Raw genomic sequence first — 113,171 nt, 5'->3', positions numbered from 1 at the left:
CCGCGGGAGATGACGTCGACCTGGACACCGGCCCGGTGCGGCCGGGCGTTCTGCGCCCACGTCTCGAGCGTGAGCTCCTCAGTCAGCAGGACGGGCCGGTGCTGGGTCAGCCGATTGCTCAGGTGCACACTGCCCATCAGCGGATACGGATATCTCTTGTCAGCGAACAGCGTTGCCTGTAAAGGGAATACAAGATTGTGCAGGTAGGTGCTGGGGAGCTCGTTGAGCAACGGGAAACGGCACACGTGGTCGTAGTTCGCGAGCGCGTCGACGTCGACGGTGATCCCGGCCTGGCGGACCTTGAGGTCCGGCAGAGGTGCCTGACCGGTGCGGCCGCGCGAGGAGGCGACCGCACCGGCGAAGACCTTGGCGAGGACCGGCGTCGAGGCCAGCTCGATGGTGTCGGTCGGCATGGAGACAGACACGCCGGCTCAGGCGCCCAGTTGAGAGTGACCGCACACCCGCAGCACCTGGCCGGTCACCCCGGCCGAACCCGGCTCAGCGAGGAAGGCGATGGCCTCCGCGACGTCCACCGGCAGGCCACCCTGCATGAGGGCGTTGATCCGGCGGCCCACCTCACGGGTCGCGAACGGGATCTTGGCGGTCATCTCGGTCTCGATGAAGCCCGGAGCGACGGCGTTGATGGTGATCTGCCGGGGTGCCAGCTCAGGAGCCTCAGCCCGCACCAGACCCATGACGCCGGCCTTGGAGGCCGCGTAGTTGGCCTGGCCGCGGTTGCCGCCGATACCCGAGGTGGAGGCGACGCCGATGATGCGCCCGCCCTCCTTGAGGCCGCCGGGAAGCGACGGGTCGAGCAGCGTCGCGTTGATCGCCATCTCCGCTTTGATGTTGACCGCGATGACGCTGCCCCAGCGATCCTTGTCATCGTTGACGAAGAGCTTGTCGCGGGTGATGCCGGCGTTGTGCACGATCGCGGCCAGCTTGTCGCCCTTGCGCGCGACGGCCTCGGCGATCTTCGCCCCGGCGTCGGGAGCGGTGATGTCCAACTGCAGCGCGACGCCGCCGATCTTGTTGGCGACCTTGGCCAGCGACTCACCGGCGGCCGGGATGTCGACCACGATGACCGTGGCACCCTGCCGCGCGAAGACCTCGGCGATCTTGGCACCGATGCCGCGTGCGGCACCGGTCACGACGGCGACCTCGCCCTTCAGCGGCACCCGCCAGTCCTCGACCTCGGGCACCGGAGCGGCACCGACGCGCAGGGGCTGGCCCCCGACGTACGCCGATCGGCTGGACAGGAAGAACCGCACCGGCGAGGCGAGCACCTCGGGCTCGTCGAAGGCGTCCCGGGACAGCCAGATCAGGTTGGCCGTGGCGCCGCGCAGCAGTTCCTTGCCGATCGACCGCATGATGCCCTCGAGCGCCTGCTGGGCGGCCGCGGCCTCGGGATCGTCCTGCTCGGCCGGCGGCGTGGCGATGATCAGCGCGCGGGCGCTCTTGCCCAGCGCCTTGACCGCGGGAGCGAAGGTCGCCCGGAACGACTCCAGGTCGTCGATGGTGCGAATGCCCGTGGCGTCGTAGACCGCCGCGCCGAGGGAGCCCTTGTCGTACGTTGACTCGGGGGTCGCGGTGAGGACCGCGGCGCCCGAGGACTCGACGATCGAGGTCAGGGCCTTCGCGATGTTGCCGCCGTCGAAGGAGCCGATCGCGACGGGTCCGGTGGTGAGGTCCTGGCCGGGCTCGTAACGGCGCAGCACCGGCGGCTTGGGCAGTCCGACCGTGCCGGCGATCTTCCGGCCGAGCGGGTTCTTGTTGACGAAGTTGCTGTAGTTGTCAGCCATCACACTGCCTCCAGAATCGCGACGACGCCCTGGCCACCTGCGGCGCAGATGGAGATCAGCCCGCGGCCGGAGCCCTTCTCATGCAGCATCTTGGCCAGCGTGGCCACGATGCGGCCGCCGGTGGCGGCGAACGGGTGGCCTGCGGCCAGCGACGAGCCGTTGACGTTCAGCTTGCTGCGATCGATGGAGCCCAGCGGCGCGTCGAGACCCAGGCGCTCCTTGCAGAACTCCGGGCTCTCCATGGCAGCCAGGTGACACAACACCGTGGCGGCGAAGGCCTCGTGGATCTCGTAGAAGTCGAAGTCCTGCAGCGACAGGTTGTTGCGTTTCAGCAGCCGAGCGATCGCGTAGGGCGGGGCCATCAGCAGACCCTCGGCGCCGTTGACGTAGTCGACCGCGGCAGCCTCTCCGTCGACGAACCGGGCCAACGGCTCGATGTGGTGCTCGTCGGCCCACTCCTTCGAACCGAGCAGCACCGCCGAGGCCCCGTCGGTCAGCGGGGTGGAGTTGCCGGCCGTCATGGTCGCGCCCTCGCCCTTGCCGAAGACCGGCTTGAGCTTGGCCAGCTTCTCGACCGAGGTGTCGGGACGCAGGTTGTTGTCCTTGCTGACCCCCAGGTAGGGGGTGATCAGGTCGTCGAAGAAACCGCGGTCGTAGGCAGCGGCGAGATTCTGGTGGCTCCTGACCGTCAGCTCGTCCTGCGCCTCGCGGGTGATGCCCCACTCCTTGGTGGTGATCGCCTGGTGGTCACCCATCGCCAGTCCGGTGCGCGGCTCGGCGTTCTTGGGTTGCTCCGGAGCCAGCTGGCCGGGGCGGATCTTGGTCAGCGCCTTGATCCGGTCGCCGGTGGACTTGGCGTAGTTGGCCTTCATCAGGGTGCGACGCAGGTCGTCGTTCAGGGCCAGCGGAGCATCGGAGGTGGTGTCGGAGCCGCCGGCGATCGCCGAGTCGATCTGCCCGAGGGCGATCTTGTTGGCGGTCAGGATCGCGGTCTCCAGGCCGGTGCCGCAGGCCTGCTGCACGTCGTACGCCGGGGTGGTCGGCGAAAGGTGGGAGCCGAGCACCGACTCACGAGTCAGGTTGAAGTCGCGGGCGTGCTTGATGACCGCGCCCGCCGCGACCTCGCCGAGTTGCTCGCCGCCGAGGCCGTAGCGGGCGACCAGGCCGTCGATGGCGGCGGTCAGCATGTCCTGGTTGGACGCCTTGAGGTATTTACCGCCCGAACGGACGAACGGAAGGCGGTTGCCGCCGAGGACATAGACGTCACGTGGACTGCTCATCGCAGGTCTCCTGATGATGGACGGGCCCCGGAGGGGCGTAGTGGCCGGGGGCATTTTTACCGATACCGAGAGTAGCAGGTACGCCGGGTTTCGGATACTGTGGGCACCATGTCCACTACCGATTCGGCGACCCGCCCCGACGGACGGGACACCCGTTGGACGGCGCATCGCGCCGAGCGCCGACGAGAACTCATCGAGGCCGCGCTGCGTGCGATCCGGGCTCACGGTGCCACGGTGGGGATGGACGAGATCGCCGCCGAGGCCGGTACCTCCAAGACCGTGATCTACCGCCATCTCGGCGACCGGCTGGGGCTGTACCTGGCGGTCTGCGAGGCCGTCGACGACATCATCCTGGGCGACTTCGGCAAAGCCATGTCGGCCAGCGGGATCCAGATCGGCACCGACGATCTCTTCGAGGGTGACCCCTACGACGTCCTGGTCGCCGTCATCGGGTCCTACCTGTCGCTGGTCGAACGGGATCCGGAGGTCTACCGCTTCGTCACCCGGCGCCCGCTGGTCGACCTGCCGCCGGAGACCGACCCGGTGATCGGCCTGACCGACGCCATCGCGGATTCCCTGACCGACATCTTCCGGACCGCGTTGTCGGCCCGCGGCGAGGACACCGGCGCCGCTGACAGTTGGGCGCACGGCCTGGTCGGGTTCGTGCGGGAGGCCGCGGACCGCTGGCTGGCCGACCCCGAGCGTCAGCCGCGCGAGGAGGTCGTACGGCACCTGGCCCGGTTCGCCAGCGTCGGACTGAGCGGCGTCCTGGACCTGCACTGAACCGCTGACCCATGGATCACCCGTGGGCGATACGAGAGGGTAGATCAATGTCGAGCACCCTGACCGAGACCGCTGCGCCCGCCGACGCCCGCGCCGACGAACTGCGTGCCCTGCTGGACGGGCCGTGGCGCGAATTGCGCGACCGCTTCCGTGCTGAGATCGAGCCGCAGATGGTCCTGGCCGAGCCGGGACGGTCGATCGAGGAGAATCGTGCCCGAGTGACCCGACAGTTACTGTCACTTGCCGAAAAAGGTTACGGCCGAGTGGGATTCCTGACCGAGTACGGCGGCGAGTACGACTACGGCGCATCGTGCGTTCTGTTCGAGATGCAGGCGTACGGCGACCTGTCCTTGACGGTGAAGACCGGGGTTCAGTTCGGGCTCTTCGGCGGCGCGGTCCAGCGGCTGGGCACCCAGCGCCACCACGCGGCGTACCTGGAAGACATCATGACCGGCAAGCTGCTGGGGTCGTTCGCGATGACCGAGGAGGGCCACGGCTCCAACGTGCAGCGACTGGAAACGACGCTGACCTACGACGTCGACGCCGGCGATTTCGTCCTGCACTCCCCCACGCCCAGTTCGATCAAGACCTACATCGGCAACGCGGCGCGGGATGCGCAGATGGCAGTCGTCTTCGCCCAGTTGGTCGTGCCGGCGGGCGCTCAGGGCGTGCACGCCGTCCTGGTGTCCGTGCGCGACGGTGACGGTAGACCGTTGCCCGGCGTGACGATCGGCGACAACGGCCCGAAGGCCGGCCTGCCCGGCGTGGACAACGGGACGTTCCTCTTCGATCAGGTCCGGGTGCCCCGCGAGAACCTGCTGAACGCCTACGGCGACGTCGCCGCGGACGGCAGCTACACCTCGCCGATCAAGGGCGAGAACAAGCGGTTCTTCACCATGCTGGGCACGCTGGTGCGCGGCCGGGTATGCGTTGGCGGCGGCGCCGCGGCCTCGGCGAAGAAGGCCCTGGTGATCGCGTTGCGTTACGGCACGCGGCGTCGGCAGTTCGAGGCGCCGAGTGGTGAGCAGGAGAACGTGATCCTGGATTACCTTGCCCACCAACGCAAACTGTTCCCCCGCCTCGCCCGCTCGTATGCGCTGTCCTTCGCGCAGAACGAGCTGACTTCTCGCTTGCAGGCCCTGCAGGGTGAAGGCGCGCAACCCGACGAGCAGGGCCAGCGCGAGCTGGAGGGCCTGGTGGCCGGGATGAAGGCGCTGAGCACCTGGCATGCCATCGACACCATCCAGACCTGCCGTGAGGCGTGCGGCGGTGCGGGCTACATCAGCGAGAACGAACTGGGCCAGATGCGCGCCGACACCGATGTCTTCGCCACCTTCGAGGGCGACAACACCGTGCTGTTGCAACTGGTCGCCAAGGGTTTGCTCACCGAGTACAAAGAGACGTTCTCGGACTTGGACGCGGCCGATCTGGTCGGGCTGATCACCCGGCAGGTCGGAAACACCCTCGTGGAGAAAACAGCCGGGCGGGCGGGACTGCAGAAGCTGGTCGATGCCGTCACCCCTCGCAACGACGAGACGGCGCTGGACAACCGCGGGTGGCAGTTGTGGATGTTCCGCGAGCGCGCCGACCACCTCCTGGAGACGGTCGGGATGCGGCTGCGCCGGGCAACCCGCGAGAACGCCTTCGAGCTGTTCAACAACGCTCAGGACCACGTGCTGGCCGCGGCCCGCGCCTATATCGAGGAGTTCATCCTCACCGAAGCGACCGCCGCATGGCAGGACATGCCGCAAGGACCGGCCCGCGACATGCTCAGCAAGGTGATCGACCTGTACGCGCTGTCCTCCATCGAGACCGACAAGGGATGGTTCCTCGAGCACGGCCGCCTGACCGACAAGCGATCCCGGTTGGTGACCGCGACCGTCAACGACCTGTGCCAGGCCCTGCGGCCGGAGGTCGACACGTTGACCCGGGCACTCGGCGTACCCGAACAGTTGATCGTGGCGCCGATCGTGCGGAACTAGCGCGGAGCACGACGAAGGCCCGGCCACCTCTTGGTGGCCGGGCCTTGCTGCGTCTGGTGCCAGGTGAAGGATTCGAACCTTCGTAGCTTTCGCGACGGATTTACAGTCCGCTCCCATTGGCCGCTCGGGCAACCTGGCGCGATGGACGCGGGACCGAGGATAACAAGTGACGCCGGGTCGGAGCGAATCCTCCCGTCGCGGGATACTGAGGGCAGACCCGACCGGTAGCAAAGGAGCGCACACCATGGCCGATTCCTCGTTCGACATCGTCAGCAAGCTGGACAGCCAGGAGATCAACAACGCCGTCAACCAAGCGGCGAAGGAGATCAGCACTCGGTACGACTTCAAAGGTGTCGACGCCGAGGTCAGCCTGTCCGGGGAGAAGATCTTGATGAAGGCCAACAGCGAGGAACGCACTCTTGCGGTCCTGGACGTGTTGCAGAGCAAGCTGATCAAGCGCGGTGTGTCCCTGAAGGTCCTGGACCTGTCCAACGACGGGGAGCCGAAGCTGTCCGGCAAGGAGTACCGGCTCGAAGCGGCCCTCAAGGAGGGCATCAGCCAGGAGGACGCCAAGAAGATCTCCAAGATCATCCGCGACGAAGGCCCCAAGTCGGTCAAGGCCCGCATCGAGGGTGACGAACTGCGGGTCACCTCCAAGTCGCGGGACGACCTGCAGGAAGTGCAGCGCCTCCTGAAGGCCGCGGATCTGGACGTGGCGTTGCAGTTCACCAACTACCGGTAACCGCTGTCAGCCGACCGGGCGCTCCGGCAGTACGGCGTCCAGCAGCGTCCGGGTGTAGTCCGACTCGGGCGCGTCGAAAAGCTCCGCCGCGGAACGGTATTCCTGTGTCTTGCCGTTCTGCAGCACCAGCACGTCGTGGCTCATCTGTTGCACGATGGCCAGATCGTGCGCGATGAACAGGTACGTCAAGCCGAGGTCGACCTGCAACCGGGTGAGCAACGCCAGGACCTTGGCCTGGATCGACACGTCCAGTGACGCGGTCGCTTCGTCCAGGATCATCACCGAGGGCTCCAGCGCCAGCGCCCGAGCGATCGAAACCCGCTGGCGCTGCCCGCCGGACAGCTCGTGCGGGTAGCGCTGCGCCATCTGCGCTGGCAGCTCCACCAGACCCAGTAATTCGCGGATCCGCTCGTCGCGAGAACCCTTGTGCAGGCCGTGCACGATCAGCGGCTCGGCGATCGAATCCTGCACGCGCGCTTTGGGATCCAGTGACGAGAACGGATCCTGGAAGACCATGGCCAGCTTGCGGCGTACCTGACGGGAACGCCGCTTGCCCAACAGCTCGTCGCCCTCCAGGACGGCCGATCCCGCGTCCGCCGCAACGATGCCGGTCAGCGCGTTGGCGATGGTGGATTTACCCGAGCCGGACTCCCCTACGATGCCGAGGGTGTGCCCGCGTCGCAGGGTGAACGACACGTCGTCGACCGCGTGCACTTCTTCCTTGCCGCTCGGCGTACTCACGGAGAACCGCACGTCGAGTCCGGACACCTCCAGCACCACCGGTTGCTCCGGATCCGCCGGCGCCGGATGGTGTTTGCCGATGACGGGCCGTGCTTGCAGCAACTCCTGGGTGTAGGCGTCGCTGGGATCGTCGAGCAGTTCCAGGATCGGGCGGTGCTCGATCGCGTCGCCGTGGCGCAACACCAACACGTCCTCCGCGACGCGGCTGATCACGCCCAGGTCGTGACTGATCCAGACGACGGCGGTCCCGGTGCGTTGCTGCAGGTCCTTGACCAGGTCGATGATCTGGGCCTGGGTGGTCACATCCAGTGCCGTCGTGGGCTCGTCGGCGATCAACAGCTCGGGGTCGTTGGCCAGCGCGATGGCGATCATCACCCGCTGGCGCTGGCCGCCGGACAATTGGTGCGGGTACGCCGAGAGCCGGGCCTCCGGCTTCGGGATCCCTACCGCTTCGAGCAGCTCCAGTGCTCGCGCACGAGCCTCTCGGCGACTGGCGTGCCGGTGCACCTCGATCGGCTCGGTGATCTGCCGCTCCAGGGTGAGCAGCGGGTTGAGCGAGGTGGCCGGATCCTGGAAGACGAAACCGACCGTGTTGCCGTGCACCGCCCGCAGCGCCGCCGGCGAGGCACCCACCAACTCCTGCCCGGACAGTTTGCTCGAGCCGGTCACCCGGGAGGCCGGAGCATCGAGCAGACCGGTGGCGGCCAGCACGGTCAGCGACTTACCGGATCCGGACTCTCCCACGATGCCGAGCGTCTGGCCCTTCTGGACCGCGAACGACACGCCGTGCACGATCTCCCGTCGGCCGATCGCGACCTTGAGGTCACGGACGTCGAGGACCACCTCGCTCATCGGCGCTTCCTCGCTTCCATGATCGAGCGTTGCTTGGGATCCATGACGTCCCGCAGACCGTCACCGACGAGGTTGAACGCCAGGACGGTGATGAAGATCGCGGCGCCGGGGAAGACGCTCATCCACCACGCCTGACCGACGAATCCCTGTGCGTCGTAGAGCATCCGGCCCCACGAGGGTTGCGGCGGCTGCACTCCGAGACCCAGGAACGACAGGGCGGCTTCGGACAGGATGGCGAAGGCCAGCGACAGTGACGTCTGCACCATCAACGGAGCCGCGATGTTGGGCAGGATCCGCTTCAACAGGATCCGCCACGTCGGAGTGCCCATCGTCTGGGACACCTGCACGAACGTCTCCGTGCGCGCGGACAGGGTGCTGGCGCGCGCGACCCGCGCGAAGATCGGGGTGTAGACCACCCCGATCGCCAGGGTGGTGCTGGCCACGCTCGGACCGAGGATCGCGATGATGGCCAGGGCCAGCAGGATCACCGGGAAGGCGAACATCACGTCCACGATCCGCATCAGCACCGCATCGACCCAGCCACCGACGTAGCCCGACACAATGCCCAGGGTCACCCCGATCACGAACGCGAAAAGCACTGATACGACAGCGACTTGGATGGACACGCGGGTTGCGACCAGGATCCGCGAGAAGATGTCGCGACCCAGGTCGTCGGTGCCCAGCCAGTGCGCGCCGGACGGTCCCTGCAGCGCCCGCGGCACATCGATCTCGTTGATCCCGTACGGCGCGATCCACTGACCGATGACGGCGATGATCACGACCGCCACCAGCACCAGGACGCTGATCAACGTGATCGGGTTGCCGATCAGCAGCCGCCAGGCGGGGATCCGCAAATCCTCCTCGACCACGTCGTCCTCGGGCTCGACCGGCCCGACCTCTAGGGGGCTGAAGGTCATGACAGACGGATCCTCGGATCGACCAGGGCGTAGATGACGTCCACGATGAAGTTGACCAGCAGGAACATCGCCGCGATCAGCAGGATCGAACCCTGGATCAGCGGGTAGTCGCGGTTCTGTACCGCCGTGTACACCAGGTTGCCCAGTCCGGGCCAGGCGAAGACGACCTCCACCACCAGTACGCCACCGAGAATGGTCGCCAGTTGGATACCCGTGATGGTGACGATCGGGATGAGCGCGTTGCGCACGATGTGCCGGAAGGTGACCATCCGCGGCGGCAGGCCCTTGGATCTGGCGGTGCGTACGTAGGACATGGACCGTACGTCGAGCACGGCCGAGCGCACGTACCGCGTCATGATCGCACCCGCGACCAGACCGACCGTGGCACCGGGCAGGATCACGTGCTTGAGCCAGTCCACCGGATCGTCGGTGATGGCGGTGTAGCCCGACGAGGGCAACCACCCCAGCTTGGCCGAGAACAGGCTGATCAGCAGTAGACCCATCCAGAAGTCCGGCACCGAAACACCGAATTGGCTTGCCAACCGGATCAATCCGTCTCCGACACCGCCCTCGTGCATCGCCGCCCAGACCCCTGCCACCAGCGAGATGGCCAAGCCGATGATGATCCCGACGACGGCCAGCGAAATGGTTGCCGGCAGCCGGGACAGCAGCGCCGTCGTGACGGGCTGACCGGACCGGAAGCTGACCCCCAGGTCGCCGGTCACGGCGTGCCCGACGTACTGGAAGTACTGCACGAGCAGTGGTTGGTCGAGCCCGGATGCCTGCCGCAACGCGGTGTACGCCTCGGGCGTGTATCGCGTGCCGAGGGCGATCCGCACCGGATCACCGGGCACCAGGTGCACGATCGAGAACGCCAGGATGCTGACCCCGAAGAGCACGATGACCGAATAGATCAGTCGTGTCCGCAGGAAACGCAGGAGGCCGGCCCCCGCACCTCGCGGCGCCCCTTGTCGGGAGCGTCGCTGGGTGTCGGGGTGGCCGGCTCCGTGACCGTCACTGGCTGATCGACGCCGAGCCGAAGCGGATGGCTTTGTCGCTGCGCGCTTCGTACCCGGTCAGTTTCGGCGACCACGCCTGGATGACCGCGGGGTTGTAGAGGTAGATGTAGCTCGCCTCGTCCGCCACGATGGTCGCCGCCTTGGCGTAGTCGTCCTTGCGCTTGGCCTGGTCGGTCTCGATCGCGCCGGCGTCGAGCAGCTTGTCGACCTCCGCGTTGGAGTAGTGCTGGAAGTTGAACGACTGGTCGGTGCGCTGCTGGGAGAAGTAGTACTCCGCCGGGTCGATGTTGCCGATCCAGCTCATCATGTACATGTCCCAGTTGCCTGCGCCCTGGTCGGACAGGAAGGTCGCGAAGTCGACCGTTTTGATCTTCACGTTGATGCCGTACGGCTGGAGCGCGCTGGCGATGATCTGCGCCGTGGTCACCGTCTCCGGGTAGTCCGAAGTCGCCATGAAGTTGATCGTGCCGCCCTTGTAGCCGGCCTGGGCGAACAATGCCTTGGCCTTGTTCTCGTCCTTGGAGTACTTGTCGTACTCGGTGTACCACTGCGACTGCTTGGGAATCGCCAACTGGTTCGGGGTCCCCGTGCCGTAGGTAGTGGCCTGCACGATGGCCTGACGGTCGATCGCCCATGCGATGGCCTGACGCACCGCGACGTTGTTGAAGGGCGCGTGCTTCTGGTTCATCGTCAGGTATTGGTAGTCGTTGCTCGGCACGACCGCCGTCTTCACCGCCGAATTGCCTTGCAACCCCTTGACCTGTTGCGGCGGAATGACATCCGTCCACTGGATCTCGCCGTTCTTCAACGCCGTGATCGCGGTGTTGCCGTCGGAGATGAACCGGTAGGTCACGGAGGCCAGCTTGGGCTTGGTACCCCAGTAGTTGGCGTTCGGCTTCAGCGTGATGTGGTCGCCGCTGACCCAGTCGGACACCACGAACGGTCCGCTGCCGATCGGGTCGCGGCCGATCTTGTTGCCGGTGACATTCTTCTCCTCGACGATGCCGACACCCTTGAAACCGCCGATGAGGGTCAGCAGGTTCGGGGTCGGCGTCTTGACCTTGATCTCGACGGTCTTGTCGTCGGGTGCGCTCACCGAGGTGACCGAGGCGAAACGCCACGATGGGGACAGCTTGCCCTTGATTATCCGGTTGTAGGTGTAGGCGACGTTCTGAGCGGTCAGCGGCGTGCCGTCGGAGAACTTCACCCCGTCGCGCATCGCGAACGTCCAGGTCAGCTGATCGCTCGACGTCTTCCACGAGGTGGCCAGGTCGGGCTGCATCTGCCCCTTGGCGTCCGGCGCTACGAGCGTGTCGTAGACGTTCTCCAGCACCTCGAAGGAGGCGTACGACGAGGTCTTGTTCGGGTCCAGTTGGTCCGGTTCAGCCGAGATCGCCGCCGTCAGAGCGCCGCCGCCGTTGGCGGCCGCATTCCCGCCTGCGGGGGCGGATCCGGAGCCGGACCCGTTCAGGTCGACACCGCCGCCGGACGAACAGCCGGCCAGGGCTACCGCTCCCGCGGCCACAGCCGCGATCAGGATTTTGCGCATGAGCTCTCCCACGATCAGTTTGCTGATTGTTCATCAGTATGTGACGTACGGACGCCGGCCACAATGATTCGAGGCAACTCGTTGCACGCTCGTGACACTTCAGTGTCGCGCGGCTCAGTCCTCGAACGGGCTGAACGAGCCGATCAGGACGCAGCGTCGATCAGTCGCATTGGCCCAGTAGTGCGGCACGGAGCAGCGATAGGACATGGCATCGCCCGATCGCAACGTCACCTCGCGCTTGCCGTGGACGATCTCCAGCGCACCCTCGACGATGAAGATGCTCTCGGTGCCGATGTGCCGGAAGGGCGCGTCCTGGTTGGTGAAGTGCGGCGGCACCGTGGAGCGGATGACCTGCAGCGTCGTCATCCCGCGCGGTGTGAGCAACTCCCGGCGCACGCTGGGGCCGTCACCGTGTGTGCCGTACTCGGACATGACGTAACGCCCGCCCGCCCGGACCACGTGCTCGTCCTCCGGTCCCTGGTCCGTGAGCAGTTGCTGCATCGGCAGATCCAGCGAATTGGCCACTCGCTGAAGGGTTTGCAGCGATGGGTTGCCCAGGCCGCGCTCGAGTTCACTGATCCGGCCGAAGCTGACACCCGAGCGCTTCGCGAGGGCATCGACTGTGAGCCGTCGGCGCTTGCGCTCACGCCGGACGATGGTGCCGATGGCCGCGACGGTGCGATTCAACTCGTCCGTGGCCTCGATGGATCGGGCGGACATGGCGATCAGACTAGGCCATGCCCGCCCCGGTCCCGCTCGTCCGGGATCAGACCCGTGCTCGGCGTACGGCGATCCAAACCCCCGCGAGGAGTGCAGCCGTGAGCGCCGAGCCACCCAGCAGCACAGCGGAATTGCTGCTGCGAGCAGGCCCGTCGGTGATCACTGGCGGGCCGGTGACGGTCGAGGTCGCCGTCGCAGTGCCGCTCGGCACGCCCGAAGCGGTCACGGTCACCGGGATGGTCACCGTGGTGCCGGTTTGCGCCGACGTGACGATGAGGTCGGCTGGTCCGGCGACGGCATCGGCGGGGATGGTGACGGTGATGTCCGCCGACCCGTTGCGGGTCGGGTACGGCGGTGCAGCGGACAGACCCGGCGTGACCGGGAAGTCCCCGAGTGAGCGCCCGGCCAGGCCCACTGCCACCGAGGTCGTCGTGGGGGCACCCTTGCTGGTCAGGTCCACCCCGGACACCGTGAAGCTGACGCTCTTGCCGGGCGCCACCTGCGTCGGCTGGTCGGTGACCGCGACCCCGTGCTTGGCGAAACTCGGCGACAGCGGGCTGTGGCTCTTGATCCATTCGATGAAGAGCGTCTGATCGATCAAGCCGCTGTCCGAGGTACCAGTTCCCTCGCCGAACGCCTCGAAGTTGTCACCTCCCGCCATCAGGAAGGAGTTCGACGCGACGGTGTAGATCCCGTTGTCCTGCAGTGGTTTTCCGTCGACGGTCACCGAGGTGATGTGCTTGCCGTCCGCAGCCGCCGGATCGTAGGTGTAGCTGACGTTCTTGGACAGTCCCAGCGCCAGGTAGGGACGCGAGGCGGTGGCGGGCTGCCACTGCTGCTCCAGCGCCTTGCGCAGTGACGCGCCGGTCAACTTCTTGGTGACGATGGTGTTGTTGAACGGCATGATGGATGCCGCGTCGGAGTAGGTGACCTTGCCGCCGTCCTCACCCAGGAGCTCCGCTCGCACACCGCCGGGGTTCATCACCCCGATCTGCACCCCGCCAGGGCGACCCGGTGCGTTGATGGAGTCGACGTAGCTCTGCGCTATTGCGTTGGACAGAGTTGACTCCCGCGACCGATCGTCGCGGGAACCGTCGGTCTTGTAGGCCGTCGTGATGGGTGCGGTGACCGTACCGATCTGCTGCTGGCCGACCTTTTCCGCATAGGCGTTCGCCGCGTCCACGACCGAGGCGGCCTTGGCGTAATCCGGGTCGGCTGCACAGGCCGCGGTCGGCGCCGTGACCGGACGGTTGGTGTAGGTGTACTGGGTGACCTTCCTGGTGGCCGGGTCGTAACCCAGTTGCAGCGCGCCGAGGTACTGCGCGTAGAAGTGGGTCTGTACGACCGGGCGGGTGCCGCTGCCGCCGGGCACCGGGCCGTCCCAGGAGTAGAGCTGGTGGGTGTGACCGGTGAAGATGGCGTCCACTGAGCCGGCCGTCCGGGTGACGATCTTCTTGAAGACAGCACTCTGCGATTCCGCCTGGGCAAGCGTCGTGCCCTCCCCTCAGGCGCCCCCTCGTGGTACTCCGCCACGATCACGTCGGCCTCGCCGTTGGCGGGATTGCCGTCTTTGAGTTGTGCGGCAACGCGATTGACCGCATCGACCGGGTCGCCGAAGGTCAGTCCGGCCACGCCGGCCGCGGCGACCATCGTCGGCGTGGTCTCGGTGACCGCGCCGATCACGCCCACCTTCACCCCGTTGACGGTGAGCACCTTGTACGCCGGGAGCGCCGGTGTGGTGGTGCCCTTCTTGTAGACGTTGGCGCCAAGGTAGGTCCAGTCCGCACGGGGTTGGATGCGCTTGGTGAGGTCGTCGTAACCTTTGTCGAACTCGTGATTGCCGACTGCCGATGCCTGCAGATGCAATGCGTTGAGGAAATCGAGCGCCGGATTGTCCTGCTGGATGGCCGAACTGAACGGCGTCCCGCCCACGTTGTCTCCCGCCGACAGGAACGCTGCCCCCGGCAGCTCGTTGGCGGCGGTCACCAGCGTGCAGGCGAAGTCCTTGCCGAAGTGACCGTGGAAGTCATTGGTGTTCAGCAGGCTGATGGTGGTCAGCGACGGGTCGATACCGCGTGGACCGATGTCGGTGGCGGCATCCGCCGGTGCGGCGACGAGGGTGAGCCCGCAGACTGCGGCGAGGGCAAGCGGACGAGCGTGACGCATGGATCCTCCGGGACGTGGGTAGGAGACTGGCTGACTCGCGACGGTGAGACGGGGCCGTCTTCGATCGTGCCCGAGCCGGTGAGCGGATAGGGACTTCCGGGCCGACGGGTGCCCGAACGGCGGATGAACGAGCGACGAACCTGCTCAGGCCGAGGCCGAGACCATCCGGACGGCCAGGCGGGCGTGGTGGCCGGCGATGCGTTCCGGCGCTGGATCGGTGGCCGGGCGGTACCACCGTGCCGCGTCGATGGCCATCGCCACGATCGCGTTCGAGGTGATCCGGATGTCGTCGACCTCGAAGGATCCATCGGCCGTGCCAGCCCGTAGCAGTCGCCGCACGATCCCCTGGATCTGCGCCCGAAGCTTTTCGATGTCCTCCCGGTGCGCCGCCGACAGCGCGTCGAGCTCGTAGTTGACCACCCGTGCGGTCGCGTACTCCCGGGTGTGCCGCAGCACCATGGCATAGACGACTGCTTGCAGCTTCGCCGCAGTGTCCGTTGCTCCAGCGATGGCGGCCTGCATGTCGGCCAGGATCTCCTCGTGTCCGGCCCGGGAGATGGCGTAGAGCAGATCCTCCTTGGTGCGGTGATGCACATAGACGGCAGCGGGACTGAGGCCAGCCGCCGAGGCGATATCACGCGTGGTGGTGGCATGGAACCCTTTGTCGCCGAACGCCTTCCGAGCCGCGTCGATAAGCCGGTATCGCGTCAGCTCGGCGCCGGATTCTGCTGGCTGGGTCGCCATCTGCGTCACCTCCGTCTGGCCGAACGCCGTACACCCAACCCTATCCAGACCGGGCTCGTTGACTGACTCCGAACCCGGTGCGACACTGGACGGGATGCCCTAAGCAAGCGCTTAGTCACCATTCAATGTGTCATCCCGACCGCGTGACCGCAACCGCGCGCCACCGCCCGACCGAGGAGCCCACCATGCCCCGCAACATCTACGACGAAGACCACGAGGCCTTCCGCGCGACCGTGCGCGAATTCGTGGAGCGCACCTTGCGCCCCCGCGCCGAGGAGATGATCGCGCAGAAGACGATCGCACGCGACATCTGGCGCGACGCCGGTAAGCAGGGCCTGCTGTCGCTGGACATCCCCGAGGAGTACGGCGGCGCCGGAGCCGACGACTACCGGTTCAACGCCGTCGTCGCCGAGGAGATCTCGGCCTTCAACGCGGCCACGGCCTCCTGCTTCGGCATCCACTCCGACGTGTGCCCGCCGTACATCGTCGATCTCGGTACGGAGGAGCAGAAGCAGCGCTGGCTGCCCGGCATCGCCTCCGGCGAGAAGATCATCGCGATCGGGATGACCGAACCCTCCGGCGGCTCCGACCTGGCCGCCTTGAAGACCACCGCCGTCAAGGACGGCGAGGAGTGGGTCGTCAACGGCTCCAAGACCTTCATCACCAACGGTTACCAGGCCGACCTGGTGATCGTGGCGACGCGCACCGACCCGAGCAAGGGCGCCAAGGGCATCACCTTGTTCGTCGTCGAGGACGGAATGCCCGGGTTCACCCGGGGTCGCAAGCTCGACAAGGTCGGCCAGGAGGAATCCGACACCGCTGAACTCTTCTTCGAGAACGTCCGGGTCTCCGACGAGAACCGCCTGGGCCCGGAGGGTATGGGCTTCATCTCGATGATGCAGCGTCTGCCGCAGGAGCGGGTCGGCGCTGCAGTGTCCAACACCGCGCACGCGGCGCAGATCCTCAGCGAGACCATTGAGTACACCAAGGAGCGCAAGGCTTTCGGTCAACCGATCGGCACCTTCCAGCACAACAAGTTCAAGATCGCCGAGCTGGTCACCAAGATCGAGGTCACCCAGGCCTATGTCGATGACTGCATCGCTGCGCACGCCAAGGGTGAACTGACCCCCGTGGACGCCGCCAAAGCCAAGTGGTGGAGTGCTCAGGTGCAGAACGACGTACTCGATGAGTGCGTTCAGCTCTACGGTGGGTACGGCTTCATGAACGAGTACCGGGTGGCGCGCGCCTGGCGCGACGCACGGGTCACCAAGATCTGGGCCGGCTCGAACGAGATCATGAAGGAACTGATCGGCCGCGACCTCGGTTTGTGAACCGGGTCGCCGACCGACCGATCAAGCCAACAACTGACAAAGGAGTCACGTACATGACTGAAGAGACCCGAGTTGCCATCGTCACCGGCGCGGCCCGCGGCATCGGTGCCGGCGTTGCCCAGCGACTGGTGCAGGACGGCTTCAAGGTCGCGGTGATCGACCTCGACGAAGCCGCGAGCCAGGCAACCGCCGAGCAGATCACGGCCGATGGCGGTACGGCGATCGGCGTGGGTGCCGACGTCAGCGACGAGGCGTCGGTGCAAGCCGCCGTCGATCGTGTCGCCGCCGAGCTCGGCGCTCCGACCGTGTTGATCAACAACGCCGGAGTGCTGCGCGACAACCTGCTGTTCAAGATGAGCGTCGATGACTGGGACACCGTCATGAACGTGCACCTGCGCGGTAGCTTCCTGATGGCCCGCGCCGTCCAGAAGCACATGGTGGATGCGAAGTACGGCCGGATCGTCAACCTGTCCAGCACCTCGGCGCTGGGTAACCGCGGCCAGGCCAACTACTCGGCGGCCAAGGCCGGCCTCCAGGGCTTCACCAAGACCCTGGCCATCGAGCTGGGCAAGTACGGCGTCACAGCCAACGCAATCGCTCCCGGTTTCATCGCCACCGACATGACGGCCGCCACGGCGGCCCGGGTAGGGATGGACTTCGAGGAGTTCAAGAAGGCCGCCGCTACCCAGATCCCGGTCGCCCGGGTCGGCACCCCGGCGGACATCGCGCACACCGCGTCGTTCCTGGTCAGCGAAGGTGCGGGCTTCGTCAGCGGCCAGGTCATCTACGTGGCAGGCGGGCCGAAGGACTGATGGCCGTGCGCGTCTTCAACGGAGTCGACGAACTCACTGCTGCGGTGGGCCAGCACCTCGGCTACAGCGAATGGCACGAGATCACCCAGCAGCAGATCGACACCTTCGCCGATGCGACCGGGGATCACCAGTGGATCCACGTCGACCCGCAGAAGGCCGCCTCAGGGCCGTTCGGTTCGACGATCGCGCACGGTTACCTGACCCTGTCGCTGCTGCCGATGCTCTGCTGGGAGATCTACAAGATCGAAGGCGTCAGCATGGGAATCAACTACGGCTCCAACAAGGTTCGGTTCCCCTCGGTCGTTCCCGTGGGTTCGCGCGTGCGTGCCGGCGTCGAACTCGCCGAGGTGACCCCGGGGCCGAAGGGGTGCAGGTGGTCAGTCGCGTCACCGTCGAGATCGACGGTAGTGACCGGCCCGCATGCGTCGCCGAGACGGTCAGCCTGATCGTCCCCTGAGCTCGTCGTCCTCAACTCGCTCGTCCTCAGACCGGGGGCGTCATCCGATCCCGGATGGCGTCCCCGATCTGCCGCATGCGAGCCATAACCGGCACCAGCTCCCCTGCGGCAGGGTCGAATTCGGCGATCGCCGCGTAGGCGACCCGGTCACCGTGCGCCTCGACCAGCCCCACGTCCGCGCGGACGTTGTTCAACGTGCCCGTCTTGTTGATCAGCGCAACGTCATCCGCGTCGTACGGCGTGTGCGCGAGTGGATCGAGCAGGAAGGCTGAGGCGACCATCGACAGATCGGTGTCCAGGGACAGCCATTGCGCAACCAATGCGGGGATCTGCCCCGCGGCCAGGAGATCCATGTAGTTCCAGAGCGACCGGGCACTACCCACCGACAGTGTCCAGGCGACGCCCGGAATCGAGGTGTCGCGCTCCTCGCGTACGAAATCCAGCAGTTCCAGTGGTGCCAGATCCAGCTGCGAGCCGTAGGCGCGCACCGCGTCCAGACCCACCCGGCGCAGCAGCACGTTGGTCGCCATGTTGTCGCTTACGGCGCCCACCAGGCGCGCGGCGTCGGCGATCGTCAGATCGCGTTGGTCCAGCACGTGCCACAAGCCCGAGTCGTGCAGAAAGTCCTCATCGGTCCAGGCCACCCGCTCCCCCGGGTCGATCAGTCCGGCGTCGATCTGCCGGGCCAGTTCACCAAGGAGCACCAGTTTGCCGATCGACGCCGTTGGAAGCACCGCGTCTGAATTCTCTTGTGCCCACGGCGAATCCGGCTGTCCCACAGGGGCGACGAAAACGCTCCACCGCACGGTCATCGCACCATCTCGGTCGCGAACCGCTCGTGGGAACGCAATGCGTCGCGTAACAGAGCCAGACCCTCCACGATGCGCCGCCGTGCGCCGGCAGTCAGGTCCTGCTCCTCGAGGGCGGCCTGCGCCAGGTCCGCCGTGCGCCGTTCGGTGATCGCCAGCGGGAAGCCGGCCGCCACGATGGAGCCGAGCGCGTACTCGCCGTACGCGTGCGACAGGGCAGGTACCTCGGTGAAGAAGCGATCGACGTACGGGCGGAGCAACCCGACGCTCCCGGGTGCGGCAACATCGAAGAAGGAACCGGCCACCCGGGCCGCTTCGTAGTTGGACAGTTCACCGCTGACCAGTTCGGCCCAGGCGCGTTCCTTGGCCGATGCGGTCGGTATCGCTGCCTCGGCCGCACGGGCGGCAAGCGCGCCGGTCAGGGTGGTGTCGCTGCGCCGCATCGCCTCGATCGACTCGCGGCCGGTGAGTCCGAGTGCTGCCAACCGGTGCAGCGCCGACCAACGGATGTCCCGATCGTCGGTCAAGGTGGCCGGCAGCCGCTGCCCGTCGGCCCAGGCCTCCAGCAGTGCCTGGTCGGTGGAGGTGCCGGCGAGGAGGCGAGCCGCGGAAATGGTTGCGGGGTCGATGCTTTCGAGCTCGGCCAACCGGCGGGCGGCTGCCTCGGCCAGGGTATTGATTGCATCGGATCGCTGCTCGTAGGGCAGGAACTCACCGGCGAACACGGATGTGGCCTTGGCCCCTACCGGACCGGCCAGTACGTCGCTGGGCTCGCCCGGCCACGCCGCGGCGAATACCTCCAGCGCACGACGCGGATCCAGCACCACCCGGCGTACGCCCTCGATCAGGGAGGACCAGATCACCTGTCGCGCATCCACGTCCGGGATGGTGACCAACTCCTGCGGAAGCAACTGCAGGCTGACCTCGTCCAGGTCGACCTGCGCCCAGGTCTCGTCGGACACGTTGGGAACGACCACGGCCGCACCGAGAGGCATCCCGGGCACCGCAACCGCCGCCTTGTCGACGGTGAGTGAGCGCCGCCGCAGTTCCTGGCCGCCGGAGAACGCACCGACGTCGATGACGTGCAGCCGGTCGGCCGGTTCGCCGGGAGTCGTGCGGATCAGCGTGGGTACGCCGTCGGTGAGGCCGACGGACAGCACGTCCGCCCCGGTCGTCCGCAGCCACGCCCGCGCCCACGCGGCCACGTCCCGTCCGCTGGCCACCTGCATCGCGGTCAGGAAGTCGGCAAGGGTGGCGTTACCGAAGCGGTGCGCGCTCAGGTGCGCGCGAACTCCGTCGAGGAAGACCTCGTCACCCAACCAGGCGACGAGTTGCCGCAGCACGCTGGCACCCTTGGCGTAGGAGATGCCGTCGAAGTTCGTGAGTGCGGTGTGGTTGTCGCCGGCGGAGGCCCCGGCGACGGGATGGGTGCCGGGTCCCCGGTCCTCGGCGTACCCCCACGTTTTACGGTCGATGCCCATGCGCACCCAGGCGTCGGGGAATTCGTTGACCGCCGCCGTGGTGCGATAACCCATGTATTCGGCAAAAGACTCGTTGAGCCACAGATCGTCCCACCACCGCATCGTGACCAGATTGCCGAACCATTGGTGCGCCATTTCATGAGCGATCACACTGGCCCGGGAGAGCAACTCACCGCGCGTCGGCCGGCCGCGGAAGATGTTCTGGTCACGGAAGACGACACAGCCGGGGTTCTCCATGGCGCCCGCGTTGAATTCAGGCACGAAGAACTGATGATAATCGCCCCATGGATAACGAATCCCGAACAACCGGTGGTAGTAGTCGAAACTGCGCTCGGTGACGGTCAGGATGTCGTCGGCCTGCTCGGTCAGCTGCTCGGCCATGGACGCGCGTGCATGGACGGCGAGCGCTATTCCCTCGTGCTCGCGTTCGACGGTCGCGTACGGGCCGGCGCACACCGTGACGAAATAGGTCGCCATCGGCGGTGTGGTGGCCAGGACCCAGCGGCCCGGGGACAGCTGCTCGGCCCGCCCGTTACCGGCCACCACCCAGCCGACGGGCGCCGTCACGCGCACGTCGAACGGTGCCTTGAGGTCCGGTTGGTCGAAGCACGCGAACACCTGGGGAGCAGCGTCCAGGAAGGACATCCCGTAGATGTAGACCAACCCGTCGGCCGGGTCCACGCTGCGATGCAGGCCCTGCCCGTCCCGGGAGTAGGCGAAGGCGCCGCTCACCCGCAGGACATTGCTCTCGCGCAGATCGGTCAGGCGTAACCGGCCGTCCACGGGCGCAGCCAGCGGCCGACCGTTCAAGGTCGCCTCACCCAGCTCCTGGGCGACGACTTCGGCGAACGTCTCCGCGCCGGCCTGTCGCGCGGTGAAAGTGACCGTGCTGGTCGAGGTGAAGGTGTCACCCGATCCGGTCAGATCCAGCTCCACGTCGTACGACGTGACCTCGATGAGTGCGGACCGTGCCTGCGCTTCGGCCTGGTAGAGCAAGGGCATGGCAGCCACTGTGCCAGCCGGGCCGGCCGGCGGGGTGATCAGCCCCCTGTCCGAGTTGTCGGGCCTGCGCCTCCAGGCGCAGCACCCGCTCAGCCGTCGGCGGGTGGGTGGAGAACATCCGCGAGACGTCCTGCGCCCGGAACGGATTGGCGATCATCATGTGACTGGCGTTGACCACCTTCGGGGTGGGGGCCAGCGGCGCTTGCACCACGCCGGCGTCGATCTTGCGTAGGGCACTCGCCAACGCCAACGGGTCGCCGGTGAGCCGGGACCCGTCCTCGTCGGCATCGAACTCCCGGGTGCGACTGATGGCCAGCTGGATCAGCGACGCCGCGACCGGGGCCAGGAAGGACATCGCGAGCAGCGCCAGCGGATTGGGCCGGTCCTCATCGCCGCCGCCGAAGAACAGCATCATCTGCGCCAGAGCCGTGATCACGCCCGCCAGCGCGGCGGCCACGGACGAGGTGAGGATGTCGCGGTTGTAGACGTGCATGAGTTCGTGGCCGAGCACGGCGCGCAGCTCGCGTTCGTCGAGGAGTTGCAGGATGCCCTCGGTGCAGCACACCGCCGCGTTGGCCGGATTGCGCCCGGTGGCGAAGGCGTTGGGTGCCTGCGTCGGGGAGATGTACAGCTTCGGCATCGGCTTACCGGCGGCGGTGGACAGTTCGCGCACGATCCGGTACATGCCCGGCGCCTGCGCCTCGGTGACCGGATAGGCCTGCATGGACTTGATCGCGAGGGTCGCGCTGTTCCAGTACCCGTAGAACGTCGTACCCACTCCCAGGAGGGCGAACAGCCAGATGAAGCGGCCACCGGCCACCAGCGAGCCGATGGCCAGCAACAACACCCAGATACCAGCGAAGAGCAAGGTCGTCTTCAACCCGTTGTAATGGCGGTGCGGCATACGAGAGGTAACGTATGCCGGCCCAGAGACGTTCCCGGGCGTAATCGACGCGGTGATCTCGGCGGCCCGATATCAAATGACTCTGGGTCGCGAAGTTCGGCAGTGGCTGAATTACAATATTCTCATTGCATAAGGTAATTTGTTTGTTGCACCGATGGAACGAACGTGCAAACCGCCATGCCAGAGCCGCAACGCGCCGGCTTTGGACACGCGGCTGTTTGGATCTATCGCACCTACAGCGCAGTACCGAGCATAAACAAGGGAGTCCTTCGTATGGCCCAGCGGACGCAGATCATCACCATCTCGGACATTTCTCGCGTTGAAGTCGTCGATGGCGAAAGCATTCCATTCTCATTCCGGGGCGTGGACTATGTGATTGACCTCACGGCGCAAGAAGCCAAAGAATTCGACGAGGCCATCGCCCTGTACACCGGTCACGGGCAGCGGGTAGGCGGTCGCAAGCGCACCGGCTCCGCCGCTTCTTCCTCGACCGGCGCGGATCGCGAGCAGTTGGCCAAGATCCGCGAATGGGCCAAGGACAACGGCTACCAGGTCGCCGAGCGCGGTCGGATCAAGGCTGAGATCCTCGACGCCTACGAAGCGGCGCACAAGCGCTGAGCTGAACCGACGTCACCAAGGGCCGGCTGTTTCAGCCGGCCCTTGGTGATGCCGCGTGTGCCCCGCCGCGCGTCTGCCGGGTGCCTGCGGCCCGTCAGCCGGGAAGCGCGAAGAGCACCTGCGGCCACACCGAGGCCACGACGAGGCCGAGGAGCAACACGACCACCACGACCGAGTGCACGGGGGCGACCGCCTCGGTGTCGCTTCCGACTGGGTCGTTCCCCGCTGGGTCGTTTCCAGCTGGATCGTTTGCCGCAGCCAATCGGGCGTCCGGGCCCGACGTCTGCCCGTCCCGGATGACGATGGCCAGGATCCAGCGCAGATAGACGGCGAGACCGATCATCGTGTTGATCGCTGCGGCTACCGCCAGCCACCACAGGTGCGCAGCCACCACCGGTCCCACGGCCGCCACCTTCGCAGCGACACCGAGCAGGGCCGGCGGCACCCCGGCCAGTGTCAGGAGCGCAAACGCCATCGCCCAGCCCAGGACCGGCCGGCTGCGAGCGAGCCCGTGGTAGGAGCCCAGGTCGAGAGCGGCATCGCGTCCGCGCGCGTGGGCCACCGCGGTGACGACCGCAAAGACCAACATCGTGGCCAGGGCGTACATCAACACGTATCGCACCGACTCCCCCACCGCCGCGGACCCGGCCGGCGCCAGCGGCATGACGACCCAGCCGGCCTGCGCCACGGTGGACCAGGCCAGCAGGCGCAACATCCGGCGTTCGCGCAGCGCCATGAGATTGCCCAGCGTCATGGACAACACGCTCACCAGCCCGATCACCGACAACGTTGCACCGCCGACCCCGGTCAACGATCGGATCACGACGATCAGTGCGCCGACAGCGGCCAATTTCGAGGTCACCGCGAGATAGGCCGACACCGGCACGGACGCGCCGGCGAACGTATCCGGCGTCCACGCGTGGAACGGTGCGAGCGAGAGTTTGAACGCCACCCCGGCCAGCAGCAACATGATGGCCAGGATCAGCACCCGGCTACGGCCCGAGTCGGCGATGGCGTGCAGCGCAGCGGACTGGTCGAAGCGCAACGTGCCGGTCGCGGCGTACCACAGCGCCACCCCCATCGCTGCCAGTGCGAACGAGGTCAACGCGGAGACCAGCAGCGCCAGGCTTCCGTCGATCGCCGACCGGCGGGCCCGCAGAGCGACCAGTCCCACCGTCGGCAACGTGGCCAGTTCCAGGGCAATCAGCCACGACGCGGCATCCCGGCTGGCGCACACGATCAGCCCGCCGGCCGTTGCGCTCAGCAGCAGAGCGACCTGGACCGGCGTGCGCGACACCGGAGCGGGGATCGCGCTGATCAACAGCACCACGACCAGGGCACTGACGGCGATGGCCAGTTGCAGGGACAGCACGACCCGGTCCACGCCGTACGCGCAATAACCGCCGCCGCACAAGGTGGCGTCCCCGCCCTGCGGGATCCGGACCCAGCGCTGTGCCAGGACGACCGTCGTGACCAGGAGTATCAGCGACGCCAGCCACCAGTGCGCCCGGCCCAGCCGGGGCAGTGCCGCGTCGAGGACCAGGACGCCGACGGCGGCCAGGCCGACCACGAGAACCGGCGCGAGCAGACCGAAGTCGAAGGTGACGGTCATCGCGCACCTACCAGGACCTGGACGCTGGCCTGCGTCAGATGCAGCAGCGGGGTCGGATAGACCCCGAGGACCACGATGGCCAGTGCGAGTACGCCGAGCCCCAGCCGAGCGCTCATCGTCAGGTCTGCGCCGGGTAGGCCGGGCGAGGGTGGCAGCGCGGCGCTCTCACCGTCCTCACCGGCCCACACCCTGCGCAGCAGTCGCACACTGTAGGCGCCGACGAGCACGGCGGCTGCGACGGCGCCGACAGCGATGAAGCGCCACCCGGCACCGTGTTGCCACAGCGCGAGCAAGGTGAGGATCTCGCTCCAGAAACCGGCCAGCGCCGGCACTCCGGCCGCGGCCGCGACACCGAGGATCAGCGAGAAGCCAAGTCTCGGGGTGGCATCCCGTAGGCCCGGCCGCACCACGGACAGGTCGTCGTCGCCCCAGCGGGTCTTGAGCTCGCCGGCCACCAGGAAGAGCAGCGCACTGATCAAGGCGTGCGCGATGTTGCCGAAGAGCGCCGCTTGCACACCGAGCACCGTGCCGGTGAGCAGGGCAAGCATCACGAAGCCCATGTGCACGATCGAGGACCACGCCACGATCCGCTTCAGGCGATGCTCGCGCAGGCAGACCAGCGCGGCCCAGATCATCCCGATGACCGTCAGCACGGCGAATACCGGCGCCGCAGAGCGCAATCCGTCCGGTAGCGGGCCGACCACCAGACGCACGATCCCGTAGCTGCCCATCTTCAACAGGATCGCCGCGAGCAGGACCGATCCTGTCGTGGGCGCTGCGGTGTGTGCGGCCGGCAGCCAGGTGTGCAGCGGCCAGATCGGGATCTTGATGCCCAGCCCTGCGAGCAACAACGCGGCGGCGACGACCTGGGTGCCGTGGGATCCGCCGATGCCGTGCGCCAGCCGGTCCATGTCCGTGGTGCCGGCCGTGGTGACCAACACCAGGATCCCGACCAGCATCAACATAGAGCCGAGCACGGTGTAGAGCACGAAAAGCCATGCGGCGCGGCGTGCTTGGGCCGGCTCACCGAACCGGCGGATGAGCACCCACATCGGGACCAGCGCCACTTCGAACGCGACGAAGAACCCGATGACGTCGCGGGTGAGGAATGCCGCGAGCGCGGCACCCGCGACAATGAGCACGCTGCCGAAGAACAGGCCGTTGCGATCGCCTTGCGGCTGCGTACTGCGGGCGACCAGCAGGACTGTGATAGCCGCCGTGAGCGCGATGAGCGGGACGCTGATGTCGTCGGCCGCCAGATGCAATCGCAGCCCGATGGACGGTACCCAGGCGGCGTCGAGGCCCGGACGTGCGATCACGATCCCGGCCACGGCGGCCGCCGAGACGAGCGCGGTCACCAGGGACACGACGTACGCGAGGCGTTGGGGCACCCGGCGGGGGCCGATGTCCATTGCGGTCAGGACGATCCCGGCGACGATCGGCAGCAACGGCGCGATCAGCAGCAGACTCACCACAGGCCGACTCCGAGGAAGCAGACCACCAGCAACCCGATGGCGATCCCGGCGATGGCGCGCGACGGCGAGCGGTCGTGCAACCTCTCGGAGCGATCGCCCAGCCACGATGCGCAGCCGGCCAGCGAACCGATCGCGCGGTCCAGATGTTCGTCCAGGCGGCGCACCAGCGCACTGAGCTGCAACACCGGAGTTGCCACAAGGGCCGTGTAGGCGCGGTCGACGTCCAGCCCGCGGCTGGCGCTGCCCCGTAGCCAGGCCGGCACCCGCGACATCGGATCGCCCCACACCGTGTGCACGGACATCGCCCGCATCAGCAATCCAGCCGCCGCGATTGCGACCAGCCCGCCGGCGATCAGCATCGGGCTGAGCCCGCGCAGGTCGAGGTGGCCCAGCGCGGGAGCGAAGAAGACCAGCCCGCCGACGATGCTCAGGAACGCCAGCACCCACAGGCCGAAGCGTCCGGCGTCGCTGAGATCCGCTGATTCGTCGTCGTAGGGCGTCGCCGGTTCGAGCTCGGGTTCAGCCGGTTCACCCAGGGGCGGCGTGGTCTCGAGAAGCTCGATCAGGCCGACGTCCTCGACGGTTTCGGAGTCTTCGATGAGGTCGTAGTAGCCGTGCCGCTCCAGCGCCGTGGGGTGGGTCAGCACCAGCCAGGCACGGGCGCAGTAGGCGGCGGTCAGCGGGACCGCGATCACCAGGGCGACCAGTGCGATCGTGGGCGCGAGTTCGCGGGTCCCGGCCAACTGCCGGGCGGACTCGTCGATGATCAGGTCCTTGCTGACGAAGCCGACCAGGGGCGGCACACCGGCCAGCGCCAGGAGGCCGATCCCGAGCCGCCGCCGAAGCTCTGATCGTCGCCAGGCGACCCCGGAGATGCGCTCGACGATGGTGCCACCGGCCAGCACCGCCGCCCACCCGATCATCAGGAAGAGCAGGGCTTTGAACATGGCGTGACCGAGCAACTGCATGATGCCCAGTTGGCTTGCACCGGTGGCGGGCTGGACCACGATTGCGAGCAGCATGATGCCGACCTGCGCGATGGTGGACCACGCCAGGAGCCGCTTGAGATCGTGTTGCAGCAGCGCCAGCACCGAGGCGAGCACGACGCTGACCGCGGCCAGGATGGCCAGGGTCAGCAGGGCCGGCCGGCAGCCGGCCAGCAGGACATGCAGTTGGGTCAGGACGACGGTTCCCGCGGCGACCATCGTGGCCGCGTGGATCAACGCGGACGCGGGCGTGGGACCCTCCATCGCGTCGGGCAGCCAGTCCTGGAACGGCACCTGCGCGGACTTGCCCGCCACGCCGATGACCAACAGGACCAGCAGCGCGGTCACTGACGCCGGCGGCAGCCCGACGATGGCCTCGATGCTGGTGGTCCCTGCGTGTACCGAGAGGCCGACCAACGCGATCGTGAACGGAGCATCGGCGACCCGGGTGACCAGGAAGGCCTTCTGCGCGGCGCGCCGGGCCTTCTGCCGTTCCGACTCGTGACCGATGAGCAGGTAGGAGCACCAGCCCATCAGTTCCCAGCCGGCGAAGGTCAGCAGCACATCACCGGACAGCACGACCAGCAACATCGCGGCGGTGAAGAGGGCGACTGTCGCGGCGAACCGCTGGTAGCGCGGATCCATGTCGAGATACCAGCGGGCGAAGGCCTGCACCACCAGGGACACCAATGCGACGGCGACCGCGACGATCGAGGCCCAGCCGGGGGCCTGCAGTCGCAACGGGATTCGCAGCCGATCGCCGACCGGTAACGGGCCGATCGTGGCTTCGCCGACCGTTCCGTGCCGGGTGACCTGCACCAGCAGCCAGCCCGCCGCCGCCAGGGTGAGCAGCCCGCCCAGGATGGACACGACGTACGTCGCCCGGCGGCTCCCCTGGCCCAGCCACAGCCCCAGCACGGCGGTGAGCGCCGGCAGCAGCACGGTGGCCTGGGCCAGGTGGCCGGTGACGAGGTTCACGTCCGGTCCTCCTGGGCCGGGGTGTCGAGGTCGACGTTGCCCCGGCTGCGGAAGACCGCACTGACCAGGGCCAGGGCGACGGCGATCTCAGCCGCCGCAATCGTGATCAGGAAGAGGGTGACCACCTGACCGGCGCTCTGCCGCAGGACGATCGAGGTGGTGACGAGCAGCAGCCCGGCGGCGGCCAGGATGAGTTCGACACCGACCAGCATGAGCACGGCGTTGCGGCGGCTGATGACGGCATAGAGGCCGCAGCCGAACAGCACCCCCACCAGCAGGTAGGGCAGCGCGAGATGGATCACCGGTCACCCTCACCTGAGCGACCGGTCAGCCGGTAGGTCGCGAAAGCCGTGACCAGTGCGATCAGCAGGAGCAGGGAGAGCAGTTCGAACGGCCATACCCAGGTGCTGAACAGGTCGTGGGCCAACTCCACGGTGCCGGTGCCGCCGGTCCTCACCGGCGTGTCGGCGAAGGCGACGATGAGCGCAGCCGACATCAGGCAGGCGGTGGCCACAGCGACCACTGCGGCGGTGGTGCGTTGCAGCGCACCGGAACTCAGCTCACGGGTACGGGTCATCGGGCCGCGGGTCACCATCAGCGCGAACAGCACGAGCACCACGACCGCGCCGACGTAGACCAGCAGTTGGGCGAGGGCCACGAGTTCGGCGCCGAGCACCAGGTAGCAGCCCGCGAGCGATCCCAGGGCAACGGTCAGCCACAGCGCAGCGTGCACCAGGTGCCGACTGGTCACGGCCAGCACCGCAGATCCGGCACAGACCAGGGCGATCACGGTGAAGAGCACGTCGGCGGCGGTCACGGCGTACCCTCCTCGCCCGTTTCAAAACCCGCTCCGAAACCCGCGTCGATTGCCGGCGGTGGCGGCACGTCAGCCAGCCACTCCCCCAGCTTTTCCTTCTCCTGCAACAGGTCTCGGATGTCCGTCGACGCGTAGTCGAAGTTGGGCGCCCAGAAGAGGGCGTCGAACGGGCACACCTCGATGCAGATGCCGCAGTACATGCACAGGCTGAAGTCGATGGCGAAGCGATCCAGCACGTTCTGCTGGCGGTCGCGACCGCCTTCGGGCCCGGCCGGGATCGTCTCCTTGTGCGAGTCGATGTAGATACACCAGTCCGGGCACTCCCGGGCGCACAGCATGCAGGAGGTGCAGTTCGACTCCAGCAGCGCGATCACCCCGCGGGACCGGTCAGGCAGGTCCGGTTGCTCGTGCGGGTACTGGACCGTGTGCGCCGGATGCACCATCGTCCTGGCGGTCGTGGCCAGACCCTTCAACAAGCCCTTGCCGACACTGCCCTTCTCTACTGCCACAGGACCACCCCCGCTGCCGTGATCAACAACTGCAGCAACGCGATCGGCACCAGGACCAACCAGGTGAACCGTTGCAGTTGGTCGACTCGGACGCGTGGCCAGGAGACGCGCATCCAGATGATGACGAAAACGATGATCGCGGCCTTCAGCACCGTCCAGAGCCACCCGATGTGCGCATCGAACGGGCCGGTCCAGCCACCGAGCCACAACACGGCGATCAGCAGGGACAGCACCACGATGCCGGCGTATTCGGCCAGCAGGAAGAGAGCGAACCGTAAACCGGTGTACTCGGTGTACGGGCCCATCACGATCTCGGCGTCCGCAACCGGTGCATCGAAGGGAACCCGTTGCAGCTCAGCGGTTCCCGCGGCCAGGAGGACGAATGCGGCCGGCAGTTGCCAGATCAGCCACCATGGCGTCCAGGCGTGCGCGATCCCGACCAGGGACAGCGATCCTGCGGCGATCGCGAACGACGCCGCGGCCAGGATCAAGGCCACTTCGTAGGAGATCAACGACGCTGCGGCGCGCATCGCACCCAGCAGTGCGTACTTGTTGCCGCTGGACCAGCCGGCCAGCAGTGTGCCGACGGTGCCGATCCCGCCGACGGCCAGCACCCACACCAGGCTGGCGGGTACGTCGGCGCCCACCAGGTCCGGACCGAGCGGGATGACCGCGAGCGCCGCGAGGTAGGAAACGATGGCCAGCATCGGTGCGATCCGGAAGATCTTGCGGTCGGCCGCGCGGGGGACGATGTCCTCCTTCTGCACGAATTTGACTCCGTCCGCGACCAATTGGGCCCAGCCGTGGAAGCCACCGGCCTCCATCGGGCCGAGACGACCCTGCATGTGTGCCATCACCTTGTGCTCGCTCTGGCCCACCACGAGCGGCAGGACCAGGAACCCGGCCAGGACCAGGACCGCGCGCAGGATCGCTTCGCCGACGCTCACCGCGGCCCCCAACTGCTCGGCGGTACGCCGGGTGGGAGCGTTTTGCGCCGCGGTGCCCGCCCGGGGCGGACGTCGCGGGCTTCCGTGGCGTCGGAGGGATCCTTGGCGCCGGGCCAGGGCTTGCTCGCCCGCGCGGTCAACACGAAATCCTTGCGCAGCGGGTTGCCCTCGAAGCCATCCGGCAGCAACAGCGGCCTGAGCCCGAGCTCGGTGCCGTCGTCGAACCCGTCGAAGAGGATCCCGAACATCTCGAACGTCTCGCGCTCGTGCCACGCGGCGCCGCGCCACAGGCCGGTCACGGTCAGCAGGCTCTGATCCGAGCCGACCCGGGTGCTGACGAAGACCTCCGCCGTCACCTCGGGTGTGAAGCGGTACAGGTGCGCAACGACGTCGAAACCGTCCTCGTCCTGGTCCACCGCGGTGAGGAAGTCGAAGAAGGTGTATCCCTCTTCGCGCAAGCCGGCCAGCGTGGGCAGCCAACCGGTCGGTTCGCACTCGATGGGGTCGATCACGGCTGCCGCACCTTGTCCCGGGTCAGGACCGAGGCACGTTTGCGGCGCAGGTTGCCTCCGGTGAGCTTCTCGTCCTTGATCTTCGCCTGGAGTTTGACGATGCCGTCCAGCAGCGCTTCCGGCCGCGGCGGGCAGCCGGGCACGTAGACGTCGACCGGGATCAGTTGATCGACCCCCTTGGTCACGCAGTAGGAATCCCAGTAGGGGCCGCCGGAGTTGGAGCAGGCGCCGAAGGAGATGACGTACTTCGGCTCCGGCATCTGGTCGTAGAGGCGCCGCACCGCAGGCGCCATCTTGTCGGTCACCGTGCCCGAGACGACCATCAGATCGGCCTGCCGCGGCCCCGGCGCGAAGGGAATGACGCCCAACCGGATGAAGTCGTGGCGCGCCATCGAGGCGGCGATGAATTCGATGGCACAGCAGGCCAAACCGAAGTTGAAGACCCACAGCGAGTAGCGCCGGCCCCAGTTGAGAATCAGCCGCATCGGCCGCGGCGCCGCCTGCTGGACCACGCCGACCTTCGGCATCCCGAGTTCCGTGCTCACGCGTCGTCCTCCCACGTCAGCAACCCACGCCGCCCGGCGTGCACCAGGCCGACCAGCACGATGGCGACGAAGACGGCCACTTCGATCAGCGTCGTACGCCCCAGGTGGTGATCGCGCAGGACCAGCGCCCACGGGAACAGGTAGACGGCGTCGACGGCGAAGATGACGTAGAGGAAGGCGAACGACAGGTAGCGGACGTTGACCTGCGCCCACCCCGATCCCACCGGGTCGACGCCGGACTCGTAGGTCGTCAGGCCCGCGGGGACGACGGCGCGCGGCGCGAGCAACCGGCGCATGACCATGGCCGCGGAGAACAGCACGACCCCGGCGATCAGCACGCAGCCGAGCACCAGGTATCCCGTCAGTCCGCTCACCCCGGAAGCCTAAACGGCGCGGCGCTCTGGCGGTGGGACTGACGCACCGTTGGCCAAGGCCGCTACCTGCGCATTCTTGCCTCCTGATCGACCGTGCCCGAGAACCGCAACCGACGTACGGAGCGCGGATATATCTAGGACTATTGTCCTACTTATACTGGAGTCTTCTGGGCCACTTACGGGAAATTTCGGCGCAACTCTTGACCGCTCTCCGTCCTATGTGCGACCTTTGTCTCACTTCAGGCAGACGCTCTGAATCCTCGTCACCCCGCACCTGAGTGCCGGGTCCGACCCCGAAGGAGGCCGAGATGACCAGTTCACCGGCTGCAGCAGCGCCCGTGAAATCGGAACTCGAGCGCCGCACCGTCCGCAAGCTGATGCTGCGGTTCATGCCGATCCTCATGGCCACGTACTTCATGGCCTACCTGGACCGCACCAACCTGGGCATCATCAAGCCGCACATCTCCAAGGACCTCGGCCTCAGCCCGGTGGCCTTCGGATTGGCCAGCGGCATCTTCTTCCTCGGCTACGTCCTGTGCGAGGTGCCGAGTAACCACTTCATGCTCAAGTGGGGTCCGCGACTGTGGATCCCCCGGATCCTGATCACCTGGGGCGCCGTCGCCGCACTCATCGCCTTCGTCCAGAGCCCCGCACAGCTGTACGTCGGACGCGTCCTGCTCGGTATTGCCGAAGCCGGTCTGGCCCCGGCGATCTTCCTGATCATCGCCACGTGGTTCCCCGCCCGCTACAGCCGCTTGTTGATGAGCGTCTTCTTCCTGACCATTCCGCTGGCCCTGATGATCGGCAGCCCGCTGTCCGGTTGGTTGCTCGACCTGACGCAGGGCTGGCACGGCTGGGACGGCTGGCGCTGGGTCGTCCTGTTGCAGGGCCTGGCGACCATCGCGTTGTTCCCGCTGGCGTTCAAGCTGCTGCCCCTCTCACCGCAGACGGCGAGCTTCCTGGACGAAGAGGAGCGCGCCTGGCTGCTGACCCAGCTCGACGGCGAGGCCGACGTCAAGAAGGAACACGCACCCGGCTCCTTCCTGCGGGCCCTGATCGACCGGCGCGTCCTGGTCATGAGCCTGACCTACGTGTTGATCTGCTACGGCAGCAATGCCCTCACCTACTGGCTGCCCTCGATCATCGAGGAGGCGACGCCAGGTCTGTCCTCGCTGCACGTCGGCCTGATCACGGCGATTCCCTTCGCCTGTGCCTTCGTGGCGATCATCCTGGTCGGCCAGATCGCGGCCCGCACCAACGCCCGGCTGTGGAACATCCTCGGGCCGTTGTCCGTGGCCATCGTCGCCTTCGTGCTGACGGCGATTGCGGTGCACGACTCACGTCTGGCCCTGGGGGCCATGAGCCTGGCGATCGCCGGCAGCCTGGCGACGCAGCCGCAATTCTGGACCCTGCCGGCCGACTACCTGACCGGCGCCAGTGCCGCGGCGGGTATCGCACTGATCAACTCGGCGGGCAATCTCGCCGGATTCCTCGGCCCGTTCAGCTTCGGCTGGATGCAGGGCTCAGCAGGCAAGACCACCGCCCTGCCGTTCCTGATCATGGCCGTGTGCATGGCCATCGCCGGGGTGCTGGTCTTCCTGGTTCGCCGCCGGGTCCGCAACATGGCCGCCGTGCATGTCGGCGACGACCAGCCGGCTACCACCGCTCCTGCTTCCACTACGGCTTCCAGTACGGCGGAAGCGGTATGACCGGCAACCGCCCCGACCGATCGACCGAGACCACCACACGCTGCACGACGAAGGAACTGTCATGACCGAACTCAGCCCGCAGACTGCTGCCCGTCTCCTGGCCCTTGGCGCCGCCACCGTCTACGAGGCCCAGGGCCAGCGGGGGCGATCACCGAGCAGATCGCGCCGATCGACCCCGGTTTCCGTCTCGTCGGTCGGGCGCTGACCGTCGATGCGGGTCCCGCGGACAACCTCATGCTGCACGCAGCCCTGGAGCAGGCGCGGCCCGGTGATGTCCTCGTCGCCGACGCCCGGGGCTTCCTGCAGGCAGGCGCTTGGGGCGACGTCCTGACCGTCGCGGCCCAGAAGGTCGGCGTGGCCGGCCTGGTGATCGACGGGGCCGTTCGCGACGCCGCTCAGATCATCGAGCTGGGGTTCCCCGTCTTCGCACGAGGTCTGTGCATCCGGGGCACTAGCAAGACCTATCGCGGCTCGGTCGGCGCACCCGTCAGCATCGCCGGAACCCCCGTGCGCACCGGTGACGTCATCGTCGGCGATCGAGACGGTCTGGTCGTCATCGCCCAGGACGAGGTGGCTGCATCCCTGGCCGCCGCCGAAGCCCGCGAGGCCAAGGAGGATGAGTTCCGTCGCCAGATCGAGCAGGGTGCCTTCACCACCGAACTGCTCGGACTGACCGACACGTTGGAACAATTCAACCTCCGGACGCTGCCGGCGAGCTGAATCGCACACACGGCCGGCCGCGGCGGACCTCCAGGTCCGCCGCGGCCGTCGCTGCGTTGTGCACCCAATTCACCTCCGTAGAATGATCACTGTGACCACGGTTCCCGCTGCCGGCCGCAGAAGCCCTCGCAAGGACGCCGTCCGCAACCAGGGAAAGCTCCTAGACGCGGCCGGGGAAGTCCTGCGTACCGAACCGTCAAACGCCACCATGCCGCTCATCGCGGCCAAAGCGGATCTGGCCACTGCGACCGCCTACCGCTACTACTCGACCCTCGATGAGCTCCTGAGCGCGTACCTGCATCGGGTGATCGCTTCTCTACGCGACTTCAGCCACGACTGCCCGGCGACCCGGACCGCCCTGTTCGAGGCCGTGGCCACCCAATGGCTCACGCTGCTCAAGACGTACGGCACCGCCATGATCCAGCTACGCGCCCGCGACGGCTTCCTGGAGCGGCTGCACGGACGCGACGGGGTGATCACCACCGTCCGGGATGCCTGGGAGCGACCGGTTCGCTCGGTCATGCGTGAATTCGACGTGCCCGACGACGAATTCGAGTACGCGCTCTTCTTGTTCAACCTGATGTTCGACCCCCGGGAACTGCTGGACCTGGAACGCGTCGGGTTCTCCGACGAGGAGATCATTCGTCGCCAGACCCGCAGTTATTACGCGGCACTAAAGGCGCTCGCACCGGACCAGGACGAGACGTAACCCGCCTGGTCCACCAGGCGGGTTACGTCTTGAGGGTGGATTCAGAGGCTGGCGAAGACCTCGCCCATGCGGCGCAGACCTTCGCGCAGGACCTGCGGCTCGGCAGCGAAGGACAACCGCACGTGTCCCTCCCCGCTGGGGCCGTACTCAGCGCCGGCGCGCACGATCACCCCGTGTTGCGCCAACAAGGCCGCCACCTGCGTCGAGGGTCGATTCCCCGGATAGCGAACGAACGCGTAGAAGGCCCCCTCGGGCACCACCATGCTCGCCCCCGGGATCGCATCGACCAGCTCCAGGACCAGATCCCGGCGCGCTGCGTAGGTGTGCCGCATCGGCGCCGTGAACTCATCGCCGGACGTCAACGCCGTGATCGCGGCCCGCTGGACCGCCGCGTTGACGGCACTGTTGAAGGTCCGGTGAACCAACCGGATTGCCTCTGCCACCACGGGTTCGGCGATCACGTAACCGATCCGCCAACCGGTCATCGCGTAGGTCTTGGACAACGTCTGGACATAGACGAGCCGCCCGGCAAGTTCGGGTACCGCGAGTGCGCAGGTGAACGGCTCGTCGCTGTAGATGAGGTTGGCGTACGCCTCGTCCACCATCACCAGCGTGTCGGTGCCCTGTAGCAGTTCCCCGAGGGCCGCGAGTTCGGCGCCGGAGAAGACCGCACCAGTGGGGTTGACCGGGTTGCAGATCGTGATCAGCGCAGCGCCCTGTCGGACCTCGCGGTCGATGGCCGCCAGATCGAGGTGGTGATCGGCGCGATTGGGCACCTGGACGGGCACGCCGCCGGCGAGCGCCACCGCGTCGACGTAGAGCGAGTAGGTGGGTTCGGGGATGATGACCCGATCCCCGGGGTTCACCGTCGCCAGAATCGTCGACGTGATGCCGGCGGCGCCGCCGTGGCTGATCAGGACCTGGTCGGGGTTGACCTCGCGGCCGCTGAGCGCGCCGGCCTGACCGGCAATCAGCGCGCGCAACTCGGGGTCGCCGTTGAGATCCACGTAGTGCGTGTAACCCTGCGCCAGTGCCTGCACGGCGGCATCGATGATCGGCTGCGGGGTGTCGAAGTCCGGCTCTCCCATGTTCAGACGCACGACGTCGCCGGTGACGACGGAGCCGGCTGGGCGCAGGGACACGCGACGGACGCGTTCAACCGCCTCGGCCGGTGCACCGACCCCGGGGACCGGATCGGAGTTCAGCAACTTGGTCATGGGCACTCCCAGGTAGATGGTTAACTACGACTTTATTCCTACTTATGCAGAGCATGGTGCAGGCGATCAAACTTGTCAACGCCTGGGTAAAAGCGCCCATCCACCGCTTTCCGGCCCGTTGACAGTGAGCATAAAGTAAGATCATACTCTCATTTATTCTGTTCCGACTCCGCGAAGGCCGCCGAGCATGTCGAAGACCACTGCACCAACCGTCAGCTTCCAATCACCGTTGGAATGGGCCGACAACTTCGCCCACCAGGCCGCCGGGCAGCCCTCCGTGCGCGGCTACGCCCGACGATGGCCGACCAGCTATCGGGCGGTGGCCACCCTCGAGCGGGCGCTGCGGGACACCGCCGTCGTCGAGTCGCTGGGCGGCGGGCAGATCCGGGTCGACGTCGCTCCGCAGGCCGACGGATCGGACGAGCCGACCTACCGCTTCTCGGTATTCAGTCTGGATCGCCGTCTCCCGCTCGGTGTCCTGCTCCCGGCGCTGCAGAGCTTCGGTCTTGAGGTCCTCGACGAAACCCCGCACAGCGTCGTACGACCCGATGGCCACGATGCCTACGTCTATGACTTCCGGGTCGCCAGCCCCGGAGAATCGCTCGATCAACCCGGCGCGACCCGGCTCATCGAAGCCTTCACGGCGTGCTGGGAGCAGCGAGCCGACGTCGATGGGTTCAACGCGCTGACCGCCGCTGCCGCCCTCGGCTGGCGAGACGTCGCAGTCCTGCGCGCCTATGGCTCCTACCTGCAGCAGTGCCGCTACCCGATGACCGGCGCCGACATGGCCCGGACGTTGGCCGGCCACCCGGCGGCAGTGCGTGCCCTCGCCGAATTCTTCGACACCCGGTTCAATCCGGAGCGTGACGCCGACCGGGCCGGCGGCGCCCTGGACGCTGCGGGCGCGGCGCTGGACGAGGTGATCGATGAGGTGATCTCGGCGGATGCGGACCGTTTGCTGCGTGCGTACGCCGCGGCGATGCGGGGCACTGCACGCACCAACCGCTACCTTCCCGATGTGGCGGACGGCGCGCGGCCCCTGGCGCTCAAACTCCAGCCCCAGCAGATCCGCGACGTCCCGGTTCCGCGGCCGCGCTACGAGATCTTCGTGACGTCACCGCAGGTGGAGGGCACCCACATCCGCTTCGACACCATTGCGCGCGGGGACTTCGCTGGTCGGACCGGCCGACCGACTTCCGCACTGAAGTACTGGCCCTGGCCCGCGCTCAGAACGTCAAGAACGCGGTCATCGTGCCGGCGGGCGCCAAGGGCGGATTCGTCGTACGACGATCGCCGGCGACCAGCGAATCGGGCCTGGCCTGCTACCGGCAGTTCATCGGCGCGCTCCTGGACGTCGTGGACAACCTGGCCGGTGACGGGTCGACGCCGACGACACCGCAGGGTGTGATCGCCTACGACGATCCGGACACCTACCTCGTCGTCGCCGCCGACAAGGGCACCGCGACGTTCTCGGACGTCGCCAATTCCATTGCGTTGCAGCGTGGTTTCTGGCTCGGCGACGCCTTCGCCTCCGGGGGAAGCATCGGGTACGACCACAAGAAGCTGGGCATCACGGCCAAGGGCGCCTGGGTGAGCACCCGACGGCACTTGCGGGAGGTCGGGCTGGACCCCGAGCGCGACCCCATCAGCGTCGTCGGGATCGGCGACATGTCCGGGGACGTCTTCGGCAACGGTCTGTTGCGCTCGCGGACCGTGCGCCTGATCGCCGCCTTCGATCACCGGCACATCTTCCTGGACCCGGACCCACGACCGGACGAAGCGTTCGTGGAGCGGCAGCGGTTGTTCGATCTGCCCCGGTCGAGTTGGTCTGATTACAACCCCGATCTGATCAGCCCCGGCGGTGGGGTGTTCCCGCGCTCGGCCAAGTCGATCCCGATCAGCAGCCAGGTCCGCGCCGCGCTCGACCTGCCCGACGAGGTGGATTCGCTCGCACCGGATCAGCTGATCCGCGCGATCCTGGCCGCACCGGTCGACCTGCTCTGGAACGGCGGCATCGGCACCTATGTGAAGGCCTCCACCGAGTCATCCGCCGATGTCGGCGACCGGGCCAATGACGCGATCCGCATCGATGCCACGCAACTGCGCGCCCGGGTGGTCACCGAGGGCGGCAACCTCGGTGTCACTCCCGCCGGCCGCATCGAGTTCGCGCGCCTGGGCGGTCGGATCAACACCGACGCCCACGACAACTCCGCCGGGGTCGCGTGCTCCGACCTCGAGGTCAACGTGAAGATCCTGGTGGACCGGGCGATCTCCCAGGGCCTGCTGGACCCTGCCGCACGCGTCGGGCTGCTCGCCGACCTCACCGAATCGGTCGAGTCGCTGGTACTGCGCCAGAACGAACTGCAGAACGAGACCGTCGGACTCAACCGGGCGCGTGCCCCTCGGCAACTGGACGAGCACCGCCGGATGCTCGCCCGCCTCGAAGCGGACCACGGCCTGGACCGGGCACTGCTGCACCTGCCGGACGAGTCGCGGCTGCAGGCGCTGCAGGAGCGGGGTGAGGGTCTGACCTCTCCGGAACTGAGCGCACTGGCTGCCCAGGTCCGTCTGGCGATCCGCGCCGAATTGGGCGAGGACCTCCTCGACGATCCGGCGACAACGGCGCTGCTGCGCGCGGCGCTGCCCCAGCAACTCCAGAGGCTGGGTGACGAGGTGTTCGCGCAGCATCCGCTGCGTCGCGGAATCGTCGGCACCGCTCTGGCCGGGCGCCTGGTCGATGACGGTGGGCTCTGCTTCACGTTCCGGGTGAGCAACGACACCGGCGCCTCGACCGACGATGTGGCCCGCGCATTCCTGATCGCCAGCCGCATCTTCCGGTTGGACGACACACTGGGTGCGATCCGGGCGCTGGACGGGTCGACGACCCTCACCGACACCCTGCACGTCGAGGCCCGGCGTGCCGCCCAACGCGCATGCTGTTGGTTGCTGCAGCACCGTCCCCAACCGCTGGATGTCGAAAGCGAAGTCGCCAGGTTCGCCGGTCCGGTGGCTGCGTTGCGCGAGCGGCTACCCCAGTGGTTGCGCCCGGCCGACCTGGACAACCACGAGATGCGTTCGGCCTGGGCCCTCGAACACGGTGCACCCCCGGCGCTGACCGACAAGGTGTACGGGCTGCTCGATGCGTTCTGCCTCCTGGACGTGGTCGAGCTGGCCGCCGTCACCGACACCGATCCTGAGACGGTCGCCGCGACGTACTTCGCGGTCAAGGATCACCACCGGATCAACGTGCTGCTGCAGGCGGTTTCCGAACTCGGCCGGGACGACCGGTGGGATGTCCTTGCCCGGCAAGGGCTGCGCGATAAGTTGTACCGTGCCGCACGCTCGTTGACCCGCTCCACGCTGACGTACGCCGGGTCCGGGGACGCCGCGGACGCTGTGGATCGCTGGACGAGACACCACCACGACCTGGTGGCGCGCGCCCACCGCACGGTCGATGCGGTGGAAGTGCTCGATGCCCGGCGACTGGCCAGCCTGAGCGTCGCGGTGCACAGTCTGCAGACGCTATCCGGGTCGGCCCAGCTTCTCTCCTAGGTCGCCTTCCCTACATCCCCTCCTGACCGACCCCGGTCTGGGAATACGGCAACAAGACCTGGACCAACCTCGCCCGCACTTCGTAGAGCTGACCCGACCACTGCAGGTCCGCCCCGGGCACGAAGGCCACCGGCTCTCGGTTCAGCTGAACTGTCGTGGGTGCCACCATGGGGCGAGTATGGACGATGGGTGGCTGCGAGAATCAGCGATGTGCTGATCACCGTCCTGCGCGACCTTCGGGTCGAGAGCGACGACGGCTCGGTCATCCCGGTGGCCGGTGGCCGCCTGCAGACCTTGTTGGTGCGCCTGGCCGTGGACGCCGGACGTGTCGTATCGGTGGGCGAGCTCACCGACGCGATCTGGGCTGACCTGCCCGCCGATCCGGCCGGCGCGCTGCAGGCGCTGGTGTCGCGATTGCGCCGGGCCGCCGGCGTGACCATCGAGCAGACCGGCACCGGCTACCGGCTCGCGATCGACCCTGCCGCCGTCGATCTGCACCGGTTCGAGGCGTTCGTGGCGCGCGGACGGCTGGGCGACCCATCGGCGTACGCCGAGGCGCTCGGTTTGCTCGACGGCCCACCTCTGCCGCTGGTCGCCGACCAGCCGTGGGCGCTGCCGTTGGTCGCACGGATCGAGCAGCAGGCGATCGAAGCCGAGCACGCCGTCATCGAGTCGTGCCTTGCGACAGGAGATCTCACCGGTTTGGCGGCCCGCCTACGAGACCTGGTCGCGGCGCACCCGCTGGATGAGGACTTCGCCGGGCAGCTGATCCGCACCCTGCGGGCGCAGGGGCAGACCGCGAAGGCGCTCGCGGCGTACGAGCAGACGCGCCGGACCCTGGCCGACACGCTGGGCACCGACCCGGGTGCAGCGCTGCAGGAGCTGTACGCCGAGTTGCTGCGCGGACAGGAAACGCCCCTCGCCGGCAGCGCACTGCGCAGCGGGTTGACCAGTTTCGTCGGGCGAGATCAGGATCTGGCGGGCCTGTCCACCGATCTGGACGACCACCGCCTCATCACGCTGGTCGGCCCCGGTGGCGCGGGGAAGACCAGGTTGGCCACCGAGGCCGGCATCGCGTGGCGGGAACGGCACCGAGCACCGGTCTGGTTCGTCGAGCTGGCACCGGTCAGCGAACCGGACGCCGTGCTGCCCGCCTTTGTCGCCGCATTGGATCTGCAGACCTCACGCGTCTTCGAACGGCTGCGCGCCGCCGGCCGCTCCGTGGACGACTGGGCCCTGCTCACCAGCGCCCTGAGCACCGGCCCGGCCCTGGTCATCGTGGACAACTGCGAGCACCTGCTGGACGAGGCCGCCGACGTCATCGACCGGCTGCTGGTCAGCGCCCCGATGCTGAGGGTGATCGCCACCAGTCGCGAACCCCTGGCCATCGACGGCGAACACATCCGGCCGCTGCCGCCGCTCGAACCGTCCCCGGCCGCGCAGTTGTTCCTCGACCGTGCAGCCGCCGCGGGCGTGCCGGTGGTTTCGGCTGACCTGGCGGCCGTCACCGACATCGTGCAACGCCTGGACGGGCTGCCGCTGGCGATCGAACTCGCCGCGGCCCGGGTTCGCACCATGACCATCGCGGACATCGCTGAACGGCTGTCCGACCGGTTCGCGCTGCTGACCGGCGGCCGGCGCACCGCACTGCCGCGTCATCGCACGCTCTACGCGGTTGTCGCCTGGAGTTGGGACCTCCTCGACCCGGTCGAACGCGATCTGCTGCAACGCTTTTCGGTCTTTTCGGGGGCGCGGATGCGGTCGCGGCAGCGGCCGTGACCGCGATCCCGGATGTCGAGCTGCACCTGGCGTCACTGGCGGACAAGTCGCTGCTGGTCGTCGACCGAGCGGCGGGAACAGTCCGCTACCGCATGCTCGAAACCATCCGGGAATTCAGTCTGAACCAGTTGGCGCAGGCCGGACTAGCGGCGACGGTCCGCGAGGCCCACGCCCGGTGGGCCATGGATCTGGCCCGCACCCAGGACGCACGGTTGCGCGGACCCGAACAGACCGAGGCTTCGGCCCGCTTGGTCGCCGACGACGACAACCTGGTGGCCGCGTTGCGCTACCTGGCCGACACCGGCCAGGCCGAGGCCGCCGCCGAGCTGATCCTGGACCTCAGCTGGTGGCTGTTCATGCTGGACGACGACCAGCACGCCGTGGCCCTGGCGCGAATAGCACTCGATGCGCCGGGTGACGTCACCGACAGCTCACGCGCGGCCGTGCAACTGCTGTACCTAGCGGCTCAACTGACACCGGAGACTGCCGACCTGGAACCCACGCGGGAAGCCATGCGGCAGGCGGCCACGCTGCTCGACACCGACCCGTCCGCCTATGACCGGTGGCCGCATCTGCAGGTCATCGCCCTGCAGGCATCCGTATGGACCGACGTGCCGGAGATCATCCACCGGTTGACCCAGTGCCCGCTGCGCCAGGAGACGCAATGGCTGCGGGCCGCGGTGCTGCAGACCCAGGTCGACATCGCCGACAACGCCGGCGATCCGTCCGGCGTCCGGGCGGTCTTGTCGGATCTGGGCGAGCTCGTCGAACCTCTCGGCGACAACTGGCTGACCGCGGCCTTCCTGGTGCGCCAATCGCAGGTGCAATCCCAGGACGGCGACCCGCAGCTGGCGCTGGAGACGTTGCTGCAGGCGCAGGAGCTCATCAAGGCGCTGAGTCGCAACGGAGATCAGGTCTACCTCGCGGTCCGCGCCATGGATCTGCGGATGCGCCTCGGCGACTTCGACGGCGCCCGCTCAGCGATCCAGGACATGCCCCAGCAATGGCAGGAACTGGTCGGCGCCGACCTCGCCCACGCCTTCCTGACAACTATCGCTGTAGCAGAAGGCGACCCAGACCGCTTGGCACAGGCACGGCAGCTCCTCGGCGATCCGCAGCCGGTGCAGGGCGCCTTCCACGACCACGGTCAAGCGATCCTGCAGACAGCGGTTGCACTACTGGAGGTCCACGACGGCGACCTGGCGGCCGGGATACGCGCGCTGAACGCGGCCTACCCAGCGGCCGTCGCCACCGCTGACATGCCGCTTCTCGCGTCGTACGCCGTGTCCGCCGCCGCCGCGCTGAGCCGGGTCGACCCGCAGCGGGCTGCCGAAACCCTCGGCGCAGCCGCTTCGATCCGCGGAATCGACGACCCCGGTGATCCGATCGTCGCCGTCCTGACCCGGCGACTGCGGGGCGATCTGGGCGAAGGGTTCGACGCGGCGTACGCGAAGGGACGTAGCAAAGACCGGGCCGACGCCATCGCTGACGTCGACCCGGTCCGGCTGTTCCCCGACTTCTAGGCCCGGCGGCGATAGGCCCGCAGCGCCAGCGGCACGAAGACCACCAGCAGACCCACCATCCAGACCAGCAGCCATATCAGGTGGTTGCCCATGGGCGTGCCGAGCAGCAGGCTGCGGATCGCGTCGACCAGATGGGTGATCGGGTTGACGTTGACGAAGGCCTGCAGCCAGCCCGGCATCGTGCTCACCGCGACGAACGTGCTGCTGGCGAAGGTGAGCGGCAGCAACAGCATCATTAAGATGCCCTGCACCGAACCCGGCGTGCGAGCGATCATCCCGACGAAGACCGAGATCCAGCAGAAGCAGAGCGCGAAGCCGACCGCGAGCAGCAGCGCCGCCACCACCTGCAGTGGCCCGGTCTGGACACGGAAGCCCATCAGGGTGCCGACGACCATGATCACGGTGAAGAGGATCAGGTAGCGCACCAGATCCGCCAGCACCGTCCCCACCAGCGGGGCCGACCGCGCGATCGGCAGCGACCGGAAGCGGTCGAAGATGCCCTTCTGGATGTCCTCGTTGAGGTTCTGCCCGATGCTGACACTGCCCATCGCGATGGTCTGGGCCATGATCCCCGGCAGCAGGAACTGCAGGTACTCGTGTTGTGACCCGCCGGCGATCGCACCGCCGAAGATATAGGTGAACATCGCCAGGAAGATGATCGGCTGCAGCGTGACATCGACCAGTGCCTCCGGCGTGCGGAAGGTCTTGATCAGGCTGCGCTTGGCCAGGACCACCGCGTGCCACAGCGCGTTACCGCCGCCGGTCGTGGTGGCCGTCGCGGCTACCGGTGAGGTCTGGGTTGCTTCAACGGTCGTCATGTCAGGCCGCCTCCTTCTTCTCGCCCGTGAGTGTCATGAAGACCTCATCGAGGCTGGGCAGGTGCAGCGACACCTCGTTCATCGAGATGCCCTGCTGGGCAAGGGTGCTCACGATCTGCGGGAAGGCCGAGTCATCGTCGACCGCTACCGTCAGTTCGCTGCGCCCGGTCAATTCGGGGTGCGCCCGGTCGCCTCGGTGAGCACCCGGCGTACGTCGTCCAGCTGGCTCCGATCGGTCGGCACCAACACGATCCGCTGGCCGCCGATGACCCGCTTGAGGCCCTCAGGGGTGTCGTGGGCGATCACCCGGCCGTGGTCGATGACGCTGATCTCGTCGGCCAGGGCGTCGGCCTCTTCCAGGTATTGGGTGGTCAGCAGAACGGTCGAGCCGTCGGTGACCAATCGGCGTACGACGTCCCACATGTCCTCGCGCTTGGCCGGGTCGAGGCCGGTGGTCGGCTCGTCCAGGAAGATGACCGCCGGTCGCCCGACCAGACTGGCCGCCAGATCAAGGCGTCGGCGCATTCCGCCGGAGTAGGTCTTGGCCATCCGGCCGGCTGATTCCGACAGGTCGAACCAGTCCAGCAGTTCGGCCGCCCTTGTCTTGGCGTCCCTGGTCTTCAGGCCGAGCAGCTGACCGATCATCACCAGGTTCTGGGTGCCGGTCAGGTCCTCGTCGACCGAGGCGTACTGGCCGGTGAGGCCGATGGTGCGGCGTACGTCGCTGGGCTGCTTGGCCACATCGAACCCGCCGACCCTCGCGTGGCCGCCGTCCATCTGCAGCAAGGTCGCGAGCATCCGCACGGTCGTCGTCTTGCCGGCTCCATTGGGTCCGAGGACGCCGAGGACGGTGCCGGCGGGCACGCTCAGGCTGACGTCGTGCACGGCCGTGAAGTCGCCGAATCGCTTGTGCAGGTTCTCCGCGTAGATCACCGGTTCGCTCATCACGGACCTCCTTCCAATGTCGTGTTCGTCAGAACGTTTTGTCGGGACTGGATCCAGCATGGCGACGAGCGCTGACACGGCACTGATACGAGACCCTCAGGGACGGACCGGTGGTGTCAGGACGACGTCGTGGCGGTTTCGTCACGAATCGCGGCGCCGGGACCGGACGGGACCACAACTCGTGGCGGTTTCGTCACGAATCGCGGTGCCGGGGCCTCATCACGCCACGACTCGTGGCGAAGTCGTCGATTATCGAGAATCGCGCCTGATCGATAGCGTGGCTAGGTGGCGCAGGAGCGGTCGGAAGAAGCCAAGGGCACGACGTACGGCGTACTGGCCTATCTGATCTGGGGCATCTTCCCGCTCTACTTCCACCTCCTCGAGCCCGCCGGCGCTTGGGAGGTGCTCTGCCACCGCATCCTGTGGACGCTGGTGGTCTGCGCGATCGCGCTGGCGGCCACCCGGCAGACGGCGTTCATCGCCGATCTTCGTCACAACCCGCGTCGCCTGACGATGATCGCCGTCGCAAGTGTCGCGATCGCGGCGAACTGGACCATCTACGTGCAGGCCGTGGTGACGGGCCACGTCACGCAGGCATCGCTCGGCTACTTCCTCAATCCGCTCTTCACGGTCGCGCTCGGGGTTCTGGTGTTGCGAGAACGACTGCGGCCACTGCAGATTGCAGCCGTCTTCATCGGCCTCGCGGCGTGCATCTATCTGGCGGTCGACGACGGCAAACCACCGTGGATCGCACTGTCGTTGGCGCTGTCCTTCGGGACTTATGGGCTGCTGAAGAACAAGATCGGCGGCTCGCTGAACGCGCTGCAGTCACTCTCCAGCGAGACGGCCGTGCTCGCCCCCGTCGCCGCAATCCTGCTGGTGATCTTGACGGTTCGCGGCCAGACGACCTTCACCGGCCATGGCGCCGGCCACTCGTTGTTGCTGATCTCCACCGGCCTCGCCACCGCACTACCCTTGCTGCTCTTTGCGGCGGCGGCCTCCCGGGTGCCGCTGGTCTCGATCGGGTTGATGCAATTCATCACGCCCGTGCTGCAACTGATCTGCGGTGTCACCCTGCTCGGCGAGCACCTCTCGACCGCCCGTTGGATCGGCTTCGGGATCGTGTGGATCGCGCTGGTGCTGCTGTCGATCGACGCCCTATTGAGCGCCTCACGCGGGCGGCGACTGGCGCGCGCCGCTGAGGAAGCCGCGATCTAGCGCTCGATATCCCGGCGGTGCAGGTTCTGCGCGAGCAGGAAGGCCACCACGCCGAGCACCAGCAGCACCCCGCCCAACCAGGCGATTTTGGCCAGCAGCACGATGCCCGCGATCGCCAGGATCAGGGCCAGCGCCAGGATGACCGTGGCCTTCACGCGGAGCGACCTGCGACCTGGTAGGGCAGCGCCCGCAGAGTCTGAACCGCCGCACTGTCCGGCAGCGGGTCCAGCAGCCGCGCCGCTTCATCGGCCAGTTGCAGGGCGTGCGCCCGGGCCCGCTCGACGGCCGGGTGCGACCGGAGCAGTTCCAGAGCCTCCTGCACCTGCTTCTCGTCCGCGATCGGCCCCGACGTCAACTCCAGCAACCTGGCGTCGGCAGGGTCGGTCGACTCACGCAGGTAGAGAACCGGCAGGGTGAGCACGCCTTCGCGTAAGTCGGTGCCGGGCTCCTTGCCCGACTGCTGACTCTGCGACGTGATGTCCAGGACGTCATCGGCGAGCTGGAAGATCAGGCCGATCAACTCGCCGTACCGGACCATGACGTCGACGGTCTTGTCCGGTGCGCCCGCGAACATCGCACCGTAGCGGGCGGCGGTGGAGATGAGCGACCCCGTCTTGTCAGCGAGGACACCCAGATAGTGGGTCATCGGGTCAGCGCCGGCGGGTGCTTGGCGCTCGTCCTGGATCTGGCCCTGGCACAACCGCACGAAGGTGCGAGCCTGGATGCGCACCGCCTCAGCGCCCAGCCCGGCAATGACCTCCGAAGCCCGGCCGAAGAGCAGATCACCGACCAGGATGGCCGTCGCGTTGTCGTAGGTGGCGTTGGCCGAAGGTACGCCGCGGCGCACGTCCGCCTCGTCCATCACGTCGTCGTGGTAAAGCGAGGCAAGGTGGGTCAACTCGACACCGACGGCCGCTTCGATGACGTCGTCGTTGATGCCGTCACCAAGCTCACTGGCCAGCAGCGTCAGCATCGGCCGGAACCGTTTGCCACCCGCATCCAACAGGTGCGCGGAGGCGGCGGCGATGAAAGCGTCGTCGTGCTGCACGACCTCGTGCAACCGGGTATCGACCCGGGCCAGCCCAGCCTGCAGATCGCTCATCGGATGAAGAGCGCCGAATGGTTGGCCAGGTCCAGAATGGGCGCCGGCACGATGCCCAGCAGCAGCGTGATCAGGGTGCCCGCGGCGACCGCGACCCCGGTCAGCGCGGACGGCATGACCACCGTGGTGTCGCCGGTGGGTTCGGAGAAGTACATCAGCACGATCACCCGGACGTACACGAACGCGGTCACCGCCGAGGCGAGCACACCGATGACCGCCAGCCACGCACCCCCGTTGCCGACAGCAGCCGAGAACACCGCGAACTTGCTGGTAAAACCGGAGGTCAGCGGGATACCGGTGAACGCCAGCATCAGGAAGCTGAAGACGCCGGCGACCACGGGGTGCTGTTTGCCCAGGCCTGCCCACTGGGACAGGTGCGTGGCCTCCGAGCCGCCGGAGCGGACCATGGCGATGATCGCGAAGGCGGCGATCGTGGTGAAGCCGTAGGCGATCAGGTAGAACAACGTGCCCGAGACGGCCGCGCGATCCAGCGCTACCACCCCCACCAGCAGGAAACCGGCGTGTGTGATCGAGGAGTAGGCCAGCAGACGCTTCATGTCGGTCTGGGTCACGGTCAGCACCGCGCCGACGACCATCGTCAGCACCGCGATGATCGCCAGGACCGGCTGCCAGTTCCACTTCAGCCCGTCGAAGCCGACGTAGAACACGCGCAGCACGGCGCCGAAGGCGGCGACCTTGGTGCACGCGGCCATGAAGCCGGTCACCGGGGTCGGAGCACCCTGGTAGACGTCGGGGGTCCAGGAGTGGAAAGGCACCGCACCGACCTTGAACAACAGGCCGACCGCGATCAGCATCAGACCCGGCACCAGCAGGTTGTCCAGACCCGCGACAGCAGGCACGGCGCTGGCGATCCCGGACAGGTTCAGCGTCTTGGTGGCGCCGAAGACCAGCGCGCTACCGAAGAGGAAGAACGCCGAGGAGAAGGCGCCGAGCAGGAAGTACTTCAACGAGGCTTCCTGCGACAGCAACCGGCGGCGCCGGGCGAGCCCGGTCAGGATGTACAACGGCAGCGACAGGATTTCCAACGCGATGAACATCGCGATGAGGTTGTTCGACGCCGGGAAGAGCATCATGCCGGCCACCGCGAATAGGGTCAGCGGAAAGATCTCGGTGGTCGTGGCGCCCAGTCGCACCGCGTCGGCTTCCAGGGCCGAGCCGGGTGTCGAGGCACCGGACTGGGTGAACGCATCGGCCTGCGATCCGCCGAACCGCTCGGCCATCGCCAGCACCGCGATGAACGCCAGGGTGAGCACCGTGCCCTGCAGCATCAGCGTCACCCCGTCGATGGCGACGGCGTTGCCTGCGGTCAGGCCCTGGTGGTGCCGGGCCCACAGGACCAGGGTCAGGAAGGAGACCACCAGGGCGACCAGAGTCAGGGCCAGCTGCGCGACGTACCGCACCTGACGGGGCGCGAACGCCTCGATCAGCACCCCGATGATGCCCGCGGCGAAGATCACCAGCATCGGGCTGATGGCCGAGTACATGAAACTGGCCTGGGTGAAGGTGTCGCTCACTTGCCGCCCTCAGCGACCTGGACCGCGGGAACCGGGTCGGTCGAATGCGTGTATTGCAACGTCTGCTTGACCGCCGGATTCAGCAGGTCAAGCGCCGGCTTCGGGTAGAACCCGAGCACCACCATGAAGGCGATGAGTACGCCGGCCACCACCTTCTCGCGGACCGACAGGTCCGCGACGGTCCCGCCGTCTGCCGTGGACAGACCCTCCGGCTTGGGCCCGGTCATGACCCGCTTGTAGAGCCACAGCACGTAGATGGCGGCCAGGATCACACCCAGAGCCGCGATCGTGCCGGCCCACTTGTACCGGCTGAACGTGCCCATCATCACCAGGAATTCGGAGATGAAGGAGTTCAACCCGGGCAACGACAGACCCGATAGACCGGCGATCAGGAAGACACCGGCCAGGACCGGGGTGACCCGTTGCCAGCCGCCGTAGTCGGCGATGTTCTTGCTGCCGCGCCGCACGATCAGGAAGCCGGCGAAGAGGAACAGGGCCGCGGTCGTGAAGCCGTGGTTGACCATGTAGAGGTTCGCACCAGACTGCGAGGTCGAGGTGAGCGCGAAAATGCCCAGCACGATGAAGCCGAAGTGACTGACCGAGGTGTAGGCGATCAGGCGCATCATGTCCGTCTGACCGATGGCCACCAGGGCGCCGTAGATGATCGATATCAGCGCCAGCACGATGATCACCGGCGTGGCCCACTTACTGGCCTCCGGGAACAATTGCAGACAGAACCGGATCATTCCGAAGGTGCCGACCTTGTCGAGCACGCCGACGAGTAGGACGGCTACTGCCGGTCGCGACTCGGCGGCCGCGTCGGGCAACCAGGTGTGCACCGGCCACATCGGCGCCTTGATCGCGAAGGCGATGAAGAAGCCCAGGAAGATCAGCCGCTCCGTGCTGGTCGACATGTGCAGCCCGGTCAGCTTGCTGATCAGGAACCCGTCGTCGCCGCCCGGGCCCTGCTGGTAGAGCGCGATCACCGCGACCAGCATGATCAGCCCGCCGAGCAGTGAGAACAACAGGAACTTCACCGCGGCGTACTGCCGGCGCGCGCCGCCGAACGAGCCGATCAGGAAGTAGACCGGGATGAGCATCGCTTCGAAGAAGACGTAGAACAAGAAGACGTCGGTGGCAGCGAAGACACCGATCATGAACGTCTCGAGGACCAGCAGCAGCGCGAAGTAGACCTGCTGGCGGCGACCGGCCTCCGGCTCGTCGTTCCAGGCCGCCAGCAGGGACACCGGCACCAGGACCAGGCTCATCAGGATCAGGGCCAGCGAGATGCCGTCAACGCCGAGGGCGTAGGAGACGCCGAACTGCGGGATCCAGGAATGGGTCTCGGTCAGTTGGAACTGCGAGGTGGAATTCAGGTCGAACCGGGTGGCCATGATGATGCCGAACACCAACGTCGCCAGCGAGAACGCCAGCGCGATGTGCCGCGCATAGGTCGCCGAACCCTTCGGCAGGAAAGCGACGATCAGGGCCCCGACCAGCGGGATCAGACCGAGCGTTGTCAACCACATCACTGGACCACCCACACGATGCCGAGGATTGCGACGACGCCGAGGAGCATCGTCAGGGCGTAGGACCGCACATAGCCGTTCTGGATCTTGCGCAACCGCGAGGACGAACCGCCGATGAGCGCGGCAGCTGCGCCGACGGCGCCGTCGACGCCCTTGTTGTCGGCGTAGACCAGTGCGCGCGTGAGGTGCACACCGGGACGGGCGAAGATCGCCTCGTTGACCTCGTCCTGGTAAAGGTCCTTGCGAGCGGCCTGGGTCAGCGGGGAGCCGACCGGCGGGTTGATCGGCACGTCGGCCGCCCAGTACTGGCGGTAGGCGACGAAGATGCCGACGAGCACCAGAGCCAGCGTCAGGACCATCAGGAGCCACACTGGGATGACCGGGTGGTCCTCGCCGGTCTCACCCAGAACGGGCTTCAACCACGAAGTGATGAGACCGGTGGGGCCGAGGATCAGACCGAGGAACGCCGATCCGACGGCCAGCACCATCATCGGGATGGTCATGACCAGCGGCGACTCGTGCGGGTGCACGTCGTCGGTCCAACGGGCCTTGCCCTGGAAGGTCATGAAGAACAACCGGGACATGTAGAACGCGGTCAGTCCGGCAGCCAGCAACGCGGCGCCGCCGAACACCCAGGGCCGCCAGCCGTCGCCGACGAACGCGGCTTCGATGATCTTGTCCTTGGACCAGAAGCCGGACAGCCCGGGGATGCCGATGATCGCCAGGTAACCCAGCCCGAAGGTGACCCAGGTGATCTTCATGACCATCGCGAGCCCACCGAACCTGCGCATGTTGACCTGATCGTTCATGGCGTGCATGACCGAACCAGCCCCGAGGAACATGCCGGCCTTGAAGAAGCCGTGCGTGACCAGGTGGAAGATGGCGAACGCGTAACCGATCGGGCCGAGCCCCGCCGCGAGCACCATGTAGCCGATCTGCGACATGGTCGAGGCGGCCAGCGCCTTCTTCATGTCGTCCTTGGCGCAACCGACGATCGCGCCGTACACCAGGGTGATGGCGCCCACGATGCACACGGCCAGGCGGGCGTCCGGCGTCGCGGTGTAGATGACGTTGCTCCGGGCGATCAGGTAGACCCCCGCGGTCACCATCGTCGCCGCGTGGATCAACGCCGAGACCGGTGTCGGCCCGGCCATCGCGTCGCCCAGCCAGGCCTGCAGCGGGAACTGCGCGGACTTACCGCAGGCACCCACCAGCAGGAAGATGCCGATGGCGGTCAGTGCGCCCTTGCTGGCGCCTTGCACCCCGGCGTCCACACCGGCGAAGTCGATCCGACCGAAGGTCGCGAACATCGTGAAGATGCCCAGCAGCAGACCGAAGTCACCGACGCGGTTCATGATGAACGCCTTGTTACCGGCGGTGGCGTAGGCCGGGTTCCAGTTCCAGAAGCTGATCAGCAGGAACGAGGCCAGGCCCACGCCTTCCCAGCCGACGAAGAGCAGACCGTAGGAGTCGGCCAGCACCAGCGTGAGCATCGCGGCGATGAACAGGTTGAGGTAGGCGAAGAAGCGCCGCTTGTCGGGGTCGTGCTCCATGTACCCCAGCGAGTACACGTGAATCAGCGAACCGACGAACGTGATCAACAGGACGAAGGTCAGCGACAGCGGGTCGAACAACAGGCCGGCGTCGAGTTTGAAGTCTCCGGTCTGCAACCAGGAGAACAGGTGCAGATGCAACGACCGGGCGTCGCTCGCGCGGCCGGCCAGTTGGATGACGATCCCGATACCCAGGAGGCAGGCCAGCCAGGACATCGCGACGGCGATGTAGGGCCCGACCTTGTCCAGGGCCCTCCCGCCGAGCAGAAGGATCGCCGCACCGGCGAGCGGCAGCGCGATGAGCAGCCAGCCAGCACTGGCCAACCCCGTCGCGGCTGTCGTTTCCAAGGACTGCATCAGTTCACCGATCCCTTTACAACTTCAGCAGGTTCGCGTCGTCGACCGAAGCCGACCGGCGAGCCCGGTAGATGGCCATGATGATCGCGAGGCCGACGACGACCTCAGCAGCGGCGACCACCATCACGAAGAGGGCGATCACCTGACCATCGAGCGTGCCGAACATGCGGGCAAACGTGACGAACGCGAGGTTGGCCGCGTTGAGCATCAACTCGACGCCCATGAACACGATGATCGCGTTGCGGCGGAGCAGCACGACCGCGGTGCCGATGGAGAACAGGATCACCGATAGGTAGATGTACCCGATCAGGCTCACTGGCGGTCACCCACTTCCTGCGAGGTCATGTCCCCCGACTCGGCCTCCAACTCCTGGGAGTGCTTGTACTCCGCGCGGCTGTCGGCCACCTGCTTACGCGCGCGCAGCACCCGGGAGACCGACAGTTCACTGATCGATCCGTCGGGCAGCAGGGCCGGTGTGTCGACCGAGTTGCTACGTGCGTAGACACCCGGCACCGGAAGTCCGGCGACGTTCTCGCCGGACTTGATCCGCTCACGGGACCAGTCGGCCTGGCTGGGCTTGGCGCTGAGCCGCTCACGGTGGGCCAGGATCATCGCGCCGATCGCGGCCGTGATCAACAGCGCCGAGGTGACCTCGAACGGCCACACGTACGGTCCGAAGATCAGGTTGGCGATGCCGCTGACGTTGCCCGGGTCGGCGTTGACCTGCTGCAGGCCGACCGCGGTCGGGAAGCGGGCCTGCGCGACTTGCGCCAGCAACATGGCGGCCAGGGCCAGGCTGAGCAACAGTCCCGCGACCCGCTGTCCACGGATCGTCTCGACCAGCGAGTCCGAGGAGTCGACACCGACCAGCATGATCACGAACAGGAACAGCATGATCACGGCACCGGAGTAGACGAAGATCTGGATGACGCCCAGGAACTCTGCCTGCTGGGCGATGTAGAAGACACCCAGGATGATCATGGTCAGCGCCATGCCCATGGCGCCGTGAACCGCCTTGCGGGCGAACAGCAGCCCGAGGGCGCCAAGGACGGCCAACGGTGCACCGACCCAGAACAGGGTGGTTTCCGCACCTCCGAGGTGGGTCATGAGACGTGCTCTTCCTGCTTGGATTCCTCGTGCGCCTCCACCCAGTCGCGCTGCGCCTGGGTGGGTCCGGTGACCTTGCCCTGGTAGTAGTCGCGCTCCTCCATGCCCTCCACCATCGGGTGCGGAGCAGGCAGCATCCCGGATTGCAACGGCGCCAGCAGCTGATCCTTGGTGAAGATCAGGTCGGCCCGGTTGTTGTCCGCCAGTTCGTACTCGTTGGTCATCGTCAGCGCCCGGGTCGGGCAGGCCTCGATGCACAGTCCGCAGAAGATGCAGCGCAAGTAGTTGATCTGGTAGACCCGGCCGTATCGCTCCCCCGGTGAGAACCGCTGACCGGTCGCGTCGTCGTTGTCGGCGCCTTCGACCAGGATCGCGTCCGCAGGACACGCCCAGGCGCACAGCTCGCACCCGACGCACTTCTCCAGACCGTCGGGGTGACGGTTGAGCTGATGACGGCCGTGGAAACGCAGCTGGGTGGGGCGCTTCTCCTCGGGGTACTCCTCGGTCGGCACCTTGCGGAACATGGTCGCGAAGGTGACCCCGAACCCGGCAACGGGTGCGAAGAGATCAGCCAGGAAACCTTTCTTCTCCTGGTCGCCGGGACCATTGACCGGCGGGCCCTGATGGGGAGTGTTGTCAGTCACGGGACTCCTCCGCGGTAGTCGGACCGGTGATGACCGGGTCGTCGGTGGCAGTGTGCGTCGGGCTGGCGGCCGCCAGCGCCGGGACTGGTTCACGCAACCGCTGTCCGGGCAGCGGCGGCACCGGATAACCGCCCGCGAACGGGTCGACCTCGGCCGGCGGCGACGTGTCGACCGCGGCCTTGCGGGCCTGGCGGCTGTCGAAGATCCAGGCGGCGATCAGCACGATCACCGCAATCACTCCGACGACGAACATCGTGGCTTGCGGGAATGTCTTACCGAACAGGCTGACCTGCCGGTCCCCGAGGAAGCCCAACTGCGCAGCGCGGATGAAGGCGATGGCCACGACCCAGATCAGCGTGGTTGGGATCAGCACCTTCCAGCCCAGTCGCATGAACTGGTCATACCGGACGCGGGGCAGCGAACCGCGCAGCCAGACGAAGAAGAACATGAACAGCCACAGCTTGATGCCGAACCACAGCAGGCCCCACCAGCCGCCGTTGAACATCCCGTTGTTGATCGCACTGATCCCGGGGGTGCCTGCCAGCCGCCGAAGAACATCGTCGTGGCCAGGCCGGCGACGGTGAACATGTTGACGTATTCGCCCAGGTAGAACATCGCGAACTTCATCGAGGAGTACTCGGTGTGGAAACCGCCGGTCAGCTCGCCCTCGCCCTCCGCAAGGTCGAACGGCAACCGGTTGGTCTCGCCGACCATCGTGATCACGTAGACGATGAGGGAGAAGAACGCCGGGATCGCGAACCACAGACTGCTTTGTGCGGCGACGATCTGGGAGGTGGACATGGACTTGGCGTACATGAAGACGACCACCAGCGACAGGCCCATCGCGATCTCATAGGAGATCACCTGGGCGCTGGAACGCAGACCGCCCAGCAGCGGGTACGTCGATCCGGACGCCCAGCCGGCCAGCACGATGCCGTAGGTGCCCACTCCCGCTACGGCCAGCACCAGGAGTACGGCGATCGGGGTGTCGGTCAGTTGCAGTGGCGTGTGGTGTCCGAACATCCAGACGCTGTTGCTGATCGGGATGATTGCGAACGACACGAAGGCCATCGCGCCGGCCAGCGTCGGCGCGAGGATGAACATGAACTTGTCGGCCTTGGCGGGGACCACGTCCTCCTTGAAGGCCAGCTTCACTCCGTCCGCCGCCGACTGGAAGATGCCCCAGGGTCCGAACCGGTTCGGGCCCGGCCGCTGCTGCATCCGGCCGATGACCCGCCGTTCGAACCAGATCACGATCAGCGTCGACAGCAGCAGGATGACGAAGAGGAACACGGCCTTGACCAATGACAGCCACCACGGGGTGTCACTGAAGTCGGCGACCGGGTTGTACGTCGTCGCTGCCAGGGTGACCAGGCTGCTCATCACACCGCCTCTTTCGTTCCGGCGCGCAGCGCCACGATCGCTCCGGCGTCGACCGCGAGGTCGGCGCGCACAGCACACCCCTGCGACTTCGTCGGCAGCCAGACCACATGATCGGGCATGTCGGTGATCGCGACCGGGAGGGTCACCGATCCGGCCCGAGCCTGGACCGTCAGCGGTTCACCGTCGGCGACACCGGCACCCGCCGCCGTTGCTGCGGAGACCCGCGCGACGCTGGGGTGGGCAGTTCCCGCCAGGAACGGCTCCCCTCCTGCAGTGAACCTTTGTCCAGCAACAGGTTCCAGGTCGCCAGGACCGCTTCACCGGCCAACGGACGCGGCACTGAACCGCCGGTGACCCGCGGGCGGGTGGCCCGTTCACCGGTCCACGGCCCGATCTCGGCCAGCTCTGCCTGGATGGTGGCCACGGTACGGGTACCGAGGTACTCGCCCATCTCGCCGGCCAACAGGTCCAGGACCCGGTGGTCGGACATCTTCTGGGTCTCGATGGCCCGCTCGAACGGGCGTACCCGGCCCTCCCAGTTGACGAAGGAGCCGTCCTTCTCCTGGTGCGCGGCCACGGGCAGGATCACATCGGCGACCTCGCTGACGGTGCTGGTCCGCAACTCCAACGAGACGACGAACGCCTGGCTGAGCGCGGACCGCGCCGCTGCGGGATCGGGCAGGTCGTCGAGGTCCACCCCGCCGATCACGACACCGCCGATCTCCCCGGCTGCAGCCGCCCGCAGGATCCCGGCCGTATCGCGGCCCTGTCCATCGGGCAGATCCGTTGCGCCCCAGACGGTTTCGATGGATGCCCGCGCGACGGCGTTGGCTACGGGACGTCCGCCCGGCAACAGGTTGGGCAGGGCTCCGGCCTCCAGGGCTCCCCGCTCGCCGGCCCGACGCGGCATCCACGCCAGGCGTGCTCCGCTTGCCTGCGACAGGGACAACGCCGCGGACAAGGCACCCGGCACACTCGCCAACCGGGCACCGGCCAGGACGATCGACTCCCGACCCAACGCATCGGCGTACTCGCTGATCGTGCCCTTGGCCAGCGCGTCGAGGACCTCTGCCTCGGTGCCCGGGGCGGCCTGGATCAGGGTGCCGCCGGCCTTGCGCAGGCCGTTGGTCTCGAACGGCGCGATCGAGATGACTTTCAGCTGCTTCTTGCGCCACGCCTTGCGCAGGCGCAAGAAGACCATCGCCGCTTCCTCCTCGGGCTCCAACCCGACGAGAAGCACGGTGTCCGCCTGCTCCAAGGCGTCGTACGTGACGGCGTCCGGTGAGTCGACGCCGGTGGCGACCACGTGATGGGCCAGGAAGTCGGCTTCCTCGACCGAGTGCGGCCGGGCGCGGAAGTCGATGTCGTTGGTGCCGAGCACCAGGCGAGCGAATTTGCTGTAGGCGTAAGCGTCTTCGACGCTCATCCGGCCACCCGTGAGGACGCCCGCGGCGCCCGCAGCCTTCAGGCCACGCGCTGCGAACTCCAGCGCCTCGGGCCACCCGGCCACCCGCAGTTCACCGTTCTCCCGGATGAGCGGGTAGTTCAACCGCTCGCTGGTCGCGTAGGTGAAGGCCCAGCGGCCCTTGTCGCAGTTCCACTCCTCGTTGACCTGCGGGTCGTTCAACGCCATCCGGCGCAACACCACGCCGCGGCGGTGGTCGACGCGCAACGAGCAACCGCCGGCGCAGTGTTCGCACACGCTCGGGGTCGAGACCAGATCGAACGGGCGGGAGCGGAAGCGGTAGGCCGCACCGGTGAGAGCACCGACGGGGCAGATCTGCACGGTGTTGCCGGAGAAGTAGCTCTTGAACGGCTTCTCCTCGTAGATGCCCACCTGCTGCAGCGCGCCACGCTCGATCAACGCAATGAACGGGTCGCCGGCGATCTGGTCGGAGAACCGGGTGCAACGGGCGCACAGTACGCACCGCTCACGGTCCAGCAGGACCTCCGAGGAGATGTTGATCGGCTTGGGGTAGGTCCGTTTGACGTCCTCGAAGCGGCTCTTGGGCCGGCCGTTGCTCATCGCCTGGTTCTGCAGCGGGCACTCGCCGCCCTTGTCGCAGACCGGGCAGTCCAGCGGGTGGTTGATCAGCAACAACTCCATGACCCCGTGCTGCGCCTTGTCGGCCACCGGGGAGGTGTGCTGGGTCTTGACCTGCATGCCCTCGGTGGCCTCGATGGTGCAGGACGCCTGCGGTTTGGGCATCGGCCGCATCGAGCCATCAGGACCTGGGGTGGCGATGTCGACCAGGCACTGCCGGCATGCACCGACCGGGTCCAGCAGCGGGTGGTCGCAGAAGCGCGGCACCTCGATGCCGGCCTTCTCCGCAGCGCGGATCACCAAGGTGCCCTTGGGCACGCTGACCGGCAAGCCGTCGATCGTCAGATTCACCGCATCGGGCGCGATCGGCGGGGCAGCATTGCCGCCCTTGTCGACCGCGTTACCGCCCGCGGCCGGTGAGGTCACAGTCGTCATGCGGGGATCGTCTCCTTCGCGGTGACGGGGAACAGAACGGAGCGTTCCGGCGGGAAGGCTTCCCACCACGGGGTGTGCATACCGGCCTCGAACTCTTCGCGGAAGTACTTGACCGCGGAGGTGACCGGACTGGTCGCGCCGTCACCCAGGGCGCAGAAGCTGCGGCCGAGGATGTTGTCGCAGATGTCGACCAGTTTGTCGATGTCGTCCTGGGTGCCCTGGCCGTATTCCAACCGGGCCATGATCTGCTTGAGCCAGAACGTGCCCTCGCGGCAGGGGGTGCACTTGCCGCAGGACTCGTGCGCATAGAAATCGATCCACCGGCTGACCGCACGGACCACCGAGACCGTCTCGTCGAAGATCTGCAGCGCCCGGGTGCCGAGCATCGAGCCGGCGGCAGCTACCGACTCGAAATCCAGTGGTACGTCGAGGTGTTCGGCCGTGAAGATCGGTGTCGAGGAGCCTCCCGGAGTCCAGAACTTCAGCTCATGGCCCTCTCGAATGCCGCCGGACATGTCCAGCAACTCGCGCAGGGTGATCCCCAGCGGCGCTTCGTACTGACCCGGAGTCGTGACGTGTCCGGACAGGCTGAAGATGCCGAAGCCCTTGGACTTCTCGGTGCCCATCCCGGCGAACCAGTCCGCACCGTGCAGCACGATGGACGGCACCGAGGCGATGGACTCCACGTTGTTGACCACGGTCGGCCGGGCGTAGAGCCCGGCAACGGCCGGGAACGGCGGCTTCAGCCGGGGCTGACCGCGCCGGCCCTCCAAGGAGTCCAGCAGCGCGGTTTCCTCACCGCAGATGTAAGCGCCGGCACCCGCGTGCACCGTGACGTCGAGGTCGAAACCGGTGCCGTGGATGTTCTTGCCCAGATGTCCTGCGGCGTAGGCCTCTTCGACGGCACGCAGCAAGCGACGGTAGACGTGCACGACCTCGCCGCGCAGGTAGATGAAGGCATGGTTGCAGCCGATGGCGAATGACGTGATCGCCACGCCCTCGATCAGGAAGTGCGGCGCCGCCATGAGCAGCGGGATGTCCTTGCAGGTGCCCGGCTCGGACTCGTCGGCGTTGACCACGAGGTAGCGCGGTCCCCCGTCCGGCTTGGGCAGGAACGACCACTTCATACCGGTCGGGAAGCCCGCGCCGCCACGGCCGCGCAGACCGGAGTCCTTGGCCGCCGCGACCAAGTCTTCCTGGCTCATACCCAGCGCTTTGTCCAACGCTTGGTAACCCTCGTGTCGGAGATAGGTGTCCAGGGTCCACGACTGCGGGTCGTCCCAGAACTGCGTGAGGATCGGGGTCAACGGAGTGCTCATGACTTACTCCTCGTCCTTGGTCTGTTGCGCGTCGCCACCGCTGCTCTGCGGCAACGTGTCCGGATCATTGGCCGGGGTGTCCTGTGAACTGTGCAACCCCGGCTCCATGCCGCCGACGTCGGCGGCCTCGTCGGATGTGTCCGTGGAGCCCTGCGTGGCGCCGGTGCTCTGACCGGACTGCCGCTGATCGGCGCGCACCAGTTCGAGACCGGCGAGGGAGGCCGCTCCGGCGCCGACCCCCTCGTTGGCGAGGCCGTCGTTGAAACCGGCGAGCACCCGGGAGACCTGCTTGAAGGTGCAGATGGCATTGGGTCCGCGGCTGGGCCGGACCGGCTTGCCGGCACGGAGGTCTTCGACGAAATCGATGGTCGACTCCGGCGTCTGGTTGTCCATGAACTCCCAGTTGGCCATCACGACGGGCGCATAGTCGCACGCGGCGTTGCACTCGACCCGCTCGAGAGTGATCTTGCCGTCCGCCGTTGTCTCGTCGTGCCCGATCCCGAGGTGCTCCGACAATCGCTCGAAGATCAGGTCACCGCCCATGACCGCACACAGCGTGTTGGTGCACACACCGACGGTGTACTCGCCGTTGGGGTGACGCTTGTACTGCGTGTAGAAGGTCGCGACACCCGTCACCTCTGCGTCGGTCAGCTCCAGCTGCTCGGCACAGAAGGTCACGCCGCGCCCGGTCACGTACCCATCGACGCTCTGCACCAGGTGCAACAGCGGCAGCAGCGCGGACCGCTTCTGCGGATAACGGGCGATGATCTGCGCGGCATCGGCGCGCAACGCGGTCAGCTGCTCCTCGTCGTACCCGCTCTCGCTGGGTTCGATCGGGGTCAACCGGTGGAACGGCTCCGGAATGCCCTCGAGGTCGTAAGCCTCGCGGATCTCCGCATCGTCAACGCTCATCAGTCGGCCTCCTTCGGGGTCCCCACGAAGTATCGGAGGAGCGAAGCGGGGGAGAACTTTGTGGGGTTCATCAGCGGTCCACCCCTCCCATCACCGGGTCGATCGACGCAACCGCGACGATCACGTCACCGATCTGCCCACCCTCGGACAGCGCGGCAACCGCCTGCAGGTTGTTGAAGGACGGCTCCCGGAAGTGCACCCGGTAGGGACGGGTCGAACCGTCGGAGACCGCGTGGCACCCGAGTTCGCCCTTGGCGCTCTCCACCGCGGCGTACGCCTGACCCGGCGGCACCCGGAATCCTTCGGTCACGAGCTTGAAGTGATGGATCAGCGACTCCATCGACTCGCCCATGATCTCGCGGATGTGGTCCAGGCTGTTGCCCTGGCCATCGCTGCCGACCGCCAACTGGGCCGGCCAGGCAATCTTCTTGTCCGCGACCATGACCGGACCGGCCGGCCCGTCGAGGCGCTGGACGCACTGCTCGATGATCTTCATCGACTCGTGCATCTCGTTGACCCGAACCCGCAACCGCCCGTAAGCGTCGCAGGTGTCCCAGGTCGCGACATCGAAGTCGTAGGTCTCATAACCGCAGTACGGGTTGCTCTTGCGCAGATCGTGCGGCAGACCGGTCGCCCGCAGCATCGGGCCCGTGATGCCCAACGCCATGCAACCGGTCAGATCCAGATAACCGACGTCGACCGTGCGGCCCTTCAGGATCGGGTTCTCCAGCAGGAGCGCCTCGAGCTCGCCGATGCCCTTCTTCATGTCCCGCAACGCTTCCCGGACCTTGTCCAGGCAGCCGGGCGGGATGTCCTGGGAGACACCGCCGGGGCGGATGTAGTTGTTGTTCATCCGCAGACCGGTGACCATCTCGAAGATCGACAGGATCCGCTCGCGCTCCCGGAAGCCGATGGTCATGACCGTGGTCGCGCCCATCTCCATACCGCCGGTGGCCAGGGCGACCAGGTGCGAACCCATCCGGTTCAACTCCATCATCATCACCCGGATGGTGCTTGCCCGCTCAGGGACCTGGTCGGTGATGCCGAGCAGCTTCTCCACCGCCAGGCAGTACGCCGTCTCGTTCAGGATCGGGGTCAGGTAGTCCATCCGCGTGCAGAACGTGACGCCCTGCACCCAGGTGCGGAACTCCATGTTCTTCTCGATGCCGGTATGCAGGTAACCGATTCCCGCGCGGGCCTCGGTGACCGTCTCCCCGTCAAGTTCGAGGACCAGTCGCAATACCCCGTGCGTGGACGGGTGCTGCGGGCCCATGTTGACGACGATGCGTTCATCGGACAGCGCCGTGACCTCATCGACAACGCTGTCCCAGTCGCCGCCGTATGAGTTGACGACCGGCGTGCCGTCCTCGACGTCGTCCGGGGTCGACGCGCCGTACGCGTCTGAAGTTGCCGAAGTACTGGTCACCGGTAGGACCTCCGATCGTCCGGCGGCGGAACCGTCGCGCCCTTGTATTCCACCGGGATACCGCCCAGCGGGTAGTCCTTGCGTTGCGGGTGGCCCGGCCAGTCGTCGGGCATCAGGATCCGGGTCAGCGCGGGGTGACCATCGAAGATGATCCCGAACATGTCCCAGGTCTCGCGCTCGTGCCAGTCCGCGCTCGGGTAGACCGACACGATGCTGGGCAGGTGCCGATCGTCGTCTGCGGTGGTCAGCTCGAGTCGAACCCGCCGCGACCCGTTGGTGATCGACAGGAATTCGTAGACCGCGTGCAGCTGCGCACCGGTCTCCTGCGGGTAGTGCACCCCGGAGACCGAGAGGCACATCTCGAAACGCAGCGCCGGATCGTCACGCAGCGCCTTGACCACGGAGAGCATGTGAGCCGGGTCGACGAACAAGGTGAGTTCGTCACGGTCGACGACCACTCGGCGTACGGCGTTCTCAAGGGTGACTTCGCCGGCGGCACCGAGCGCACGACCCAGGTTGTCGACGATTTCATCGAAGTACGAGCCGTAGGGCCGGGTTGCGGCACCCGGGAAGAAGATCGGGCGGTCAAGGCCGCCGTACCCGGTGGTGTCCCCGCCGAGCGATGAACCGAACATGCCCCTGCGGTGGGCGATTTCGACGGGGCCGTCCTGCTCTTTGTGTTCGTCGACCTCGTGCTCGGTGAGTCCGCTCAGCGCAGCGTTCTCGCCCGAAGAACCTTCACCCGCCGGGTGACTGTCAGCCAGGTGTCCGGGCTGCTTGTCCTCATCGGCCATTACGCGACTACCTCCGGCGTGATTCCGCCCTCACTCTCAAGCATCGCTGTCATCACGCCAATCCCTCCGGCGTGATTCCGCGCTCGCTCCGGGCCTCGCTACGCTCGTTTCCTGCCCCATGGTCGAGCCTCTTCCCGGCGCTCCGGGCCTCGCTTCGCTCGTTTCCTCGCGCCGGTCGGCTCTCAAGCATCGCTGTCATCACGCCAACAGCCCCTTCATCGCGTGCGTCGGCGTCGCCGCCAGCGCCGCAGCCTCAGCCGCCTTGGCCGCTTCCTTGCGGTTGACGCCGAACTTGGTGCTGCGGATCTGCTTGTGCAGCTCCAGGATCGCGTGCTCCAGCATCTGCGGCCGGGGCGGACAGCCGGGTAGATAGATGTCGACCGGGATGATGTGGTCGACCCCCTGCACGATCGCGTAGTTGTTGAACATGCCGCCGGAGCTGGCGCACACACCCATCGAGATGACCCACTTGGGCTCGGGCATCTGGTCGTAGACCTGGCGCACGACCGGCGCCATCTTCTGGCTCACGCGGCCGGCCACGATCATCAGGTCGGCCTGCCGCGGCGTCGCGCTGAAGCGCTCCATGCCGAAGCGGGCGATGTCGTAATCCGGCGTACCGACGGCCATCATCTCGATCGCGCAGCACGCCAGACCGAACGTGGCCGGCCATACGGAGAACTGACGCATGTAGCCCGCGAGCACCTCTACGGAGGTGAGCATGAAGCCGGCGGGCAGCTTCTCCTCGATCCCCATCAGCGGGCTCCCTTCTGCTGGTGAATTGGCTTGGATGTCAAGTGCACTCGATTAGTCCCATTCGAGGCCGCCCCGGCGCCATACGTAGGCGTAGGCGACGAAGACGGTGAGGATGAAGAGCACCATCTCGACCAGTGCGAACAGCCCCATTCGGTCGAACGCCACGGCGAACGGGAAGAGGAAGACGCTTTCCACGTCGAAGATGATGAAGAGCATGGCCGTCAGGTAGTACTTGATCGGCACGCGGCCGCCGCCTTCGGCGTGCGGACTGGGCTGGATACCGCATTCGTAGGCATCCGCCTTGGCGCGGTTGTACCGGCGGCGGCCCGTGATCGGACCGATCGCCACGGAGAACGCTGCGAATCCCCCACCCAGGGCGAGGAAGAACAGCAACGGTGCGTATGAGTACCCGTTCACCTGCGCGACTCCTTCCGTGACCCCATGCTATTGCTGGCTCTCATGCCGCCGGGGTGATCTTGTTCAGGGTTGCAAGCAGTCGATCGTCGACGTGCCCGCCGTTCTCGTCGCCCAGGTTGGCCATCACCTTGAGCAGGAATCGCATCATCGTCTGCCTCGGCAGGCCGTACTTCACGGCCAACCGCATCACCTCGGGATTGCCGATCGCCTTGGCGAACCAGCGGCCGAGCGTGAAGTACCCGCCGAGCGCCTCCCGCATGACCTTCGGGTACGTCGCGAGGACCCGTTCGCGACTGGCGTCGTCAGCGCGGGCGAAGGCCTGGGCGACGACTTCGGCCGCGATGCGGCCCGACTCCATGGCGTAGGCGATGCCCTCGCCATTGAACGGGTTGATCGCTCCGGCGGCGTCGCCCACCAGAAGCAATCCATCGGCGTACATCGGGGAGCGGTTGAAGCCCATCGGCAACGCGGCACCCCGGATCGGACCGGTGATTGTGTCGTCGTTGTAGGTCCACTCGGCCGGCATGGTGGCCACCCACCGCTTCATCACGTCGCGGTAGTCGGTCCTGCCGAAAGCCTTGGAGGTGTTGAGGATTCCGAGGCCGACGTTGCTCGTGCCGTCACCGACTCCGAAGATCCAGCCGTATCCGGGCAGCAGGATCTTGTTGCCCTCCTCGTCGGTGGACCACAGTTCGAGCCACGACTCGAGATAGTCGTCGTCGTGCCGGGGGCTGGTGTAGTAGGCACGCACCGCGACCCCGATCGGCCGGTCCTCGCGCTTCTCCCTGCCCAGGGCCAGCGCCAGGCGCGCCGAGTTACCGTCGGCGGCAATCACCAGCGGAGCGCGGAAGGTCATGGTGTTGCCGGTTGCCCGGCCGTCGACACCCATCTCCTTGGCCTCGACGCCGACGACCTTGACGTTCTCGACGATGGGTGCGGTGACGTTGATACCTTCACGCAACTTCGCGCCGTTCTTGACCGCATGACGGGCAAGGATGTCGTCGAAATCCTGGCGGGTGCGCACCAGGCCGTACGGCGGGAAGCTCGTGGTGTCGGGCCAGTCCAGTTGCAGGCGCATTCCGCCGCCGATGATCCGCAGGCCCTTGTTGCGGATCCAGCCGTCATCCTCAGGGGTGGGGATGCCGAGGGTCACCAGTTCGCGTACGGCGCGCGGCGTCAGGCCGTCACCGCAGACCTTCTCGCGGGGGAAGTGGGTCTTCTCCAGGAGCAGGACATCGAGACCGGCCATCGCCAGGTACGCGGCAGTGGTCGATCCACCGGGTCCGGCGCCGACGACGATGACATCGGCGCTGTCCTGGGACAGGGCAGACGGATGTTGCTGGCTCACGTTGCTTTTCCTTGCATGCTCGGCGACCCCGAAGCGGCGGTAGCCGCAAGGATCGACCGTACTTGTGAATCTCTTCACTTGCCTGGTGATCCGACTCTATGCCTCCCCTTCAGCGATGGAGAACTAAGGAGAGCCTCACTAGGTGGCCTCGGTGCTGACGGTCGGCCTTCCGACGACTACGGGCGTCCTAGCCTCCGCTGCGCTCCGGCTGACGGGGATCACTTCGTGCTGACTGTCGTCCCTTCCGGCGACTACGGGCGTCCTAGCCTCCGCTGCGCTCCGGCTGACGGGGATCACTTCGTGCTGACTGTCGTCCCTTCCGGCGACTACGGGCGTCCTAGCCTCCGCTGCGCTCCGGCTGACGTCCTTCTCCGTCGCTCGGTGCGGCCCGACGAGCTCGGTGCAGGGCGACGATTACCCTGTCGCCCTTTCCGGCCACTACGTGACCCCTACCCTCCGCTGCGCTCCGGCTGACGGGGATCACTTCGTGCTGACTGTCGTCCCTTCCGGCGACTACGGGCGTCCTAGCCTCCGCTGCGCTCCGGCTGACGTCCTTCTCCGTCGCTCGGTGCGGCCCGACGAGCTCGGTGCAGGGCGACGATCCCACCCGTGAGGTTCTGCCACTCCACACTCCCCCAACCCGCATCGGCGATCTGGGCGCCGAGACCGGCCTGATCGGGCCACGCCTGGATCGACTCCGCGAGATACACGTACGACTCGGCGTTGGATCCCACCCGACGCGCGATCTTCGGCAACGCCATCATCAGGTACTCGGAATAGACCTTGCGGAACACCGGATTCACCGGGGTGGAGAACTCGCAGACGACCAGACGGCCCCCGGGTTTGGTCACCCGCAGGAACTCCCGCAGCGCCAGATCCACCCGCACCACGTTGCGCAGCCCGAAGGACATGGTGACTGCGTCGAACGATGCGTCCGCGAAGGGCAGACGCGTGGCGTCGGCGGCGGTGAAGGCCAGAGTCGGGTACTGCTTGCGCCCCTGGCGCAGCATCCCGATCGAGAAATCTGCGGGTACGACGTGGGCCCCCAGCCGCTGGAACGGCAGGCTGCTGGTCCCCGTGCCCGCCGCGATGTCGAGCACGGCCTGCCCGGGCTGGGCATCCACCGCCTGCACCACCCGGGTGCGCCACGCGCGATCCTGCCCCAGGGACAGCACATCGTTGGTGAGGTCGTACCGAGCGGCGACATCGTCGAACATCCGCGCGACGTCGGTGGGTTGCTTGTCCAAGGAGGCGCGGTTCATGGCTGCATCCTCCCGCATGGTGACGGAGGGTCTCGAGCGCGGGTTTATCGTTGCCTCTTGTGACGATGCCCGCGAGCGCCGATCAGAGCGCACCCGCACTGGTCGTCCGCACCCGTCGCATCCCCGACCCCGGCGACCTCGTCGACATCATCCCCGCCGATGTCGATTCGGCGGATGTGCTGTCCTGGCTGCGCGAGGGTGAGGGCTTCGTCGGGTGGGGACGCGCGGCGTACCTGGAAACCTCCGCCACCTCCCGCTTCGCCGATGCCGACCAGTGGTGGTCAGAGGTCGTGGGACGGGCGGTGGTGCGCTCCGAGGTCGAGGTTCCCGGCGCGGGGTTGGTCGCTTTCGGATCGTTCGCCTTCGCCGCCGACTCCGCCTACCCGAGCACGTTGATCGTCCCCCGCGTCATCATCGGCCGCCGTGGCGGGCTGGCCTGGGTGACCACGATCAGCGGCTCCCTCGAACAGCCGCCACAGCCGACCAAGCAGCCCAGCGCCGTACGCCCACAAAACCTGCAGACGCGGCCCGGCGCGCTGGACGAAGAAGGTTGGGCACGCGCCATCGGGGAGGCCGTACAGCGGATCTCCGACGGCGAGTTGGACAAGGTGGTGATGGCGCGCGATGTCTTCATCACCGCCGACGGCCCACTGGACGCCCGATGGCTGCTGGAGAGGTTGTCGAGTTCCTACCGCAAGACCTGGACGTTCAGCGTCGACCGGCTGATCGGGGCGACCCCGGAAATGCTGGTGCGGCGTGAGAAGGCATTGGTGACTTCCCGGATCCTGGCCGGCACCATCCAACGCACCGGCGACGACGCCCACGACCTCGCGCTGGCCGCCTCGCTCGCACGTTCGTCCAAAGACCTGGAGGAGCACGAGTACGCCGTGCGGTCGGTTGCCGAGGCCCTGGACGCGCACTGCTCGTCGATGAACGTGCCAGAGGCGCCGTTCGTGCTGCACCTGCCCAACGTGATGCACCTGGCGACCGACGTGGCCGGGGTGCTGTCGGACAGTTCGTCCTCACTGGCGTTGGCCGCCGCGCTTCATCCGTCGGCCGCCGTGTGCGGTACGCCGACCTGGAAAGCGCGGGACGTCATCGCAGATCTGGAGAAGATGGATCGGGGGCGGTACGCCGGGCCGGTCGGCTGGATGGATGCCTCCGGCGACGGCGAATGGGGAATCGCCCTGCGCTGCGGCCAGGTCCAGGACGACCCGGCGATCATCCGGCTCTTCGCCGGCTGCGGGATCGTGGCCGGTTCGGACCCGCAGGATGAGGTAGCGGAGTCCAACGCCAAGTTGCGGCCGATGTTGTCCGCGCTGGGCGACTGACCGGCGTCCCGTGGTCACGCAACTTCTGGTCGTCCACCACAGCCCGACGCCGCTGCTGCGGTCGTTGACCGACGCCGTGGTCGTCGGCGCCACCGATGCGTCCATTGAGGGCGTCGATGTGAATGTGGTTGCGGCGTTGGACGTTTCCATCGACGACTTCCTATCGGCGGACGGCTACCTGCTCGGCACTCCGGCCAACTTCGGCTACATGTCGGGCGCCATGAAGCACGCTTTCGACACGACCTACGACGACATCCGCGGCCGAGTCGACAAGCGTCCGTTCTCACTGTGGATCCACGGCCGCTCCGACACGACAGGCGCTCGGCGGTCGCTGATGTCGGTCGCGACCGGGTTGAACTGGCGGTTGGCCGCCGAACCCGTGGAACTCATCGGCCCGGTGGACGCCTCCGATCTGGAACGCTGCACGGAGTTGGGTGGCACGGTTGCCGCCGGACTGATGAATTGACCGGCTCGTCGGGCAGGGGAAGGCATGGCGGACGAGGGCAGCAGTGAAGGTACGGCGTTGTGGTTTTCCATCGTCGTCGCAGTCGTCCTGTGCGCCGGAGCCCTCGTGTGGGGCGCGATTTCCGGTTCGCGGGTGATCGTTTTCGACGGTGTGTTCATGTTGCTGGGTGTCACCATGTCGGTGCTGTCCCTGGTCGCCGCGAAGGCCGCTGCGAGTGCCCCCGATGCGCGCTTCCCGTTCGGTCGGCGCGCGGTCACCCCACTGGCGGTCGGAGCCCAAGGCGCCGCCCTGCTGGGCACGCTGGTCTACGCCGGGCTGGACGCAATCCTGGTGATCCTCGACGGCGGAAGCACCATCGACCCGGCGAGCGTGCTCGCCTACGGGGTGGTGACCGCGGTGGTTTCTCTTGCGGCTACCTGGTGGTTGCGCCGCGCCGCCCGCGCCAGCCAATCCGATCTGGTACTGACTGAGGCCGCCACCTGGCAAGCAGGAACGGTACTCAGCGTTGTGTTCGCTATCGGGGCGTTCGTGGCCATGCAACTCACCGACCGATTCCCCGAGGTCGTCGTCTACACCGATCCCGTGCTGATCCTGGTCGCCTGCGTGGGTCTGGCGCCGGTCCCGATCGGGCTGTTGCGACAAGCCGGTCGCGAACTACTGGAGGGCGCCCCGTCGGCCGAACTGGGCGCAGCGATCTCATCGGCAGTGAGCGCCACCGCTGAGCAGTTCGGCCTCGGCCGGGTCAGCGTGCGCTCCACGAAGCTGGGTGATCGGTTGTACGTCGACGTGGACTTCCTCGTTGAGCCCGGAGGCTGGGATGTGGACGAGGAGGATCAGGTCCGTTCCCGTCTCAGTCGCGACCTGCGCGCTCTCGGGTACGACGTGTGGGCCAACATCGAGCTGACGACCGACCCGGAATTGCTGGACTAGTCGGCTGAGGTGTCCTCCAGGGCTCGCTCGACTGCGGCCGCCAGATCACGACGCAACCGGCGTGCGTTCGTACGCGGCACGTGCACCTCCAGGACCGTCAGCCCTTGCGGGGTAGCGCTGATCGCGTCGGCCAGTTCCGCCGCGGTGTCGACCGTGCGGTGCGCTACATGGTGCGCGGCGCACACCCCGGCGATGTCCGTCCCCGTGGCGGTGCCGAAGATCCGCTCGAACGCGCCGGCGTACTCGGGCGCCCCAACCTCCAGCGTGCTGAAGATGGCGCCCCCGTCGTCGTTGACGACCACAATGGTCAGATCCGGCCGCGGCTCCTCCGGACCGATGAGTAGGCCGTTGGTGTCGTGCAGGAAGGTCAGGTCCCCCATCAGGGCGTACGCCGGCCGGTCCGGCTGCGAGAGGGCGGCGCCGATCGCACTGGACACCGAACCGTCGATGCCAGCCAGGCCCCGGTTCCCAACTGTCACAACATCTTTGGCGATCCGAGCCGGCTCCCTCGAGATGTCCAGGTCACGCACCGCACTGGATGCGCCGACGAAGAGCAGCGCTCGTTCGGGAAGGTTGTTCGCGACGGTACGGGCGACCGCCGGCCCGCTGGGCCACGACGCCTCGACCATCGGGCCGGCGGTGGCAGCGACGACGGCTCCGGCCGCCCGCCAGCGGGACGCCCAGATCCTGTCGACGCACCCCGCCACCACCCGGTGGCTGCGCTCGATGTCCGCCCAGTCGTGAACCCGGTGGACGGCGTGCACCGGGTCGGCCCACGACGTCATCGCGGTCACCACCTCGACGGTCACCTCCGGGCGCCGCAGCAACGCGAAAACCCGCCGGTCCAGAGTCACGGCACCGGCCACCAGGACCCGCTCGGGCAGGTTCTCCTCCAGCCAGCCAGTCGCCGACAGCAGCAGCGGTCCGTGCGGCGTCACCCGCGCCCGGCGGAACATCCCGGCCGGCTCGGCGATGATGGGCCAGCCAGCGACGTCGGCCAGTTCGGTGATGTCTGCGGCCCGGGCCGGGTCGGCGAGACTGCCGAGGACCAGTAGCGTGCGAGGGACCGGCGCGATTCCCGGGCCGGCCCCGGCCGCCTCATGGCGCACCGGCGAGCGGAGGCTCAGCCAGGCCTCGCCGTGCGGTCGGCCGTTGAGCGACTCCGACCAGCCCGCGGGATCCGTATCCGGTGTCAGCGGCTCGCGGAAACTCACGTTCAGCTGCACCGGGCCCGGGTCCCCGGACGGATGTCCGCACGACTCGGCCACGGCCCGGCCGATGACCGCACGCCACTGCCCTTGTTGGCCGGGGCGATCACCGGGAGCCGAGAACTCGTGGAACCAGCGGGTCATTCCGCCGAAGATCTTGACCTGGTCGGTGGTTTGGTTGGCACCGCTGCCGCGTTGTTCAGCCGGCCGGTCTGCCGTGAGAAGCAGCAGCGGCACGTTGCCGTGGGACGCCTCGAGCACTGCCGGGTGCAGGTTGGCGACCGCCGTACCGCTGGTGGTGATGACTGCGGCCGGTTGCCGGCTCACCTTGGCCAGCCCCAGCGCCAGGAAGGCGGCCGACCGCTCGTCGACCCGGACGTGCAGCCGGGCACGCCCGGCCCGCTCGGCCGCCAGCGCGGCGTACGCCAAGGGCGCCGACCGCGATCCGGGGCACACGACGAGGTCGCGTACGCCCTGCCGGATCAACTCGTCGACGAGCACGGTCGCCAGTGCGGTCGAGGGGTTCACGCCGGCATTCTCCCGGAGGCGCTGATCCCCCACGTGCCCGACCACACATCGCCCGGCTGGAGGACGGTCAAGGACTCCCCGGACGCGAACGCGTTGGCCGGCGCCGACATGGGCTCGACGGCGACACCGGAACGGCGCTTGCGCTCCGGTGACAACGAATCGCCCGTGAAGACCTGCAGGTAGCTGAACGTGCCCGCATCGGCCCAGATCGTCGTACGGCGATCGTCTCGCTCGATGCTGACCCGCCACCGGCCGTCATCACCGGGCTCCAGGTCGGTGAACGCGGTGTCCAGCACCGTGCTGCCAATACGCCTGGCCGCGCGGAAGTCGGCGTCCTCCGCGACCGCCGAGGTGCCGATCGGGATCAACCGGTCATCGACGTCGATCGTGCGCCCGGCCGGCACGGTCAGGGTGACTTCGTCGACGGTCGTCTCACCGGTGGTCAGGTAGGGATGGGCGCCGTAGGCGAACGGCGCCTTGGCGGTGCCGACATTGGTCACCTTGGTGGCCACCTCCAGGCCGTTTCCGATCACCGTGTAGCGGACCTTGATGCGCAAGCAAGCGTCCCAACCCTGTTGTGGCAGGAGGAGATACGACAGTGTGACCGAAGTGTCGGCCAGCTCTTCCAGAGTCCACAACGCCCAGCGCACCAGCCCGTGCGACGCGTTCCCGCGGGACGGCTCGGTCAACGCCAACTGCTGATCGACTCCGTCGAAGGTGTACTTGCCGTCGCGGATCCTGTTCGGCCACGGCATCAGCAGTTGTCCTCGCCCACCGTCAGCTTTGCTCTGCAGCGGATAACCGTGCAGGACCGGCTCACCGCCGACCTTCAGCACGCGGATGCCGCCGCCGACCTGCGTGATGATCGCGACCGCGCCCGGACCGCGCTCGTCCGCGGGTGCGCTGATCGTCCATTGTTCACCGCTCGGCGGAATCGTCACCTGACCCATGGCACCGATCCTGACATGTCGCCGCCCCCTTGCCCCATCGGAGGACGACCCATCCTTCAGTCACCCACCCTCGCGCGGTCCGGGGGTGTCCTCCGATCGGGGGACCGGCGATTCACCCGGTCGATCGGCTCACCGGTCGATGGGTGCGCCGGTCGACGGGGCTGAAGGTTGAGTCATCGGCCCGCAGCAGGCGGGCCCCAGGACGAAGGAGTCGTCATGAAGCACCACACATTGATCAAGCGCAGCGTCTGCTCGGTCGCTGCCATCGCAGCTCTCGGCGGCGCAGGACTGGCGGCGGCACCCGGCGCGCACGCGCTGACCGCGCCGCCCGCGCAAACGGTGAACTACACCGGCGGCGTCCAATGGATCACCGTGCCGCAGGGCGTCGACCGGCTCACCATCACGGCAACCGGTGGCGACGGTGGTGCGTTCGACGCCTACGCCGACAACCTCACCGAGGGCACCGGTGCGGTTGTGAGCGGCAGCATTGCCGTCGCGCCGGGTCAGAAGGTCGCGATCTCGGTCGGCGGCGAGGGCCAGATCGGCGGCACGGGGTCCTCGGACCCGCACGGCGGCTGGGGTGGCCTCGGGATGGACGGCGGCAACGGCAACGGGGCCTCCGATCACCAGCGCACCAGCGGTGCCGGCGGCGGTGCCACCACGATCCAGATCGAGAACGCCGACGGCTCCGACCTGCACACCGTCCTGATCGCCGGGGGCGGCGGCGGGACCGCCGGACCCAGCGGCGACGAGGTGAACGTCGGCGTCGGCGGCAACGCCGGCGCCGGATGGGGCGGCCAGAACGGCACGACCGCCTTCGATCCGATGGGCGGCTCCGGCGGCCACGCCGCCACCCAGGCCGACGGTGTCGGCGGACGCGGGCTCGGAGGCTCCGGTCTCGGCGGTAACGGCGGCGGAGGTGGCGGCGGCCTCGAGGGCGGATCGGGCGGCGGCGGCGCCAAGGGCACCTCGGCCGGCGGTGGCGGCGGTTCAGGCTCCTCGGCCACCTACGGCATGACCGGCACCTCGATCAGCCAGCGCTGGAACGGCGACCAGCACCTCGCCGAGAACGGTCAAGTCGTCATCACCTGGCTCGACAACTGATCCGATTCGGTGGCCCCACCGGGATCCGCGCCGAGGTGCCGACGACGGTCTCTGGCAGCGGACACCTGACAACCCTCAGCAGCTTGACGAAGACCATCGGGGCATCCCCCGATCAGGGGACGAAGGATTCCACCGCCGGACAAGCCGATCAGGCGACGGGTGAGCCGGCCGCCAGGCCCGAAGGTTGAGTCATCGGCCCGCAGCAAGCAGGCCCCAGGACGAAGGAATCGTTATGAAGCACAACACATTCATCAAGCGAAGCATCTGCTCGGCCGCTGCTCTCGCAGCGCTCGGCGGCGCAGGACTGGCCGCGGCACCCGGCGCGCACGCGCTGACCGCGCCGCCCGCGCAAACGGTGAACTACACCGGCGGCGTCCAATGGATCACCGTGCCGCAGGGCGTCGACCGGATGAGCCTGCAGGCCACCGGGGGCGATGGCGGTATGTGGGGCTCCGGCCAGAGGATGATGGCTGGCGGCGCCGAGGTGGAGGGCTCGATCGGGGTCACTCCTGGGCAGCGCGTGGGCATCTCGGTCGGTGGCCAGGGCCAACAGGGCGGCACCGGCGGGTCCGATCCGCGCGGCGGATGGGGCGGGCTGGGCATGGACGGTGGCAACGGCAACGGGGCCTCCGACCACCTGCGCACCAGCGCCGGCGGCGGCGGCGCCACCACGATTCAGATCGAAAACGCCGACGGCTCGGACCTGCACACGATCCTCATCGCTGGAGGTGGCGGCGGGAACGGAGGAATGAGCGGCGACACCACCGCAGACGGCTCCGGCGGCGACGCGGGTAGCTCGTGGACCGGCGGCAACGGCGACAACGGCAGTTACGTCCTCGGCGGGACCGGTGGCAAGGCCGGGGCTGAGGCCACGGGGACCGGGGCACGGGGCCTGGGCGGATCTGGTCTCGGCGGCAACGGTGGCGGTGGCGGCGGCGGGCTGGCCGGCGGCGCCGGAGGCGGAGGCGCCAAGGGCACCTCCTGCGGCGGCGGTGGCGGCGCAGGCTCCTCGGCCACCTACGGGATGACCGACACCGCAATCAACGAGCGCTACACCTCATCGCACTCCGTCGCCAACAACGGCGCGGTCACCGTGACCTGGCTGGACAGCTGATCCAGCCGCAGAAACCGGCGGTCCGGTGCGCGGGGGCGCCGGACCGCCTTCTCGACTCCCCCGGGCGGCGGGGCCGTAGGCTGGATCGGTGCAGCAGTACGTCTCCTTCATCACCCTCGCCGTGCGGGATCTGGCCCGCAGCCGTGCCTTTTTCGTGACCGGACTCGGGTGGCAACCGGAGCTCGATGAACAGGACGTGATCTTCCTGCGGGTCGGCGATGGCCTGGTGCTGTCCTTGTGGGAGCGCGCCGCTTTCGAGGCGGAAGTCGGCACTCCCGCCGAAGGATTGGCACCCATCACGGTTGCTCACAACGTCGACAGCGACACGGAGGTCGACCAGGTGTTGGAGGCGGCACACGCCGCGGGCGCTGCCCAGGTCTCCCCGGGCACCCCTAGGGTCTGGGGCGGCTACAGCGGTTACTTCGTCGACCCGGACGGCTTCCACTGGGAAGTCGCCCACCTGCCCGGTCCACTGGGTGACCAGCTGGTCGCCGCCGGCCGAGCGGCAGCAATCCGCTCACATCCATGACCGGCTCCCCCGCGGTGCGCAGCTACGCCGACGACATCCGCTCCCGTGACGACGCTGCACTTGTCCACCTGCTCCTGGCCCGACCCGATCTCGCTCGCCCGGTGCCGGCCGACCTCACGGCACTCGCCGCACGTGCGGGGTCGCGACCCAGCGCCCTGCGTGCCCTGGAGTCCCTTCACGCCGACTCGCTGCATGTGCTGGAAGCCCTCCTGGTCGGCGACCCGGCGACCTTGCTGGCCGCCGACGTGAGCGAGCCGCTGGAGCAGCTATGGAGAAGCGCGCTGGTGTGGCAATCACCGGAAGGGCTGCGTCCGGCCCGGGTGATCGGCGAGATCCTTCCCGAACCTGCCGGCCTCGGTGCGCCGGCGAGCGCCATCGAGAACTACCGCCCGCCGGCCGATCTACCGGAGCGTTTCGAGGCGTTGTCCGATGCGGCACGTTCCGCGCTGGATCGCCTGCGGTGGGGACCGGCCAAGGCAGGTTTCGAGGGAACGGCCGCTACCGGCGTACTGGAGGAGTTGGTGTCCGCCGGATTCATGGTGCGCACCGAGGAGTCCACCGGCACAGTGCCGCGCGAGGTCGGCCTCTGGTTGCGTGGCGGACGCCTGGTGGCCGATGACGTGGCCGGGTTGCCCGTGGCGGATCTGGCGGCCGACCCGGCCCGCACGGAGGCGGGCGCTGCGGTCTCGATCCGCGAATTACTCTGGCAACTGGAACGACTGGCTTCCTTCTGGCAGCTCGACCCGCCTCGGGTACTGCGCACGGGAGGGCTCGGCGCCCGCGATCTGAAGGTGACCGCTGAGCGGTTGGATCAGGACCAAGCGTTCACGGCCTTCCTCATCGAGCTGGCCTACGCGGCCGATCTGATCGCCTCCGACGACGCCAACGAGCCGGTGTGGCTGCCCACCACCGAGTACGACGAGTGGTTGCGTCGCGACACCGCCTTCCGCTGGGCGCGGCTGGTCCTGGCGTGGCGGGACAGTCCGCGAGCTGCCTTCCTGGTCGGCACGACGGGCGACAAAGGCAAGATCAATGCCCTTGGCGCAGAGGCACATTGGCCGATGATGCGCGGCCGCCGCCGCGACATCCTCGAAGTGCTGGCCAGTAGCGACGGAGGCTACTCGACCGATGCGATGACTCGGGCGTTGCACTGGCTACGCCCGCTGCGGCTGCCGTCCGGCGCACCGACCCGTGCCGGCGAGTTGCTCCAGGAAGCCGAGTGGCTGGGGGTCACGGCCGGTCACGCGCTGACTGCCGCCGGACATGTGCTCGCCGACCCTGCCTCTGATGAGACCTCCGTCGCGACGGCGCTGGAGGGCGCTCTGCCTCCTCCGCAGGACCTGTTGCTGGTCCAGGCCGACCACACGATCGTTGCGCCCGGCTCACTGTCGGATGATCTGCGTCGATTCGCCGATCTGGTCTTTGACGTCGAATCCAGTGGCGGCGCAACGGTGTTCCGGATCAGTTCGGCCAGCCTTCGCCGAGGTTTCGACCGCGGACTGAGCTCGGCCGACATCCTCGGGAGGTTGCAAGCAGTCTCCCCCGCACCGATCCCGCAACCGGTCGAGTACCTGATCAACGATGCCGCGCGGCAGCACGGACAGACCCGGGTCGGCGGCACGTCCAGCTACATCCGCAGCGACGATGCCGCGGCACTCCAGTCGATGATGGCCGATCCGCGCACCGGCATCCTGCGACTGCGACAGATCGCGCCGACCGTCCTGATCTCACCGGTTGCCGCGGAGACGGTTCTGGACGTGCTTCGTGAGCAAGGACATTCGCCGGTCGCCGAGACACCGGACGGAGTCTCCATCGTCGGGGTGCGCCGCCAACCGCGTGCCGATCCTCGCCCCTTGGCGGGTCCGGTGATCGTCGACAGCGTGACCGCGGAGCTGGCCGCGCAGGCTGTGGCGCGGATGCGGCAGCACCCGGACTCCTCGGAAGGTCCGCGGATCGCCTCGACAGACCCGGCCATCACCCTGGCGACGTTGCAGGATGCCGCGGCCGGCCGGATGCCGGTCTGGATCGGCTACTCCGACCCCACCGGCGATGTGCACCGTGCGTTACTGCAGCCGGAACAGGTGGCCGGAGGTCGCGTCATCGGCGCCGTCGACGGGCAACGGCGCACCATCGCGCTACACCGCATCCTGGGAGTCGCTCCCGCCTGAGCCCTTCCAGCGTTCTCCTGCGCCCATGGATGATGAGGGCTTGGAACGTTGTCGAGGACTCGGTGCCGGGGGCAGTCCTCAGGTGCGTCGGAAGCCGCAGAATCGTCGGGCGCAGGCGCGACGTCAGAAGATGCGAACCCGCTGCTCCTCGGGTAGATACATGCCATCGCCCTCCTTGACGCCGAACGCCTCGTGGAACTCCACCAGGTTGCGGGCGACGTTGCAGCGACAGTTGGCCGGTGAGTGCGGATCGATGGCAATCAGCCGCTTCGCCTCAGCCTCGCGGGCCTTCCCGCACCACACCTGCGCCCAGCCGATGAAGAACCGCTGCGCCGGGGTGAACCCGTCCAATTCGAACGCGGGGTTGCTCTCCTGGGAGATCTCGTAGGCCTTGTAGCCGATCGTCAGACCACCGAGGTCGCCGATGTTCTCCCCGACCGTCAGTGCACCGTTCACCTTCACGTCGGGCGCGTCCGCCGGTGACTGTTCGCTGAATTGGTCGATCAGCTTCTTGGCCAACGCGTCGAACCGCGACCGGTCCTGCTCGGTCCACCAATCGCGCAGGGCGCCGTTACCGTCGTAGCGCGACCCCTGGTCGTCGAAACCGTGACCGATCTCGTGGCCGATGACCGCTCCGATGCCGCCGTAATTCACCGCATCGTCCGCGTCCACGTCGAAGAACGGTGGTTGCAGGATCGCGGCCGGGAAGACGATCTCGTTCATCACCGGGTGGTAGTAGGCGTTGACCGTCTGCGGCGTCATCAACCACTCGGTGCGGTCGATCGGTTTGCCGATCTTGTCCAACTGCCGGTGGATCTCGAACTCGGCTGCGCGACGTACGTTCCCGATCAGATCGTCGGAGGCGATCTCGAGGCTGGAATAGTCCCGCCACTTGTCGGGGTAGCCGATCTTAGGGGTGAACTTGCCCAGCTTCTCCAGCGCTTGTGCGCGGGTCTGCTCACCCATCCACGGCAACGTCTCGAAGTCGCGGCGGTAGGCCTCGATCAGGTTGGCGACCAACTGGGTCATGCGCTCCTTGGCGCGCGGCGGGAAGTGCTCCGCGACGTACAGCTGACCGGCCGCCTCACCCAGGGCCTCCTCGACCAGCCCCACCCCGCGCTTCCAGCGCTCCTTCAGTTCCGGCACCCCCGACAGGGTCCGGCCGTGGAAATCGAAGCTCTCCTGCACGATCGCATCGCTCAGGTAGGGAGCCCGGGAACTGATCAGCCGCCAGGACAGATAGTCCTTCCATTGCTCGACCGGCAGATCCTCCAGGGCTGCGGACAGCCCGGTGAGGAAGCTGGGCTGGCGGACCACGACCGCGTCGAACGCGCCTTCCGGAGCACCCAACGCTTCGGTGAAGACCGTCCAGTCGATCTTCGGCGCCAACTGCTGCAGATCGGCGAAGGTCGACTTGTTGTAGGTGCGCACCGCGTCCCGGCTGGCGACGTTGTCCCAGTGTGAGGAGGCAATCAGATGCTCGACGTCGAAGATGCTCTGCGCGTGCTTGGCCGTAGCCTGATGCCCGGCCAGGTTCAGCAGCTTCTCGATGTGGGAGATGTACTTCAGGCGGATCGGTTCGTACTGATCCTCGCGGTAGTACGACTCGTCGGGCAGGCCCAGTCCGTATTGCTCCAGGTAGGCGATGTTCTCCTCAGGGTTGCCGGCGTCGGCCGACACGTAGATCGCGACCGGCCCCCACACGTCCTGGCGGGCCAGCCGGCCGAACTGCTCGATCAGTCCGGGGATGTCACGCACGCCGGCGATGGCCGCCAGATCGTCCTTCAACGGCTCGGTGCCGATCGCCTCGATCCGCTCGGTGTCCATGAAGGAGCGATACAGGTCACCGACTTTCGCCTGCTCCGTACCCGGCTCGGCATCCGCCGCGGCAGCGGTCTCGATCAGTTGCCGCATCGCGGCCTCGGAGGCTTCACGCAACCGGTCGAATGCGCCGTATCTCGCGCGGTCCGCCGGGATATCGGTGTTCTTGATCCATTCGCCGTTCACGTGCTCGAAGAAATCGTCCTGAGCACGGACCGAGGTATCGAAAGTGCTGGTTATCCCCGAATTCATAGTGCCTAGATTAAGCGCGGGAAGATAATCGGGGTTCACCGGTGTTCGACAGGTTGCACTCTCCCGGAAGGACACCCATGACCGACGGACCGCTGATCGTCCAGAGCGACAAAACCGTGCTGTTGGAGGTCGACCACCCCCAGGCCGGTGACGCTCGGCGGGCGATCGCCCCGTTCGCGGAGTTGGAACGCGCCCCGGAGCACATGCACACCTACCGCATCACCCCGCTGGGCCTGTGGAACGCGCGGGCCGCCGGCCACGACGCCGAGACCGTCGTGCACACCCTGATCACCTACAGCCGTTACCCGGTGCCGAACGCTCTGCTGATCGACATCGCCGAGACGATGGACCGGTACGGCCGGTTGCGGTTGGCCAAGGACGACGACGGCCGCCTGATGCTGATCTCCACCGATCGCGCCGTCCTGGAAGAGATCCTGCGGCACAAGAAGATCACCCCGTTGGTCGGCGAGCGGATCGCCGACGACCGCGTCCTGGTGCACCCCTCCGAACGCGGCGCGATCAAACAGCAACTGATCAAGGTGGGCTGGCCGGCCGAGGACGAGGCGGGATACGTCGATGGCGAAGCCCACGCGATCAGCCTCCGGACGGACGGCTGGGACATGCGCCCGTACCAGGAGCAGGCGGTCGACGGGTTCTGGCACGGCGGCTCGGGTGTCGTCGTACTGCCCTGCGGCGCAGGCAAAACCATCGTCGGTGCCGGTGCGATGGCCAAGGCGGGAGCGACCACGCTGATCCTGGTGACCAACACGGTCTCTGCCCGGCAGTGGCGCGATGAGTTGCTCAAACGGACCTCCCTGACGCAGGAGGAGATCGGCGAGTACAGCGGCGCCCGCAAGGACATCCGGCCGGTGACCATCGCGACGTACCAGGTCCTCACCCACAAGCGGAAGGGCGTCTTCCCGCACCTGGAGCTGCTCGACGCGCGCGACTGGGGTCTGGTCGTCTACGACGAGGTGCACCTGCTGCCCGCCCCGATCTTCCGGATGACCGCCGACCTCCAGGCCCGCCGCCGCCTCGGCCTGACCGCGACCTTGGTGCGCGAGGACGGCCGGGAGTCGGATGTATTCAGCCTGATCGGCCCGAAGCGGTACGACGCGCCCTGGAAGGACATCGAGGCCCAGGGTTACATCGCTCCGGCCGATTGCGTCGAAGTGCGGGTGACCCTGTCCGAATCGGACCGTTTGGCCTACGCCACCACCGAACCGGACGAGCGGTACCGCTTCGCCTCGTGTGCACCCGCCAAGGACCGCGTGGTCGAGCAGCTGGTCGGCCAGCACCGCGGCGAGCCGACCCTGGTGATCGGGCAGTACCTCGATCAGCTCGAAACGCTCGCCGGACGGCTGAACGCCGACCTGATCACCGGCGAGACCCCGGTTTCCCAGCGGCAGAAGCTCTTCCAACAGTTTCGCGACGGGGAGATCTCACTGCTGGTGGTCAGCAAAGTGGCCAACTTCTCGATCGACCTTCCCGAGGCCAGCGTCGCGATCCAGGTGTCCGGCACGTTCGGCTCCCGCCAGGAAGAGGCCCAGCGCCTCGGCCGGGTGCTGCGACCCAAGGGTGACGGGCGGACCGCTCACTTCTACACCGTGGTCGCCCGGGACACCGTCGACGCCGAGTTCGCCGCACACCGCCAGCGCTTCCTGGCCGAACAGGGCTACGCCTACCGGATCGTCGACGCGGACGACCTTCCTGCCCTGGCCTAGGCTGGCAGGGTGAGCGACGACCCGATCTTCCAACGTACGCCGCCCCCTCCCGTCCGCGTCGACACCAAGAAGGTGCTGCTCGTCGGAATCGCCTGTTGGGCAGTGGCTTTCGTGATCACCTGGATCGTGCCGGCGCTGCACACCGGGGACAAGAAGGACTGGCCCTGGATCGCCTTGACCGGTTTCGTCCTCGGCTTCGTCGCCTGGGCCTATCTGGCCGCTGGACGGGGCAACGCACAGGGTGTTGACTTTGGGTCGTCAGCATCGCGCTGACCCCGAAAGGAAGTCGCCATGGGCGTTCTCATCGCTGTCATCGCATTACTCGTCGTCCTGGCGGGAATCGTCCTGGTCACTGGCCGGCGCAGCCGCTACGACGGCTCCGGGGATGCCAACACCGACCTGCAGGTGGCCCGGTCGCACATGGACCGCCAGCGCCAGAACGGCACGACCTTCGGCGGCACCCCACCGTTCTAGAGCGGTGCGCGCGAAGACGCATTCGTAACCTGACGTTTTCACGGCAGGTCTTCCCGCTGGCCCCTCCAGGCAGCACCCTGGATGAATGGCAGAGCGGCCCACCACGATCATCCTGTTCGGCGCGACCGGTGATTTGTCGCGCCGCAAACTCCTGCCGGGTCTGCTGCACCTGTTCCAGACCGGTCTGCTGAACGACCTGCGCGTCGTCGGCAGTTCCATGGAGGACTACACCCGGGACAGCTTCGTGGAGTTCGCCGCGACCGCGATCACCGAATTCTCCTCGCACAACCCGGACGACGCCGTGTGGGAGGACTTCGCCAAACGGCTGTACTTCGTCCGCAGCCAGGACGGCCCGGAGGGCCTGAAGCGGACCGTCGATGAAGCGGAGGCCGAATTCACCGAGCAGCCGCGGCGCCTGCACTACCTGAGCGTGCCGCCGAAAGCCGCGTTGAACGTGATCCAGATGATCGCCGCCGCCAACCTGGTGGAGCGATCCCGGGTGATCATGGAGAAGCCGTTCGGAACCGACCTGGCCTCCTCCAAGTCGCTCAACGCGGCGGTGCACGAGGTCTTCGCCGAGGAACAGGTCTTCCGGATCGACCATTTCCTGGGCAAGGAGGCGGCGCTGAACATCCTGGCGTTCCGCTTCGCCAACGGGTTGTTCGAGCCCATCTGGCACCGCAACTTCATCGAACACATCCAGATCGACGTACCCGAAGCCCTCGGCCTGGAAGGGCGGGCGGGGTTCTACGAGACCACCGGGGCCTACCGCGACATGGTCGTGACCCACTTGTTCCAAGTGCTGGCCTTCACGGCAATGGAGCCGCCGACCGAGTTGGAGCCGGGTGCGATCACCGAGGAGAAGAACAAGGTCTTTCGCTCGATGCTGCCGATCCTGCCCAGTGACGTGGTGCGGGGCCAGTACGTCGGGTATCGCGACGAGCCGGGCGTGAGTCCGGAATCGGAGACCGAGACGTTCATCGCGTTGCGCTGCCGGATCGACAACTGGCGCTGGGCCGGGGTGCCGTTCTATCTGCGGACCGGCAAGAAGCTCGCCGAGGGGCAGCGGATCATCTCCATCGCGTTCCGGGAGCCACCGAAGTCGATGTTCCCGGCTGGCTCCGGGGTCGGTGAGCACGGTCCCGACCACCTGACCTTCGACCTGGCCGACCAGTCGAAACTGTCGCTGTCGTTCTATGGCAAACGGCCCGGGCCGGGCTTCCGGCTGGACAAGCTGTCGATGCAGTTCAGCACGTCGGACACGCACTGGTCGGGGTCGGTTCTCGAGGCGTACGAACGGCTGATCTACGACGCGGTGCGTGGTGACCACACCCTGTTCACCAGTGCCGAGGGCATCGAGCGGGTGTGGGAATTGAGCCAGCCGTTGCTCGACAATCCACCGCCGGTGCGGCCGTATTCGGCCGGGTCGTGGGGACCCAACCAGATCCATCAACTGGTGGCGCCGCGCGCCTGGCGGCTGCCCTTCGAGCGGAAGTGGCGGCCCTAGGCCTCGACGGTCTCGGTCTCGACGAGCTCGACCTCGAAGTCATCCAGCCGCGGCGGCTCCACCTGCTCGGGCTCGCGGGCGACCACATCGACCTCGCTGTGCGCACCGCAGCCGTGGTCGAGGGAGACCACGGAACCGTCCGAGGGCGACCACGCGTTGGCACACACCCCGAAGACCGGTCGCAACGCACCCGGCATCGGCAGGAAGTAGCCGCAGGTGGTGCACTTCGCCGGCGCTTCGACGGCAACCGCGGCGCGCGGACCGTGCGAGCCGTCGTACCACCGCTGGGCGGCGGCTTCGCGGCCCTGCCGCGACAACACCCGGCGCCGGCCGAGCCCCAACTCGAAGAAGGCCATCTCGTCGACCTCTTCGTCGCCGCTGGCCTCGAAGCCGAACTCCAGGTTCGGGTCGTCCTCGACGTACGGCGTGACATCCCCGGCGCCGATGTCGCCGGGACGCAACCGCTCGGCGTACGGAACCCAGTCGGGGGTGAGCAGCGCGTCACCACCGGGCAGCAGGTTGACTTCGCATACGGTCGCGAACTTCTGCCGCGGCGCGCGGGCGACGGACACGGCCCAGTGCCACCCGACGTACCCCTTGGCGGTGTAGGCGAAGTGGTGCATGGCCAGGCGCTCGCCGATCATCTCGGCACCCTGGTGCTGCCCGATGGTGCCCTCGGCAGTGATGTCGAGCAGTGCGGTCCTGGCCAGGTCGACCGCACCGAGCAGAACCTTGTCGGCCTTCTCGACCTTGGTCTTCTTCGGCTTTTCGCGCACGTCGACGGTCACGCTCAGACGTCCAGATCGTCCGCGACGGCGCGCATCACCGCGGCCACCTTGCCGGCCTGGGACTTGTCGGGGTAGCGACCCCGGCGCAGGCTGCCACCCACGTTGTCGAGCAGCTTGATCAGGTCCTCGACGATGATCGCCATGTCGTCGGCGGGCTTGCGGCTGCGAGCAGCCAGCGACACCGTCGGCTCGGTCAGGGTGACGCTCAGTGCCTGGGCGCCGCGTCGGCCCTCGGCGACGGAGTACTCGATGCGCGTGCCGCTCTTGAGGGCCGTGGTGCCGGCCGGCAGCGCGCTGGAGGGCAGGAACACGTCCTGGCCGTCGTCGCCGGACACGAAACCGAATCCCTTGTCGGAATCGAAGAACTTCACCTTGCCGGAGGGCACTGTCCACCTCGTTGTGCTGAGTCATCAGGGCACGCCGCAGCGTGCGGGTCCTTAAGGCTAACGCGCTGGCGGGTCGGACAGATAATCGTTCAGCCACGGGCCGAAACTACGTAGATCGGGTACGACGGACTGGGCGCCGGCCGCACGTAGTTGCGCCTCGTCGTGCGGTCCGGTGAGCACCCCAAGCGCATACGCTCCCCCGGCAACGGCTCCGGCCATGTCGCCCTCGTGGTCGCCGACGAAGATCGTGGCGTGATGCTGCTTGATCGGGACTGCTTTTCCGGCACCGAAGGCGTCCCCCACCACGATGTCCGGCTGTAGGCCGACCTGGTGGAGGACGGCGTGGACCGCAGGTTCGTATTTCGCACTGACCACCATGGGCTGGCCGCCGTGCTCGCGGATCGCCGCGAACGCATCATGCGCGCCCGGTAACGCGGTCGTCATCGGGACGGCCAGTTCCGGATACAACGCGCGGTATTGCTCGACCGCACCCGGCACCTGGTCCGCCGGCAGGAACTGCGCCAGGTTGTCGGCCAGGGGCGCGCCGATCAGCGGCCACAACTGCTCGTCGGTGGCCGCCACGCCCCGGTCGCCGAGGGTGCGTTGCATGCAGGCCACGATGCCGGCACGCGAGTCGACCAGCGTCATGTCCAGGTCGAACCCGACGACGAAACTCACTGTTGGGTCGGCGGCTGCTGGCCCGGGTCCGGCGGCGACTGTTGCCCGTACTGCGGCGGCTGCTGCTGCCCGTACTCCTGCTGGCCGTATTGCGGGGGTAGCCCTGCTGGGGCTGGCCGTAGGGATACCCAGCCGGGGCAGCGCCGTACCCGCCGGCGTAGGCCTGCTGCTGACTCCATGCCGTGCGTTCACGGTTGGAGCGCACAAGCTTGACGATGCCGGTGATCAACAAGCCCAGGCCGATCAGCCCGGCCAGCGCCGCGCCGCCAAAACCCACGAGGATCGGCATCAGCAGCTTCTGGCTCACGTCGGAGGCGTCCTTGCCGCTCAGGACGCTCACGTCGACACCTGAACCGCAGTCGATCGTGTAGGCACCCGCGTCGGTCGTCGTGAACGAGCCGAGCAGGTTGAAGGTGGAGTCGCCCTCCTGGACCGAACCGCTCGCGGAATTGTCCAGGGTCACCGCGCTGCCCGAGGGGTCGGTGACCGAGCAGGAGGACCCGGAGCCGTCACCGAACATCGCGACGGTGGTGTCCGCTGCGAAGTCATGGCTCGATCCGGCCGTGACCACCGGAGCCTCCTCGACGAGGTTCGCCATGTTCTTGACGCCCAGCACCGTGCCGCCGATGAAGATGCCGAAGGCGACCGGCAGCATGATGATCGCTCCGATGATGGTCAGCCAGAGACCACGACGCTTGGGTTGCATGGTCGGGAGCCTAGCTGTCGCTGGACACCAGGTGCGCCCGTTCAGCGCGCCGGGCCGCGGCGCGCGGCGCCGTCAGCGCAGCACGTCGTACTCGGCGTGGATGAACTGACCGGTCTGGTGCACCTCGGTCAGTCGCAGTCGCGTTGAGTCGAAGTACGCCGGGAGCAGCCGCGCCCCGCCACCCAGGGTGACCGGAGCTATGGACAGCCGGATGGCGTCCAGCCGACCGATCCGGGCGAACTGGACAGCCAGATCACCCCCACCGACCAGATGTACGTCGCCGCCTCCGGCCGCCGCCACGATCGTGTCGATGTGCTGCGTGACCGGCCCACCGACGAAAACGACGTCGGCACCAGGTACGACGGGCAAGTCGTCGCGTGAGGTGAAGACAAAGGTTCGGCGGTCCCCGTAGAACGCCTGCCACTTCTCGGGACGTTCGAGCAGCTGCTCGTGCTCCACCACCCAGCGATAGGTCGCCGAGCCTTCGACCTGCACGGTCACTCCGGACATGAATGACTCGGCCTCGGCGATGGCCGATTCGCCACCCTCGACCGCGAAGAGCCAGTCGAGGGAGCCCTGCGGGTCGGCGATGTATCCGTCGAGGGAGGTCGCGGTCAGGTAGACGATCGCCGTCCTACCGGTGGACATGGTCCGCTGCCAGCCGCTCAGAAGTACCAGGGGAAGGCGGACCAGTCGGGGTCGCGCTTCTCCAGGAACGCCTCTTTGCCCTCGACCGCTTCGTCGGTCATGTACGCCAGCCGCGTCGCCTCGCCCGCGAAGACCTGCTGGCCCATGAGGCCGTCGTCGGTCAGGTTGAACGCGAACTTCAACATCCGCTGCGCCGTGGGGCTCTTTTTGTTGATCTCGGCCGCCACCTGCAGTGACTCGACCTCCAACTGCGCGTGGTCGGCGACGATGTTGACCGCACCCATGCGATGCATCGTCTCGGCGTCGTACGTCCGGCCCAGGAAAAAGATCTCCCGGGCGAACTTCTGGCCGACCTGCTTGGCGAGGTACGCCGATCCGTAGCCCGCGTCGAACGAACCCACGTCCGCGTCGGTCTGCTTGAACCGCGCATGCTCGCGCGAGGCGATCGTCAGGTCGCACACGACGTGCAGCGAATGACCGCCGCCGGCCGCCCAGCCGTTCACGACCGCGATGACGACCTTGGGCATCGTGCGGATCAGCCGCTGCACCTCCAAAATGTGCAACCGTCCCCCAGCCGCCTTCACGCGCGCCTGGTCGACGGTGTCGGCAGTCTCCCCTCGGCGTACTGGTAACCCGATCGCCCGCGGATCCGTTGGTCCCCGCCGGAACAGAACGCCCACCCGCCGTCCTTGGCGGACGGGCCGTTGCCGGTCAGCAGGACGCAGCCCACGTCGGGGGTCATGCGGGCGTGGTCCAGCGCCCGGTAGAGCTCATCGACCGTGTGCGGGCGGAAGGCGTTGCGCACCTCCGGCCGGTTGAACGCGACGCGCACCGTGCCCTTGGCCGGCCCGTCGAGCACGCACCGGTGGTAGGTGATGTCGGTCAGGTCCTCGAAGCCGGGCACCGGTGCCCACGCGGTCTCATCGAACGGGTTCTGATCAGTCACAACTCCAACCCTAGGCTTGGCTGCGTGGTCAGTCTGCAGGAGCTTCAGGACAGCGCGCACGTGGTCTCCATTCCGTTGCGTACCCGCTTCAGGGGCGTCGACCACCGCGAGGCGATGATCCTGCGCGGCCCGTCCGGCGACGGGGAGTTCGCACCGTTCCTGGAGTACGACGCAAGCGAGTCCGCGCGCTGGCTCGCCGCCGCGATCGAGGCAGGGTGGGGTTCGTGGCCCGCGCCGGCGCGCTCGTCGATCCCCGTGAACGCAACCGTGCCGGCGGTGGAGGCCGCGCAGGTTGCGGGGGTGCTGGCGCGGTACGACGGGTGCACGACCGCCAAGGTCAAGGTCGCCGAGCGCGGACAGTCGTTGGAGGACGACGTCGCCCGCGTGGCCGAGGTGCGCTCCATCCTCGGGCCATCCGGACGGATCCGGGTCGACGCGAACGGCGGCTGGTCGCTGGACGACGCCGTGTGGGCACTCACCGCGTTGTCGGGGTTCGAGCTGGAGTACGCCGAGCAACCGTGCGCCACGGTCGAAGAGCTGGCCTCATTGCGAATTGCTCTGGTCAACAACGGGGTTGATCTGCGGGTGGCTGCTGACGAATCGATCCGCAAGGCCACCGACCCGCTCCTCGTGGCCCGGTTGCACGCGGCCGATGTCGCCGTGGTGAAGGTGGCGCCGTTGGGCGGCGTGCAGGCTGCGTTGGACATCGCGCTCGAGGCGGGCTTGCCGACGGTGGTGTCGTCAGCATTGGACACCTCGATCGGGATCGCCGCCGGAGTGGCGCTGGCTGCTGCCCTACCGGAGCTCGAATTCGCCTGCGGCCTGGGCACAGTGGAACTTCTCGCCACTGACGTCACCGCCACGCCGCTGGTGCCCGTGGCTGGCGCGATCGACGTACGCCGACCGTCGGCTGACCGTCTCCCCTCGGTGGCCGCCGCGCCCGAGCGGGAGTCGTGGTGGCGTGAGCGGCTCGCCGCTGCCTACGCTGCGCTATGACCTCCTCGCCCGACAGTGCGATCCCAACGGACACCAAGGACTGGACCTGGGTGATTGAACATCCCTGTCCCGACTGTGGATTCGATGCATCGACAGTCGAATTCGGGAGTATCGCCGGTCAGGTGCGAGCCATGACACCGCTATGGCAGGAGCGACTCGGCCGGGCCGATGCGCGCACGCGGCCCACACCACAGGTGTGGTCGCCGACGGAGTACGCCGCGCACGTGCGTGACGTCCACCGCGTGTTCGCCGGCCGATTCGCGCAGTTGCTGACTCAGGACGATCCGCTCTTCGTCAACTGGGACCAGGACGCAGCGGCCATCGAGGGCGATTATGCATCGCTACCTCCGGGGCAGGTCGGTCGCGAGCTGGCTTCTGCTGCAGAGGAAATCGCGTCTCGGCTGGAACTTGTCGGCGCTGACCAGCTCGATCGGCCCGGCCGCCGGAGCAACGGTTCTGTCTTCACCGTCGACAGCTTGGGCCGGTACTACCTGCACGATCTGGTGCACCATCTGTACGACGTCGAGCCGCGTCAGGATTTCGACGACTGACGCCGGTAGGTACCCTTCTCCCGCGTGAGGAAGCCCTCGTCGACCAGGTAGCGGCGACGTCGGGGTGGAAGGCCCGAAGGACCGACTTGACCTCGACTTCGGGGTAATCGCGGCCAACGTCGAACGCCTGAGCGACGTAGTGGAGCACGACGAGACGTTTGCGCAGCTTCGTCGGCAGATCTAGCAGCGAACCATCCTCGGCGACGAACGCCTTGAGTACAGCGCTCTCCTGATCGAGGGCGTCGTCGACGGTTACGCGGGTCATGGCTCGACAGTAGACCGACGAGAACGGGTCTGGACAACGAGTTTTCCGTCCTCCTGATGTTTCCCCAGGTGGGCGCCGCGAGGCCATTTCCACAGCCGTTTCCACCTTTTCCCCAGTCGCAGAGAACGGTCCTGCGGGCTGTCAGTGGTCGAACATATGATCTCCCTATGACCTCGGCACCCGCCCCGCAGCGACCTGATCGTGCTGACCAGATCGTCTCTGCTGCAAGCGAACTGGGTGATATGCTCGCGGCGTGGCTGGACCAGTCAGGCAACACCGGGACGCCCCTACGCGGGATCGGGGCCGCCCTACCGGAGACGACACTGGACTCGGCCCTGGACGCCCTCGGCCGCTCCCGCAACGCCCTGGAACGGCTCGAAATCGAACTGGTCTGCGAAGGCATCCGACGCGGCTTGCCGCAACAGACAGCCTCCTCAGCCGTGAACTGGGTACGAACCACTGAAGGGGCCTCCGCGCCGCCACCGGACGCCTACCAGGTCTCCCGCACCGTACGCATCGCCCACGCTGCCGACCTACCCCCGCACGCCCTCACCGAGCGAACCCTGCACACCTTCTACGCAGGCGCCCTGACCCCGGCCAAAACCGACCAAATCCTGCGCTTCGTCGACGACGTCCAAACCGTCACCGACCCCGCGGAACTCGCCGAACTCGTCGAAACCATGCGCGCCGGATCCATCGACGGCCCCGACCCCCTGGCCCCCGACCCACTCGCACCCGAGCAGCCCATCACTCCCGCCGTCAGTCCCGCCCTGCCGACCTGGGTCACCGGCATACCGCCCACGACTCCTGCAGCCACCACCGGCCCCGCAGGATGGGGACTGACCACCCGGGAACTGGGCCGCGCGATCGGCTACTCCCGGCGCATGCTGCGGCCAGCCGATCTGCTGGCCGAAGAAGAGTCCGCCGCGCGCCGCGGACGGTCGCTGCACACCCTGCCCGGACCCGGGGGCCTGACCGAGTACCACCTGACCCTCGACGCCGAAGGCGCCGCGATCATCGACGCCGCCGTGGCAGCCCTGTCCCGACCGGTCTGCGGACCCCGCGGCGAACCCGACCCGCGACGAGCAGCCCACCGACGAGCCGACGCACTCCTGGCTATCGTGCAACGCGGCCTGGAAGCCGGCACCTGCCTACCCAAAGAAACCCAAAGCCCAAGTCGTCGTCACCATCGCCCTGAACGACCTGCTGGCGCAGACCAACGGCGCCGGTATCACCGCCACCGGTCAAGTACTGTCCCCATCGGCGGTGCGCCGGATCGCCTGCGACGCCGGCATCATCCCCCTCGTACTCAACGGCGCAAGCCAACCACTGGACGTCGGCCGCAGCAAACGGTTCTTCACCACCGCCCAACGCCTCGCCCTGTGGCAACGCGACCGCACCTGCACCTTCCCCGGCTGCACCATCCCACCCGAATGGTGCGACGCCCACCACACAACCCCCTGGTCCCTCGGCGGCAAAACCAACCTCAAAGACGGCGCAATCCTCTGCCGCGGCCACCACACCTACGTCCACGAACACAACCTGACCGCAACCATCACCCCCCACCGGCGTCCGCTGGAACCTGCGAACCTGACCAGCACTACTGCGCCAGAATCGCCGCGGTCGCTTCGATTTCGACGAGTTGATTCTCATAGCCGAGCATGGTCACGCCCATCAGCGTGCTCGGCGCATCATGATCACCGAAGGCGTCACGCACGACGTGCCACACGTCGACGAGATCCGACCGCCTGGTCGAGGCCACCAGCACGCGGGTCGCCACGACGTCGGTGATCGTTGCCCCTGCCGCCCGCAGCACCTTCGTCATCGTTTCGATGCACCTGACCGCTTGCGCTGCATAATCGCCAACCGCCGCGACCGACCCATCCGGCTCCAGCGGGCAGGCGCCGGCGAGGACGATGACTCGTGCACCCGGGTCGACGGATGAGGCGTGTGCGTACTACGCGACATCGCTCAGCGCACCGGACCGGATCAATCGGACAGCGGCTGTCATCGGCCCATGGTGGCACGCGTCGAACGGCGATCAGACCTTCGGAGCGACCTGCTCGAAGATCGTCCGTGACCCGGCGGCGATGAGCGGTTTACGCAGCGTGGTCGGGTCGTAGGGCTCGAGGTCCGGATAGCCGACGACGCCGCCTGCTTCGGTCAGCAGCAGGGATCCGGGCGCGTGATCCCACGGCATCGTGCCGCCGTAGACGATGTAATCCGTCTCTCCCTCAACAAGTTTCGGATAGTCGATCCCGCACGAGGCCCAGGTCAGCGTCATCGGCGGTAGGTCGCCGCCCAGCGATTGGCCCACCTCACGGCGCCACGACGTTCGCCCGTCGGGCTGCCGGCGCGAAGGGTCGATGGTGAGCCGGCGGTCGCCGCACCACGCCCCGGAGCCCAGCTCCGCGACGTACGCCAACTGGTGCTCGGGCTGCCAGATCCAGGATCGCGTGACGGTCGGTCCCTGCAACTCGGCGACCATCACCGCGTGGTCCGGCGAACCGTGCACGAAGTTTTTGGTGCCGTCGATCGGGTCGACCGTGAACCAGTGCCCGGCATCGCCCGCCCGGCGCAGGATCGCGGGGTTGGCCGCCACCGCCTCCTCGCCGACGATCAGCGCATCGGGGTACGCCGATCGAAGGACGTCCGTGATCGCCACCTCCGCCTCCCGGTCGGCCACCGTGACCAGGTCCCCGGGGTTCTTCTCCATGACCTGTCCATCGGACAGGCTGCGGAATCGGGGTCGCACGATGCGGTCGGCGACATCTTGGAGCAGTTCGAGCACCTCGGCGGTCTGCACGGGTCAACTATGCCCGACGGCGGGGCGGTCAGCCCCGGAAGACCTTGTGATTGGCCGCCTGCGCCCGCGGCCGGATCACCAACTGGTCGACGTTGACGTACTCCGCACGGGTCGCGATCCACGCGACCGCGTCGGCGATGTCGTCCTGGGTCAGCGGATTCGCGACGCCGGCATAGACCTTTTCCGCGGCCTCGGCATCGCCCCCGAAACGCACCAACGCGAACTCATCCGACTTGACCATGCCCGGGTCGATCTCACAGATCCGCACCGGCTGGTCGAAGAGTTCGAGCCGCAGCGACTGCATCATCGAATGGACCGCTGCCTTCACCCCGCAATAGCCACCGCCACCTTCGTACCCTGCCAAGCCAGCCGTCGAGCCGATCGTGATGACAACTCCGTGCGCGCTGATCAAAGCGGGCAGCAGCGCCTGGATGGTGGCCGTCGCGCCGATGACGTTCGTGTCGTACATCCGGCGCCAATCGTCCAGATTCGCCGTTGCCACCGGGTCGGTGCCGAGCGCGCCGCCCGCGTTGGCGACCAGCACCTCCACCCGATCACCGGCGGCCGCCGCGAGCGCCGCGACGTCCTTCGCCGAGGTCACGTCGCAGGTGACCGCCCGACCACCGATCTGCGCGGCCAACTCCTCGATCCGGTCGGTACGCCGTGCGGCGCAGATCACCTCGAAACCCTCGGCGGCCAACCGGCGGGCCGACGCCCGTCCGATCCCGCTGGAAGCACCTGTCACCACTGCGATCCGGCCCGTCACGGGATCAACGATAGGCGGGCATACAGTGGCGGACGTGCCCACCCTGCAACCGTTCGAGGTCCGCCCGGGTGAGCACGCGGCGTACCTCGAGGCGCTGCGCCGCGCCCTGGACGGCACCGGACCCGCACTCGCCCCCTTCGCGGGCCACGCACCGGTCCTGCCGACGTACGCCGAGTCCGGCCTGCCCGCCCACCTCGCTCTCGCTGTGGGCACCTCCGGGTCCACCGGCACCCCCAAACGTGCCCTCCTCACCGCCGAGGCCCTGATCGCCAGCGCGGACGCGACCCACGATCGCCTCGGTGGGCCGGGGCAGTGGTTGTTGCCGATGCCCGCGCAGTTCATCGCCGGCACGCAGGTGCTGATCCGGTCGTTGCGGGGCGGCACGGTACCGGTCGTCATGGGCCACTTCTTCGACGATGCCGCCCAGCAACTGACCGGCGAGCGCCGCTACACCGCCCTTGTCCCGACCCAGTTGACCCGGTTATTGGAGTCGCACCCGGACGCGCTGCGGTCCTTCGACGCGGTGCTCCTCGGCGGAGCAGCCGCGAGTCCGAGACTGCTGGAACGTGCCTTCGACGCGGGGGTGACCGTCGTACGCACCTACGGAATGAGTGAGACGGCCGGCGGAGCGGTCTACGACGGCGTGCCGCTCGCGGGCACCCGCGTCGACATCGATGGCGATGGGCAGATCGAGATCACCGGACCGAGCGTCGCGCACGGTTACCTCGGCGACCCTGAGCGCACGGCTGCGGCGTTCCGGCTGGGTGCGCAGCGCACCTTCCGCACCGGCGACCTGGGCTCGATCACCGACGGCGTGCTGGCCGTCCAGGGTCGCGTCGATGACCTGATCAACACCGGCGGGGTGAAGGTCGCTCCCCGCATCGTCGAAGAAGCGGTCGAACGCATCGAGTCCATCGGTGAGGTCGTCGCCCTGGGGTTGCCCGATGAGACCTGGGGGCAGGCAGTGAGCGTCGCGGTGCGCACCTCCAGGGACTGGGACTGGTCGGCACTACGCGATCTGTTGCGAGCCGACCTGCCGCCCTACGCCCTGCCCCGACGGTTCCTGCGGATCGAGAAGGTGCCGACGCTCGGCTCCGGCAAGCCGGACCGGGCCGCGCTGGCAGCGTTGCCCGGGTGGGAGACTGTGCCGGACTCATCCGCGGCTCAGTGAAGGACTCATGGCTACCGTCTCGCAATGGATCGAAGGCGCCCGCCCTCGCACCCTCCCGGTCGCGGTCGCACCGGTCGCTGTCGGGTCCGGCTCCGCCCACGCGCTCGGCGGCTTCAATGCTGCGAACGCCCTTCTAGCGCTGCTCGTTTCGCTCTTCCTCCAGATCGGCACCAACTACGCCAACGACTACTCCGACGGCATCCGCGGCACGGACGAGGTGCGCGTCGGGCCGGTGCGCCTGGTGGGGCAGAAGCTCGCGACCCCCGCCAACGTGAAGCTGGCCGCGTTCCTGTGTTTCGGGGCTGCCGCACTGTGCGGGCTGGCGCTGGTGGCGTTGTCGGAAGCATGGTGGTTCCTGTTGATCGGGGTTGCCTGCATCATCGCGGCGTGGAAGTACACCGGCGGCAAGAACCCCTACGGCTACCTCGGCCTGGGCGAGATCTTCGTCTTCGTCTTCTTCGGTCTGGTCGCTACCCTCGGCACGACCTACACCCAGGCTGGCCGGGTCGACCTGGTCACCTGGGCGGGTGCGGTCGGCGTCGGTGCCGTGGCCTGCGCGATCCTGGTCGCCAACAACCTGCGTGACATCCCCTCCGACATCGAGTCCGGCAAACGCACCCTGTCGGTGCGCATCGGTGACCGCAACTCACGTCTCTTCTACATGGCCCTCTTGGTCGTGGCGGCGATCTGCGTCCTCATCTGCGCGACCCGCCACCCGTGGGCGCTGCTGGGCCTGCTGGGCCTGGCACCCGCCGTACCCGCCGTCGCCGCCACGCTGAAAGGCGCCGCGGGCCGCGACCTGATCCCCGTCCTGGCTCGCACCGGCATCACCTCCGGCACGTACGGCGTGCTGCTGGGTCTTGGTCTCTTCCTCGCCTGAGGGGCGCGACCGATGGAGATCCGGCACCTGCGTTACTTCGTCGCAGTGGCGGAAGCAGGGAACGTGACGCGGGCGGCACAGCACTGCCACGTGGCCCAATCCGCACTGAGCCAGCAGATCAAGCGGCTGGAGTCCGAGGTGGGCGCGCCGCTGTTCACGCGCACGCCACGCGGCGTCGAGCTGACCCCGGCAGGGCAGTTGCTCCTGCCCCTGGCCCGCCGGGTGATCGCCGATGAGGAGCAGGCGCGAGTCCAGGTGCGCGAATACCTCGGGCTGGAGCGCGGCCGGTTGCGGATCGGCCTGATCCAGACCGGCGGCGACGCCGGCGACGTGGTCACGTCGCTCGCGGCCTTCCACGCCGAACACCCTTCGATCGAACTGCAGATCATCAGCCGCCCCTCGCTGGAGATGGTGCAACGGGTCCGGGACGGCGACCTCGATGCGGCCGTCGTCGGCTTCGCGCCGGAAGAGATCGCCGCCGACCTGCAATCGCTGCGGCTGGCGGTCGACCCGTTCGTCGCCGTCCTTCCGCATGCCTCGGCGGCCGGTCTACCGGACCCTGTCGACATCGCCGCCCTGCCGCCCCGCGGCCCGATCCTGAAGTTCGCGGCCGGCACCGGGATGCGCCGCCACGTCGACGAAGCGCTGGAGCGAGCGGGTGTGGCGACCTCGTCCCTGATCGAGATCGCCTACGCACCAGACCTGTTGCGCTTCGCGGTGCTGGGCATGGGCGTCGCGATCGCCCCCTCAGTCTCGCCCGCACGTCGGCGGGTTACCTCGACAGCCTGGGAGCGGCGTACCGCGTCCTGGGCCTGACCGACCCGTCGGCCGTCCACCCCGTCACGATCGTGTACGACGAGGATCGCGTCAGTGCCGCTGGCCGGGCCTTCCTGACCCGCCTGAGCGGAATCAGTAAAAGCGATCGCGCCGAGCTTTGATTGGTCTTGGACAGATGGACCGCGCTCGGTCGACGCTGGAGACATGCGCATCCGAACGAACCCGGCCGACGGGCCCTTGGTCATCCTCCTGATCCTGCTGACGGTGGTGACCGGCGTCGTCGATGCGTTCAGTTACCTCGAACTGGGCCGGGTGTTCGTCGCGAACATGACCGGGAACGTGGTCTTCCTGTCCTTCGACCTCGGCGGTGCCCCAGGTTTCTTGTGGTGGGCATCCCTGCTGGCCATCGCCGCCTTCCTGCTCGGCGCGCTCGTCGGCGGCCGCATCACCACAGCGCATGGACACCATCGCGGCCGGCACGTCATGGTGGCGATCAGCGTCCAAACCCTCCTGGTCGCAGCCGCTTTCGTGGTCTCCTGCGCGATCGGCAGCCCGTACGGCGTTCCGGGCAAAGTGGCCCTCATCCTGCTGCTCGGGATCGCGATGGGACTGCAGAACGCCACGGCCAGGGCACTGAGCGTCCCCGATCTGACGACCACGGTGCTCACCCTGACTATCGCCGGCATCGGAGCCGACAACACCGCGGCCGGCGGAAAGGGTGCCAGACTCGGCCGCCGATCCGCGTCCATCGCCAGCATGTTCGGCGGCGGTCTGCTCGGAGCGGCCATCGTCATCCACGGGCAGCCCGCCCTCGCCATGCTGTTGGCCACCGTGCTGCTCGCCGTCGTCGCCATCACCGGATTCCGGGTCGCGCGATCCGACGAAGCCTGGGTGGCACCGCGATCGAAGTAGCCGACAATGGCCCGATGGGTCACCGCATGTTCGTCGCCATCACCCCGCCTTCAGAGGTCATCGAAAGTCTCTCCGACTTCCTCGAGCCGCGCCGGGAGCACGGCCTGCCGTTCATCGATCCGGCACAGTGGCACGTCACCCTCGCCTTCATGGGCGAGGTGCCGGATCACACGGTGGATGAGTTGCAGGAGCGACTGTCCGGGGCCGCCGCCCGCCGAGCGCCCATGAGGCTGCGACTGCACGGCGGCGGCACCTTCCCGGACGCGACCCGCGCCAAGGTGCTGTGGCTCGGGCTGACCGGTGACACCGACGAGCTGGCCAAACTCGCAGTCAACGTGCGATCTGCAGCCAACGCCGCCGGTGCACCCGTCGACGGCAAACCGTTCACGGCGCACCTGACCCTCAGCCGGTTGCACCATCCGATCGAAGCCACCCGCTGGCTGCGGATCCTGGACTCCTATGACGGGCCGAGCTGGCAGGCGGATCGCGTCGACCTGATCGCGTCCCATCTGCACGAAGGACGCCGGCCGCGCTACGAGGTCATCAACTCGTTCGACCTCGGCGAGCACGCGTCGTACTCTGCATGACGTGACCAACACGAGGGAGGTCTCCGGCGTGCTCCTCGCCGGATTGATCTGAGGTGCTCCGCACCCCGGCCCAGCGGCCGGGGCAATCCGCCACGCCCTCACCCTCGACCTCGAAAGCCCTTGCCATGCAACCCATTCCTGAGCAGGACCTGCTCGCTTCCTTCGTCAACGTGTCCGTCCGAGAACGCAGAGCCATTCCCGTCCCGGAGGATGTCGATTGGGACGACCGCGACTTCATCGGATGGCGTGACCCCAAACTGCCGCTGGTCGGTTACGTGGTCGTTCCCACCGACGATGAACTGATCGGCATCCAGTTGCGTGAGACGGCCCAGAAGGCGCGGCGCCGACCGCAGTGCGCGTGGTGCGAAGACGTCACCTTGTCCCACGAGGTCGCCTTCTTCAGCGCCAAACGGGCCGGCGCCGCCGGTCGCAACCACAACACGATCGGCACGCTGATCTGTGCCGGCTTCGAGTGCAACTCCAACGTGCGCAAGCCACCGCCCCTGGCCTACAACGGCTTCGACCTCGACGCAGCCCGACGACAGCGGATCAAGCATCTCCGCGAGACGGTCACTGCCTTCGCGAGATCGGTGGCGGCAGGGGCCTAGTCCTCGTCCTCAGCGGTGCGGTGTGCATCGGCTTTCACCCGCTTGGCTTCGACCTTGTCCTCGATCTGCCGGGCGAATTTCTCTCGCGGCACCTGCAAGGCGATGAGCGAGACGATCGCCGAGGCGACGGCGGACAGGATCAGCAGGGGCCAGCCGCGCAGGCCGGTGAACCACAGAAGGATCAGGACGATTGCAAAGATCGCGAACCGCAGGAGTGAGTACCGGACCATGGGCTTACATTCCCGAGTACGAGTGCTGACCGACGAAGTACACGTTGACGACGCCGTAGTTGATGATGATGCAGGCGTACGCCGCGAGCGCGAGGTAGGCCGCCTTCTTACCCGACCAACCGGCGGTATAGCGCGCGTGCAGGTACGCGGCGTACATCACCCAGATGACCAGGGTCCACACTTCCTTCGGGTCCCAGGTCCAGTAGTGCCCCCACGCCTTCTGGGCCCAGATCGCCCCGGCGATCAGGGTGAAGGTCCACAACGGGAAGGCGATGATCACGATCCCGTAGGCCAGCCGGTCCAGCGTCGTGGAGTTCGGCAGGGCGTCAAGGACACCGCGCTTGGTGTCCTCACCGGAGCGACGGGATTCGCGGCGGCTCTGCACCAGGTAGAGCAGCTGAACCACGAAGGCCAGCGTGAACAGGCCGATGGACAGCGTCGCCACCGTCACGTGGATGGACAGCCAGTAGCTCTGCAGCGACGGCATCAGCTGGGACGCCGCGGTGTAGAAGACCAGTGCGGACACCATCTCCAACAGGATGGCGATCAGGGTGACGAACATCCCCAGCCAGCGGATGTCGCGCTTGATGCTCCAGATGCTGAACGCCACCAGCATGAAGAGGGTCGCCACGAGGGCGAACTCGTACATGTTGCCCAGCGGCGGGCGCTGTACCGACAGCGACCGGAACAGGATGCAACCGGCCAGCAGCAGCGTGCCCAGGTAGGTCAAGGACATGCCGATCCCGGCCCACTGCCGCTTCTCCGCCGGCGGTTCCTCCTCGACCGCTGTGCGGGTGAGGACTGCCGTGTCGGAGGCACCCTGCGCGCCCACTACCGTCGCCGTACGGCGCGCGGCGGCTCGCTCGGCCCGCGCCGGGTGACCCGCGAGGTCGACCCCGAAGGCCAGCATGGCCAGCGTGAGCACCAGCGCCGAGGACCACAGCAGGTTGGTGGAGATGCTCGAGTAGGACTCGTTGGTCTCGCCGTTGCCGATGGCCGCGGCAAGGGCCGGAACCAGCGCGGTCACCGTCATGCGTTCGCACCTTTCACAAGATCAGCGGGCTTCCCCGGACGGCGTCCAGCAGGGAGTCCAGTGCGACCTGCAGCCGCGGGTCATCGCCCTTGGCCAGGCCGCCGATGGTCACCAGGGTACGCGGCGCATCCGGGGAGTTACCGGGCGCCGGTTCGAAGGTGAAGAAGATCCGTCGCCGGCGCAACGTCATCGACATGATCAGCCCGACCAGTCCGAGCAGTGCGCCGGCCAGCACCCACTTGCCGGCCGGGTCGTGCCGCACCGACAGCCCGGCCCAGCGCGGTACGTCATCGAGGGTGATCGATCCCCGGCCACCGGGCAGCGTCACGGTCTGGCCGGGCTGGACCAGGATCCGCAGCGGCTCGCCGTCGGTGCCCTTGACCTGGGTCATCTGGCTGGTGTCGAGGGCGTAGACCGACTGCGGCAGACCGTTCGGGAAGAGATCGCCCTCGTAGAGCCCGAGCACGAGCGCAGGTTTGGCCAGGCCCGGCCAGGTCGAGACGGGGCCTGCGGTGTCGTCGAAGGCGTAGGTCGGCAGGAAGAACCCGAAGAATCCGAGCTGCTTGGGTGTGGCCGCCGGCACCTTGATCGCGCCGGTCGATTTGTACATGTTGTCCTGCGGCAGGAACGGGGTTTCCTGGTCGTAGATGACCTTGCCCTTGGCGTCCTTGACCGTGATGTGCGGCGCGTAGCCGTTACCGAGCAGGTAGACGTCGCTGCCCGCGATCGACAAGGGCTCGTTGACCGCGATCGTCTGTTGTTCGGAAGCGGCGCCGGGCAGGGTGGTCGTGACGTGAGCGGTGAAGTCACGCGGCTGGCCCCATTGGGCCGAGGTCGACGGGACCCCGGACTCGAAGCTGACGTCGAGTTGATCGACCTTCATCGTCCAGGGCGTCAGCTTGGTCAGATCCACCCACGGGCCCCCGCTCAACGTGTCGTAGCGGGTGGTGGTGTTGGAGAAGGACGTGCCGACCGGCACGATCACATCGCCGCGCCAGCCCAGCAGGTGCCCGAGCGCCACGCCGATGATGATCATGACCAGACACAGGTGGAACATCAGGTTGCCGGTCTCACGCAACCGGCCGCCCTCGGCGGCCAGGGCGGCGTCCTCGACGCGGATCCGGTAGCGCTTGCGCCGCAGCACGGCGTACGCCGTGGCCTTCACACTGGCCACGTCGCCGTCGACCTCGGCGGTGGCACTGGCCGGCAAGCGGGTGATCCGGGCGGGGGTCTTGGGTAGCGGCGAGCGCAGGATCTGCACGTGCTGACGCACGCGCGGAATGACACAGCCCAGCAACGAAATGATCAGCAGCAGGTAGATCGCGCTGAACCAGATCGAGGAGTACACCTCGAAGAACCCGAACCGGTCCAGCCACGGGCCGGCGGTGGGGTGGTCGGCGATCCACTGCGCGGTGCGGGCGGCGTTGATGCCGCGCTGGGGGAAGATCGAGCCCGGTACCGCCGCCACCGCGAGGATGAGCAGCAGGAAGAGCGCGGTGCGCATCGAGGTCAGTTGCCGCCAGAACCAGCGCAAGCCGCCGAAGAACCCCAGTCTGGGCTGCTTGATCGGGTCTTTCTTCGTGGTGCTCGTCGTCGTGGCCACCTCAGATCACCGGCTCGAATCCGCCGACCAACTGGGTCTGCAGCCACACGATCAGCTGCTCCCAGACGCCTGCGACCATCAGGATGCCGACCAGCAGCATCAGACTGCCCCCGACCACTTGGACGCCGCGATGGTGATCACGCAACCAGCGGGAGGCCTTCTCCGCCCTCGACCAGCCGGCCGCGATGAGCACGAAGGGGATGCCGATGCCCAAGCAGTAGAAGACCATCAGGAGTACGCCGCGAGCGGGACTGGCGCCGTAGGTGGAGTTGGCGATGCCGAGGATCGCGCCGTAGACCGGGCCGACGCAGGGGCTGGTGCCGATGGCGAACACGGCACCGAGCAGGGGTGCGCCGACCAGTCCGGCCTGCGGCCGCCAGCGGACCGGGATCCCCCGCTGGCCGATGAATCCGAGATAGACCAGCGCCAACAGGATGACCAGCACCCCACCGAGTCGCGTTGCGAGAGAGCGGTACTCGAAGACAAGAGTCATCGCCCAGCCGTAGGCGGCGGCCACGGCGACGAGCACGACGGTGAAACCCAGCACGAAGAGCAATGCGCCGCTGATCAACCGCGTGCGGCGGCGATCATCGGTCAGCCCCGTGACGTAGCCGAGAAAGCCTGGCACCAGGGGCAATACGCACGGCGAGGCGAACGACACCACGCCGGCCGCGAGCGCCAAGCCGATGGCCAGGAAGAGGCTGCCGCTGGCGACGACCGATCCCGGATCGGCCGCAAGCATCAGGATTTCTCCTTCAGCACGTCACTGACCAGGCCGGTGAGGGTCAGGTACGTCGTGGCGCCGTTCACGCGCGCGGCGATCCGGTGCCGGGTGTCCAGGACGAGCGTCGTGGGGTAGGCCGTCACCGCGTCCTGCAGGCTCAGCAGTGCGGCGCCCCCGTCGTCGGCCAGGGACGGATAGGTGACGCCCTTGCTGGTCAGGGTGGCCTGGGCGTTGGTCACCGAGTCGCGCTGGTTGATGCCGATCATCTGCACCGGGTCGCCCGCCTTCTGCCAGCCCGCCCACACCTTCTGCAACTCGGGCAGTTCCTTCTGGCACGGCGCGCACCAGGCACCCCACACGTTGACGACCAGCACTTTGCCGTCGGCCTGCGAACTGCTCCACTTCTGACCGTCGAGCAAGGTGCCGGAGAAGGACACCGGCTTGCCGCGGTCTCCGGGCGCCACGGTGGTCACCGTGCCGTCGCCGGAGACGTAGTTCTTGTCGTCGCCCCTGTTGGCCTGGGCCGAGATGGAGTTGGGGTCACTGCTGCACCCGGCCAGCGCCACCGGCAGCGCAGCGAGCAGCGCGGCGGCCATCGCCGCCCGGCGGGAGATCACGCGCCCGCTCCCTCGGAGTCGGCCAGCAGATCGGCGGACGGCTCGGCGTACCCGACGGAGATCAGGAAGTCGCCGCGGAAGGTGAACGAGGTCACCGACGCCAGACTGCACTGGCGCTTCCGCGGGTCGTGCCACAGCCGGCGGCCCTCGAACGACTCACGGGCGATCCAGACGGGCAACTGGTGGCTGACGACGACGGCTTCGTGCCCCAGTGCCCTCTCGCGGGCATCGTGGACGGCTGCCTGCATCCGGGCGGCGATCTCGCTGTAGGGCTCCCCCAGGACGGTCTGGTGGGGTTGATCAGCTTGGGCCAGAAACGCGGGCGCAGCAGTTGTGCCGGCTTCTTGCCGACGGTCAGCCCTTCGAAGTCGTTGCCGGCTTCGATGACCCGCTCGTCAATGGTCACCGGCAGGTGCAGGGACTCGGCCAGGGGTTCGATGGTCTCCTGGCCACGCTCCAGCGGCGAGGACACCAGATGAGTCACGTCCCGCTGCGCCAACCAGGCACCGGTCTGGACGGCCATCGCCCGGCCCAGGTCGCTGAGGTGGAATCCGGGCATCCGGCCGTACAGCACGCCGCCGGGGTTGTAGACCTCGCCGTGCCGCACCAGATGCACCACGGTGTACTGCTCGGTCACGCGGGCAGTGTCTCATCCGCATCTGTGACACCCGAATCGGTCACGGCATGCGAGACGTGGTCGCCGTGTGCGGCAGCCCGTGCGGCATCGGGCAGCGCGGCCAGGATCCGCTCGACGACGGCTTCGTCGTGTGCGGCGCTGACGAACCACACCTCGAAGGCGCTGGGCGGCAGGTGCACCCTTGCTCCAGCAACGAGTGGAAGAACCGACCGAAAGCCTCGGTGTCCTGCGCGCGGGCGTCGTCGTAGTTGCGCACCGGGTCCTCCCGGAAGAACACGCTGAACATCGAACCGGCCCACTGGATGGTGTGCGGTACACCGGCCAGGGACAAGGCGCTGGAGACACCGTCGGCGATCTCCCGGCTGGCGATCTCCAGGCGGGCGTAGACCTCGTCGGTGCAGCCCTGCAGCGTCGCCAGTCCCGCGGCGGTGGCGACCGGGTTCCCTGAGAGGGTGCCCGCCTGGTAGACGGGCCCGTCGGGGGCGAGGCGCTCCATGATCTCGGCGGGGCCGCCGAACGCTGCGGCCGGGAAGCCGCCGCCCATCACCTTGCCGAAGGTGAACAGGTCGGGTACGACGCCCTCCAGTCCGAACCACCCGGCCTTCGAGCAGCGGAAGCCGGTCATGACCTCGTCACTGATCAGCAGGGCGCCGTACTGCCGGGTGATGTCACGCAACGCCTGGGTGAACCCGGGCAGCGGCGGGACCACACCCATGTTGCCGGGACTGGCCTCGGTGATCACGGCTGCGATGCGCTCACCGTGCTGCTCGAAGGCGGCGCGGACGGCCTCGACGTCGTTGTACGGCAGCACGATGGTCTCGTGGGCGGCGCTGTCGGGGACCCCCGCGGAGTCGGGTAGCGCGAAGGTCGCGACGCCGCTGCCGGCTGCGGCCAGCAGGGCATCGACGTGCCCGTGGTAGCAACCGGCGAACTTCACGACAGCCGACCGGCCGGTGTAGCCGCGTGCCAACCGCAACGCCGACATGGTGGCTTCGGTGCCCGAGGAGACCAGGCGGACCTGCTCCAGGGGCTCGACGCGGGCGACGATCTCCTCGGCCAGCGCCACCTCGTTCTCACTGGGCGTCCCGAAAGAGAAACCCTTGGCGGCCGCGTCGCGGACGGCGGCTTCGACCCGGGGGTCGGCGTGACCCAGGATCATCGGCCCCCACGAGCAGATGAGGTCGACGTACTCGTTGCCGCCGACGTCGCGCAGGTAGGCCCCCTTGGCCGAGTCGATGAATCGCGGACTCCCCCGACGCCGCGGAAAGCGCGCACCGGAGAGTTGACCCCGCCGGGGATCACCCGGCGGGCACGCTGCATCAGTTCATCGGAGCCAGAGGTCATCACGCCCCTCAGTCTCGCAAACCGTCCCGGATCGCCTGCATCGCCTCACCCAGGGCCTCGAACTGCTGCGGCGTCAGCTGCGACACCAGGTGGCGGCGCACGCTTTCGACGTGCACCTGCGCCGCCCGGCTGACCGCCGAGCGTCCCTCATCGGTCAGCACCAGGAGCACGCCCCGGCCATCGCTTTCGCAGGTGGTGCGCTCGACCAGCCCACGGCGCTCGAGCCGGGCGGCGGTGTGGGTGACCCGGCTGCGCGACTGGACGATCAGGTCGGCCAGGGCGCTCATCCGCATCGACTGACCGGGCGCTTCGGAGAGCATGGAGAGCAACTCGTACTCGGCGAGGGAGAATCCGACGTCCTCCAGGTCATCGCCGAGGGCGACCTCCAGGCTGCGGCTACCGCGCAGATACGCCCGCCAGGCGGCCTGCTCGGCGTCGGTCAACCACTGCACCTGCGTCTCGATCATGAACACATTCTAGCACTAGTTGATATTTCAACCAGTTGTCCCATAGACTGACGGGGTACCCGCACCAAACCCCAACGAAAAGGCGGCACTCATGACCACCCTGAAGGACCTGACCCCCGGCGTCTGGAACGTCGACCCCAGCCACAGCAGCATCAGCTTCGTCGCCCGCCACCTGATGGTGAGCAAGGTCCGCGGCGAGTTCAAGGAATTCACCTCCGACGTGACCGTGGGCGATCAGCTCGAGGACTCCAAGGTGTCCGCCACCGTCCAGCTCGGCTCCATCGAGACCGGCTCCGCGGACCGCGACAACCACCTCAAGTCCGCCGACTTCTTCGACGTCGAGAACAACCCCACGATGACCTTCACCTCCACCAAGGTCACCGCCGACACCCTCGAGGGCGACCTCACGATCAAGGGCGTCACCAAGCCGGTCACCTTCGACCTGTCCTTCGACGGCGTCTCCCCCGACCCGTGGGGCGGCACCCGCGCAGGCTTCGAGGCGACCACCGAGGTCAACCGCAAGGACTTCGGCCTGACCTGGAACGTTGCCGTCGAGGGCGGCGGCGTGCTGGTCAGCGACAAGGTCAAGATCACCCTGGACATCCAGCTAGTCAAGGCCTGATCCGCCTCTTTCAGCGCAACGGCCCCTCCCTCTTGGGAGGGGCCGTTCTGGTTTCGTATCCGACGATCCGTCGTTTCCCCCGGTGCCGGCCCGACCCGGGGCAAGCCCGGCCATTGCGAAACTCGCGTTACGATGTAATTGTGTAATCATGATTACCGAGGAGCAGGAAGAGCGGGTCCGCGGCTGGTTCTCCGGCCGCCTTCCGCAGGATTGGCAGAACTCGCCCGCGGAGGTTCGCGTCGACCGCGACGAGATCGTGGTGCTGCTGAACCTGTCCGATGTGGAGCCGGGCGCCAGCGAGGCCGAGACCGCCGAAGCCCGAGCGGGTCGCGCGAGTGCGTTCCGCGAAGACACCCGGGGGCAGCGGATGACGATCGCCCGCGAGGCCCAGCACCGCTACGAGCGCACCGTGAGCTGGGGTGTCCGGATCGGTGAACACGAGCAGCTCTTCACCCATGTCGCCGCCCCGACCATGACCCGGCTGCGGCAACCGGAGCGGCAGGTCCTCGACACGCTGGTCGACGCCGGGGTGGCCCGTAGCCGCTCCGATGCCCTGGGCTGGTGTGTGCGACTGGTCGCCCAGCACGAGGACGACTGGCTGCGCGAGTTGCGCGAGGCGATGGCCGCGGTCGCCGACGTCCGCACCAAAGGCCCGGCGGCCTGATCTGCAGGACTCAGCCGGCGGCGGGCACGCAGGCCCTCATCGCGAACTGGCCGACAACGGCCGTCTACAACGAGCGGGCGACCTCGGTCGCGTAGTAGGTCAGGATGATCTGCGCACCGGCCCGCTTGATCGAGATCAGTGACTCGCGCACCATCCGGTCGCGATCGATCCAGCCGCGCTCGCCGGCCGCTTCGATCATCGCCAACTCACCGCTGACCTGGTAGGCGGCCACCGGCACGTCGGACTCCGCCGCGACCTCGGAGAGCACGTCCAGGTAGGGCAGCGCCGGCTTGACCATGACGATGTCGGCGCCTTCGGCCAGATCCAGGCGCACCTCACGCAGCGCCTCGATCCCGTTGGCGGGGTCCTGCTGGTACGTCGACCGGTCGCCTTCCAGCGTCGATTCCACCGCTTCCTGAACGGCCCGTACGCCGCCGAGGCGTACTTCGCGGCGTACGCAAGGATCAGCGTGTCGGTGTGCCCGGCGGCGTCCAACGCACCCCGGCAGTAGGCCACCTGGCCGTCCATCATTCCGGACAGACCCACCACGTGTGCACCCGAATCGGCCTGGACCACGGCCATTTCGGCGTACCGCTCGAGTGTCGCGTCGTTGTCGACCCGGCCATCGGGGGTCAGCACACCGCAATGACCGTGAGAGGTGAACTCGTCCAGGCACAGATCGGCCATGATGACCGTTTCGTCGCCGAGAGCATCGCGCAGCGCGCGCAGGCCGACGTTGAGAATGCCGTCCGGATCAGTGGCCCCGGAACCGGTCGCGTCGCGCTTCGTCGGGACGCCGAACAGCATCACTGCCCCGACCCCAGCCGCTACCGCTTCCTTGGCCGCGACCACCAACGAGTCCAGGCTGTGCTGCACGACGCCGGGCATCGAACCGAGCTCGACCGGTCCGGCGGCACCTTCCTTGACGAACAACGGCAGCACCAGGTCCGCAGGGTGCAGCCGCGTCTGGGCCACCAACCGGCGGACGGCCGCGTTCTGCCGCAGCCGCCGCGGGCGGTGGATCATCTCGAAGCTCACGCCTTGACCTTCCGGCGGCCGGTGGCGCGCTTCTGGCTCGGGCGACGCACTGCCTCACCGGCTTCTTGCGCGGCCAGGGCCAGGCCGCGACCGTAGTCGGCCAGTGCATCGACCAGGGCGGTCGCTGAAGCCTCCGAGGCCAGGACGTCGACGCGCAGGCCGTGCTCTTCTGCGGTCTTGGCCGTCGCCGGACCGATACACGCGACCACCGTGGAAGCGTGCGGCTTGCCGGCGATGCCCACCAGGTTGCGCACGGTCGAGGAAGAGGTGAAGCACACCGCGTCGAACTTGCCGCTCTTGATCGCCTCGCGGACCTCCGGCGCCGGCGGCGCAGCGCGCACCGTGCGGTAGGCGGTGACGTCGTCGACCTCCCAGCCGATCTCCTGCAAACCGGCGACCAGGGTGTCGGTGGCGATGTCGGCGCGCGGCAGGAAGACCCGGTTGATCGGGTCGAGCAGCTCGTCGTAGTCGGGCCACTCCTCCAGCAGGCCGCGGGCGGACTGCTCACCGGAGGGCACCAGGTCGGGTTGCAGGCCCCACTCGCGCAGCGCATCCGCCGTCACACCGCCGACCGCAGCGATCTTCAGACCGGCGAACGCCCTTGCGTCCAGGCCGAACTCGGTGAACTTCTCCTTGACCGCCCGCACCGCATTGGCCGAGGTGAAGCCGATCCATTCGTAACGACCGGTGACGACACCCTTGATGGCGCGCTCCATCTGCTGCGGGGTCCGCGGGGGCTCGACGCTGATCGTCGGCACGATGTCGCTGGCCGCGCCGTACTCCATCAACCGGTCGGTCATGGAGCCGGCCTGATCCTTGGTGCGCGGCACGAGAACCTTCCAGCCGAACAGCGGCTTGGACTCCCACCAGGACAACTGCTCCCGGGAGGCGACCGCGCGACCGACGACGGCGATCGCAGGTACGTCGAGCGGCTCGCTCGCCAGCGCAGCCGTCACCTCACCCAGGGTGAGGGTCCGCGTCTTCTGCTCGATCGTCGTACCGCGCTGGGTCAACGCAACCGGCGTCTGGGGGTCACGCCCGGCGGCGAGCAACGCGGCCAGGCCGGTCGCGAGACGCTGCGGTGAACCCAGGACGACGACCGTGATGTCGTCTGCGACAGACGCGCTCCAGTCAACCTTGGTATCGGCCGCTGAGATCACGTGCAAACCGCGGGACGTGTTGTCGGTCAGGGGATTCCGGCGTAGGCCGGGACCGCGCTCACCGAGCTGACCCCGGGGACGATCTCGAACGGGATGCCGGCTTTGGCGCACGCACGCGCTTCCTCGGCCAAGCCGTTGAAGGTGGCCGGGTCGCCGTCCATCAACCGCACCACGAGGCGCTGTGCCGCCTTGGCGGCCTTGACGACCAGCTTTGCGCGGGACGCGTGGGTCAGTTGCTGACCGGCCTCGCCGTGCCCGGCGTCGATGATCTCGACCTCGGTGTCGACGAACTGTTCCAGGAATCCTTCGCGAGCGACCTGGTCGATGACGACGACGTCGGCCGAGCGCAGCAGGTGCGCTGCACGCATGGTGATCAGGCCCGGATCGCCGGGTCCGGATCCGACGAAGGCCACGGTGGCGGGGGTGCTCTTCACGATCGTTGCTCCACTGAATCAGATGGGACGAGTTGGGGGTTCGGGGCGCCGCCGGATTTCGGGTCCGACGGCCCGGCTGGTGGACGACTGCCCGGCGCAGACATGGCATCGGCCGCGCCGTCCTCGAGCAAAGTGGCGGCGAGTTCCTGACCCACGGCGACCGGATCGCCGATCGGACCGGTCGCGGAACGGCGTAGCTCGAAGGTGCCGTCCTCACTGCCCACGAAGGCACGCAGCGACAGCAGAAGCGACCCGTCGACTTCTTCGACGACCTCGGCCAATGCTCCGACCGGTGCGGCGCAGCCGGCTTCGAGGGTCGCCAGCAGGGCGCGTTCGGCGCTCACGGCAGCGCGGGTGTCGGGATCGTCGAGGACCGCGACAGCGGCCAGAACGCCCTCGTCGTCCGAGCGGACCTCGATTGCGAGCGCTCCCTGGCCGGGGGCCGGCAGCATCTGCAGCGGGTCGATCGACTCGGTGATCTCGTCGGTGCGGCCCAGCCGTTGCAGACCGGCCCGGGCGAGCACGACGGCGTCGAGCTCGCCGCTGGTGACCTTGCCGATGCGGGTGTCGACGTTGCCCCGGATACCGACGGTTTCGACCCCGAGGCCGAGGGCGGCGAGCTGCGCGACGCGGCGCGGTGAGCCGGTGCCGATCCGGGCACCGACCGGCAACTGCCCGAGCGTCAGGCCATCGCGCGCGATCAGGGCGTCGCGGGCGTCGGCCCGGGCGGGGATCGCGGCAATCGTCAAGCCGTCGGCGGCTGCGACCGGAAGATCCTTCAGCGAGTGCACGGCCAGGTCGATCTGCCCGTCCAGCAACGCTTTTCGCAGAGCGCCGGCGAAGACCCCGGTGCCACCGAGCTCGGTCAGCGCAGCCGTCGTGACGTCACCCTCGGTGACGACCTCGACCAACGTCACCTCGTGACCGAGGTCGCGCAGCGCATCGGCGACCAGCCCGGACTGGGTGGTGGCCAGGGTGGAGCGGCGGGTGCCCAGACGAAGGTTCATCAGGATCCCTCCACCACTCCGGGGGCGGCAACGCGCTCACCCGGGTCTCGTGCGGATCCAGGTCGAACAGGGCGCGCAGCAGGGCCGTGTAGTCCTGACCGGACTCGTCGGCCGCCAACTCCTTCATCCGCACCGTCGGGGTGTGCAGGATCTTCTCCACCACACGGTGCAAGGTCTGCCGGACGGCCGCATCGTCGTGGTCACCCAGATCGGTGCGTTGACGCAGCCGGGTCATCTCGGCGTCGATGACCGCTTCGGCGCGTTCACGCAGGGCCGCGACCGTAGGGCCAACCGCGGCTGCCCTGCGGGCCGTGAGGAATTCAGCCGTCTCGGCGGTCACCAGATCCCGGACGACGCGCAACTGCTCCTTCTCCGCGTGGGAGCTGAGCGCGAGGCCGGACAATTCGTCCAGCGACAGCAGGGTGGTGATCTCGGCGGCTCTCGGGTCGATGTCGCGCGGTAGGGCCAGGTCGATCCAGACGCGCGGTTGGCGATCGGCCTGCACCCGACGTACGTCGGCCTCGGAGATCACGTGCCCGACCGCGCCGGTGCAGGACACGATCACGTCCGCTGCGGACATGGCCAGGGGCAGGTCATCCCAGCCGTAGGCGGTGCCGCCGGTGGCCATCGCCAGGCGCTCGCCCCGCTCGAGGGTGCGGTTGACGATGCTGACCTCGAGGCCGGCACGGGCCAGGGTGTGGGCGGCCAGGCCGCTCATGGCTCCCGCACCGACGACGACGCCGCGCAACCCGGCCAGGTCGCCGAGCCGCAGCTGCGTCTCCTCGAGGGCTCGCTCGATGAGTGACCTACTGACAGAGTCGATTTCGGTCTCGGAGTGAACCCGCTTGCCGACCCGCAGCGCACGCTGGACCAGCGCCGCCAGGGCCGGGCCGGTCTGGGCGCTCTGCATGCCGCTGCGCAGCGCGTCGCGCAGCTGGCCCAGGATCTGGCTCTCACCGACCGCGACCGAATCCAGGCCGGCGGCGACACTGAGGGTGTGCGCGACGGCACGATCCTCGAAGTGGACGTAGAGGTGATCGCGCAGTTGGCCCACCGGCACCCCGGACTGCTCGGCGAGCGCGTCGCCGATCAACGTCACGGCGCCGTGGAAGGTGTCGACGTCGGCGTAGACCTCGATGCGGTTGCACGTGGACAGCACCATCGCCTCGCGCAGGTGCTCGGCACCGCCGAGGCGGTCCAGCAAACCGCTGACCCCGCCCGCATCGAGGCTGACCTGCTCGAGCAGGTCGAGGCTGGCGGTGCGGTGGGACAGGCCCAGGACCAGATAGCTCACGCTTCCACCCCCGCGCGCTGGCCGTGGAAGGCCAGGATCTGCAACTCGGTGGCGAGGTCGACCTTGCGCACCTCGACGCCGTCGGGCACATGCACCGGGACCGGCGCGAAGTTGAGGATCGAGCGGATACCGAGCGCGACGACCTGATCGGTCACGGCCTGGGCAGAGGCGGGCGGGGTGGCCAGGACGGCGATCACCCCGTCGTCGGCGAACTGCTCGAACTGCGGGAAGCCGATGACCGTCTTGCCGGCGATGGTCCGCCCGATGATGGCCGGATCGGAGTCGACCAGCCAGCGCACCGAGAAGCCCCGCGTGGCGAAGCCGCTGTAGGCCGCGAGCGCGTGCCCCAGATTGCCCATCCCGATGATCGCGACGGACCATTCGCGGTGCAGGCCGAGTTCGCGGGAGATCTCCTCGGTGAGGTGCTCCACGTCGTACCCGACGCCGCGCACGCCGTACGAACCGAGGAAGGACAGGTCCTTACGCAGGCCGCTGGAGCGTACGCCGGCCGCCCGGGCCAGTTCCTCGGAGCTGATCACATCGGTGCCCGCCGCAGCGGCTGCGCGCAAGGCCCGCAGATACACCGGTAACCGGGCAACCGTCGCACCAGGGATTTCCCTGCGGGTAGCGGGCGCGGACTGCACGGAGCGACGTCTCCTCCCGTGACGGGTGGCGCATATACCAAATGCGGATCCTGAGGTCTACAGGACCCCCTGACAATAGAACTTTGTGAACACATGCACAAAGTCGCTTCACGATCCGAACAGTGCTATAAAACGCGCTGCACGCCGCTCAGGCGAGTGCGCGCCGCAGACGGGCCTCATCGACGCGGTAGTAGTCGTGCTGCGCACCGTCGACGAACGTCACGGGGATCCACTCGCCGTACTCCGCCAGCAGCGCCGGATCGTCCAGGATCGAACGCTCGCTCCAGGGCACACCCAGATCGTCGGCGACGCGCGCGATCACCGCGCGTGCGTCGTCGCACAGGTGACAGCCGGGCTTGCCCAGCAACAGGATCTCGTGGCTCACCAGAAGATGTTGTCCCGCTCGGCCAGCAACCCGTACAGCGACTGCTGGATCGTCTCGCGGACCTGGTCGGAGATCTCGAAGACGACCGCCGGATCGTCGGCATCACTTGCCTCGTATCCGTCCAGCACGATGGGCGCCCCGAACTCGATGACCCACTTGGTGGGCAACGGGATGGCTCCCAGGAGGCCGAACCAGGGGAAGAAGGGAGTCACCGGAAAGTAGGGGAAACCGAGCAGCCGGGCCAACGGTTTGATGTCGCCGATCTTGGGGTAGATCTCCTCGGCGCCGATGATGGCGCAGGGCACGATCGGCGTCCCGGACCGCAGGGCCGCCGTGACGTAACCGCCCCGGCCGAACCGCTGCAGCTGGTAGCGCTGCCCGAACGGTTTGCCGACCCCTTTGAAGCCCTCGGGGTAGACCGCGACCAGGTGGCCGTCGGCGAGCAGGTGCTCGGCGTCGTACGGGTTGGCCATGGTGGCCCCGGACTGACGGGCCACGACACCCAGCAACGGGGAGGCGAACACCAGGTCCGCGGCCAGCAACCGCAGGTGCCGGCCGGTGGTTTCGTGGATCCCGACCTGGGTCATCAGGCCGTCGATCGGAATGGTGCCCGAGTGGTTGGCCACGATCAACGCGCCGGCGTCGGTGGGCAGGTGGTGCGCACCGCGCACCTCCACCCGGAACCAGTGCTGGAAGATCGGCCGCAGGGTGGGCAGCCAGACGTTTTCGGTGAAGTCCTCATCGAAGCCGAAGTCGTCGACGTCGTACTGACCGCGTAGCCGCCGGCCGAAGTACCCGCGCAGATCACTCAGGCGGCCCTCCAGATCACCCAGTAGATCTCCGATGGAGGGCAGCTTGGGCGAGGGGTGCACCTGGGTTTCGGGTACGACGTGCAGTGCGGGCCGCTGGCCCGCGCGGCCTGCGCGTGGGCTCGGCTGGTGCTCACTCATGGCTTACCGTCCAGTTGGCAGTCGCGCCGGCCAGTGCCGGCACCGGAGCGTACCGCTGCTCGAAGGTGGCACGGGTGGTGTAGCGCGGCTCGAAGCCGAGCACCTCACGCATCTTGGTGGTGTCCAGCGCTCGCCCGTAGGACAGGAAGTCGGTTTCGTTGGCGTCGAAGCCGGGCATCCAGGTCCGCTGGATCAACGGGCCGAGCAGACCCAGCGTCTCGCGCAGCGCCGGGATCACTGGCCGGTGGGCGATCCGGGCGGCCTGCCGCAGCGTCAGGATCCCATCGCCGGCCACGTTGAAGGTGCCGGTGGGCGCATCCAACCTGGCTGCCAACCGCATGGCCTCCAGTGCGTCGTCCAGATGCAGCAGCTGGAACCGGCCGTCGTAGCCGAACGGCACGGGCAGCACCGGGGTGTCGAAGTAGTCGGTCAGCGCGGTGTGCAGACCGGGCCCCATGACGTTGGCCATTCGCAGGATGACGACACTGACTCCGGGCCGGCGGCGCGCGAATCCGCGCACGTAGCCCTCCACCTCGACCGAGTCGCGGGCGAATCCCCGGGTGCTCGCCGGACTGGCCGTCGATTGCTCGGTGAACCGGGCGGGGTCGCGCTTGGAGGCGCCGTAGACCGCACCTGAGGACTTCACCACCAGTCGCCGCACGGATGCGGCGTTCTGGCACGCGGCCAGCAGCTGCATGGTGCCGACGACGTTGATGTCCTTCTGCCGGCTGCGGTTGCCGGCCAGCCGCGAGGTGGTGATGACCCCGAGGTGCAGGACCGTGTCGACTTCCTCCTGGTCGATGATGCGTGAGATCACCGGGTTACGGATGTCGGCGCGGACGAACTGCGCCCGGCCGAGGTCGTGCGGCGGCGCCACGGTGTCGACGGCCAGGATGCGGTCGATGTCCGGGTCGAGGCTCAGCCTGCGGCACATCGCGCCACCGACCACGCGAGCGACGCCGGTCACCAGAAGCGTTCGCGCCATCGCTACCTCCTGCAGTCAACCGCGTGGGAGCAGTCAGTCTAGCCAGGGATACGGATCGCGCCATGGGTTCGCAGCGTTGCCAGATCGGCGTACCCGTTGAGGCCCATGGTGAGGTCGGCTTCGGCCAGCAGACAACGCAGCGTGTGCACGATGGCGTCGGTGCCACCGAGGCTCGCGGACAGCGCATAGGGGCGACCGATACCTACGGCAGTCGCGCCCAGCGCGAGAGCCTTGACCACGTCCACCCCGGAGCGGATCCCGGAGTCGAAGATGACCGGCAGATCACCGGCAGCCTCGACGACACCGGGCAGGAAATCCAGCGCCGGAGCCGAACCGGCTTGTCTGCCACCGTGATTGGAGCAGTAGATGCCATCGACGCCGTAGTCCAGGGCACGGCGTACGTCCTCGGGCGCGCACACGCCCTTGAGAACCAACGGCAGATCGGTCAACCCGCGCAGCCAGGTCAGGTCATCCCAGGTGAGGGCCGGGTTGCCGAAGAGCCCGGCCCAGGTGGCCGCGATCGCCGCCGTATCGGCACCGGCCGGCAGCAGCGCCCGGAAGACCGGGTCGCTGGCGTAGTTGGCCAGGCAGGCGCCGCCCAGCTGGGGGAAGGTGCCATAGGCCAGATCCCGCGGCCGGTAGCCCAGCACCCAGGTGTCCAGGGTGACGACGATGGCGCGGTAGCCCGCCGCCTCCGCGCGGCGTACGAAACTCTCGGCCAGGTCGCGGTTGTTGGGGGTGTAGAGCTGGAAGAACGCGGGGGTGTCCCCGCTGTGCCCGACGACTTCCTCCATGGGATCCTGCATCAGGGTCGAGCCGATGAAGGGAACACCGGTTTCGGCGGCTGCTCGGGCGGCGGCCTGATCGCCGTGCCCGTCCTGCGTGCACACGCCGATGACACCGACCGGCGCCATCATCAGCGGGGTGGGCAGATCGATACCCCACAGGTTGATCGACAGGTCCCGCTGGGCTGCGCCCGACAGCATCCGGGGCGTCAGGCCGTAGCGGCCGAATGCGGCGACGTTCGCGTTCTGGGTCCACTCATCGCCCGCTCCCCCGGCGACGTAGTCCCACAGTGCCGGACTCAGCGCCTGCTGGGCACGCTCGGCGATGCCTGCGTAACTGAACGGCAGGTCCGGCGGCGCCTCACCGGTGAAGGAGGAGAGGTAGACACCGAACT

At 67.7% G+C, this 113,171-nt stretch carries 106 protein-coding genes, 1 tRNA gene and 11 pseudogenes (2 of these 118 only partly in view); 41 read left to right on the top strand and 77 right to left on the bottom strand.

The features are described 5' to 3' along the window. The 3 genes in view from ACFQBT_RS02925 to ACFQBT_RS02915 are tightly spaced (at most 18 nt apart) and all read right to left on the bottom strand, a layout consistent with a single transcriptional unit that may run on beyond the window. A protein-coding gene (locus tag ACFQBT_RS02925; RefSeq protein WP_377820306.1) for a MaoC/PaaZ C-terminal domain-containing protein crosses the window boundary here: on the bottom strand, positions 1 to 413 show its beginning. 457 nt of this gene lie to the left of the window's left edge; only the first 413 of its 870 coding nucleotides appear in the window; it begins with the start codon at positions 411 to 413; the stop codon falls past the left edge of the window. Positions 414 to 431: 18 nt separating this feature from the next. Next, positions 432 to 1,802 carry a 3-oxoacyl-ACP reductase gene (locus ACFQBT_RS02920; protein WP_377820305.1) on the bottom strand — a complete coding sequence of 457 codons (1,371 nt, stop codon included), beginning with the start codon at positions 1,800 to 1,802 and terminating at the stop codon, positions 432 to 434. Further along, complete coding sequence (locus ACFQBT_RS02915; protein ID WP_377820304.1) at positions 1,802 to 3,082, bottom strand: acetyl-CoA C-acetyltransferase; 1,281 nt, start codon at positions 3,080 to 3,082, stop codon at positions 1,802 to 1,804. Before ACFQBT_RS02915 ends, ACFQBT_RS02920 begins: the two co-directional genes overlap by 1 nt. A 108-nt stretch (positions 3,083 to 3,190) precedes the next feature. Between ACFQBT_RS02915 and ACFQBT_RS02910 the strand changes: the two genes are divergently transcribed. Continuing rightward, positions 3,191 to 3,865, top strand: a complete 675-nt coding sequence (locus tag ACFQBT_RS02910; protein ID WP_377820303.1) for a TetR/AcrR family transcriptional regulator — start codon at positions 3,191 to 3,193, stop codon at positions 3,863 to 3,865. 47 nt (positions 3,866 to 3,912) lie between these two features. Continuing rightward, positions 3,913 to 5,847 (top strand): acyl-CoA dehydrogenase family protein, encoded by a 1,935-nt coding sequence (locus tag ACFQBT_RS02905; protein WP_377820302.1) that lies wholly within the window; start codon positions 3,913 to 3,915, stop codon positions 5,845 to 5,847. Between the two features lie 54 nt (positions 5,848 to 5,901). Here ACFQBT_RS02905 and ACFQBT_RS02900 read toward each other — a convergent pair. After that, positions 5,902 to 5,985: transfer RNA gene (locus ACFQBT_RS02900), tRNA-Tyr, on the bottom strand. A 106-nt stretch (positions 5,986 to 6,091) separates the two neighbouring features. On the opposite strand from ACFQBT_RS02900, the gene ACFQBT_RS02895 reads away from it, so the two are divergent. Further along, on the top strand, positions 6,092 to 6,589 hold the full coding sequence (locus ACFQBT_RS02895; RefSeq protein WP_109683704.1) for a YajQ family cyclic di-GMP-binding protein: 498 nt from the start codon (positions 6,092 to 6,094) through the stop codon (positions 6,587 to 6,589). Between the two features lie 6 nt (positions 6,590 to 6,595). Here the strand turns inward: ACFQBT_RS02895 and ACFQBT_RS02890 are convergent, their stop codons facing one another. From ACFQBT_RS02890 to ACFQBT_RS02865, 6 genes are all read right to left on the bottom strand, one after another. Next, entirely contained in the window at positions 6,596 to 8,182 is a 1,587-nt protein-coding gene (locus tag ACFQBT_RS02890; protein WP_377820301.1) for a dipeptide ABC transporter ATP-binding protein, read from the bottom strand. Next, the gene (locus ACFQBT_RS02885) at positions 8,179 to 9,099 is read right to left on the bottom strand and encodes an ABC transporter permease (protein WP_377820300.1); all 921 of its coding nucleotides are present in this window, start codon (positions 9,097 to 9,099) and stop codon (positions 8,179 to 8,181) included. Before ACFQBT_RS02885 ends, ACFQBT_RS02890 begins: the two co-directional genes overlap by 4 nt. Next, positions 9,096 to 10,028: an ABC transporter permease gene (locus tag ACFQBT_RS02880; RefSeq protein WP_377825328.1), complete on the bottom strand. Its 933-nt coding sequence runs from the start codon at positions 10,026 to 10,028 to the stop codon at positions 9,096 to 9,098. Before ACFQBT_RS02880 ends, ACFQBT_RS02885 begins: the two co-directional genes overlap by 4 nt. A gap of 85 nt (positions 10,029 to 10,113) precedes the next feature. After that, a complete protein-coding gene (locus ACFQBT_RS02875) occupies positions 10,114 to 11,667 on the bottom strand; it encodes an ABC transporter substrate-binding protein (protein ID WP_377820299.1) in 1,554 nt (517 codons plus the stop codon). A 114-nt stretch (positions 11,668 to 11,781) separates the two neighbouring features. Continuing rightward, positions 11,782 to 12,387, bottom strand: a complete 606-nt coding sequence (locus tag ACFQBT_RS02870; protein ID WP_377820298.1) for a helix-turn-helix domain-containing protein — start codon at positions 12,385 to 12,387, stop codon at positions 11,782 to 11,784. A 46-nt stretch (positions 12,388 to 12,433) separates the two neighbouring features. Next, on the bottom strand, positions 12,434 to 13,813 hold the full coding sequence (locus ACFQBT_RS02865) for a bifunctional metallophosphatase/5'-nucleotidase (protein WP_377820297.1): 1,380 nt from the start codon (positions 13,811 to 13,813) through the stop codon (positions 12,434 to 12,436). 165 nt (positions 13,814 to 13,978) lie between these two features. Here ACFQBT_RS02865 and ACFQBT_RS19910 point away from each other — a divergent pair, with 165 nt between their 5' ends. Beyond that, a complete protein-coding gene (locus tag ACFQBT_RS19910) occupies positions 13,979 to 14,143 on the top strand; it encodes a hypothetical protein (RefSeq protein WP_465252283.1) in 165 nt (54 codons plus the stop codon). A gap of 554 nt (positions 14,144 to 14,697) precedes the next feature. On the opposite strand, the gene ACFQBT_RS02855 is transcribed toward ACFQBT_RS19910, so the two are convergent. Continuing rightward, positions 14,698 to 15,297 (bottom strand): TetR/AcrR family transcriptional regulator, encoded by a 600-nt coding sequence (locus ACFQBT_RS02855; RefSeq protein ID WP_377820296.1) that lies wholly within the window; start codon positions 15,295 to 15,297, stop codon positions 14,698 to 14,700. Positions 15,298 to 15,482: 185 nt separating this feature from the next. On the opposite strand from ACFQBT_RS02855, the gene ACFQBT_RS02850 reads away from it, so the two are divergent. The 3 genes from ACFQBT_RS02850 to ACFQBT_RS02840 are packed head-to-tail and all read left to right on the top strand — an operon-like array spanning position 15,483 to position 17,886. Then, a complete protein-coding gene (locus tag ACFQBT_RS02850; RefSeq protein ID WP_377820295.1) occupies positions 15,483 to 16,628 on the top strand; it encodes an acyl-CoA dehydrogenase family protein in 1,146 nt (381 codons plus the stop codon). A gap of 53 nt (positions 16,629 to 16,681) precedes the next feature. Continuing rightward, entirely contained in the window at positions 16,682 to 17,440 is a 759-nt protein-coding gene (locus ACFQBT_RS02845; RefSeq protein WP_377820294.1) for an SDR family oxidoreductase, read from the top strand. After that, positions 17,440 to 17,886, top strand: a complete 447-nt coding sequence (locus ACFQBT_RS02840) for a MaoC family dehydratase (RefSeq protein WP_377820293.1) — start codon at positions 17,440 to 17,442, stop codon at positions 17,884 to 17,886. The genes ACFQBT_RS02845 and ACFQBT_RS02840 overlap by 1 nt, the downstream gene beginning before the upstream one ends. A 37-nt stretch (positions 17,887 to 17,923) precedes the next feature. Here the strand turns inward: ACFQBT_RS02840 and ACFQBT_RS02835 are convergent, their stop codons facing one another. The 3 genes and pseudogenes from ACFQBT_RS02835 to htpX all read right to left on the bottom strand — a co-directional run. Further along, positions 17,924 to 18,709 (bottom strand): serine hydrolase, encoded by a 786-nt coding sequence (locus ACFQBT_RS02835; protein ID WP_377820292.1) that lies wholly within the window; start codon positions 18,707 to 18,709, stop codon positions 17,924 to 17,926. After that, positions 18,706 to 21,189 carry an aminopeptidase N gene (pepN, locus tag ACFQBT_RS02830; protein WP_377820291.1) on the bottom strand — a complete coding sequence of 828 codons (2,484 nt, stop codon included), beginning with the start codon at positions 21,187 to 21,189 and terminating at the stop codon, positions 18,706 to 18,708. Before pepN ends, ACFQBT_RS02835 begins: the two co-directional genes overlap by 4 nt. Before the next feature lie 61 nt (positions 21,190 to 21,250). Further along, positions 21,251 to 22,093 (bottom strand): annotated as a pseudogene (gene htpX, locus ACFQBT_RS02825) (zinc metalloprotease HtpX); the annotation flags it as partial. Between the two features lie 273 nt (positions 22,094 to 22,366). Here htpX and ACFQBT_RS02820 point away from each other — a divergent pair. Next, positions 22,367 to 22,711 (top strand): histone-like nucleoid-structuring protein Lsr2, encoded by a 345-nt coding sequence (locus ACFQBT_RS02820; RefSeq protein WP_377820290.1) that lies wholly within the window; start codon positions 22,367 to 22,369, stop codon positions 22,709 to 22,711. A gap of 94 nt (positions 22,712 to 22,805) precedes the next feature. Here ACFQBT_RS02820 and ACFQBT_RS02815 read toward each other — a convergent pair whose 3' ends face one another. Genes ACFQBT_RS02815 through ACFQBT_RS02770 form a run of 10 tightly spaced genes read right to left on the bottom strand, consistent with a single transcriptional unit; the run spans position 22,806 to position 31,466 of the window. Next, positions 22,806 to 24,323, bottom strand: coding sequence for an NADH-quinone oxidoreductase subunit N (locus tag ACFQBT_RS02815; protein WP_377820289.1), 1,518 nt, complete (start codon positions 24,321 to 24,323; stop codon positions 22,806 to 22,808). Further along, positions 24,320 to 25,795 carry a complex I subunit 4 family protein gene (locus ACFQBT_RS02810; RefSeq protein ID WP_377820288.1) on the bottom strand — a complete coding sequence of 492 codons (1,476 nt, stop codon included), beginning with the start codon at positions 25,793 to 25,795 and terminating at the stop codon, positions 24,320 to 24,322. The genes ACFQBT_RS02815 and ACFQBT_RS02810 overlap by 4 nt, the downstream gene beginning before the upstream one ends. Next, positions 25,792 to 27,762: an NADH-quinone oxidoreductase subunit 5 family protein gene (locus ACFQBT_RS02805; RefSeq protein WP_377820287.1), complete on the bottom strand. Its 1,971-nt coding sequence runs from the start codon at positions 27,760 to 27,762 to the stop codon at positions 25,792 to 25,794. The genes ACFQBT_RS02810 and ACFQBT_RS02805 overlap by 4 nt, the downstream gene beginning before the upstream one ends. Next, a complete protein-coding gene (gene nuoK, locus ACFQBT_RS02800; RefSeq protein ID WP_377820286.1) occupies positions 27,759 to 28,064 on the bottom strand; it encodes an NADH-quinone oxidoreductase subunit NuoK in 306 nt (101 codons plus the stop codon). Before nuoK (ACFQBT_RS02800) ends, ACFQBT_RS02805 begins: the two co-directional genes overlap by 4 nt. Next, complete coding sequence (locus ACFQBT_RS02795; RefSeq protein ID WP_377820285.1) at positions 28,061 to 28,579, bottom strand: NADH-quinone oxidoreductase subunit J family protein; 519 nt, start codon at positions 28,577 to 28,579, stop codon at positions 28,061 to 28,063. The genes nuoK (ACFQBT_RS02800) and ACFQBT_RS02795 overlap by 4 nt, the downstream gene beginning before the upstream one ends. Continuing rightward, positions 28,576 to 29,088, bottom strand: a complete 513-nt coding sequence (locus ACFQBT_RS02790; protein WP_377820284.1) for a NuoI/complex I 23 kDa subunit family protein — start codon at positions 29,086 to 29,088, stop codon at positions 28,576 to 28,578. Before ACFQBT_RS02790 ends, ACFQBT_RS02795 begins: the two co-directional genes overlap by 4 nt. Continuing rightward, on the bottom strand, positions 29,079 to 30,035 hold the full coding sequence (gene nuoH, locus ACFQBT_RS02785; RefSeq protein ID WP_377820283.1) for an NADH-quinone oxidoreductase subunit NuoH: 957 nt from the start codon (positions 30,033 to 30,035) through the stop codon (positions 29,079 to 29,081). The genes ACFQBT_RS02790 and nuoH (ACFQBT_RS02785) overlap by 10 nt, the downstream gene beginning before the upstream one ends. Continuing rightward, positions 30,032 to 30,547 carry an NADH-quinone oxidoreductase subunit C gene (locus ACFQBT_RS02780; RefSeq protein ID WP_377820282.1) on the bottom strand — a complete coding sequence of 172 codons (516 nt, stop codon included), beginning with the start codon at positions 30,545 to 30,547 and terminating at the stop codon, positions 30,032 to 30,034. The genes nuoH (ACFQBT_RS02785) and ACFQBT_RS02780 overlap by 4 nt, the downstream gene beginning before the upstream one ends. After that, complete coding sequence (locus tag ACFQBT_RS02775; protein ID WP_377825326.1) at positions 30,544 to 31,074, bottom strand: NADH-quinone oxidoreductase subunit B; 531 nt, start codon at positions 31,072 to 31,074, stop codon at positions 30,544 to 30,546. The genes ACFQBT_RS02780 and ACFQBT_RS02775 overlap by 4 nt, the downstream gene beginning before the upstream one ends. A gap of 14 nt (positions 31,075 to 31,088) precedes the next feature. Next, the gene (locus ACFQBT_RS02770) at positions 31,089 to 31,466 is read right to left on the bottom strand and encodes an NADH-quinone oxidoreductase subunit A (RefSeq protein ID WP_465252282.1); all 378 of its coding nucleotides are present in this window, start codon (positions 31,464 to 31,466) and stop codon (positions 31,089 to 31,091) included. A gap of 308 nt (positions 31,467 to 31,774) precedes the next feature. Between ACFQBT_RS02770 and ACFQBT_RS02765 the strand changes: the two genes are divergently transcribed. The 4 genes from ACFQBT_RS02765 to ACFQBT_RS02750 all read left to right on the top strand — a co-directional run bounded on the left by ACFQBT_RS02765 (position 31,775) and on the right by ACFQBT_RS02750 (position 34,604). After that, complete coding sequence (locus ACFQBT_RS02765; protein WP_377820281.1) at positions 31,775 to 33,175, top strand: MFS transporter; 1,401 nt, start codon at positions 31,775 to 31,777, stop codon at positions 33,173 to 33,175. 61 nt (positions 33,176 to 33,236) lie between these two features. Next, a complete protein-coding gene (locus tag ACFQBT_RS02760) occupies positions 33,237 to 33,380 on the top strand; it encodes a hypothetical protein (RefSeq protein WP_377820280.1) in 144 nt (47 codons plus the stop codon). Continuing rightward, positions 33,323 to 33,895, top strand: coding sequence for an RraA family protein (locus tag ACFQBT_RS02755; protein WP_377825322.1), 573 nt, complete (start codon positions 33,323 to 33,325; stop codon positions 33,893 to 33,895). Before ACFQBT_RS02760 ends, ACFQBT_RS02755 begins: the two co-directional genes overlap by 58 nt. Positions 33,896 to 33,986: 91 nt before the next feature. Further along, entirely contained in the window at positions 33,987 to 34,604 is a 618-nt protein-coding gene (locus tag ACFQBT_RS02750; protein WP_377820279.1) for a TetR/AcrR family transcriptional regulator, read from the top strand. Between the two features lie 41 nt (positions 34,605 to 34,645). On the opposite strand, the gene ACFQBT_RS02745 is transcribed toward ACFQBT_RS02750, so the two are convergent. Further along, on the bottom strand, positions 34,646 to 35,821 hold the full coding sequence (locus ACFQBT_RS02745; RefSeq protein ID WP_377820278.1) for a pyridoxal phosphate-dependent aminotransferase: 1,176 nt from the start codon (positions 35,819 to 35,821) through the stop codon (positions 34,646 to 34,648). Between the two features lie 187 nt (positions 35,822 to 36,008). Here ACFQBT_RS02745 and ACFQBT_RS02740 point away from each other — a divergent pair. Both ACFQBT_RS02740 and ACFQBT_RS02735 read left to right on the top strand, forming a co-directional pair. Next, positions 36,009 to 36,929: pseudogene (locus ACFQBT_RS02740) on the top strand (NAD-glutamate dehydrogenase domain-containing protein); the annotation flags it as partial. A gap of 101 nt (positions 36,930 to 37,030) precedes the next feature. After that, positions 37,031 to 39,373 carry an NAD-glutamate dehydrogenase domain-containing protein gene (locus ACFQBT_RS02735; RefSeq protein WP_377825321.1) on the top strand — a complete coding sequence of 781 codons (2,343 nt, stop codon included), beginning with the start codon at positions 37,031 to 37,033 and terminating at the stop codon, positions 39,371 to 39,373. A 10-nt stretch (positions 39,374 to 39,383) separates the two neighbouring features. On the opposite strand, the gene ACFQBT_RS02730 is transcribed toward ACFQBT_RS02735, so the two are convergent. Beyond that, entirely contained in the window at positions 39,384 to 39,542 is a 159-nt protein-coding gene (locus tag ACFQBT_RS02730) for a hypothetical protein (RefSeq protein ID WP_377820277.1), read from the bottom strand. A 20-nt stretch (positions 39,543 to 39,562) separates the two neighbouring features. On the opposite strand from ACFQBT_RS02730, the gene ACFQBT_RS02725 reads away from it, so the two are divergent. Both ACFQBT_RS02725 and ACFQBT_RS02720 read left to right on the top strand, forming a co-directional pair. Beyond that, a complete protein-coding gene (locus ACFQBT_RS02725) occupies positions 39,563 to 41,152 on the top strand; it encodes an AfsR/SARP family transcriptional regulator (protein WP_377820276.1) in 1,590 nt (529 codons plus the stop codon). After that, positions 41,149 to 42,675, top strand: coding sequence for a hypothetical protein (locus ACFQBT_RS02720; RefSeq protein ID WP_377820275.1), 1,527 nt, complete (start codon positions 41,149 to 41,151; stop codon positions 42,673 to 42,675). Before ACFQBT_RS02725 ends, ACFQBT_RS02720 begins: the two co-directional genes overlap by 4 nt. Here the strand turns inward: ACFQBT_RS02720 and ACFQBT_RS02715 are convergent. From ACFQBT_RS02715 to ACFQBT_RS02705, 3 genes are read right to left on the bottom strand one after another with little or no spacing between them, the layout of a single operon-like run. Then, on the bottom strand, positions 42,672 to 43,493 hold the full coding sequence (locus ACFQBT_RS02715; protein WP_377820274.1) for an ABC transporter permease: 822 nt from the start codon (positions 43,491 to 43,493) through the stop codon (positions 42,672 to 42,674). The genes ACFQBT_RS02720 and ACFQBT_RS02715 overlap by 4 nt on opposite strands. Position 43,494: 1 nt before the next feature. Further along, the gene (locus ACFQBT_RS02710; RefSeq protein ID WP_377820273.1) at positions 43,495 to 43,665 is read right to left on the bottom strand and encodes an ATP-binding protein DrrA1-3 family domain-containing protein; all 171 of its coding nucleotides are present in this window, start codon (positions 43,663 to 43,665) and stop codon (positions 43,495 to 43,497) included. After that, a complete protein-coding gene (locus ACFQBT_RS02705) occupies positions 43,662 to 44,438 on the bottom strand; it encodes an ATP-binding cassette domain-containing protein (protein WP_377820272.1) in 777 nt (258 codons plus the stop codon). Before ACFQBT_RS02705 ends, ACFQBT_RS02710 begins: the two co-directional genes overlap by 4 nt. Before the next feature lie 285 nt (positions 44,439 to 44,723). On the opposite strand from ACFQBT_RS02705, the gene rarD reads away from it, so the two are divergent. Then, entirely contained in the window at positions 44,724 to 45,656 is a 933-nt protein-coding gene (rarD, locus tag ACFQBT_RS02700) for an EamA family transporter RarD (RefSeq protein ID WP_377820271.1), read from the top strand. On the opposite strand, the gene ACFQBT_RS02695 is transcribed toward rarD, so the two are convergent. From ACFQBT_RS02695 to ACFQBT_RS02610, 18 genes and pseudogenes are all read right to left on the bottom strand, one after another. After that, entirely contained in the window at positions 45,653 to 45,811 is a 159-nt protein-coding gene (locus ACFQBT_RS02695; protein ID WP_377820270.1) for a hypothetical protein, read from the bottom strand. The two genes, rarD and ACFQBT_RS02695, sit on opposite strands and share 4 nt — an antisense overlap. Then, positions 45,808 to 46,758 (bottom strand): polyprenyl synthetase family protein, encoded by a 951-nt coding sequence (locus tag ACFQBT_RS02690; protein ID WP_377820269.1) that lies wholly within the window; start codon positions 46,756 to 46,758, stop codon positions 45,808 to 45,810. Before ACFQBT_RS02690 ends, ACFQBT_RS02695 begins: the two co-directional genes overlap by 4 nt. Continuing rightward, positions 46,755 to 48,263 carry an NADH-quinone oxidoreductase subunit NuoN gene (gene nuoN / locus ACFQBT_RS02685; protein WP_377825319.1) on the bottom strand — a complete coding sequence of 503 codons (1,509 nt, stop codon included), beginning with the start codon at positions 48,261 to 48,263 and terminating at the stop codon, positions 46,755 to 46,757. Before nuoN ends, ACFQBT_RS02690 begins: the two co-directional genes overlap by 4 nt. Positions 48,264 to 48,289: 26 nt before the next feature. Then, positions 48,290 to 49,822, bottom strand: coding sequence for an NADH-quinone oxidoreductase subunit M (locus ACFQBT_RS02680; protein WP_377820268.1), 1,533 nt, complete (start codon positions 49,820 to 49,822; stop codon positions 48,290 to 48,292). Further along, on the bottom strand, positions 49,822 to 51,732 hold the full coding sequence (nuoL, locus tag ACFQBT_RS02675) for an NADH-quinone oxidoreductase subunit L (RefSeq protein WP_377820267.1): 1,911 nt from the start codon (positions 51,730 to 51,732) through the stop codon (positions 49,822 to 49,824). The genes ACFQBT_RS02680 and nuoL overlap by 1 nt, the downstream gene beginning before the upstream one ends. A gap of 16 nt (positions 51,733 to 51,748) precedes the next feature. Beyond that, positions 51,749 to 52,048: an NADH-quinone oxidoreductase subunit NuoK gene (nuoK, locus tag ACFQBT_RS02670; protein WP_291520955.1), complete on the bottom strand. Its 300-nt coding sequence runs from the start codon at positions 52,046 to 52,048 to the stop codon at positions 51,749 to 51,751. Next, complete coding sequence (locus ACFQBT_RS02665; protein ID WP_377820266.1) at positions 52,045 to 52,839, bottom strand: NADH-quinone oxidoreductase subunit J; 795 nt, start codon at positions 52,837 to 52,839, stop codon at positions 52,045 to 52,047. Before ACFQBT_RS02665 ends, nuoK (ACFQBT_RS02670) begins: the two co-directional genes overlap by 4 nt. Continuing rightward, positions 52,836 to 53,483, bottom strand: coding sequence for an NADH-quinone oxidoreductase subunit NuoI (gene nuoI, locus ACFQBT_RS02660; RefSeq protein ID WP_377820265.1), 648 nt, complete (start codon positions 53,481 to 53,483; stop codon positions 52,836 to 52,838). The genes ACFQBT_RS02665 and nuoI overlap by 4 nt, the downstream gene beginning before the upstream one ends. Beyond that, positions 53,476 to 54,866: pseudogene (gene nuoH, locus ACFQBT_RS02655) on the bottom strand (NADH-quinone oxidoreductase subunit NuoH). Before nuoH (ACFQBT_RS02655) ends, nuoI begins: the two are co-directional and overlap by 8 nt. Then, positions 54,866 to 57,345 (bottom strand): annotated as a pseudogene (locus ACFQBT_RS02650) (NADH-quinone oxidoreductase subunit G). The pseudogenes nuoH (ACFQBT_RS02655) and ACFQBT_RS02650 overlap by 1 nt, the downstream one beginning before the upstream one ends. Further along, the gene (gene nuoF, locus ACFQBT_RS02645) at positions 57,342 to 58,664 is read right to left on the bottom strand and encodes an NADH-quinone oxidoreductase subunit NuoF (protein ID WP_377820264.1); all 1,323 of its coding nucleotides are present in this window, start codon (positions 58,662 to 58,664) and stop codon (positions 57,342 to 57,344) included. Before nuoF ends, ACFQBT_RS02650 begins: the two are co-directional and overlap by 4 nt. A 3-nt stretch (positions 58,665 to 58,667) precedes the next feature. Continuing rightward, positions 58,668 to 59,576 carry an NADH-quinone oxidoreductase subunit NuoE gene (nuoE, locus tag ACFQBT_RS02640; RefSeq protein WP_377820263.1) on the bottom strand — a complete coding sequence of 303 codons (909 nt, stop codon included), beginning with the start codon at positions 59,574 to 59,576 and terminating at the stop codon, positions 58,668 to 58,670. 70 nt (positions 59,577 to 59,646) lie between these two features. After that, complete coding sequence (locus tag ACFQBT_RS02635) at positions 59,647 to 61,002, bottom strand: NADH-quinone oxidoreductase subunit D (protein WP_377820262.1); 1,356 nt, start codon at positions 61,000 to 61,002, stop codon at positions 59,647 to 59,649. Continuing rightward, positions 60,999 to 61,796 carry an NADH-quinone oxidoreductase subunit C gene (locus tag ACFQBT_RS02630; protein ID WP_377820261.1) on the bottom strand — a complete coding sequence of 266 codons (798 nt, stop codon included), beginning with the start codon at positions 61,794 to 61,796 and terminating at the stop codon, positions 60,999 to 61,001. Before ACFQBT_RS02630 ends, ACFQBT_RS02635 begins: the two co-directional genes overlap by 4 nt. Positions 61,797 to 61,994: 198 nt before the next feature. Then, positions 61,995 to 62,549, bottom strand: a complete 555-nt coding sequence (locus ACFQBT_RS02625) for a NuoB/complex I 20 kDa subunit family protein (protein ID WP_109683664.1) — start codon at positions 62,547 to 62,549, stop codon at positions 61,995 to 61,997. A 51-nt stretch (positions 62,550 to 62,600) separates the two neighbouring features. Next, the gene (locus ACFQBT_RS02620; protein WP_377820260.1) at positions 62,601 to 62,966 is read right to left on the bottom strand and encodes an NADH-quinone oxidoreductase subunit A; all 366 of its coding nucleotides are present in this window, start codon (positions 62,964 to 62,966) and stop codon (positions 62,601 to 62,603) included. 40 nt (positions 62,967 to 63,006) lie between these two features. Further along, positions 63,007 to 64,314, bottom strand: coding sequence for a geranylgeranyl reductase family protein (locus ACFQBT_RS02615; protein WP_377820259.1), 1,308 nt, complete (start codon positions 64,312 to 64,314; stop codon positions 63,007 to 63,009). Between the two features lie 524 nt (positions 64,315 to 64,838). Beyond that, positions 64,839 to 65,576, bottom strand: coding sequence for a demethylmenaquinone methyltransferase (locus ACFQBT_RS02610; protein ID WP_377820258.1), 738 nt, complete (start codon positions 65,574 to 65,576; stop codon positions 64,839 to 64,841). Positions 65,577 to 65,641: 65 nt separating this feature from the next. Here ACFQBT_RS02610 and ACFQBT_RS02605 point away from each other — a divergent pair, with 65 nt between their 5' ends. Genes ACFQBT_RS02605 through ACFQBT_RS02595 form a run of 3 tightly spaced genes read left to right on the top strand, consistent with a single transcriptional unit; the run spans position 65,642 to position 68,303 of the window. After that, a complete protein-coding gene (locus ACFQBT_RS02605) occupies positions 65,642 to 66,907 on the top strand; it encodes an isochorismate synthase (RefSeq protein WP_377825317.1) in 1,266 nt (421 codons plus the stop codon). A 10-nt stretch (positions 66,908 to 66,917) separates the two neighbouring features. Continuing rightward, positions 66,918 to 67,373 carry a flavodoxin family protein gene (locus ACFQBT_RS02600; protein WP_377820257.1) on the top strand — a complete coding sequence of 152 codons (456 nt, stop codon included), beginning with the start codon at positions 66,918 to 66,920 and terminating at the stop codon, positions 67,371 to 67,373. 24 nt (positions 67,374 to 67,397) lie between these two features. Further along, positions 67,398 to 68,303, top strand: coding sequence for a cation diffusion facilitator family transporter (locus tag ACFQBT_RS02595; protein WP_377820256.1), 906 nt, complete (start codon positions 67,398 to 67,400; stop codon positions 68,301 to 68,303). On the opposite strand, the gene menD is transcribed toward ACFQBT_RS02595, so the two are convergent. Continuing rightward, complete coding sequence (gene menD, locus ACFQBT_RS02590; protein ID WP_377820255.1) at positions 68,300 to 70,039, bottom strand: 2-succinyl-5-enolpyruvyl-6-hydroxy-3-cyclohexene-1-carboxylic-acid synthase; 1,740 nt, start codon at positions 70,037 to 70,039, stop codon at positions 68,300 to 68,302. The genes ACFQBT_RS02595 and menD overlap by 4 nt on opposite strands. Next, positions 70,036 to 70,980: an aldose 1-epimerase family protein gene (locus ACFQBT_RS02585; protein ID WP_377820254.1), complete on the bottom strand. Its 945-nt coding sequence runs from the start codon at positions 70,978 to 70,980 to the stop codon at positions 70,036 to 70,038. Before ACFQBT_RS02585 ends, menD begins: the two co-directional genes overlap by 4 nt. Before the next feature lie 225 nt (positions 70,981 to 71,205). Here ACFQBT_RS02585 and ACFQBT_RS02580 point away from each other — a divergent pair, with 225 nt between their 5' ends. The 4 genes from ACFQBT_RS02580 (at position 71,206) to ACFQBT_RS02565 (ending at position 75,904) form a co-directional block, all read left to right on the top strand. Continuing rightward, positions 71,206 to 72,093, top strand: coding sequence for a glycine-rich protein (locus tag ACFQBT_RS02580; RefSeq protein ID WP_377820253.1), 888 nt, complete (start codon positions 71,206 to 71,208; stop codon positions 72,091 to 72,093). A 232-nt stretch (positions 72,094 to 72,325) separates the two neighbouring features. Beyond that, positions 72,326 to 73,207 (top strand): hypothetical protein, encoded by an 882-nt coding sequence (locus ACFQBT_RS02575; RefSeq protein WP_377820252.1) that lies wholly within the window; start codon positions 72,326 to 72,328, stop codon positions 73,205 to 73,207. A gap of 88 nt (positions 73,208 to 73,295) precedes the next feature. Continuing rightward, complete coding sequence (locus ACFQBT_RS02570; protein WP_377820251.1) at positions 73,296 to 73,736, top strand: VOC family protein; 441 nt, start codon at positions 73,296 to 73,298, stop codon at positions 73,734 to 73,736. Further along, positions 73,733 to 75,904 carry a helicase-associated domain-containing protein gene (locus tag ACFQBT_RS02565; protein WP_377820250.1) on the top strand — a complete coding sequence of 724 codons (2,172 nt, stop codon included), beginning with the start codon at positions 73,733 to 73,735 and terminating at the stop codon, positions 75,902 to 75,904. The genes ACFQBT_RS02570 and ACFQBT_RS02565 overlap by 4 nt, the downstream gene beginning before the upstream one ends. 123 nt (positions 75,905 to 76,027) lie before the next feature. On the opposite strand, the gene ACFQBT_RS02560 is transcribed toward ACFQBT_RS02565, so the two are convergent. After that, on the bottom strand, positions 76,028 to 77,977 hold the full coding sequence (locus tag ACFQBT_RS02560) for a M13 family metallopeptidase (RefSeq protein WP_377820249.1): 1,950 nt from the start codon (positions 77,975 to 77,977) through the stop codon (positions 76,028 to 76,030). A gap of 77 nt (positions 77,978 to 78,054) precedes the next feature. Between ACFQBT_RS02560 and ACFQBT_RS02555 the strand changes: the two genes are divergently transcribed. From ACFQBT_RS02555 to zwf, 4 genes are all read left to right on the top strand, one after another. After that, complete coding sequence (locus ACFQBT_RS02555) at positions 78,055 to 79,701, top strand: DNA repair helicase XPB (protein WP_377820248.1); 1,647 nt, start codon at positions 78,055 to 78,057, stop codon at positions 79,699 to 79,701. A 9-nt stretch (positions 79,702 to 79,710) separates the two neighbouring features. Then, the gene (locus tag ACFQBT_RS02550) at positions 79,711 to 79,974 is read left to right on the top strand and encodes a DUF2530 domain-containing protein (RefSeq protein ID WP_377820247.1); all 264 of its coding nucleotides are present in this window, start codon (positions 79,711 to 79,713) and stop codon (positions 79,972 to 79,974) included. Positions 79,975 to 79,992: 18 nt separating this feature from the next. Then, positions 79,993 to 80,175, top strand: a complete 183-nt coding sequence (locus ACFQBT_RS02545) for a hypothetical protein (RefSeq protein ID WP_377820246.1) — start codon at positions 79,993 to 79,995, stop codon at positions 80,173 to 80,175. 85 nt (positions 80,176 to 80,260) lie between these two features. Then, positions 80,261 to 81,682, top strand: a complete 1,422-nt coding sequence (zwf, locus tag ACFQBT_RS02540; protein WP_377820245.1) for a glucose-6-phosphate dehydrogenase — start codon at positions 80,261 to 80,263, stop codon at positions 81,680 to 81,682. Here the strand turns inward: zwf and ACFQBT_RS02535 are convergent. From ACFQBT_RS02535 to ACFQBT_RS02520, 4 genes are read right to left on the bottom strand one after another with little or no spacing between them, the layout of a single operon-like run. Next, on the bottom strand, positions 81,679 to 82,470 hold the full coding sequence (locus tag ACFQBT_RS02535; RefSeq protein WP_377820244.1) for a DUF3027 domain-containing protein: 792 nt from the start codon (positions 82,468 to 82,470) through the stop codon (positions 81,679 to 81,681). The two genes, zwf and ACFQBT_RS02535, sit on opposite strands and share 4 nt — an antisense overlap. 2 nt (positions 82,471 to 82,472) lie before the next feature. Beyond that, positions 82,473 to 82,856 carry a cold-shock protein gene (locus tag ACFQBT_RS02530; protein ID WP_377820243.1) on the bottom strand — a complete coding sequence of 128 codons (384 nt, stop codon included), beginning with the start codon at positions 82,854 to 82,856 and terminating at the stop codon, positions 82,473 to 82,475. Between the two features lie 57 nt (positions 82,857 to 82,913). Continuing rightward, the gene (locus ACFQBT_RS02525) at positions 82,914 to 83,534 is read right to left on the bottom strand and encodes an HAD family hydrolase (protein WP_377820242.1); all 621 of its coding nucleotides are present in this window, start codon (positions 83,532 to 83,534) and stop codon (positions 82,914 to 82,916) included. After that, complete coding sequence (locus ACFQBT_RS02520) at positions 83,531 to 83,713, bottom strand: hypothetical protein (protein WP_377820241.1); 183 nt, start codon at positions 83,711 to 83,713, stop codon at positions 83,531 to 83,533. The genes ACFQBT_RS02525 and ACFQBT_RS02520 overlap by 4 nt, the downstream gene beginning before the upstream one ends. Positions 83,714 to 83,947: 234 nt before the next feature. Between ACFQBT_RS02520 and ACFQBT_RS02515 the strand changes: the two genes are divergently transcribed. Then, entirely contained in the window at positions 83,948 to 84,349 is a 402-nt protein-coding gene (locus ACFQBT_RS02515) for a hypothetical protein (RefSeq protein ID WP_377820240.1), read from the top strand. Here the strand turns inward: ACFQBT_RS02515 and ACFQBT_RS02510 are convergent. Next, on the bottom strand, positions 84,313 to 84,888 hold the full coding sequence (locus ACFQBT_RS02510; protein ID WP_377820239.1) for a dihydrofolate reductase family protein: 576 nt from the start codon (positions 84,886 to 84,888) through the stop codon (positions 84,313 to 84,315). The two genes, ACFQBT_RS02515 and ACFQBT_RS02510, sit on opposite strands and share 37 nt — an antisense overlap. Before the next feature lie 17 nt (positions 84,889 to 84,905). After that, a pseudogene (locus tag ACFQBT_RS02505) lies at positions 84,906 to 85,834 on the bottom strand (1,4-dihydroxy-2-naphthoyl-CoA synthase). Between the two features lie 24 nt (positions 85,835 to 85,858). Here ACFQBT_RS02505 and ACFQBT_RS02500 point away from each other — a divergent pair. Together ACFQBT_RS02500 and ACFQBT_RS02495 are read left to right on the top strand one after the other, a co-directional pair. Continuing rightward, a complete protein-coding gene (locus ACFQBT_RS02500; protein ID WP_377820238.1) occupies positions 85,859 to 86,830 on the top strand; it encodes an o-succinylbenzoate synthase in 972 nt (323 codons plus the stop codon). A gap of 131 nt (positions 86,831 to 86,961) precedes the next feature. After that, positions 86,962 to 87,381 carry a DinB family protein gene (locus ACFQBT_RS02495; RefSeq protein ID WP_377820237.1) on the top strand — a complete coding sequence of 140 codons (420 nt, stop codon included), beginning with the start codon at positions 86,962 to 86,964 and terminating at the stop codon, positions 87,379 to 87,381. Here ACFQBT_RS02495 and ACFQBT_RS02490 read toward each other — a convergent pair. Next, a complete protein-coding gene (locus ACFQBT_RS02490) occupies positions 87,293 to 87,646 on the bottom strand; it encodes a DUF2087 domain-containing protein (RefSeq protein ID WP_377820236.1) in 354 nt (117 codons plus the stop codon). The two genes, ACFQBT_RS02495 and ACFQBT_RS02490, sit on opposite strands and share 89 nt — an antisense overlap. 56 nt (positions 87,647 to 87,702) lie before the next feature. Here ACFQBT_RS02490 and ACFQBT_RS02485 point away from each other — a divergent pair. Both ACFQBT_RS02485 and ACFQBT_RS02480 read left to right on the top strand, forming a co-directional pair. Next, a pseudogene (locus tag ACFQBT_RS02485) lies at positions 87,703 to 88,734 on the top strand (hypothetical protein); the annotation flags it as partial. Between the two features lie 85 nt (positions 88,735 to 88,819). Then, positions 88,820 to 89,029 (top strand): annotated as a pseudogene (locus ACFQBT_RS02480) (DUF222 domain-containing protein); the annotation flags it as partial. Between the two features lie 217 nt (positions 89,030 to 89,246). On the opposite strand, the gene ACFQBT_RS02475 reads toward ACFQBT_RS02480, so the two are convergent. The 3 genes from ACFQBT_RS02475 to ACFQBT_RS02465 all read right to left on the bottom strand — a co-directional run bounded on the left by ACFQBT_RS02475 (position 89,247) and on the right by ACFQBT_RS02465 (position 91,218). Next, positions 89,247 to 89,564, bottom strand: a complete 318-nt coding sequence (locus tag ACFQBT_RS02475; RefSeq protein ID WP_377825315.1) for a Rid family hydrolase — start codon at positions 89,562 to 89,564, stop codon at positions 89,247 to 89,249. A gap of 123 nt (positions 89,565 to 89,687) precedes the next feature. Beyond that, a complete protein-coding gene (locus tag ACFQBT_RS02470) occupies positions 89,688 to 90,452 on the bottom strand; it encodes an inositol monophosphatase family protein (protein WP_377820235.1) in 765 nt (254 codons plus the stop codon). A 28-nt stretch (positions 90,453 to 90,480) separates the two neighbouring features. Further along, positions 90,481 to 91,218 carry an SDR family NAD(P)-dependent oxidoreductase gene (locus ACFQBT_RS02465; protein WP_377820234.1) on the bottom strand — a complete coding sequence of 246 codons (738 nt, stop codon included), beginning with the start codon at positions 91,216 to 91,218 and terminating at the stop codon, positions 90,481 to 90,483. Positions 91,219 to 91,252: 34 nt separating this feature from the next. Between ACFQBT_RS02465 and ACFQBT_RS02460 the strand changes: the two genes are divergently transcribed. The 6 genes from ACFQBT_RS02460 to ACFQBT_RS02435 all read left to right on the top strand — a co-directional run bounded on the left by ACFQBT_RS02460 (position 91,253) and on the right by ACFQBT_RS02435 (position 96,153). Continuing rightward, positions 91,253 to 92,389, top strand: coding sequence for an AMP-binding protein (locus tag ACFQBT_RS02460; RefSeq protein WP_377820233.1), 1,137 nt, complete (start codon positions 91,253 to 91,255; stop codon positions 92,387 to 92,389). Between the two features lie 7 nt (positions 92,390 to 92,396). Further along, positions 92,397 to 93,269: a 1,4-dihydroxy-2-naphthoate polyprenyltransferase gene (locus ACFQBT_RS02455; protein WP_377820232.1), complete on the top strand. Its 873-nt coding sequence runs from the start codon at positions 92,397 to 92,399 to the stop codon at positions 93,267 to 93,269. Positions 93,270 to 93,281: 12 nt separating this feature from the next. Beyond that, on the top strand, positions 93,282 to 94,085 hold the full coding sequence (locus ACFQBT_RS02450; RefSeq protein ID WP_377820231.1) for a LysR family transcriptional regulator: 804 nt from the start codon (positions 93,282 to 93,284) through the stop codon (positions 94,083 to 94,085). A 165-nt stretch (positions 94,086 to 94,250) separates the two neighbouring features. Next, positions 94,251 to 94,958, top strand: a complete 708-nt coding sequence (locus tag ACFQBT_RS02445) for a YoaK family protein (protein ID WP_377820230.1) — start codon at positions 94,251 to 94,253, stop codon at positions 94,956 to 94,958. Between the two features lie 14 nt (positions 94,959 to 94,972). Next, entirely contained in the window at positions 94,973 to 95,545 is a 573-nt protein-coding gene (gene thpR / locus ACFQBT_RS02440; protein ID WP_377820229.1) for an RNA 2',3'-cyclic phosphodiesterase, read from the top strand. Positions 95,546 to 95,670: 125 nt separating this feature from the next. Beyond that, positions 95,671 to 96,153 (top strand): FBP domain-containing protein, encoded by a 483-nt coding sequence (locus tag ACFQBT_RS02435; RefSeq protein WP_377820228.1) that lies wholly within the window; start codon positions 95,671 to 95,673, stop codon positions 96,151 to 96,153. Here ACFQBT_RS02435 and ACFQBT_RS02430 read toward each other — a convergent pair. The 8 genes and pseudogenes from ACFQBT_RS02430 to ACFQBT_RS02395 all read right to left on the bottom strand — a co-directional run bounded on the left by ACFQBT_RS02430 (position 96,150) and on the right by ACFQBT_RS02395 (position 102,808). Continuing rightward, a complete protein-coding gene (locus tag ACFQBT_RS02430; protein ID WP_377820227.1) occupies positions 96,150 to 96,383 on the bottom strand; it encodes a DUF4229 domain-containing protein in 234 nt (77 codons plus the stop codon). The genes ACFQBT_RS02435 and ACFQBT_RS02430 overlap by 4 nt on opposite strands. A gap of 4 nt (positions 96,384 to 96,387) precedes the next feature. After that, positions 96,388 to 97,416 (bottom strand): c-type cytochrome biogenesis protein CcsB, encoded by a 1,029-nt coding sequence (ccsB, locus tag ACFQBT_RS02425; RefSeq protein ID WP_377820226.1) that lies wholly within the window; start codon positions 97,414 to 97,416, stop codon positions 96,388 to 96,390. A gap of 13 nt (positions 97,417 to 97,429) precedes the next feature. Further along, positions 97,430 to 99,019 (bottom strand): cytochrome c biogenesis protein ResB, encoded by a 1,590-nt coding sequence (gene resB, locus ACFQBT_RS02420; RefSeq protein WP_377820225.1) that lies wholly within the window; start codon positions 99,017 to 99,019, stop codon positions 97,430 to 97,432. A 1-nt stretch (position 99,020) separates the two neighbouring features. Beyond that, entirely contained in the window at positions 99,021 to 99,761 is a 741-nt protein-coding gene (locus ACFQBT_RS02415; protein ID WP_377820224.1) for a cytochrome c biogenesis CcdA family protein, read from the bottom strand. Further along, entirely contained in the window at positions 99,761 to 100,360 is a 600-nt protein-coding gene (locus ACFQBT_RS02410; RefSeq protein WP_377820223.1) for a TlpA family protein disulfide reductase, read from the bottom strand. Before ACFQBT_RS02410 ends, ACFQBT_RS02415 begins: the two co-directional genes overlap by 1 nt. Then, positions 100,357 to 100,997, bottom strand: a pseudogene (locus tag ACFQBT_RS02405) (histidine phosphatase family protein). The gene ACFQBT_RS02410 and the pseudogene ACFQBT_RS02405 overlap by 4 nt, the downstream one beginning before the upstream one ends. Further along, positions 100,994 to 102,341, bottom strand: a pseudogene (gene hemL / locus ACFQBT_RS02400) (glutamate-1-semialdehyde 2,1-aminomutase). Before hemL ends, ACFQBT_RS02405 begins: the two co-directional pseudogenes overlap by 4 nt. 8 nt (positions 102,342 to 102,349) lie before the next feature. Beyond that, the gene (locus ACFQBT_RS02395; RefSeq protein WP_377820222.1) at positions 102,350 to 102,808 is read right to left on the bottom strand and encodes a MarR family winged helix-turn-helix transcriptional regulator; all 459 of its coding nucleotides are present in this window, start codon (positions 102,806 to 102,808) and stop codon (positions 102,350 to 102,352) included. Between the two features lie 91 nt (positions 102,809 to 102,899). Between ACFQBT_RS02395 and ACFQBT_RS02390 the strand changes: the two genes are divergently transcribed. After that, positions 102,900 to 103,430 (top strand): YceI family protein, encoded by a 531-nt coding sequence (locus ACFQBT_RS02390; RefSeq protein WP_377820221.1) that lies wholly within the window; start codon positions 102,900 to 102,902, stop codon positions 103,428 to 103,430. A gap of 148 nt (positions 103,431 to 103,578) precedes the next feature. Further along, complete coding sequence (locus tag ACFQBT_RS02385) at positions 103,579 to 104,094, top strand: hypothetical protein (RefSeq protein ID WP_377820220.1); 516 nt, start codon at positions 103,579 to 103,581, stop codon at positions 104,092 to 104,094. Positions 104,095 to 104,158: 64 nt separating this feature from the next. Here ACFQBT_RS02385 and hemB read toward each other — a convergent pair. From hemB to ACFQBT_RS02340, 9 genes and pseudogenes are all read right to left on the bottom strand, one after another. Further along, positions 104,159 to 105,120: pseudogene (gene hemB / locus ACFQBT_RS02380) on the bottom strand (porphobilinogen synthase). A gap of 8 nt (positions 105,121 to 105,128) precedes the next feature. Further along, positions 105,129 to 106,660: pseudogene (locus tag ACFQBT_RS02375) on the bottom strand (bifunctional uroporphyrinogen-III C-methyltransferase/uroporphyrinogen-III synthase). 62 nt (positions 106,661 to 106,722) lie between these two features. Beyond that, positions 106,723 to 107,679, bottom strand: coding sequence for a hydroxymethylbilane synthase (gene hemC, locus ACFQBT_RS02370; RefSeq protein ID WP_377825313.1), 957 nt, complete (start codon positions 107,677 to 107,679; stop codon positions 106,723 to 106,725). Further along, positions 107,612 to 109,027, bottom strand: coding sequence for a glutamyl-tRNA reductase (locus ACFQBT_RS02365; RefSeq protein ID WP_377820219.1), 1,416 nt, complete (start codon positions 109,025 to 109,027; stop codon positions 107,612 to 107,614). Before ACFQBT_RS02365 ends, hemC begins: the two co-directional genes overlap by 68 nt. Then, entirely contained in the window at positions 109,024 to 109,671 is a 648-nt protein-coding gene (locus tag ACFQBT_RS02360) for a redox-sensing transcriptional repressor Rex (protein ID WP_377820218.1), read from the bottom strand. Before ACFQBT_RS02360 ends, ACFQBT_RS02365 begins: the two co-directional genes overlap by 4 nt. A gap of 148 nt (positions 109,672 to 109,819) precedes the next feature. Beyond that, positions 109,820 to 110,056, bottom strand: coding sequence for a glutaredoxin family protein (locus ACFQBT_RS02355; protein ID WP_377820217.1), 237 nt, complete (start codon positions 110,054 to 110,056; stop codon positions 109,820 to 109,822). Next, positions 110,053 to 111,006, bottom strand: coding sequence for a lysophospholipid acyltransferase family protein (locus ACFQBT_RS02350; protein ID WP_377820216.1), 954 nt, complete (start codon positions 111,004 to 111,006; stop codon positions 110,053 to 110,055). Before ACFQBT_RS02350 ends, ACFQBT_RS02355 begins: the two co-directional genes overlap by 4 nt. Continuing rightward, entirely contained in the window at positions 110,999 to 111,991 is a 993-nt protein-coding gene (locus ACFQBT_RS02345) for an NAD-dependent epimerase/dehydratase family protein (RefSeq protein ID WP_377820215.1), read from the bottom strand. The genes ACFQBT_RS02350 and ACFQBT_RS02345 overlap by 8 nt, the downstream gene beginning before the upstream one ends. 38 nt (positions 111,992 to 112,029) lie before the next feature. Continuing rightward, positions 112,030 to 113,171, bottom strand: the 3' portion of a protein-coding gene (locus tag ACFQBT_RS02340; RefSeq protein ID WP_377820214.1) for an alpha-hydroxy-acid oxidizing protein. It continues 22 nt past the right edge of the window; only the last 1,142 of its 1,164 coding nucleotides appear in the window; its start codon lies off the right edge, out of view; the stop codon is at positions 112,030 to 112,032.

The sequence above is a fragment of the Branchiibius cervicis genome (assembly GCF_042661605.1).
GTDB lineage: Bacteria > Actinomycetota > Actinomycetes > Actinomycetales > Dermatophilaceae > Branchiibius > Branchiibius cervicis.
The sequence above is the reverse complement of the archived record's forward strand: the minus strand, read 5'-3'. Positions and strand labels throughout refer to the sequence as shown.

Bases quoted from the DNA above. Each gene is read 5' to 3' on its own strand.
- ACFQBT_RS02920 (WP_377820305.1), bottom strand. From the start codon at position 1,802: ATGGCTGACAACTACAGCAACTTCGTCAACAAGAACCCGCTCGGCCGG.
- ACFQBT_RS02915 (WP_377820304.1), bottom strand. From the start codon at position 3,082: ATGAGCAGTCCACGTGACGTCTATGTCCTCGGCGGCAACCGCCTTCCG.
- ACFQBT_RS02910 (WP_377820303.1), top strand. From the start codon at position 3,191: ATGTCCACTACCGATTCGGCGACCCGCCCCGACGGACGGGACACCCGT.
- ACFQBT_RS02905 (WP_377820302.1), top strand. From the start codon at position 3,913: ATGTCGAGCACCCTGACCGAGACCGCTGCGCCCGCCGACGCCCGCGCC.
- ACFQBT_RS02895 (WP_109683704.1), top strand. From the start codon at position 6,092: ATGGCCGATTCCTCGTTCGACATCGTCAGCAAGCTGGACAGCCAGGAG.
- ACFQBT_RS02890 (WP_377820301.1), bottom strand. From the start codon at position 8,182: ATGAGCGAGGTGGTCCTCGACGTCCGTGACCTCAAGGTCGCGATCGGC.
- ACFQBT_RS02885 (WP_377820300.1), bottom strand. From the start codon at position 9,099: ATGACCTTCAGCCCCCTAGAGGTCGGGCCGGTCGAGCCCGAGGACGAC.
- ACFQBT_RS02875 (WP_377820299.1), bottom strand. From the start codon at position 11,667: ATGCGCAAAATCCTGATCGCGGCTGTGGCCGCGGGAGCGGTAGCCCTG.
- ACFQBT_RS02870 (WP_377820298.1), bottom strand. From the start codon at position 12,387: ATGTCCGCCCGATCCATCGAGGCCACGGACGAGTTGAATCGCACCGTC.
- ACFQBT_RS02855 (WP_377820296.1), bottom strand. From the start codon at position 15,297: ATGGCGACCCAGCCAGCAGAATCCGGCGCCGAGCTGACGCGATACCGG.
- ACFQBT_RS02850 (WP_377820295.1), top strand. From the start codon at position 15,483: ATGCCCCGCAACATCTACGACGAAGACCACGAGGCCTTCCGCGCGACC.
- ACFQBT_RS02845 (WP_377820294.1), top strand. From the start codon at position 16,682: ATGACTGAAGAGACCCGAGTTGCCATCGTCACCGGCGCGGCCCGCGGC.
- ACFQBT_RS02840 (WP_377820293.1), top strand. From the start codon at position 17,440: ATGGCCGTGCGCGTCTTCAACGGAGTCGACGAACTCACTGCTGCGGTG.
- ACFQBT_RS02835 (WP_377820292.1), bottom strand. From the start codon at position 18,709: ATGACCGTGCGGTGGAGCGTTTTCGTCGCCCCTGTGGGACAGCCGGAT.
- pepN (WP_377820291.1), bottom strand. From the start codon at position 21,189: ATGCCCTTGCTCTACCAGGCCGAAGCGCAGGCACGGTCCGCACTCATC.
- ACFQBT_RS02820 (WP_377820290.1), top strand. From the start codon at position 22,367: ATGGCCCAGCGGACGCAGATCATCACCATCTCGGACATTTCTCGCGTT.
- ACFQBT_RS02815 (WP_377820289.1), bottom strand. From the start codon at position 24,323: ATGACCGTCACCTTCGACTTCGGTCTGCTCGCGCCGGTTCTCGTGGTC.
- ACFQBT_RS02775 (WP_377825326.1), bottom strand. From the start codon at position 31,074: ATGCCGAAGGTCGGCGTGGTCCAGCAGGCGGCGCCGCGGCCGATGCGG.
- ACFQBT_RS02765 (WP_377820281.1), top strand. From the start codon at position 31,775: ATGACCAGTTCACCGGCTGCAGCAGCGCCCGTGAAATCGGAACTCGAG.
- ACFQBT_RS02760 (WP_377820280.1), top strand. From the start codon at position 33,237: ATGACCGAACTCAGCCCGCAGACTGCTGCCCGTCTCCTGGCCCTTGGC.
- ACFQBT_RS02745 (WP_377820278.1), bottom strand. From the start codon at position 35,821: ATGACCAAGTTGCTGAACTCCGATCCGGTCCCCGGGGTCGGTGCACCG.
- ACFQBT_RS02730 (WP_377820277.1), bottom strand. From the start codon at position 39,542: ATGGTGGCACCCACGACAGTTCAGCTGAACCGAGAGCCGGTGGCCTTC.
- ACFQBT_RS02715 (WP_377820274.1), bottom strand. From the start codon at position 43,493: ATGACGACCGTTGAAGCAACCCAGACCTCACCGGTAGCCGCGACGGCC.
- ACFQBT_RS02705 (WP_377820272.1), bottom strand. From the start codon at position 44,438: ATGAGCGAACCGGTGATCTACGCGGAGAACCTGCACAAGCGATTCGGC.
- ACFQBT_RS02690 (WP_377820269.1), bottom strand. From the start codon at position 46,758: ATGAGCGATCTGCAGGCTGGGCTGGCCCGGGTCGATACCCGGTTGCAC.
- nuoN (WP_377825319.1), bottom strand. From the start codon at position 48,263: ATGTACTCGGCCATCAGCCCGATGCTGGTGATCTTCGCCGCGGGCATC.
- ACFQBT_RS02680 (WP_377820268.1), bottom strand. From the start codon at position 49,822: ATGTGGTTGACAACGCTCGGTCTGATCCCGCTGGTCGGGGCCCTGATC.
- nuoL (WP_377820267.1), bottom strand. From the start codon at position 51,732: ATGCAGTCCTTGGAAACGACAGCCGCGACGGGGTTGGCCAGTGCTGGC.
- ACFQBT_RS02665 (WP_377820266.1), bottom strand. From the start codon at position 52,839: ATGACCCACCTCGGAGGTGCGGAAACCACCCTGTTCTGGGTCGGTGCA.
- nuoF (WP_377820264.1), bottom strand. From the start codon at position 58,664: ATGAGCACTCCGTTGACCCCGATCCTCACGCAGTTCTGGGACGACCCG.
- nuoE (WP_377820263.1), bottom strand. From the start codon at position 59,576: ATGAGCGTTGACGATGCGGAGATCCGCGAGGCTTACGACCTCGAGGGC.
- ACFQBT_RS02630 (WP_377820261.1), bottom strand. From the start codon at position 61,796: ATGGCCGATGAGGACAAGCAGCCCGGACACCTGGCTGACAGTCACCCG.
- ACFQBT_RS02625 (WP_109683664.1), bottom strand. From the start codon at position 62,549: ATGGGGATCGAGGAGAAGCTGCCCGCCGGCTTCATGCTCACCTCCGTA.
- ACFQBT_RS02610 (WP_377820258.1), bottom strand. From the start codon at position 65,576: ATGAACCGCGCCTCCTTGGACAAGCAACCCACCGACGTCGCGCGGATG.
- ACFQBT_RS02605 (WP_377825317.1), top strand. From the start codon at position 65,642: ATGCCCGCGAGCGCCGATCAGAGCGCACCCGCACTGGTCGTCCGCACC.
- ACFQBT_RS02595 (WP_377820256.1), top strand. From the start codon at position 67,398: ATGGCGGACGAGGGCAGCAGTGAAGGTACGGCGTTGTGGTTTTCCATC.
- ACFQBT_RS02580 (WP_377820253.1), top strand. From the start codon at position 71,206: ATGAAGCACCACACATTGATCAAGCGCAGCGTCTGCTCGGTCGCTGCC.
- ACFQBT_RS02575 (WP_377820252.1), top strand. From the start codon at position 72,326: ATGAAGCACAACACATTCATCAAGCGAAGCATCTGCTCGGCCGCTGCT.
- ACFQBT_RS02565 (WP_377820250.1), top strand. From the start codon at position 73,733: ATGACCGGCTCCCCCGCGGTGCGCAGCTACGCCGACGACATCCGCTCC.
- ACFQBT_RS02560 (WP_377820249.1), bottom strand. From the start codon at position 77,977: ATGAATTCGGGGATAACCAGCACTTTCGATACCTCGGTCCGTGCTCAG.
- ACFQBT_RS02555 (WP_377820248.1), top strand. From the start codon at position 78,055: ATGACCGACGGACCGCTGATCGTCCAGAGCGACAAAACCGTGCTGTTG.
- ACFQBT_RS02545 (WP_377820246.1), top strand. From the start codon at position 79,993: ATGGGCGTTCTCATCGCTGTCATCGCATTACTCGTCGTCCTGGCGGGA.
- zwf (WP_377820245.1), top strand. From the start codon at position 80,261: ATGGCAGAGCGGCCCACCACGATCATCCTGTTCGGCGCGACCGGTGAT.
- ACFQBT_RS02520 (WP_377820241.1), bottom strand. From the start codon at position 83,713: ATGGAGTCAGCAGCAGGCCTACGCCGGCGGGTACGGCGCTGCCCCGGC.
- ACFQBT_RS02510 (WP_377820239.1), bottom strand. From the start codon at position 84,888: ATGTCCACCGGTAGGACGGCGATCGTCTACCTGACCGCGACCTCCCTC.
- ACFQBT_RS02495 (WP_377820237.1), top strand. From the start codon at position 86,962: ATGACACCGCTATGGCAGGAGCGACTCGGCCGGGCCGATGCGCGCACG.
- ACFQBT_RS02490 (WP_377820236.1), bottom strand. From the start codon at position 87,646: ATGACCCGCGTAACCGTCGACGACGCCCTCGATCAGGAGAGCGCTGTA.
- ACFQBT_RS02455 (WP_377820232.1), top strand. From the start codon at position 92,397: ATGGCTACCGTCTCGCAATGGATCGAAGGCGCCCGCCCTCGCACCCTC.
- ACFQBT_RS02450 (WP_377820231.1), top strand. From the start codon at position 93,282: ATGGAGATCCGGCACCTGCGTTACTTCGTCGCAGTGGCGGAAGCAGGG.
- ACFQBT_RS02445 (WP_377820230.1), top strand. From the start codon at position 94,251: ATGCGCATCCGAACGAACCCGGCCGACGGGCCCTTGGTCATCCTCCTG.
- thpR (WP_377820229.1), top strand. From the start codon at position 94,973: ATGGGTCACCGCATGTTCGTCGCCATCACCCCGCCTTCAGAGGTCATC.
- ACFQBT_RS02435 (WP_377820228.1), top strand. From the start codon at position 95,671: ATGCAACCCATTCCTGAGCAGGACCTGCTCGCTTCCTTCGTCAACGTG.
- ACFQBT_RS02430 (WP_377820227.1), bottom strand. From the start codon at position 96,383: ATGGTCCGGTACTCACTCCTGCGGTTCGCGATCTTTGCAATCGTCCTG.
- ccsB (WP_377820226.1), bottom strand. From the start codon at position 97,416: ATGACGGTGACCGCGCTGGTTCCGGCCCTTGCCGCGGCCATCGGCAAC.
- ACFQBT_RS02415 (WP_377820224.1), bottom strand. From the start codon at position 99,761: ATGCTTGCGGCCGATCCGGGATCGGTCGTCGCCAGCGGCAGCCTCTTC.
- ACFQBT_RS02395 (WP_377820222.1), bottom strand. From the start codon at position 102,808: ATGATCGAGACGCAGGTGCAGTGGTTGACCGACGCCGAGCAGGCCGCC.
- ACFQBT_RS02390 (WP_377820221.1), top strand. From the start codon at position 102,900: ATGACCACCCTGAAGGACCTGACCCCCGGCGTCTGGAACGTCGACCCC.
- ACFQBT_RS02385 (WP_377820220.1), top strand. From the start codon at position 103,579: ATGATTACCGAGGAGCAGGAAGAGCGGGTCCGCGGCTGGTTCTCCGGC.
- ACFQBT_RS02350 (WP_377820216.1), bottom strand. From the start codon at position 111,006: ATGAGTGAGCACCAGCCGAGCCCACGCGCAGGCCGCGCGGGCCAGCGG.
- ACFQBT_RS02345 (WP_377820215.1), bottom strand. From the start codon at position 111,991: ATGGCGCGAACGCTTCTGGTGACCGGCGTCGCTCGCGTGGTCGGTGGC.